Here is a 115,343-nt window from a genome sequence, read left to right as displayed (position 1 = left end):
CTGTTTATAGTTCGGCTCGTTGCGGAGGGGTGGCCGAGTGGCTGAAGGCAACGGTCTTGAAAACCGTCGACGGGAAACCGTTCGAGAGTTCGAATCTCTCCTCCTCCGCCATCTTCTCATATAGTATTTCCTATTTTTTAGCGCATAACCTCATATCATTCGTTTTATCCGTGATGTCAACTATCTCTAGCAGAGCTAACTGGATTGTCTCATTAGATTGCCGCTTCTTCGAATAACAACATCGGCACTAATAGCAGCTTCCGAGGGGGCGATATGATGACCCGATTCGGAAGCCGCATCATAAAATTGCCAGTGATACACCAAACGTTTATTTCATTATAAAATCATACTGAATATTCACTTTGCTATCGTAGTAATCCAAGCGATCACCCAATACGCTGCCATTACGATGTTCCCGAGCACGGTTAAGTGCGACAAATACTTTTAGCCCCTGTAATTTCCCTTGAGCAGCTTGCCAGCCAAAAAGCAGGTTCGTGCCAGCACCACGTATCTGTACATCATGTTGATAGGTCTCATAGCCATTGGTTAAGGTTTCGGCAATACCAATAAAAGAATTGCCGGGTAGATTAAGTGTTGCTCCTAATTGATAAGACCACATATCGCTATGATTACGGTCGATACTGAGATCAAAAGGGTATCCCAGATCAGTATCAATCCCCGCAAGCCGGTTTAATTTACCTCCTGTTTTTCCTATCCCCAAAAATAATGAGCCAGCAGGGTGGATATAGCTAAGTTGCCCACTGAGTAATGAGGTGTCCTTCGGCCCATCTAACGCAGCAGTTATCCCATCCAGATTGGCATAAAAAGCGGTAAATTCAGCTTTAAACTTATCTTTTCGCCCCGAATCAAGTGGCAAGCATGTTGCGGTTTTAGCCATTAACTGCATGGCGACATCTTCCTGCCATGAGCCACTGGTGGCGTAATAATGACATGAATCATGAAATACCAGTGACGTTATATATTGTGGACGAAAAAGATTGTGCTGATAATTGGTTGGATCTATTGGGCCGGTTCGGTGAACACCTTCCGCGACATCGGAATAATAATATACACCATAGCGGTACATCGCATAAATATCGTAATTCTTATCGATACTGTATTTCATTAATACAGCATCGGACAATGTTGGAACGGTGCGTTGAGATGATGCATTAATAATCGGTAGATCTTCCTGACCACTATAAAGCGAGTCGGTGACCATTCTACCTGCTTTAATTGATAGTTTTTCTGAAAACTTTAATTTCAACGCCGCAGTATAACGGCCAAAACTATCATGCCCGTCGAGATACCAACGGGTACTCCAATTATCGCGAGCACCTAATTTATAAACGTAAAAACCACCAATATCCACACCAATAAGATCTTGATAATAACGGCTGTTATATTCTAGTGCTGCACCTTGCACCCAAGCATAAATATCTTTTTCACTACCTGCGCTGGCTCTTTCTGCGCGACGGAAATCATTCCTTAACCGCAATCTTAATGCATCTTCTTCATCATAAAAAGAAGCTGCTACCACTTGATAAGATAATAAGAAAACGACCCCAGACAATATAATATTTATCGGAATTTTTTTCATTGGTATTTATTATCCAAAATAGAGTGTTATTCGGTTTTTTTACGGTAGATATTTATCTCATGTAAGGAATCCAGGAATTCTTCGCTATTAGCTTTGCGTTTATTTATTTCACTGACAATTTCTTGATAACGTCTTTCTGTGAGTGGATATAAACACATTCCTAAAAAGGCCAGAAACATACATAACGCAGGAACTATGGCTACCGCCAGTTTTATTCCAGTAATCGTTTCAGGTGTTTGTACTTGATTTGAAACGTAACCGGAGGCAACCAGAATAAATGCCGGTAGTGAACCACCCAGCGCCTGACCGCATTTGCGGGTGAATGAAAATAGTGAATAAGTTAACCCTTCTATTCGGATGCCGGTTTTATATTCGCCATATTCTACGGTATCTGCTTCGAGCGCCCACATGACAGTCATGCATAGGCTGGCCCCGAATGATGCACAGGCAAACAGAGCGAATGCGGTATAGACAGATTTGTCGAGGAAAAAGAACAAAATAAGATAACTGACGGAAGCTATAATAGTACCAATAATAAAAGTCGTTTTCTTGCCGTAGCTTTTCACCATTTTGGGAACCAGCGGGGCTGCTAAAATAGCACCGAGGAAGGTTTGAATAAAAATCAGTGTACTGAAATAGCTCATGTCATTGAGGATATAACGCACATAATACAGGCCAGCAGCGCTTAATGAGAATGTACCTGTCAGGGTGAAAATAGCCACGATACAAAGGATTAATAGTGGTTTGTTGCTTTTCACCGTCTTCATACTGAGTTTCATTGAGGGCTGCTTGACTACCCGAGTAATGTTTTCCTGGGTGGAAGCAAAACAGATCCAATATAACGCTACGCCAACGATGGCCAAACCAATAGTATAAGTTGTGTAAGTTGCCTGATGATGGCCACTGGTATCATTAATTGCCGGAGCAATGACAAATGCCAGTAGCGTATAGGTTAATGAGGCCATGATAGTACGGGCGGCACCTAATTTCGCACGTTCCTCAGGGTGTTGCGTCATGGCTGTTGATAATGAACCGTAGGGAATATTCACCAAGGAATAAGCGACACCCAACCCCATATAAGTTAAATAAATATAGAATATTTTATAGCTATCATTAAGGAATGATGGAACTGAGAAAACCAAAACGCTGAATGTCATCAGTGGGACTGCACCAAATAAAATGAAGGGGCGGAATTTACCCCAACGAGTTTGGGTACTGTCGACAACACGGCCAACAATCACATCAGCAACAGCATCAAACACCCTGACAAGTAATAACATAGTTCCCGCTACTGCGGCATTAATTCCCGCAGTATCGGTATAGTAATTTAATAAAAACATAGCGCCCATAGCAAAGGCGAAGTTGTTAGCAACATCGCCTAAACCATAGCCCACAATGTTTTTCCATGTGAGGCTATTCTTCATTTTATATTACTCCGTGATACGCGGCTTTTTAAAGGGTTGTTCCGAAGTCCAGCGTTCACGTAATACGAATGCTGAAGATTTAGGTTTTCTATCGCGGGTAAAGATGCCTTTTTTATTGCCACCTACTCGAATAATATTTTGCGAGGTGGCAAAGTCGGCAAAGTTCCATACATGTTCACCCACCACGGCACTGACGCGGTCGAATACCCGGTGATACATTTCAAGGAATTGATTCTGGAATTCTTCACTCCACATTTCGTGATATATCGAGTGCAGACCGGCAAGTGTATCCGCACCATATTCCGTAATAATAATTGGACGATGCAGTTTTTCTTGCCAGGCGCGTAATTCTTTTTCCAGCGCGCGTTCGGCTTTTGCTAAATTTCCAGATTGCATATACCAACCGAAATAGCGGTTCAAACAAACAACATCAAACAGGTCAGTAATAGTGTCAGTTTCTGGCGTACAGAACATCACGTTAACACAGGTAATAGGGCGGGTAGGGTCCAGTTTTCGTGTTGCTTCTGCCAGTGGGGCAAAATAATCACGTGCCCCTTGTGGGTTAGCATCTGGCTCGTTGGCAATACTCCACATCACCACTGAAGGGTGATTTTTATCTCTGGCAATCAGTTCCTTAATGGACTGCAAATGTGCTTGTTGGGTTTGCCCATTAATGGCTTCTTCGGAGAATAAATTTGCTGGTTTCTGGGTCACATCAAAATTAAAGCCTAGCGCCAAGTTCAAACCGACCGCAGGTGTTTCATTAATGATGACGATTCCGTTCTCATCTGCCCATTCCAACATCTCTTCGGCATAAGGATAGTGCGACGTACGGTAAGAGTTAGCGCCAATCCATTTCATGAGAGCATGGTCGTGGACCATCAACGCATTATCAAAACCTTTGCCGCGGATATCGGCATCTTCATGACGGCCAAAACCAGTGAAATAGAAAGGTTCGTCATTGATAAGGAACTGTTCACCTACTACTTTTACCGTGCGGATACCCACGCGAAGAGGGTATTCATCTGCCTGCCCAGTACTAGCATTGGTCACTGTGAGGGTATAAAGATAGCCTACACCTGGTTGCCATAAAGTCGGATTTTCTACTGACAAATTACCTTGTGCACCGTTACTTTGTGCGACAATTTCACCATTGTGATCTTTCAGGGTGACGCTGACGCTGTCTGGTGCAGTGACCTGATATAACACATTGGCCTGATGGTGATCGGCTGAAAGCTCAGTTACCACATGAATATCACTGATGAAATTCTGCGGTGTGGTATACAGCATTACACTGCGGTGGATGCCAGCGTAGTTGAAAAAGTCATGGAAATAGAGTTGCTCACGTTTTCCTTGATCATCTTCAACAATCATGCCCGGCGGAATGGTTTGCCAGTTCAGTTCATTATTGACACAGACAGTAATTCGAATGGTTTCGCCGGGTTTAATCAGGGAACTGATATCTTGTTCAAACGGGGTATACCCGCCCTGATGCTCCATCACTTCATGGTCGTTAACCCAAACTTTGCCGTAATGTGTCACGGCATCAAAACGTAACACGACTCTACGTTTGTCCCAGCCATTCGGAATGGTAACTGTCCGTTGATACCAGACATTTCCCACATGCTGGCGAATATCCGCATCGGCAAATTGCTCGTTAAAACTACCGGGCACGGCAATTGAGCGGCTATCAGCCAAGGGTTCACGCCACCACTGTTCAGATAACCCTTTATTTTGGGTATCAACGACAAAGGACCATAAACCATCCAGCGTTTTGATCTCTCTAGCTCGGTTTTCTACAGGACGTAACATCAGTTATTTACTCCGTTCCGTTGATGAAATGACAAACTGGTTAACCAATTTGTCATCAGGTAAACCAAATTGGTCTAATTGGTTTAACAAATATCATGCAGCGGGTAGGAGCGATAACGGGTCAGTCTCAGAGTGCTGTGTGGATCATAAAAGTTAATTCTCAATCACCGGAAAGACGCGACAGGTCACGACCGTGAAATACGTAGGTTGACATTGAATGCAAAATACCCAATCGAACGTTCGTTCTAGTTGTGTTCGTAAAAAAAAGATACTGAAATTAGCACCTAACAAATTGAATTATTTGATATTCAGCAGACCATTCATCATTGCTGTGAGCGTTGTTCTCAGTTGCTCTGGTGTGGTATTTGTACTCAGATTGGTATCTGCGAGTATGCCGTAAGTCAGTGATAACAGTAATCCGGAGGCCGCGTTCAAATCGACATCTGGGCCGATAATGCTTTGTTGCTGGCTGATTTTCAGATGGGATATTATCAACTCGATAATGGCGTCGTATTTGCGATGTAACATAGCGGCGACCACGGGGTTGCGCATTCCTTCAGCCATAATTTCCAACACCAATGAACGTTGGGTACGATCCTCTTCTAACACTGCAATCATATTGTCGATAGTTTTCTGGACAATATTATCGCCTAATGTCTCCTCTGCGAAGCGCGCAAAGGCTCGGCTCTGATCTTCCAGGATGATTTCTTGAATTAAGGCTTCTTTACTGGGGAAATGGTGATAAAGGGTGCCGGGACTCATATCGCAGGCTTTACAGATACTTTTCATTGATGCGCCGTGGAAACCATCTTTAGCAAAACAGGTTCTTGCGGCAGCTAAAACACGGCTTTTGGTGAGCGATTGTGGCTTGATATCTGCAGTGGTCACGATTCCTTATTCCTTTTTAGGCCGATAATATGAATTCTGCTCAGTTAATGGAGCATTTTGACATATTAGTTGGGTTAGATAATAACCCTATTTTAGATAAGTACTTTTACCTCACCTCACCGCGAGTGGAGCAGCAGTTATCCTGGAAAACCAGGGCCAGGCCCACATATCAGGCAAAAAAAACCCTTACCAATCTCATTTGGTAAGGGATGCCAATTCGGCCAACACCAGGGAAACATTATAACCGTTTATTTATCATACGATTAATTTAGGTTACTGACATGACTTAAGTCAAGTTTATCAAAATTACATTAATATGTTTAATGTTTATATGTCTTTAAAGAATATTTTTTATGCTTTTATTGAAATTCATGTTCTTTATAAGTGGTGAAGTGGGGTAATTGGCATTAGAGCAGCAAGGCCAGAATCAAGTTGTGTTCATATCGTTAGAGTTGCCTAAGTTGTCCAACAAGGTGACTTGCAAGCCATAAGAATCAGATAGGGTAATACGAAGGTGATGGAACTATGCACGGGATTGATAGCCATCTGAATGTAAAGCCATCCAGATGGCAGGGTGGAATTGTTCTTGATGAACGGTGAGAAGTGCCCTGGTGTTGGCGAAAATATATTCTTTGTAGACTAACTTTCTTGACGCTACTGCGCTAAGATACTAGCTCTTGTATATTTAAAACGAATTCTATAAAGCAAAAACAGTTTAATTAACATAGGGGTATAATAATAGCTAGCCTTAGGTCTAGTTATCTAAACTATACTTTGGTCTAGGTTTTCTGTTATCGGGCATCAATTTTATATAAGAAATGTTTGTGAGGGTATGTTATACCGCATTTTCTATTGAAAACAATGCGATAAAATTGTATTGTTATATTATACATAGAGTAGAATTGGCCTATTATGATAATTGACTATTTTGATAACGAAAGTATTAATGAAGACATAAAGAACTATATTCAACGCAGAATAAAGGCCTATGGTGATCTTCGTTATTCTTATTTAGTCATGAATAAGAAAACCCCTCTGCATCCCACAATCATTTCTAATTACCCATTAGAGTGGGTAAAAAAATATAAAAAGAACAGTTATCATCTTATTGATCCTGTTATTTTGACGGCGAAAGACAAAGTTGCCCCCTTTTCCTGGGACGATAACTCTGTCATCAATAAAAAATCAACGGACTCTGCAGTATTTAAGTTGGCCAGAGAATATAATATTGTTAATGGTTACACTTTTGTGCTCCATGATAATAGTAATAATATGGCAACGTTAAATATTTCCAATGTAAGCGACGACAGCATCTCTTTTGATGAACGCATTGAAATAAATAAAGAAAAAATTCAAATGTTACTTATCTTCACACATGAAAAGATGTTAGGTCTTTACCAGAGTAACAATGATAAGAATGATAATCGGAACATACAGATAGAACAACGATACATATTCTCGCCAAGGGAAAATGAAATTCTATACTGGGCCAGTGTCGGTAAAACCTATGCCGAAATTTCAATTATATTGGGAATAAAAAGAAGTACAGTTAAATTCCATATTGGCAATGTTGTTAGAAAGTTGGGCGTTTTAAATGCCAAGCATGCAATAAGGCTTGGCATAGAATTGAAATTAATTAAACCTGTTTAATAATACCAGGGACAATCATTGGCCAGGTTTCGAGAGTAGTTGGTTCAACCTGATGTATTTTTAATATTATATTTATCAGTTGTTGTTGACTATTATTATCAATACCCAGGTGTAAAAGATAAATAACTTCATTTTTCTCTGACTCACCTTGGTTCAATACCGTAATATTCCAACCCGAGCGTTTCAGTAGTATAAACATTCCTCGGCTGACTACCGTGAGTATCCCTTTATGCCCACGATCTCTGGCGTAATTCACCATAGCAAGAAACAGTATTGTACTGAGGGAGCTGTTATTGCCTACCAGATCTCTTGCTAATGTTTTTTCAACAAAGAATCGGCTGGATTCAATAAAACCATCAATAGGTAAGTTCACATCAGAAAAGTAAGGTGCGAATGGTCCTGTAATCATGGTTGGATATTTCATATCAATAAATCGAACACTGCAAACAATAGTATCGTCTATTGTTCCTAATATATAATTAGTGTTCTCATCATCATATTGGTCGCTTTCTTTGCCATCAATGCAGGTTACTTTCCAGTCCAGTCGATCTTTAAATGTTATTTTTCTAAGTGAGAAGATCTCATCTAACTTCCTTTCAGGCATATTATTAAAATTTACGTTAAAGAGTTTTAACATAATAAAAACCAAAGTTATTTAATTAAAACAACATCGTACACGATCTCTATCTATGAGTGCAAACATTGAACGAGACTTAGTGAGTGGAGTAATAACATACCCACTCTCCCTGTATTGTACGTTTATTATACAAACAGAGGGTCGTGTTTAAAGATTTTTGGATCACGATAAGCTATAGGTGCGAGGCAATAGAATTGTCGGGATCTTTTTAGGAGAAAAGTGACATTAAACAGGATTTTTATACAATAAATGGTTATAACGAAACAATGTTTCATTTCTTCTCTAAAAAGGATGTTGACGTGGACCGGAGTCCTCCGCTGTTTACTAATAAAAAATTTGTTTTCCTCGTCGCAACGTTTTGTTGCCTGCTCTGGGGCAGTGCCTATCCCGCCATAAAAAATGGCTATGCACTGTTCCATATTGCAGCTGATGATATTCCGAGCAAAATGGTGTTTGCCGGGTATCGTTTTTTATTGGCAGGTTTGGTATTACTACTTTTTGCTGTAGCCAGCGGTAAGGCTATTGGTCGCCTTAAGAAGGGCCAATATAAGCAAATTGCTATTTTAGGACTTACACAGACAACATTGCAGTACGTCTTTTTCTATATTGGCCTGGCATACACCACTGGTGTTAAAGGCTCCATCATGAATGCGACCGGTACATTTTTCAGTGTCCTGTTGGCGCATTATATTTATAAAAATGACCGACTGACTTTCAATAAAATCATTGGATGTGCTTTGGGGTTTGCCGGTGTCATGGTGGTCAATTTTGGCTCAGACTTGATGGACTTCAATTTTTCCCTGATGGGAGAGGGCTGTGTTGTGTTGGCCGCTTTCATCCTATCTGCCGCCAGTATTTATGGTAAACGTATTTCGCAAACCATGGATACCACTGTAATGACCGGCTATCAGTTAGCCATTGGTGGTCTGGTTTTAACGCTGGGCGGTTATCTGTTTGGCGGACATTTGAGTGATTTTGGTTGGCAGGCTTTATTACTACTGGCCTATCTGGTGCTGTTATCGTCGGCAGCTTTTGCACTTTGGAGTTTACTGCTTAAATATAATCGGGTCGGCATGGTGGCCCCATTCAATTTCCTTATCCCGGTTTCTGGCGCGGTGTTATCGGCTATTTTCCTGAATGAAAGTATTTTGGAATGGAAAAATGCTATTGCACTGGTGTTGGTATGTGTGGGTATTGTGTTAGTTAACAGAATTAAGCAGGGCAGAAGTTAGATATTGTGGTTGTACCAGATATCTGGGTGGTAATAGTGGTGTGCTAATCGGGTAAATAAATATTGGTTAGCACACCCATCTGGTAATAATGAATACTGTAATTATCAGGCCTTATCGGTCACTATTTTAACCCCGACCCGGCTCACGCGGTCAGATTCCATTTCGGCAATGGTCCACGTCAGTCCATCCCACTCTATCTGGTCACCAATAACCGGTTCACCACCGAAGAGATAGAGCACGAACTGACCGAGAGTTTGCTGCTTATCGATTCCCTGTTCCAGATTAAGGCCATAAATCTGGGAGATATCGTCAAGTTTTGCATCTGCATCGAGAATAAAGTCACCAAAGAAGCGCTCATCCAACTGGATACTGGGTGACTGACTAAATAGTTTTCCTAATGTGGGCAGGTGGTGTTCCTGACCTATAACGCACAAAATGTCGCCTTCTTTCAGGCGGGTATTACCGTTGGGATGTAATAAGTCTTTACCTCGAAACAGTGCCGCAATACGGGTTTCCTGCGGCATTTTTAAATCACGCAACGCTGCGCCGATACACCATTTATCGGAGCTGAGTTGGTAAATAAACTGTTCCCACTGGTTATTCTTATCAATGTCTAAACCAATACGCGCCACTGGAGCGAGAGCAGGTGGCACTACCAATTTTGTTTTGCGCGCAGCAAATGACAAACTGGTGCCTTGTAATAGCAGTGAGACCAGCACAACAAAAAAAGCGACATTGAAGAATAAATTCGCATGGGGAATACCGGCCATCATGGGGAATACTGCCAGAATAACCGGAACAGCACCGCGTAAACCGACCCATGAAATAAAGATACGTTCGCGCAGATTAAAACTGGGGAAGGGAAGTAAGCCGATAAACACTGACAGTGGCCGGGCGAATAGAATCATCCACAAAGAGAGAATCAATGCCGGAATGGCAATCGGCAACAACTCGCTTGGATTGAGCAATAACCCCAACACCAGGAACATGCCAATTTGACTGAGCCACGCTAACCCATCGAAGGTCTGTAAAATACCCGCGCGGTTGCGGATGGGGCGGTTGCCAAGCATCAATCCACAGAGATAGACCGCCAAAATACCGCTGCCATTCATCGCGGTGGTGAGTGAAAACACCAAAATACCGCCACTGACTGCCAGTAATGGGTATAAACCGCTGGGTAATTCTATCCGGTTGATAAGCGACAACAGCAAACCACCTCCACCCAACCCGATGATAATCCCCAAACCAAATTGCTGAATTAGATGCACCAAAAACATCCAGCTCAGGCTGGATTCACCGGCGGAAATCATAGAAATCAAAGTAATGGTCAGAAATACGGCCATCGGGTCGTTACTGCCTGATTCTATCTCCAGAGTGGCACTGACCCGCTCGTTGAGGCCTTTGCCGCCTAACAGTGAGAAAACGGCTGCTGCATCGGTTGAACCTATGATTGCACCAATCAATAAGCCCTGAATAATATCTAAATCAAACAACCAGGCTGCTGCCAAACCGGTCAGGCCGGCAGTGATCAACACACCTATGGTTGCCAGCGACAGGGCAGGCCACAATGCGACGCGAAAGGAGGATGCTCGGGTACGCATACCGCCGTCTAACAGAATGACGGCCAATGCCAGGTTACTGACCAGATACGCGACAGGATAATTATCGAAGGCAATTCCACCGATGCCATCGGTGCCCGCCAACATGCCAATGGCCAAAAAGATGACCAAGATGGGTATGCCCAATCGTGAAGAGAGTGAGCTCAGTAAAATACTGGCTCCCACCAGCACTGCGCCAATCAAAAAAAGGCTGTTAATAGTGATGGCGTCCAATGTGGGAGATCTCCTGATGTGAAAAAGCGGATAGGCCGAAATATTATACACAGATTTAGAGGTGTCGATGGGAAGAGATGACCTAATTCAATGTGTTAAATAAAACTATCAGACTGCTGACAAACCCTAAGGACTCGATCTTGCAAGGTGAAAGTAGGTAGAAGAGTAAAGCGTCCGCGTCAGGGAAGGGTTTACGGCGTCTTTACGTTCACTATGACAGACACTTTGTCATTAACCTCAAAGCTATAGCTGTTGTATATAGGAGAGGATAGAGAGGTATGGCCAGTTCGCTCACCTTTCATTGCCCAGCGGGGAATCAAGGGTGAGCGTTGGATGAAAACTAGTCGCGTTTTAGTGTTGCCAATGCTCTTTTCAGGGCTTCAGCCGTCACTGATTTTTCTTGTTCAGGAAGACTATTGACAGAAAGTTGTGAAAGCTCATTGACTAATACACTGCGATCTTTGCCGGTGATCGCGCTATCCAGTGCACCGCTAAGGCGACTCACCAAAGCAAATAAGGTGCTGAACTCGGTGACTGGCGTAGTATCAGATGTGGGATTATTCTCAATAGATTCTTGCTTACTCATCACAATTCCTCTTTTTGTTGTCACTGCAAGTGAAACAAATCCTGATAAGGAATATACCCGTCATACTTCAAGCTGCATGTGTGTTGGCTGCCTTCGGTCACCCCAATCACTTACTTATGTAAGCTCCTGGGGATTTACTCAGTTGCCGCCTTCCTGCAACTCGAATTACTTAGGGTATAACAGGATAGTTGCTCTGAAAGTAGAGCGCACAGTGAGGCATTTGCCATCCCGCATCCACATGATGGCCTGACAGTGTAGCGGTTTTATGACCAAAACGGTATGCGGATGAATCAATCGATTAGCAATAACATTATTCATTTGGATAATACTTTGATTACGCCGTTTGCTGCTGCGGCTTGCCTGAAAATAAGAATTTTAGTAAAGGAATACGGCGATGTACCTCATACAACATAAACGAAACCAGGCAAACAAAGACCATTCCTAGTATGAAACCCAGTCCGTTATTGTCAATTTGTGGTGTCACGAAAGCACCATAAACTAACGTCAAAGGATGATGAACCAGATAGATGAAAAGAGAGGCATTGACCAGATAAGTCACCCGCGCAGAAGGGTAGTTGAGTAATCGATGCCCAAGAGAATAGACTACGTTGGTCATGGTCACACCGATTAATGCTTTGATGATGAGATCCAATTCAAAGGCAAAAAACTCAGCAGTATTAATATGTTGATTTAAATAGTAAGCGCCAAACAATAGCACTGAAGCCACTAATGCACCCGGTGAGAAAGTGAGGAATATCTGCTTGAGTGGTGGATAAATAAAGCTATAAGCCCCCAAAAGAAAGAAGGGCAGATAAAACAGTGTTTCCATAAAAAAGAAATTGAAGAGGCTATTAAAAAGTATTTCAGGGTTAAGAAGAAATATTACTCTCCGGATGAGCGAATAAACGAACACAAACACAAACAATGATAGTGAGATTTTTCCTATGTTATTCATTCCTTTTATCAGAGCAGGAATTGAATGCTGTTTATTCTTCATTTTCTGAAACAGATAAAAACAGATGGCAGTTAACAATGCGAGCGTTAACAAAAACCATAAATGAGAAACAACTTCCCAAATAGCAATATTTATTTTTTGATAAATTGTAAATGAATCCCAATCTTGTAATTTATTGGTGTAATTCTTAAGTAAGAAGAATTGGGGGATAGTAATGAGTGGAATAGCGGTAACGAGAGGAATAACCACGCGTTCCAGGCGCACCTGAAGCCAGCGCCGGCGCTCATAGCGCTGATACAACATGAACGAAAAATAGCCGGAAATAACAAAAAAAACCTGCATGCGAAAAGCATGGATAAAATCATTCAGTAGGGTAAATGCTAATGAAGGATGGCTGCTATTCACCGCCCAATGATTGTTGGAGTATATAAGAGAAAGATGAAAAGGAATGCCGAGTAACATCAAATAGGCGCGGATGGCGTCTAAAAAGTACTCCCGTTGGTTAGTGTTTTTTTTCATACATATTCGCTAGTTATTCTCGGAATTAGAATAATGTATCCGATTTTTCCCAGAATGTTTTATTATCGTAATTATTCATTGGTAACTATATACGTTATCAATGGATCAGTGTGACGAGAAACACTACTATAAGGGTTAATGATTTTCCATAGCCTATTTTAGGCTGGCTTGTGGCTTAGCCACTGGTTTAAACAATGAGCTCGCAGTGTCACTTCAGGTTAAACAATAATCTGGATTTATCTGCTTGACCTGCTGGATAAACCGTCAATAATTTGGCTGTTGCGATTTAGGGGGAGATGTGGGAGTTAATATTTTGTCGAACGTCAATAGAATGTCAAAAGGGTCACGCGCGATCAGCGTCAGATGGCTGGGGGTCACTCTCTTGCTGTCATTATTCACTTCTCAGGCCATGGCTTTCTCGTTAGATGATGTGGCTAAGCAGGCACAAGCCCTGGCGGGGAAAAGTTTCGAAGCGCCGAAAAGTAATCTTCCATCACAATTTCGTGAAATGAAATTTGCCGACTACCAGCAGATTCAGTTTAACCATGACAAATCGTATTGGAACAAACTGGATACGCCGTTCAAGTTAGAATTTTATCACCAAGGGATGTATTTCGACACACCGGTGCAAATCAATGAAGTTACGGCCACCAGTGTGAAACCTATCAATTATAGTCCAGACTATTTTAACTTTGGCTCGGTCAAGCATGATCCTGAGTCAGTGAAGAACTTGGGTTTTGCCGGTTTCAAAGTGCTATATCCCATTAACAAAGCGGATAAAAAAGACGAAATCGTCAGTATGTTGGGCGCCAGTTATTTTCGTGTGATTGGTAAGGGCCAGGTTTATGGTCTTTCTGCGCGCGGGCTGGCAATTGATACGGCATTGGCCTCCGGTGAGGAGTTCCCTCGTTTTCGCGAGTTCTGGATTGAACGACCAAAGCCTAATGATAAACATTTAGTTATCTATGCATTGCTGGATTCCCCGCGTGCAACTGGCGCTTATAAATTCATTATCTATCCGGGGCGTGACACCACTATTGATGTGCAGGCGAAAGTTTTTCTGCGCGATAAAGTTGAGAAACTTGGGATTGCACCATTAACCAGTATGTTCCTGTTTGGCCCAAGCCAGCCATCTGCGGTGCTGAACTATCGCCCAGCGTTGCATGATTCCAACGGCCTTTCTATTCATGCTGGTAATGGTGAATGGATTTGGCGACCACTGAACAATCCTAAACACTTGTCAGTCAGCACTTATACTATTGAAAATCCGAAAGGGTTTGGTTTGCTGCAACGTGGCCGTGAATTCGCTCAATATGAGGATTTGGACGACCGTTACGATTTACGGCCAAGTGCCTGGGTTGAACCACGTGGCGATTGGGGTAAAGGTAAAGTTGAGCTGGTGGAAATTCCGACGGCAGATGAAACCAACGATAACATCGTAGCGTTCTGGACTCCGGATGTCCTGCCGGATGCTAAAACTTCGCTTGATCTGAATTACCGTCTGCATTTCACTCGTGATGAAGAGAAATTACATTCACCAGATGTGGCTTATGTAAAACAAACTCTGCGTTCAACCGGTGATGTGAAACAGTCGAATCTGATTCGTGAGCCAGACGGTAGTGTCGCTTTCCTGGTTGATTTTGTTGGCCCGGTGTTGAAATCACTCGATGAAAATGCGCCACTGGCTTCGCAGGTCAGTATCGATGACAACGGTGAGTTGATCGAAAACAGTGTTCGTTACAACCCAGTGACCAAAGGCTGGCGTTTGACACTGCGGCTAAAAGTTAAGGATGCCAAGAAACCAATAGAAATGCGCGCTGCGCTGGTTAACGGCGATAAAACCCTGACTGAAACCTGGAGCTATCAGCTACCTGCCGATGAATAAGTCAAATCAATCTCCTGTACAGGATTATATTGCCAACTTGCCCCTGACTGCGCAGCAGCAAGGGGCGTTGCGCGATGCTTTACCCGAGGATCTGCTGCTGACCAGCACACCTGATGCGATCCCTCGGGTTCATCAACAATTGGCGGCTGGCACTGCTGACAGTGTAAAATTCAGTGAGCAAGACAGTGCATTGGCTTCGGTCAATGCCCGTTTGCAAGCTGCATGGCCTGATGCGTTGGATGATGGCAAGCTATTGGCGCAAGACGACGAAGGGCGCACAGTTATTCATGCCACGCCACCGATCAAACGCACCAGCATGGCACCGCAGGCCTGGCGTACCAATCCAGTTGGGCGTTTTTGGGATTCATTACTGGGCCGCAGCCCTGTTTCACGTGCACAAACACATGAACAGGCTCTTGCCGAGAAAAAATGGCGTAGCGTCGGTTCTCTGCGCCGCTATATCTTGCTGATATTGATTGTGTTGCAAACCGCCATTGCGACCAGCTATATGAAGACCATTCTGCCTTATCAGGGCTGGGCATTAATCGATCCGTTCGAAATTTGGAAACAAAACTGGCAGGTTTCGGTCATGCAGTTGCTGCCTTACTTACTGCAAACCGGCATTCTCATTTTGTTCGCTGTGCTGTTTTGTTGGGTCTCCGCTGGCTTCTGGACCGCGCTGATGGGGTTCCTGCAATTACTGATTGGTAAAGATAAATACAGCATTTCTTCCACTATCAAAGGGGATGAAGCGTTAAATCCGGCACATCGGACGGCGCTGATTATGCCTATTTGTAATGAGGACGTGGAGCGAGTATTTGCGGGTTTGCGCGCGACTTATGAGTCGGTAGCGGCCACGGGGCAGCTTGAGCACTTTGATATTTATGTGCTAAGCGACAGTTATGACCCTGATATCTGTGTGGCGGAGCAAAAAGCCTGGCTGGAATTGTGTCGTGATGTTGATGGGCATGGCCGTATTTTCTATCGCCGCCGCCGCCGCCGGGTAAAACGCAAAAGTGGTAATATTGATGACTTTTGCCGCCGTTGGGGCAGCCAGTATAGCTATATGGTGATTCTGGATGCCGACAGCGTGATGAGTGGTGGGTGTTTGACCGGGCTGGTGCGGCTGATGGAAGCCAATCCGAATGCCGGGATCATTCAGTCTGCACCGAAAGCATCCGGTATGGATACGCTGTATGCCCGAATCCAGCAATTTGCGACCCGTGTTTATGGTCCACTGTTCACTGCCGGTTTGCATTATTGGCAGTTGGGCGAGTCCCATTATTGGGGCCATAACGCCATCATCAGGGTGAAGCCGTTTATCGAGCACTGTGCACTGGCACCATTGCCAGGTGAAGGCTCATTCGCCGGTGCCATTCTCTCTCATGACTTTGTCGAAGCGGCATTAATGCGCCGTGCCGGATGGGGTGTGTGGATTGCCTATGATCTGCCGGGCAGCTATGAAGAATTGCCGCCTAACTTACTTGATGAGTTAAAACGTGACCGCCGCTGGTGTCACGGCAACCTGATGAATTTTAGGTTGTTCCTGGTTAAGGGGATGCATCCGGTACATCGGGCGGTGTTCCTTACTGGCGTTATGTCCTACTTATCAGCACCGTTGTGGTTTATGTTCCTGGTGTTATGTACCGCGCTGCAAGCGGTGCATACTCTGATGGAGCCGCAGTACTTCCTGCAACCGCGCCAGCTGTTCCCGGTATGGCCTCAGTGGCGGCCGGAATTGGCGATTGGTCTGTTCTCCACCACTTTAGTGCTGCTGTTTTTGCCTAAGTTACTCAGTATCATTCTTATCTGGGCCAAAGGGTCGAAAGAGTACGGTGGGCCGATTCGTTTGTTGCTGTCAATGCTGGCGGAAATGCTGTTCTCCGTATTACTGGCACCGGTTCGAATGCTTTTCCACACGGTTTTTGTGGTGAGTGCCTTCCTCGGCTGGTCAGTGCAGTGGAATTCACCGCAACGCGATGATGATGCTACGCCGTGGAGTGAAGCTATGGTGCGCCACGGGCCACAGTTGATGCTAGGTGTGGTTTGGGCCAGTGGTGTGGCCTGGCTGGATTTGCGTTTCTTGTGGTGGTTATCGCCCATCGTTTTCTCGCTGATCTTATCTCCGGTGGTTTCGGTTCTGTCCAGCCGCCGTACCTTGGGATTGGCTAGCAAACGGGCGAAATTATTCCTGATCCCTGAGGAATATAATCCGCCAAGGGAATTGGTCGCGACAGAAGAGTATCTGAAACTTAACCATCAGCGAGCGCTCAGCGACGGTTTCTTCCATGCGGTGATGAACCCATCCTATAACGCGTTAGTCAGCGCGATGGCAACGGCTCGTCATCACACGCGTGCGATTATTGAACAATATCGTGCCGAGCGGGTGGCACAAGCGCTTCAGTTAGGGCCGGAGAAATTGGCCAAATTGCAGCGCTTAGAATTGCTGAGCGACCCGGTCATGATTTCACGCTTGCACCAGCAAGTTTGGCAGCAGCCGGAACAGTACCCAATTTGGAACGGCCATTATCGCCAACTGGCGCATAATCTGAAGGCCCTCCCCGCCGCGAAATAGCGGGTAGGTCAAAATAGAAAAATGGGCTGAGGGATGGCCCATTTTTTCTGTGAATATGAAATTTTCTGTGAATATGAAGAGCCGATTGAATCCATGTCTACCTTGATCCACCGCTGGCATTCCTTGATGCGCATTATCATCCTCGGGGCCGGGATTATGTTGTTATCCGGCTGCGGCAGTATTATCAGTCGCATCGTGCCGGGACAGGGGCATGGACACCAATATTACCCCGGTGTGCAATGGGATATGCGCGCCGGGCCATGGAAATATGTCACGGTTATTGATGTCCCATTATCAATGATTGTTGATACCTTTATGCTGCCGATTGACGCTCATCACGGCCCCTATGAATAACAGCAGGTGACCTCTGATGCCATCTCAACCCGCCAAATCGCTCGACTCATCTGTTTTGCCAGCAACCTCAGTGATGCGCGTCGCCAGGCCTACTGATAACCTTAAATTAATCAGTGAGATGTATTGCCGAGGTCTGGGTTTTTCTGAACTAGGCAGTTTTGCCGATCATCAGGGATTTGACGGTGTCATTTTGGGACACCCACATCACGTGTACCATCTGGAGTTCACTCATCATCGTGGTGTTCAGGTAGGGCGGGCGCCGACGTCGGATAACCTATTAGTATTTTATCTGCCAGACGAGAAGCAATGGCACAGTCAGTGTCAGCAAATGTGTGCTGCGGGTTTTTGTCAGGTGGCGTCTTATAACCCGTATTGGGATGTGAGCGGCAAAACCTTTGAAGATATCGATGGTTATCGAGTGGTGCTACAGCAACGTGAGTGGGTTGTGTAAGGTTCAGGTGGTATCCTGAATGAAAATAACCGCTACAGGGGCGGGTTGAAGTTAATGAGAAAGTGCCCGTATCGGGGAAAACAGGCAGATCGTAAAGACGCCGTAAACCCATCCTTGGGGGCTCGAGCCGCGCCATCCCTGGCGCGGACGCTTTACTCCTCTGCCTGCCTTCACCTTGCAAGATCGAGTTATCGGGGTTTGTCCGAATTCTGAGCCCGCCACTGGGGCGGGTTGAGAAATGCGACAGATTAAGTCTTGGCTATCAGGCGGTTTGCTGGCCCTGAGTGTTGTTCATCAACCGGCGAATAGGCACGATAAGCAATATCAATACCGCGGCACAGATAACCAATGCAATGGAGCAACGGGCAAACAGGGTTGGCAGCATATCAAGTTGATCCGCTTTAACATGACCCCCAATCAAGCCCGCTGCCAGATTGCCCAGTGAACTGGCGCAGAACCACAGCCCCATCACTTGACCGCGCATTCTGTCTGGTGCCAGTAAGGTCATCGTCGCCAGCCCGATAGGGCTAAGGCACAATTCGCCTAATGTCAGCAGCAGAATACTCATCACCAACCACAATGGTGAAACACCCGCGCCACCGCTGCTGAGAACATGTTGTGCGGCGTACATCATCACGGCAAAACCTGCCGCAGCACATAAAATACCAATCACGAATTTAGTGATACTGCTGGGTTGAATCTTTTTCTTCGCCAGTGCTGGCCACGCCCAACTGAATACCGGTGCTAACAGAATGATAAACAGCGCATTAATTGACTGGAACCAGACTGTCGGGATTTCAAAACCCATCACCATACGGTCGGTATAGTCGTTGGCAAACAGGTTAAATGAGGTGGGTTTCTGTTCAAAGGCAGACCAAAAGAAGGCCGCAGAGACTAACAGGATGAAACACACCAATAAACGGGCGCGATCTTTACGGCTCATTTTGGCAAAAGCGAACAGATAGACAAAATAGAGTGTTACGGAGGCGGCAATAACATACACCAGCAAGCTGGCAATCATCACCGGATTAATGGGGATAACGCCCTGTGAAATAAGCGCAATAATCACTACCACCACCGCCATAATGGCGGTAACCCATTTGCCGACACCCTGACGCTGGTTGGTCGGTTTATTCCAGCTTGAATCCAGACCCACTTCTGCGTCATAGCGCTTCATGGCCGGTATGGCAAAACCACGGAAGATAAGTAATGCCACCAGCATCCCAATCCCGCCAATACCAAAGCCCCAATGCCAGCCGTGAGTACGCAGCAACCAGCCAGAGAGTAGCGGTGCGATAAACGACCCCATATTGATACCCATATAGAACAGTGAGAAACCACCGTCGCGACGGGCATCACCCGGCTTATAGAGGGTGCCGACCATAACCGAGATACAGGTTTTGAACAGGCCGGTACCCAGAACAATAAACACCAAACCGACAAAGAACAGGTCATTGCCGAAGAAGGCCGAGAGGGCAATGGACAGATGTCCCAATGCAATCAGAATCGAGCCGTACCAAACTGCGCGCTGTTGGCCCAACCAGTTATCCGCTAACCAACCGCCGGGCAATGCTGCCAGATACATACTCCCGGCAAAAATCCCGACGATAGCTGAAGCCTGTTCGCGGGGCAGACCCATACCACCATCAAAAACGGTGGCAGCCATAAAAAGAATTAAGAGAGGACGGATGCCGTAGAACGAGAAACGCTCCCACATCTCGGAAAGAAATAGTCCACTGAGCGGATAAGGGTGCCCAAAGAACGTACGACCGCCAGGGGTGTTAATAGAGGTTTGCATAAAGTCTTCCCATAGAATCGCCTTAAAATGAGCGAATAAACCCGTCATACTTCAAGTTGCATGTGCGTGGCCGCCTTCGCGCACCCCAGTCACTTACTGATGTAAGTCCCTGCAGGTTTACTCAATTGCCACCTTCCTGCAACTCGAATTATTTAGAGTGTAATTATCATCGAGTGCTATCTCATTGGCGCGTTGCCAGTGGTCTGAATTAACACGCGTTACAGTAGAATTTAACGCAATAATAACGTCATTTTTTAATTTCCACCGGGGGTTATATCGTATTTTTAGATGAAAAGTCGATACGCATTACAATTATCAATCAGTTTAAACTGAATCTGATGGTTCTTTTCGCTGTTATTATGTGTGTTTTTGGGGCTTTTATGCTGAAAAAACGCACAAGCATAGGCGCTTTTATTAAGAATAATGCGTGGTTTCTGTACGGTGGGGTTAACTATCTTGCCGCTGTTGGACTTCGCGCTGCTGAGCTTTTAATGGTTGGCGTTGTAGACACCAGTAAGAGTAAAGGGCGTTAAACAGCACGACCCCCGCCGTGACACAAAATACCGCGCGAAAACCATAGCTGGCAGATACCGCCGCACCGAGCAATGGGCCACTGACATTACCTACATCACGGAATGATTGGTTATAACTGAAAATTCGTCCCGCGACCTGATTGGTACAGTTATAAATTAGCAAGGTTTGCACTGCAGGCAACAATGCACCATCTGTTGCACCTAATAAAAAGCGCAAAATACCCAGTTGTAGCGGGGTTTGAACAAAGGCCATCGGGATAAGAATCAGCACAGATAATGCCAACATGGCGATCAAAATGCGCTCTGGCCCGATTTTATCTCCCAGCTTGCCTAATCGAGGTGCACTTATTAATGCAGCTACTCCGGGTACTGAGGCAATCATGCCACTGACAAAGGCCAGATTATGAATGTCTCCGGCCAGTTCACGTACATACAGTGTCAAGATGGGCGCAATCGAACCGGTCGCAATCTGAATGATCATGGTGGTGACAAACAGACTAAGGATTAACTTAGGGTTTTTCAGTGAGTTAAATACCTGCCGCCCATTGAGCATGTCTTTTTTCAACACCGGAGCAAACTGCTCTCTGACATAGAACCAGGTCATAACAAAGCAGGCGAATAACACCCCGGCGGTAATAAAGAATACCGGTCGCAATCCATAATTATCTGCCAGCAGCCCACCAATCAGTGGCCCGATTAATGCGCCACTGACTCCGCCGGTTGAGAGTGTACCTAGCGCCCAGCCACTTTTATTGCGCGGCACTTGGGTGGCAATCAGCGCGTTGGCATTAGGAATAAATCCGCCCAACAACCCCAACAGGGCGCGTAAGGCCAAAAACTGCCAAATATTCTGCGCCATCCCCATCAGCACCATCACAATCCCCATGCCGAGAGCCGATCGCAGTAGCATGATTTTCCGGCCTTTACGGTCGGCAAGGCTACCCCAGAAAGGTGCGGCAATGGCTGAAAACAGGAACGTAATACTGAACACCAGACCCGACCACATGTTCAATGACTGGTGGCCGCTCACCCCTAATTCCTCCACATACAGTGGCAAGAATGGCATGATCAAACTAAATGCTGCACCGGTTAAAAAGCAGCCTAACCAGGTGACAAACAGGTTTCTTTTCCAGTTAACAGGTAGTGGTGCCGGGGTCATAAATTACCGATTAAGCAAGGGATTGCTTCTCAAAAGCTGATCACTTTGCGTCTCTTTATTCGTCAATAGGGGCGTTTGAAGGGGCAACAAAGTACAAGAATAAAACAGTTAGCTTGATAAGTATGCGCTTATAGAGCATTCACATCAATGAGATGAATGTTAGTTTTTATTAAAATGGAAAGAGGGTTTGAAATGTGGAGATATACTTATTCCATTTGGTGATAATGGAATAAAAGGCCACTGCACCAGTGGCGCAGCAGCTTTTTTATCACATCAGCAGAGTGATGTTGGTTATCAGCGATAGGCTTCATTTTTGGTGACGGAATAACGACCACTACCCAGCAGCATAATAGCGACGCCGCCGAGGAAGTACATCGCTTCGTTTTCCAAACCCCATGCGCCCACTTGGGTCAGGGTGAAGAACTTACCAGTACCGACCATCAATACTGCCACCAGCAGGTTAACCGCATAAATAAATGCGGCTGGGCGGGTAAACAGACCAAGAATAATCAGAATCGGGGTCACAATCTCGCCAATGTAAACACCATAAGCGACAAACCCGGGAATGCCCTGTTCCTGTAAAGACGCGGCGATCCAACTGGTGCCGTGCTGAATTTTTGCCACACCATGAAATAACATTAAAACACCGAACGTAAGGCGTAATAACAGTTTGCCGCCGTTCGGGTGATCCGTAAGCCGTGTGAACCAGAGGTTGAGAGTTGCCAGCATATATAGATATATCCTTATCAAGAAACATATACCCGTCATACTTCAAGCTGCATGTGCGTTGGCTGCCTTCGCTCACCCCAGTCACTTACTTATGTAAGCTCCTGGGGATTTACTCAGTTGCCGCCTTCCTGCAACTTGAATTATTTAGGGTATATCCAGAAAATAACTCAGAGAAATTAACTCAGTATCGTCAGACTAGTACTATATTTCTATTGGATAATACTGACAGATTGTATCAAAAAAACTGATGTAAACTAATTCTCATTATCATTGGTTATATTATTTTGATCTAAGCTAATTACTCATATAGCGAAGGAGCGCCCTCTGGCCGGGTTTTAAAACGCCGGTGGAGCCACATGTATTGATCCGTCGCGCGTTCAATCTCTTTCTCGACCACTTTATTCATAAATGCTGCAGCTTCGACTTCATTATCCAGAGGGAAGTTATCCACCGCTGGCTGTAAAAGCAGCTGATAGCCTTTCCCATCCGGTAGTCGGCGCGGGGTGAAAGGAATAATGGCCGGTTTACCCATGCGCACCAGCAGATAAGTCCCGGTGGTGGTGGCGGCTTGATCAACGGCAAACAGCGGCACAAACACACTGCTGCGTGGGCCGTAATCATGGTCTGGTGCATACCAGATAATCTCACCCTGTTTAAGGCTGCGGATCATCCCTTTGAGATCTTTGCGATCCAGCATGGCTTTGTTGGAGCGCATCCGGCCCCAAGTCTGCATCCAATCCATCGCTTTATTATCATGTGGCCGATAGACACCAATCCCTGGATTGTAGATGCCAAAAATACGCGCCCCCAGCTCCAGCGTCAGGAAATGCAATCCTATTAACAAAACCCCTTTACCTTCATCGCGCGCTTTTTGGATATGTTCCAGCCCGCTAACACTGCACCAACGCTCAATACGCCAATTGGGCCAAAACCATGCCATACCGGTCTCAAATAGCCCCATGCCGACGGATTCAAAATTCTTCACCAGCAGTTCGTCTCGTTCACTTTTGGGCATATCCGGGAAACACAGCTCCAGATTGCGCTGCGTAATGCGCTTGCGTCGCTTAAGAAATCGCATGGAAAAGCGGCCAAGGGAGGTGCCCATAGCATAAATCACCGGGTAGGGGAGTAGCACCAGCAGGTAGAGAATACCGAGGCCGAGCCAGGTCAGCCAATAACGTGGATGTAGTAGTGAGCGATTAAAAGAGGGAACTTGCATATCTGTTTTCATCGTCCTTGTTATTCGTTCGGACAGCTATTGATGGTGCACTAGAGTTCATAAAAGAACCTCAATAGGCCCTGTACCAACCTGTTTATCTGTCGTTTTAAGGTAGACTATTGTGGCATTTTTAGCGGCTTACAGGAAAAAAGACCGCACCAAAAAGCCATTTTTATGCCCTTTTGTTGAAGTTTTCATCAGATTAATTACCTGTTTGATTGTTATATGACCAAGGTCAATTCGGCTATTTTATCGGATTTAATAGGCTGACTAATTCGGCCAGACTATTGACGGCCATTTTTTCCATCACTTTGGCGCGATGGACTTCGACGGTGCGAACGGAGACACAGGCTCTATCCGCGATATCGCGATTAATCAAACCTTGCATTACCCATTGGGCGATCATCTGCTCCCGTGGGGTCAGTGAGGCATAACGCAGTTGTACCTGTCGGCGGGTGACAAGTTGTTCCGATTGCACAAAACCCTGTTGTAACGCTGCGATTAACGGTGCCGTAGCGACCGGTTTTTGTAGGAAATCGACGGCTCCTAATTTCATTTGCTCGACCGCTTGTGGCACTTCACCGTGCGCGGTGAGAAATATCACCGCCAGAGTACTGTTTAACTGGCGCATCCGGGCATAAACCTCAGTGCCATCAAGCAATGGCATGCGAATATCCAGCAATACTACGCCGGGCTGATATAAATCGGCTTGTGCCAGAAAACGGTCGCCCTCATGCCACACTTTCACTTTGTAGCCGAGGCTTTCCAGTAAAAAACGGCAGGCATCAGTAACAGCAATATCGTCATCAACCAGGTGAATCAGTGACAAAACTAAACTCCTTGCTTGGGTTAAGTGGCAACGTCACGATGACATGCAACCCCATATAGCCATTGGTGGCAACCTGATTGCGTAATGTCAGATTTCCGCCCTGGCTGTTTATTAGCCGCTGGCAAATCACCAGACCCAGGCCGAGGCCTTCACTTTTGCTGGAGCGGAAAGGGGCAAAAGGTTGGCTGAGTTGCTCTGAGGTCAATCCTCCGGCATCATCTTGCAATGTCAGTGTCACCGCGTTAGCTTGCTGATGAGCACTAAACCATAACTGCCGCGCACCTGCTTGCAAACTATTGGTTATCAGGTTGCATAACACCTGATCCAGTAAGGTCGGCGGTAAATGTAGCGCGATCTGTGGGTCAATATCGGTATGTAGCTGGCAAGGCGGTTGATGTTGCTCTGCCCCTAATAATTGCCACAGATGCAACAGCAGTTCTGGCAGCGGCTGGCTGGTGGTCGCCCTGTCAGATGTGGGGGATTTCCCTGCCCACAAGCGCAAGTTAGCAATGGTATCGGCCCCGCGTTGAGCCTGCTGACTGATCTGCCCGAGAATGGGTAATAACGGATGATCCGCTTGCTCTCGTTGCAGGCGAATAGCGCAGCCGTCGGCATAATGTTGAATAGCAGAAAGCGGTTGGTTCAGTTCATGAGCAAAGCCCGATGCCATTTCGCCCAGAATACTCAGCCGTTGGGCTTGTTCCAATGCGCCCTCCTTGATTCTGAGTTGCTGGTGTAGTTGTTCAAGCTGGCGACTGCGGCGGCGCACCAGAAAGGCGACCCAAATATGATTAGCGCCGAGCAGCAGCAGAATCAGCGCAATGGCGGCAATCAACAGCCGGTGCTGCTGCGCCCAATCGAGAATTTGTTGCCAGAAATAGGGCTGTTGCGGGTGCTGATTGACCGAGCGCAACAGGGTTTCAACCTGGCTGGTAGAGGAGGGGGCGCCCCACTGTGGGGCCTTGCTGTCAGCGGGGTTGAGCAAAATTCGCGTCACATTATCGGCTAACTGATCTGGCACATGTGACAGCGCGGCAAATGACCAGTTTGGGTACAACTCGGTGCTGGTCAGGCAGGGGATAGTGGCTTGTTTTGCCAGTAATGGCCGAAAATCGCGGGCATGCACCAACCCTTCAGCTTGCATATCTTCCAGCAAGCAAGTGGGGACAATAGCTGCAGAAATGGCGCGATCACGCAGCAAATAAATTAGTGCATCTACCGGAAAGCCAGAAAAATGCAGCTTGAAATCCTGTTCAGGTTGTAACCCTGCGTCGCGTAATGCTTTGTATCCCAATAAGTAACCGCCAAAAGCCTCAGGTGACACCGCGCCGACACGTTTGCCTGTCAGCCCCAGTGGTGAGTGGATATCACTGTCAGCCCGCACCAAAATGACACTGCCAATCACATTGCGACTGGTGCCATCTGGCTCATGACTTGAGCGCAAAGACACTAACCAACGCAGCGGAAAGTGGCTATCAATCTGCACATATTGCGCCGGATTGGTGAGCAGAAAATCAATTCGATTCTGCGCCACGGCGTTTTTCATCGCATGTAAGTCCAGCGGCAATAACTGAAAATGCTGATCCGGCAGTTGTTGATTCAAATTATCGACCAACGGTTGCCAATGTGCTTGTGCCTGAGCATCGCCGCGCAGTGCCAGCACACCAATCGTCCAATCATGGGCGTGGGCGGCAGAAATACAGCCAAACAGCATTATCGCCAGCACTCTGAAATACATGCATGTTCCTTTTTTATGATCCCCGTCGCAGGGTGCAATTGTCCTGGATCAAGTCCCTAAAGGGAATGTGGAAAACCACAATAGGGCTTCTGCTCATCGATTTCTACACTCCCTGTATCAAGAAGAGGGTGAGAAAAAATGGATCAAGGGAAGAGAGCATTTCTACAGCGTCTGGGGGTGTTAACAGCCGGAACCGCACTGGTGCCATTAGCTGATGCGGGTTGGCAGATGGAGCCGGTGCGCAAACAAGGTGATATCAAACGGCGCTATGCCATGTTGATTGATTTACGCCGCTGCATTGGTTGCCAGGCATGCACCGTCAGTTGCGCCATTGAAAACCAACTGCCGCAAGGCCAGTTCCGCACCACTGTTAATCAGTATCAGATTGCGCTATCGGGGGCAGAAAGTGTCACTAACGTATTACTGCCTCGTTTATGTAATCACTGTGATAACCCGCCTTGTGTGCCGGTCTGCCCGGTACAAGCCACTTATCAGCGGCAAGACGGCATTGTGGTAATTGATAATACCCGCTGCGTAGGTTGCGCCTATTGTGTGCAGGCTTGCCCTTATGAAGCGCGATTTATCAATCACAGCACTCAAACGGCAGATAAATGTACTTTCTGTGTTCACCGCCTTGATGCCGGATTATTGCCAGCCTGCGTGGAGTCCTGTGTCGGTGGGGCGCGGATTATTGGTGACTTGCGTGATGGCAACAGCACATTGCGCAACATGCTATTGGAGCATGCCGCTGACATCAAAGTATTGAAGCCGGAGCAAGGTACCCATCCACAGGTGTTTTATCTCGGACTAAACGAGGTGTTTACTCAGCCATTACCAGGCCAACCAGCGCTCTGGCAGGAGGTTCATGCATGATCCAGGAAACGATGATCCGTGAAATTCTGGCTCGCCCGCAGGATATCGCCTGGCTACCTTGGGCCGTGCAATATTTCTTCTTTATTGGGCTGGCGTGCGGCGCGGTGCTGTTTGCGGGCGGGCAGCGCATCTGCGCCCGTCAAGGAAAGTTGTCCGCGCAGCAAAGTCAATGGGAGTTCGCCGCACTGATGCTGGCGGTGACCACCGTTATAGTTGCCCCTCTGGCGCTAAATGCGGATCTTCATCAACCGGCTCGTGTTTGGCATTTTTATGCGCATTTCACCCCATGGTCGTGGATGTCATGGGGTTCCATTTTTTTGCCGCTGTTTAGCCTGTTGGTTATGGGCTATTTTCTGGCGCTGATTTATAGCCGGTTAAAGGCCAAACCTTTGCCACGGCTGCTGGCCGGGTTGGCACTGCTTTGTGGGCTTTCCGCCATCAGCATTTTGCTTTACACCGGGCGAGAGGTATCGATATTACGCGCCCAACCGCTGTGGTTTAGCTGGTGGTTACCGCTGTTTATTTTCCTGACTGCCTGTCAAGCCATTCCCTCTTTGTTGGCGCTATGGCTATGGCGTGAACCGCAATATCAACGCCCGCTGGCGCGCTGGCAACTGATCAGTTTAGGGGCGCTGGCATTAGTTACGCTGCTATGGGCCAGCGGTAATAACCCTTCCGCCCAAGCTCTGCGCCATTGGGCTGTTCAGTCGCCATTCATCGCACTATTTCCGCTGGTGCTGTGGTTGCTGTTATTCGGGTTGGCTCTATTCAATGGCAGAAAAACATTATCCACTCCCGTGATAGCAACTCAGGCATTGATCGCACTGACATTGTGCTGGTCAGTGCGCTGGTTGCTACTGATGCAAACGCAAACCTTGCCTAAATACAATGTGTTAGCCAACCCTTACACCTTGCCGTTGGGCAGCGAAGGATTGCTGGCAATTATTGGCACTTTCGGATTATGGGTCGCAGCAATCATTGCTATCCGCGAAGGTGTCAAATGGCTTGAACAAAAAGTAACAGGTGCAAACCGAGTGGAAGGGGAAATACATCATGGCTAAGTCTACACGGCGTCAATGGTTAAAGGGCAGCTTAGCCTTGGGTGGCGTAATGGCGTTTGGTGCCAGCTACCATGCGGTCGCGCGCAAAACACTGGCTGGATTGGTGGACGGCAGTGCGGGCAAACTGACACTTGACCCCATCAGTGGTAATGCTTTGCCAACAGAAGGACGAGTCGGACCACAGTGGCAAGCCAATCCTCAGCAGGCTGTGTCCATGACACAATGTTTTGGCTGTTGGACGCTATGCGGCTTACGGGTGCGGGTCGATACCCAGCAGAACAAGATCCTGCGCATCGCTGGTAACCCTTACCACCCCTTATCTCATGACCACCACTTCCCCTATCAATTACCGGTAGGCGAAGCGCTGCAACGTCTTGGCGGTGAGCAGGGCATGACCGGGCGCTCAACCGCTTGTGCCCGCGGGGCAACCCTGTTGGAAGGTGTCGATAGTCCTTACCGCATCACGGAACCGATGAAGCGAGTGGGGCCGCGCGGTAGTGGTAAATGGCAGCGTATCAGTTTTGAACAATTAGTCGCCGAGGTGACCGAGGGCGGCGATTTATTTGGTGAGGGGCCGGTTGAGGGGCTGCGCGCTATCCGTGATCTGGCTACACCGATTGATGCTAAGCAGCCCTCTTTAGGCCCGAAAGCTAACCAATTGCTGGTAACCAATGCCGGTGATGATGGGCGAGATGCTTTTATTCAGCGCTTTGCTAATCAGGCATTTGGCACCAAAAACTTGGGTAGTCACGGTGCTTATTGTGGGCTGGCCTACCGTGCCGGTTCTGGTGCGTTGATGGGGGATTTGGACAAAAATGCCCATGTTAAGCCTGATTGGGATAACGTCCGTTTCGCCCTGTTTTTGGGAACTTCACCGGCGCAATCGGGTAACCCGTTTAAACGTCAGGGGCGACAGTTAGCCAATGCCCGCCAACGGGATGATTTCAATTATGTAGTGGTCGCTCCTGCTTTGCCGCTGACCACCACACTGGCCAATCAGCATAACCGCTGGGTTCCGGTGCTGCCGGGAACCGACGCCGCACTGGCGATGGGAATCATCCGCTGGATTATCGAACAGCATCGGTTTAACCACGCTTATCTTGCCATTCCTGGAGAAATGGCGATGCAAGCCGCCGGGGAGCGCAGTTGGACTAATGCCAGCCATTTGGTTATCACCACAGAAACCCATCCGCTGGCGGGGCAGTTTTTACGCGCCAATATGTTGAGTGGCGAACCCGTCGCTGAGGGAGAAGAAGGCCCGGTATTAGCGCAAGCCATCGATGGAGCGCTACAACCCGCCGCTCAGATGTTACAGGCCGAATTGTTCGTCACCCAAGACGTCACCTTGCATGATGGTCAAAAGGTACAAGTGCAATCGGGTATGACATGCCTGCAACAAGCCGCCGCGCGCTTTACGCTGGCCGAATACAGTCAGCAATGCGGCGTGCCGGAGGCAACAATTATTGGTTTAGCCCGCGAGTTCACTGCTTATCAGCGTCAGGCTGCGGTGATTTCACATGGCGGTATGATGGGGGGCAACGGGTTTTACACCACCTGGGCAGTCATGATGTTGAATGCCATGATTGGTAATCTCAACCTGAAAGGCGGCGTGTCGGTCGGCGGTGGTAAGTTTGATGGTTTTGCTGATGGGCCACGTTACCAGTTAGCCACCTTTGTCGGCATGGTTAAACCAAAGGGACTACCGCTATCGCGCAGTAAACAGCCTTATGAAAAGTCAGAAGAATATCAGCAGAAAATCCAACAAGGGCAATCAGGTTATCCGGCCCGTGGCCCGTGGTATCCGTTTGTTGGCGGGCAGTTAACCGAACAATTAGCCCCAGCGCTGGCGGGTTACCCCTATCCGCTGAAAGCCTGGATAAGCCATATGACCAACCCGCTGTATGGGGTGGCGGGTCTACGCAATCTCATTGAAGAGCGGTTGCAAGACCCCCGTCAGTTACCCTTATTCATCGCTATCGATGCTTTTATGAATGAAACCACCGCGTTGGCAGATTATATCGTGCCGGACACGCATAATTTTGAGAGTTGGGGGTTCAGTGCGCCGTGGGCTGGTGTGCTAGTGAAGGCCAGCACCGCTCGTTGGCCAGTGGTGGAACCACGCACCGCCCGCACCGCACAAGGTGAACCGGTGGCAATGGAGAGTTTCTTGATTGCTGTTGCCAAGGCGATGAAGCTACCAGGGTTTGGGGCCAATGCCATGCAGGACAGTGAGGGGAATAGTTTGTCGCTGGATCGCGCGGAAGATTATTACTTACGCGCGGCGGCCAATATTGCCTATGGTGGCGAAAAGCCGCTGCCAGCGGCTGCTGATGACGAATTGCGCCTAACGGGCGTCGATCGTCTATGGCCTGCACTTCAGCGTAGTTTGTACCAAGACGAGCAGCGGCGTGTGGCTTATTTGCTGGCGCGTGGTGGGCGGTTTGCGCCGTATGAGAAAAGCTGGAACGGTGACGCTACCGGGCCGCAATGGAAAAAACCACTACAAATCTGGAATGAAAATGTGGCGAAACATCACCATGCCATTACCGGCGAGCGCTACAGCGGCTGCCCGACCTGGTATCCGCCGCGCCTGGCGGACGGCTCAGATGTGTTCCAGCATTATCCGGCAGCCGACTGGCCATTACGCTTGATGTCATTTAAATCTCATCTGATGAGCAGCTCAACGGCGATGATTGAGCGTCTACGTGCGGTCAAATCCACCAATCTGGTGGCGATCAACCCGCAAGATGCGCAGCGCAATGGTATTCAACATGGTGATATTGTGCGGTTAATGACCCCAGGAGGGCAGATGGAGGTGCAAGTCAGTCTATTGGATGGCGTTATGCCTGGTGTTGTTGCCATTGAACATGGTTATGGTCATCGCGAAATGGGCGCCAGAACCCACACACTGGATGGCGTAGTGATGGCGTCAGACCCACGAATCGGCCAGGGAAGCAATTTGAATGATCTCGGTTTTACTGATCCCACCAGAGAAGTCCCCAACACCTGGCTCGATTGGGTGAGTGGTGCGGCAGTCAGGCAGGGGCTACCGGCTAAATTGCAACGAATAAGCTAATACACGACAATTTAAACCGAAGAATAAATAAATCCCTCTCACTTGCAGAGGGATTTTTTATTTCTGCGTTATGATAGTGCTGGTGTATTTATTGGTTAGTCACTTACGTGGTGTTATTCATTCTTATCGGAGAGCCGTCGATGACAGCTGCAAAACTCAGTGCGGGATTATTGGTCGTCGGGGGCATATTGGGTTATTTCGGTGCCGATTGGCAGAGCAAAACGTTACTGATTACCGCTGGAGTTACTTTACTTACCGGCATCGTTCTCTCCGCTTTTACCGATCGAAATTGCCGCTAAAGATGTGCCCTGTCGGTGTTTCAGGTATTATATGCGCCGCACGGGGTGACCGGTGCCAAAACATCAGTTCTATTGCGCGATGATTTACCCTGGTTAGCAGTCGAATGACTTACGTAACCCATTGAGCAGTAATTAAATATTTATCAGTAACCTCTCTGAAAGACAGGAAAGTACACCATGCCAGTGTTACATAACCGAATTTCTAATGAGGAACTTAAAGCGCGCATGTTGGCTGAAACCGAACCGCGCACCACAGTTTCTTTTTATAAATATTTCATATTGGAAGATGCCAAAGCCTTCCGCGATAACCTCTATAGCCAATTTATTAAGCTCGGCGTTTTCGGCCGGGTTTATGTGGCCAAAGAGGGCATCAACGCCCAAATTAGTGTGCCTGCCAACCGTTATGATGAATTTAAAGTGGCACTGTTTGCCGCACATCCTGCGCTGGACCAGGTGCGGCTGAATGTCGCGCATGAAGATGACGGCAAGTCATTTTGGGTGCTGCGTATGAAAGTCCGCGAGCGCATTGTGGCTGACGGCATCGATGATGACAGTTTCGATCCCAGTAACGTCGGGCACTATCTGAAGGCCGATCAGGTTAATCAGATGATTGATGACCCCGATACCTTGTTCGTCGATATGCGTAATCATTATGAATATGAAGTAGGCCATTTCGAAAATGCGATAGAAGTTCCTTCGGATACTTTCCGCGAACAATTGCCGATGGCAGTTGATATGCTACAACATGACAAAGAGAAGAATATTGTTATGTATTGCACTGGTGGGATTCGCTGTGAGAAAGCCAGTGCCTATATGTTGCATAATGGTTTTAAAAACGTCTATCACGTCGAAGGCGGGATTATCGAATATGCCCGCAAAGCCAAAGAACAAGGTTTGCCACTTAAATTTATAGGTAAAAACTTTGTTTTTGATGAGCGGATGGGTGAGCGGATCTCGGATGATGTTATCGCGCATTGCCATCAATGTGGCACACCGAGCGACACACATACTAACTGTAAGAATGATGGCTGCCACTTGCTATTTATTCAGTGCCCCGCTTGTGCTGCAAAATTTGAAGGTTGCTGTAGCCCGATTTGTCAGGAAGAACTGAAGCTACCTCAAGAAGAGCAACGTGCTCGCCGGGCAGGACGTGAAAACGGCATTAAGATATTTAATAAGTCTAAGGGGTTACTGCAAACAACGATGCATATTCCCATGCCGGAAAAGGGCATAGATAAGTAATATCTGGTGCTATTAAAATAAGGCGTTGTCGGTTATTTTATCCGGTAACGTCTTTTTTTTGCCATTTTGAGCCGTGGCGGTTCCAATACAAGGATTGATAATGACAAAACCTGTGGTAAGTGGCCAAGGGTTGCGCTTAGTTGCGATGCTGGCAATGTTGGTCGTGATTATGGCTGGGATCAAGGCGGCATCGCCTATTGTGGTTCCCTTTTTACTGGCAATATTTCTCGCCATTGTTTTAAACCCGTTGGTAAAATTACTCGAAAAAATAAAAATCCCCCGCACACTGGCTATCGTCTTACTGGTAACCATTATTGTTTTACTGATGGCATTACTGTTTAGCCGCTTAGGATCTTCATTAAATGAATTTGCCCGTTCATTACCGCAATATCGCGGAATGATGCTGGAAAAAATGCGCGATCTGCAAGAGTTTGCTATGCGCTTTAATATCGAGTTTTCAGTGGATGACATTATGAAACATGTCGATCCCAGCACGGCGATGAACTTTGTTACCCGCCTGCTTAGCCATCTCTCTGGAGCAATGGCCAGCACCTTCCTGCTATTAATGACAGTCGTATTTATGCTCTTCGAAGTTGAGCGCCTTCCTTATAAAATGCAGTTGATGTTTGATAATCCAGAACAAGGGAATGCGATTCTCAGACGTGCGCTGAATGGCGTGACGCATTATCTGGTGATTAAGACCATTATTAGTATCGCGACAGGGATTGTTATTTGGCTATTTTTGGCCGCAATGGGCGTCAGGTTTGCATTCCTGTGGGGATTATTAGCTTTTGTTCTCAATTATATTCCCAATATCGGGTCAGTATTAGCCGCCATTCCACCCATTATCCAGGCTCTGTTATTTAACGGTTTTGCCGACGCATTCGCCGTAACTGGTGGTTACATCCTTATCAACTTGATTGGCGGTAACATTATTGACCCGCGCATGATGGGGCGCGGCTTGGGGTTATCAACGTTGGTGGTATTCTTATCATTGATTTTCTGGGGTTGGCTATTGGGGCCGATAGGTATGTTGCTTTCAGTACCTTTAACCATTATTGCCAAGATCGCACTGGAATTAACGCCTGCTGGCTATAAGTTTGCGGTGTTACTGAGTGACGGTAAACCTGCCCAAACTGAGCCGGAAAAACCAATATCCTGACTTAAAAATCTGAGGCCAGCAGGTGAGTTCTATATCTGCTGGCCAACTCAACGTGAAAGGTATGGTACGGACAGTGAATTAATAGAAAAAGAAATAAATATCCAGAGCCAACAATGTGAGCCACAAACAGATATAGAGTATTAGGTGCTCTCTTACATTATTGATAACTATAGAAAGCAATTTATTTAACATGCTGACTGCCTGCGGCTAAAACAATCGCTCATTGTAGGTGTTTTAAATTAGATAAACAATAACTTAACCGTCAATTTAATATTTTTTGCTATGTAAAACATATAATTAATCTGTACGATTATCTTCTTTTTTAAAACCTTAAAGTAATATTTATACTAACGCTAAATTAAGCGTTAGTATAAATATTTAAATACGTTATAAATAAAACATAACTCCAACCGGTTTCTAACTTTTATTTTCTCAGTGATATGGCGTTTGTGTGAGTAGACAGTGCTATCACTGATGTTCAATTTTCTGGCTATGCGATAGTTCGGCATTTCTGTCATCCAATAGCACATGACTTTATGTTCTTGTGGGCTGAACAGAGATGAATGGCATGAATGATGTGAGTTACATGTATTACCACTATTACCACTATTACCACTATTATCATCTGAAGCTCTTGATAAACTTTTCAGCAGTTCGGGTAGATGCTTTTTAGCCAGAATTGAAACGGTTTCAGTTAACGGAATTGGCGTTTCGCTGAATGGATATGAGGCATCAAGATAAATATAAACTTTTGCCTGAGCGCAGCAACTGATAAATTGAGCTAATAATGGGCAATGACCCCCAAAGCGACAATATTGCGTCAGATTGACAATTATTATCTCAGGATTAAAATTGTGGATGGCGAATGTTGCCTGTTCAACCGTAGGAACATCCATTAAATTAAGAGATGCCGAATTGTTTAGATAAGTATTTACACCGGAACGGGTATAAAAACATTCGTCAATAATTAATATTTTCATGTGACATACATCCTTGTCTAATAGCAACCATACCTGACTGCATACAAGGATAAGGTAATCCTCTGACGACCAAGGCGTCAATTCGGGATTTGCGATGTTTACTGACGGGTTTTACGAGCTAACTTTCTACTAATTATTATACTTATAGTTTTTTATACTAAACATAAACCGTAAGCAATATAAATTAATTGCCAATGATTCGTTTGAAATATGAATAGTCATTGGCAAAAATGTCATGTGTCAATTGTAAGTTTGTTTACTCTAAGTGAGTAAACCGGGCCAGAGAGAATGCCGAGATATCAATAGGGGATGATTTATCTTGGGCAAAAAATGCCGCAATTTCACCCAGTGCAGGGGCAAATTTGAAGCCATGACCACTTAAACCCGTTACAACCATAATATTGGTGTTATCTGGCACAGTATCAATGATGAAATCTTCGTCAGGACTCATATCATAAGTGCATGCAGCACCATGCAGACATACACCGACACCGGGCAAGAAATGACGTAAAAAGGCAAATACTTCGGTACCATCTTCAGCATAAGCACCAAACGGCTTACGTTGTGCGGCTGATTCTATCGGTTGACCACCATCATGCTTACCCAGCTTAAGTTCATCATTTTGTGAGGGAAAACCGTAGTAATGAATGTTATCCGGAGTTTCTACTGTAAATGCCGGGAAATGATTCCCTTCACTGTAGCGACCATCGGCATGGTGCCAGGAGAAGACTTTGCGTATGGCTGTTATGGGTAATTGCGGTAGTAACTCTTTCACCCAGGTTCCGGCGGTGACCACCACTTTCCTGGCGCTGTAGGTACCATCAATGGTCACGACATCAACCCCATTATCCAAGGGTTCAATCGCGGTAACCGGGCAGTTAAATAAAATACCGCAACCAGCCTCAGTGACGGCTTTGATCAGTGTTTTTATCGCCAGTTCTGAGCGCAGATAACCCGATTGTGGTTCGAACACACCAATATAATTATCTGGCACAGTAAATACTGGCCATTTCTCACGAACCTGCGCTGCATTTAAAATGTCGACCGGTAAATTATATTGTTGCGCGCTGAGTTGTGTATTTTTCAGGAAAGTCGAATCATCAGGCCCCAAATTGAGTACACCACTGGCCTGAAACAATTTTTCACCGGTCTGAGTGGAGAGCTGATCCCACAGTGCTTGTGCGCGCAATACTAATGGCACATATTTTTCGCCTTCACCGTATGCATGGCGAATAATTCTGGTATCGCCGTGGTGACTACCTGCCTGGTGAGGGGGCATTGCGCTGTCAATCATCAGCACTTTTAAACCAGCTTGTGAGGCGTAGTAACCTGCGGCGGAACCGACGGAGCCACTACCAATGACAATCAAATCATAATCCATATTTTTCACCTTGGTGAATATCATCGCTAGCCTTATTTAACACTGTTTGATTTGTAACGCAGTCTTATCCTGATAATAAACAGAATGTTTTAAATGAAAGGCGGCAAGTTGCGATAAAAATTAAAACGATAGTAATAGCACGGGGTCAGGGAGAGCAAAAGGGATGTTAGCGATATTATGGTGGGAACGGTTAATAAAAAGGCATCAAGTGATATTCACTGATGCCTTTTTATGAGCTTTGAGAAATTAATTGTTGGTGATAATTAATGCTTACGGTGGTCCAAATCTTCGTATTCTGATGACTCAATTTTGGCAATGCCTGCTTCTAAGATATTTATTAATTGGCGTGCAACATCAGTCGTCAGCCAGAGCGTTCTATCAACCAGCGCATCTTCAGGCGGTTGATCCATGGAAGACAGGTAATGAAGACGTATCATCATCGCGTCATATGCATCTACAGTGCTGATATCCCAACCTACGAGCGGGTGAGTCTGGATAACTTCATCATTTCTGTCCATAAAGACCCCTTATATAGTAGTTACTAACTGGAGTGACTAACGAGGATCAATGCGACTCAATACTAAGTGAACTTTTTTAGTATACGCAAGCGCTGGTGAATGTGGAGATTATCAACAGATCTTTACAAATTATTTATTTTCTGATGATTAATTAAGCGAAGATTAAAATGAAAAAAGCCGAGGAGCGATTCCCCGGCAAAACAGCATTTATCTATACCCGTCATACTTCAAGCTGTATGTGCGTTGGCTACACTCAATAACCCGAATCACTTACGACACTGTAAGCTCATCGGGATTATGAGCCTCATCAGAGGCTCACCCTGCGGGCCAGCGCCAGCGCTGTTCAACATGGTTTGCAACCAATTTGTCTCTCACTTGCCGCCTTCCTGCAACTTGAATTATTTAGGGTATACAACATATTTTTATTGTAATTTATTCTGCATCGAACCAGTCGTCTGCGCTTTCCCATATTTCTTGTAATATTTCAGAGATGAGATCTTTATCGGTTTTGGCACCGCCTAAAACAGAAAGATTATTGGCCCCGGCATAACGCACTTGTACTGCGGTAGTGATATCCGGGAATTTAGTATTCAGTCGTTTACTCAATTCATTGGTGAGTGCTTCGATAGCACCTGCGGGTAACTGATTTTTTTTATCAATACTGACTTCAACACGCATATTTAGCCCTCCGAATATTCATACTGGTTATTTATACAGTATAAATATTCGGACTGCAACTGGCGGATAAAAAAATTTGAGGCAGTAGAGAAAAGCGCGCTCTACCGCCATAGCTATCAAACTTTAACTGACCAGTTGATGGTCTGGCCGGCAAGGAAAGGAATAATAGATTCGTTTCCGAGTGAGATTTCTTCTGGTTGTTGGAAAGGAACCCGAACCAATTCAACAAAATCTTCGTTAACGGGCAGACCATAGAAACGTGGGCCGTTCAAAGAGCAGAATGCTTCCAAATGTTGCAGTGCGTTCATCTCTTCAAACACCGAGGCATACGCTGGAAGTGCCGACGGGGCATTGAACACACCTGCACAGCCACATGATGACTCTTTACGATGTTTGGCATGTGGTGCTGAGTCAGTTCCGAGGAAGAAGCGCTCAGAGCCACTGGCAACCGCTTGACGTAGGGCCTCTTGATGAGTACTGCGTTTTAGGATCGGCAAACAGAACAGGTGAGGGCGAATTCCACCAACCAACATGTGATTACGATTGAACATCAAATGCTGAGGGGTGATGGTCGCACCAAGGAAACGATTGCCTTCCAGCACATAACAGGCTGCCTCTTTGGTGGTGATATGCTCAAAGACAATTTTCAGCTCCGGGAATTGACGGCGTATCGGTTCCAGGATTTGGTCAATAAAGCGCGCTTCACGATCAAAAATGTCCACAGCCGCGTCAGTGACTTCTCCGTGGATCAGTAACGGCATACCTATCTTCTGCATCTGTTCAAACAGCGGATAAATTGCTGGAATATCAGAAACACCATGGGTTGAGTTGGTGGTGGCATTGGCCGGATAGAGCTTGGCGGCGGTAAACACACCTTGTTCAAAACCGAGAGTCAGTTCATTGACGTCCAGAGTATTGGTCAGGTAGCACGTCATTAGCGGTGTGAATTTATGGTCTGAAGGAATTGACGCCAAAATACGTTCCCGATAGGCAATGGCACTGGCAACTGTGGTTATCGGGGGTGTCAGGTTTGGCATGACAATAGCCCGAGCAAACACCTCGGAAGTATAGGGCAGCACGGTACTGAGCATTTCGTCATCACGTAAATGAATATGCCAGTCATCGGGGCGGCGAATTTTCAGGGTTTGGGGTTGTGCAGTCATTCAACGGGCTCCGCAGTCATGATGAGATATCGGGGGTTTTGTGCTGTTTCCGGCGGGGTCTAAGGATAAGCGGAAAGTGCTCCGGATGCATCTGATTGTTACGGCTAAGTTGAAAACAATGCAAAAAGGGGCTTTTATAGAGAGGTTTCGAAAAAATTGCCCAAGTGGGTGAGCGATTGATTTATCGTCAAATACGCTAATTAAATGTACAGATGGGAGAATAACTATGGAAGTTCGTGTTATTGCCAGTTTAGTGGCGAAACCTGAGTTTATTGCTGAGGTTACCGCCGCAGTTCATCAGGTTATCGAACCGAGTCGTGAAGAGAAGGGGAATCTGCAATATGATCTCCATGCTGAAAGCGACCAAAAAGGCTCTTTTGTGTTTTTTGAGCGCTGGGCATCTGAAGATGCATTAGAAAAACATAATAAAACCGAGCACTTCAAAGCGTTTGTCAAAGCTATTGAAGGCAAGTTGGAAAGCCTTGAGATAAAGAAAGTGAAGCAAATCGCGTGATAATCTTTGCTCAATAAAAAACCCGCCAAATGGCGGGTTTTACACTATTAGGGCCGAACGATATTGCTACTATTCAACCGATTGTGGCTTTGTTGCTGGTGCTGTTGCTTTAGTTGCTGCCGCATGACCACCCGCAGAACCTTTACCTGCAAAATCAAAGGCTGGACGTTCCCAATGGCCTTGGCTTGGCGATGCTGGTTCGTAATCAGGTGCTGGTGCTTTGGTCATTGGCGCTGAAGCATAGTGCTTGAATAACACACCTTCAGGATGAGCAACAACTGGCTGCTGCGGTGCAACGGCAACAGGAGCTGTGTCGGTTGGTGATTCAGTTACCGTAGCTTCTTCTGCCACAGAATCTTCAACCACTGTTTCCGCCACGATTGGTGCTTCAACCACCGCTTCTTCAACTGTAACTTCTTCAACTGTAACTTCTTCAACTACAGCTTCTTCAGTGACTGTCGCGTCTTCAACTACAGCTGCTGTTTCTTCAACTACAGGCTCTTGGGTTACGGCTTCTTCCACGACAGCGACGGGTTCGATTGTCGCTTCAACCACAGTTTCTGTTGCCACAGCGTCTTCAATTACTGGCTCGACTGCTGTGATAGTTTCTGCTGCTGGTGCAATGTCAGTTACCTGAGTAGGTTCTTCAACAGCATGGGTTTCAACGATTGGCGCGACAGTTACCGTTTCTACAATTGCGGTTTCCACTATTGCTGTTTCCACAACAACCGGCGCACGGCCCGGTACAGCAGCTGCAGATGATGAAGAACCACCTGGTTTGTGTTGCGGGGCTGGAGTCGGCGCGACAGTTTCAGCGACGGCAGCAGCAACAGGTGCAGCAACGACAACAGGTGCAGCAACGACAACAGGTGCTGCAATAACAGCAACTTGTTCTACTACAGCAGTAACTTCCTGCACGTACTCAACGGGTTGTTGTTCTTCAACCGGATTTTCCACAAAGGCGGGTTCAAACGGTTGAGCTACTGGATAACGCACCCACACTTTACCTGATGCCATTTCTGGTGAGGCGAAAGCACCCGCCAGCGGCATAGCTGACTGGGTTGGGTAGCGCTCATCACGATAGCGGCGACGGCGTTGACCACTGACACGCAGGTGGCGAGGTGAGCGGCGAGAGCGACGTGGCATACCATTTTCATTGTTGCCATTACGATCGTTCGATGCTTCATCATCGGCCTGTGAGCTTGTTTGCGACAGCAATTTCACTTCTTCCTGCACTACTGGTGCAGCAATGTGGGAAACCGGCTCGCTAACAGGTGTTTCCAGAACATTTAGCTCATCATTCGCGGATTGAATACGGACTTTCTGATTCAATTGGCGACGTTGACGGCGCTGCATCACCTGTTGACGTTCTTCTTGCTCAGGTTGCGCTTCTTCGACTACAGCTGTGACGATATCCGCATCAACTTTAGCTTTAACGTCTTGTGATACCTGGCGTTTATCATCTTGTGGACGACGACGTTGGCGATCACCGCGACGGGCTGGCTGTTCTTCACGCTGTGCTTTATCCGCTTCAACAACTTCAGTCTGTGCCTGTGGTGCCGTTGCTTGTTGCGCCGGGCGTCTATTATTGCGGCGCTGATCGTCACGACCCTCGCGATTGCTATTATCGCGGTTAGCATTGTCACGGTTGCCGTTATCGCGAGCATTATTGTCGCGACTATTATTATCACGGCCTTCACGAGGTGTGCGATCACCACGGTCTTTGCGGCCATTATTCTGGCGGCGAGGATTACGGCGATCGTTACGACGGTTTTCGTTGGTTTCAGTTTTTTCAACTTCAACCGGTTTCACTTCGGTTTCTGTTGAACCACCGAAGAGACCTTTCAGCCCACTGAGCAGGCGGCTAAGGAAACCAGGTTGTTCTGCCACCACAGCTGTTGCGGCCTGTGGTGCGGCTGTTGGTTTAACATTTGCAGCAGGGGCAGTTTCTGGTGGTACTTCTGTTGGCAGAGAGAACGTCGCCAGCGCAGGTTGCTCTGGACGTTTGCGCTCGATAGTCGCTTCTTCTTGCGGTTGTGCCATTTCTGCTTCATGCAGTTGCGGCAGCAAATAGCTAAGGGAAGGGACTTCTTCGCCTTTGCGCACGCGCAGCACGGAATAATGCGGCGTTTGCATCTGATCGTTTGGCACGATCACTGCACGCACACCGCCCTGGCGTTTTTCGATGGCATTAACAGATTCACGCTTCTCGTTCAGCAGATACGATGCAATTTGTACCGGCACAATGGCGTGAACTTCATGGGTATTCTCTTTCAGCGCTTCTTCTTCAATCAAACGCAAAATAGAAAGTGACAGAGATTCGTTGTCACGAACAGTACCTGTACCGCTACAGCGTGGGCACACATGGTGGCTTGACTCACCCAGTGATGGGCTGAGGCGCTGGCGGGACATTTCCAGTAAACCGAAGCGAGAGATGCGGCCAATCTGGATGCGCGCACGGTCTTGACGAACGGCATCACGTAAGCGGTTTTCTACTTCACGTTGATGGCGTACCGGTGTCATATCGATAAAGTCGATGACAATCAAACCACCCAAGTCACGTAAGCGTAACTGACGAGCGATTTCATCGGCGGCTTCAAGGTTGGTATTGAATGCCGTTTCTTCGATATCACCACCGCGAGTTGCTCGGGCGGAGTTGATATCAATTGCTGTCAGGGCCTCAGTGGTATCGATAACGATAGAACCACCGGAAGGCAGACGTACTTCGCGTTGGAACGCAGATTCAATTTGTGACTCAATCTGGTAGTGACTGAATAATGGGATTTCGCCACTATACAATTTGATTTTGCTACTGAAATCCGGGCGGCCAAGTGCTGCGATATGCTCTTTAGCCAGTTCGAGAACTTTAGGATTATCGATCAGGATTTCGCCGATGTCCGGGCGCAGATAATCACGGAAAGCACGGACAATCACGTTACTTTCCTGATGGATCAGAAACGGTGCAGGGCGGCCTTCAGCGGCTTTTTTAATCGCATCCCAGTGTTTTAGACGGAATGATAAGTCCCATTGCAGCGCATCAGCAGATTTACCAACACCGGCGGTACGAACAATCAGACCCATGCCATCAGGCAATTGCAGGGAGGATAGGGCTTCTTTCAGTTCAGTGCGGTCATCACCTTCGATACGGCGAGAAATACCACCAGCACGTGGGTTATTAGGCATCAGAACTAAATAACTACCTGCCAGGCTGATGAAAGTCGTGAGTGCGGCACCTTTATTACCGCGTTCTTCTTTATCAACCTGAACAATAACTTCCTGGCCTTCGCGCAGCACATCTTTGATGTTTGGGCGGCCATGAGAGGAATAATTACTAGGGAAATATTCGCGAGAGATTTCTTTTAATGGGAGAAAACCATGTCGTTCAGCGCCGTAATCAACAAAAGCGGCTTCCAGACTGGGTTCGATTCGGGTGATTTTACCTTTGTAAATATTCGCTTTTTTCTGTTCATGACCTGGGCTTTCAATATCCAAATCATACAGCCGCTGTCCATCTACAAGGGCAACACGCAACTCTTCTTGCTGAGTTGCGTTAATCAACATTCTTTTCATCTTTAACTTACTCGTTTTTTTTACATTGGCGTTAGAACTGCGGGCAAAATAACCTCTATGGTCGGGTAAACCGATGACCCCGAGTCTTCTAGCAAAGCCGTCAACCTCACGGTTGTCGCCTGCATAGGGGCGCATTATTTCGGTAAGCCTGTGTTTCTTTCTGAAAAACAGCGCTTTTTATATAAAGGGTAGCTTCTGAATATAAGACAACAGAGCCTGACCCACTTGCCGACCAAGCTGCAACCCGCAGCCCGCTAATTGCTTGATTTCACATTACGTCTTACGCCATTGCTGCGTTTTTGTGTTATCAGGCAAAGTTTATTATTCCACAAGTCTCTTGGTCTAACGAGAATCAACGCAGAATTAATCACATTATTCCATTGCTGACACTGATATAGCAAGATGACTTTACCTGTCTACGTAAAGATTCTTTTACTGTATTCACAGTGTTGGCGGCTATCGTTGTCTTATTAAACAATAAATGCACGCAAACGTTATCTTTAAATAGCCAGAATGACAGTTAAGCACAGAAAAAGGGGTGGCGCTAATTCCTCGGTGTAATTAGAATCGCGCCCCATGAAAACGAATAATCCAGCAGTACAATTAATCACCATTTCTGCCGACGAAGCGGGTCAGCGGATCGATAACTTTTTGCTCACGAAATTGAAAGGTGTGCCAAAGAGTATGATCTATCGCATCGTCCGCAAAGGTGAGGTTCGTGTTAATAAAGGGCGCATTAAGCCAGAATATAAACTGGCTGACGGTGATGTGGTACGTGTACCACCGGTACGTGTTGCCGAGCGCGAAGAGATTCAGGTATCAGCTAAACTTGATAAAGTGGCTGCGCTGGCTGATTGCATTCTATTTGAAGACGATTATCTCTTAGTGTTAAACAAACCTTCTGGTACAGCTGTTCACGGCGGTAGCGGTTTAAGTTTCGGGGTGATTGAAGCATTACGCGCACTTCGCCCTGAAGCGCGTTTCCTGGAATTGGTTCACCGCCTTGACCGCGATACTTCCGGTGTTTTGTTGGTGGCCAAAAAACGTTCGGCTTTGCGCTCTTTACATGAGCAACTGCGCTTGAAAGGGATGCAAAAAGATTATTTGGCTTTGGTGCGCGGGCAATGGCAATCCCATTGCAAAGCGGTGCAAGCGCCGTTGCTGAAAAATATTATGCAAAGTGGCGAGCGTATGGTGAAAGTCAGTAGTGAGGGTAAACCATCTGAAACGCGCTTTAAAATAGAAGAGCGTTTTGAGCATGCAACTTTGGTGAAAGCCAGCCCGATAACGGGCCGTACACACCAGATTCGCGTGCACGCCCTACATGCCGGCCACCCGATCGCATTTGATGATCGCTATGGTGACCGAGAATTTGATAGCCAATTGCAGGGGACAGGGTTACATCGCTTATTCCTGCATGCCGCCGCTTTACGTTTTGAACATCCGAATACCGGTGAAACCATGCGCATTGAAGCCCCTTTGGATAATCAATTGCGCCATTGCCTGGCGGTATTACGTAAGAAAGCGGCGATTTAAAATGCGGCTAGCTGTTTTAAAACTATCCGTATTTTAAAGTTATCCGCATTTTAAAGTAAGGGATTGACCCCTTGCTCAATTAACATTTGAGTGAGGGCGATTAACGGCAGGCCGATGAGAGTATTCGGATCACGGCCCGATAACTTGTCAAATAAAGTGATGCCCAACCCTTCACTTTTAAAACTGCCTGCACAATTCCACGGTTGTTCTCGCACTAAATAACCCTCAATTTCTGCGCTATTTAATTTGCGGAAATAAACATCAAATGTTTCGCAGAGGCAATTATGGCTACCTGTTGCTGTATTGAGCAGTGCCAGCCCGGTATAAAAAGTGACACATTGCCCGCTGGCTTGTTCTAATTGCTTGACCGCATTGGCATGATTATGGGGTTTTCCGACGATGGCACCGTTGATAACGCACACTTGATCAGAGCCGATTATCAAGTGTTGTGGGTAATGAGCGGCCAGCGCCTGGGCCTTTGCTTGCGCTAACCGTTGCACCAACGCACCCGCGCTTTCGCCTTGCAATGGGCTTTCATCGGTTTGTGGTGCAGCAGTGATAAAAGGCAATTGCAGTTTTTCCAGCAATGCGCGGCGGTATGATGATGTTGAGGCCAGAACTAATTGCGGCATAATATTTTCCATAAACCGTGGCGTAATTTAATCAGGCATTTTAAACTGTCTGTCGCTTCGGAAGCGAATATTGGTGAAAGGTGCGGTAAAAAGGCCTTTTTCTTTGACTCTATGTCGTTACAAAGTTAATATGCGCGCCCTATGCAAAAGGTAAAATTACCCCTGACCATTGATGCGGTTCGTACCGCTCAGAAACGTTTAGATTACGCAGGTATCTATTCACCTGAGCAGGTTACACGAGTAGCCGACTCAGTGGTAAGTGTGGACAGCGATGTCGTGGCCTCATTATCGTTTAATATCGATAATCAGCGTCTGGCGGTTATTACAGGTCATGCGGACGTCGATGTAACGTTGATGTGTCAGCGCTGTGGTAACACGTTTGCACACCATGTTCATACAACGTATTGTTTTAGCCCGATCGTCAATGATGAGCAGGCTGAAGCATTACCGGAAGCGTACGAGCCGATCGAAGTCGATGAATTTGGCGAAGTTGATCTGCTGGCTATGATTGAAGACGAAATTATTCTTTCACTGCCTGTCGTTCCGGTACATGATTCTGAACACTGTGAAGTGTCCGAGGCGGACATGGTATTTGGCAAACTGCCTGAAGAGGCGGAGAAACCTAATCCATTTGCCGTATTAGCCAGTTTAAAGAAAGTAATTAAGGAGTAAGGTCAATGGCCGTACAACAGAACAAACCCACTCGTTCCAAACGTGGCATGCGCCGTTCACACGATGCGCTGACCACTGCCACTCTGTCTGTGGACAAAACTTCCGGTGAAACTCACCTGCGTCACCACATCACAGCCGACGGTTTCTACCGCGGCCGCAAGGTTATCGGCTGAGTAGTACTTGCTAATCTTCTTTAGCAAGGCGATACCTTGACTTGTCTAACCCTAGCGTTAGATGCAATGGGTGGGGATTTCGGTCCCCACGTCACAGTGCCTGCTTCATTGCAGGCACTGGCCTCTAATCCAAAACTAAAACTCCTGCTGGTCGGGAACCCCGACACCATCACTTCGTTACTTGTTAATGCCGATCCTTTGTTGCTGGAAAGGTTACAGGTAATCCCCGCTGAGCATGTTATTGCCGGCGATGCTAAACCCTCACAAGCGATCCGTGCCAGTCGTGGCACTTCAATGCGTATTGCATTGGAGCTTGTCAAAAACGGTGACGCAGCAGCCTGTGTGAGTGCAGGTAATACGGGGGCATTGATGGGGTTGGCGAAGATGATGATTAAGCCACTGGATGGAATAGAGCGCCCGGCATTGATGACGGTCATCCCAAATCAGCAGCGCAGTAAAACTGTGGTACTGGATTTAGGGGCTAATGTTGAATGTGACAGTACGATGCTGGTGCAATTTGCCGTCATGGGTTCGGTGATGGCAGAAGAAGTTGTCGGCATAACAAACCCGCGTGTTGCTTTGCTCAATATTGGCGAAGAAGAAACCAAGGGATTGGATAATATCCGCGAAGCCGCCGCCGTATTAAAAAATACACCGGCTATCAACTATATTGGTTATCTGGAAGGCAATGATTTGCTGACAGGCAAGACTGATGTGATGGTTTGTGACGGCTTCGTGGGTAACGTCACTCTAAAGACTATGGAAGGTGTGATAAGAATGTTCTTGTCACTGCTCAAATCATCGGGCGAAAGCAAAAAACAGTCATGGTGGCTTAAACTTATTGGCCGTTGGCTGCAAAAACGTGTGGCTAAGCGGTTCGGTCATTTGAACCCAGACCAGTATAATGGCGCATGTCTGTTAGGATTACGGGGTATCGTAATCAAGAGCCATGGCGCTGCGAATCAACGCGCATTCGCCGTTGCCATCGAACAGGCTGTGCAGGCGGTGCAGCGGCAAGTCCCACAACGGATTGCCGCGCGCCTTGAAGCGGTTTTACCCAAGAGTGACTGATCGTACATGTATACTAAGATTCTCGGTACGGGGAGTTATCTGCCCGAACAAGTGCGCACTAATGCTGATTTAGAAAAAACGGTGGATACGTCGGACGAGTGGATTGTCACCCGGACAGGTATTCGTGAACGGCGTATTGCTGCCCCTGATGAAACTGTTGCAACTATGGGTTTCAAGGCGGCTGAAAAAGCGCTGAAGATGGCCGGTATTGCAAAAGATGATGTCGGGCTGATTATCGTAGCGACCACCTCGTCAAGCCATGCTTTCCCAAGTTCGGCCTGCCAGGTGCAGCAAATGCTAGAGATCAAAGATGCTGCCTCTTTCGATCTGGCCGCAGCTTGTGCTGGTTTTACCTATGCACTTAGTGTTGCTGATCAGTACGTGAAAAGTGGTGCAGTCAAATATGCGCTGGTCATTGGTTCTGATGCACTTTCTCGTGCACTGGATCCAGAAGACCGCGGCACCATTATTCTGTTTGGCGATGGTGCCGGTGCCGTGGTGTTAGGTGCATCAGAGCAGCCGGGCATTCTCTCTACTCATTTGCACGCAGATGGCAGCTATGGTGAATTGCTCAAATTGCCATATCAGGATCGCCAACACCAAGAACAGCCAGCCTATGTCACTATGGCGGGCAATGAAGTGTTTAAAGTTGCGGTCACTGAGCTTGCCCACATTGTGGATGAGACATTGCAGGCCAATAATCTGGATCGCTCAGCGCTGGATTGGTTGGTGCCGCATCAGGCTAATCTGCGTATTATTAGCGCAACGGCTAAAAAATTAGGCATGGGGATGGATAAAGTGGTGATCACGCTCGATCGTCATGGCAACACCTCTGCGGCATCCGTACCTGCGGCACTTGACGAAGCAGTACGAGATGGGCGAATTCAACGTGGGCAGTTAGTGCTGCTGGAAGCGTTTGGCGGCGGCTTTACCTGGGGCTCAGCGCTGGTTCGCTTCTGATTTAACAGGACCTTTTTTGGTTTAACAGGAAAGCAAAATGTCGAAATTTGCAATGGTATTTCCAGGCCAGGGTTCTCAATCCCTTGGCATGCTGGCCGATTTGGCCGCACAATTTCCGATAGTTGAAGAGACTTTCAGTGAAGCCTCATCAGTACTGGGTTATGACCTGTGGCAGCTAGTACAACAAGGTCCGGCTGAAGAATTGAATAAAACATGGCAGACGCAACCGGCTCTATTGGCGGCATCTGTTGCTATCTGGCGTGTTTGGCAGCATCAAGGCGGTAAACTGCCTGCGATGATGGCGGGCCATAGCTTGGGTGAATACTCCGCTCTGGTATGCGCTGGTGTGCTCGATTTCACACAGGCGATTCGTCTGGTTGAATTACGCGGCAAATTGATGCAAGAAGCAGTACCTGAAGGTACTGGTGCCATGTACGCGATTATTGGTTTGGATAATGAATCCATCGCCAAAGCCTGTGAGGATTCAGCCCTTGGGCAGGTTGTCTCGCCAGTTAACTTTAATTCACCGGGTCAGGTGGTTATTGCTGGTAATAAAGAGGCGGTAGAACGCGCTGGCGCTGCTTGTAAAGCCGCTGGTGCAAAGCGTGCCTTGCCATTGCCTGTTAGTGTGCCATCTCATTGTGCGCTGATGAAACCTGCGGCAGATAAGCTGGCCATTGCTCTGGACGAAATTGAATTCCAGGCACCGTTATTCCCTGTCGTCAACAACGTAGATGTGAAAACTGAAGTATCACCAGAGGCGATTCGTAGCGCATTGGTGCGTCAGTTGTATAATCCGGTACGTTGGACTGAGAGTGTTGAATTTATGGCAGCAGAAGGTGTTGAGCTGCTGTTAGAAGTTGGGCCGGGTAAGGTCTTGACTGGTTTGACCAAGCGTATCGTGGATACTTTGGCCGCAGCACCGGTAAACGATGTCGCTACGCTGACCAGCGCGCTTGAAAACTAAGAAAGAGGGTAACATGAGCTTCGAAGGAAAAATTGCGCTGGTAACTGGCGCGAGTCGCGGTATTGGCCGTGCGGTTGCAGAATTATTGGCTGAGCGCGGTGCCCGTGTTATTGGTACGGCGACCAGTGAAAAGGGTGCTGAAGCCATCAGCGCCTATTTGGGTGACCAGGGTAAAGGTTTAATGCTGAATGTCGTGGACCCCGCGTCAATCGAGTCAGTTCTGGCAACGATTCGTGCGGAATTTGGAGAAGTCGACATTTTAGTGAATAATGCAGGGATTACGCGTGATAACCTGCTGATGCGTATGAAGGATGATGAGTGGCAAGATATTATTGACACCGATCTGACTTCTGTATTCCGTCTGTCAAAAGCGGTATTGCGAGCTATGATGAAAAAGCGGTTTGGGCGTATCATCACCATTGGTTCTGTAGTTGGGACAATGGGCAATGCAGGGCAGGTTAACTACGCGGCAGCTAAAGCGGGTCTGATCGGTTTTAGCAAGTCTTTGGCGCGTGAGGTTGCTTCACGTGGCATTACTGTCAACGTTGTCGCACCTGGCTTTATTGAGACAGACATGACTAAGGCGTTGACAGATGATCAACGCGCAGGCATTTTAGCCCAAGTACCAGCTAGCCGGCTTGGGGAAGCAAAAGAAATCGCCAGCGCTGTTGCATTTTTAGCCTCTGATGAGGCCGGCTACATCTCTGGTGAAACGTTACATGTCAATGGCGGCATGTATATGATTTAAAAATCACGAAAGTATTTGCGTTATTTGAGGTAAAAACCGCAAAATAGCGTAAAATCGTGGTTTGACCAGCCTAGATTTAGTTGCATCTTTTTCAACATTTTATACACTACGAAAACCATCGCGAAAGCGAGTTTTGATAGGAAATTTAAGAGTATGAGCACTATCGAAGAACGCGTTAAGAAAATCATCGTTGAACAACTGGGTGTTAAAGAAGACGAAGTGAAGAACAGTGCTTCTTTCGTTGAAGATCTTGGCGCGGATTCTCTGGACACCGTTGAGCTGGTAATGGCTCTGGAAGAAGAGTTTGATACTGAGATTCCAGACGAAGAAGCAGAAAAAATCACTACTGTTCAGGCAGCTATTGATTTTATCAACGCTAACCAGCAGTAAGCGTACATGCTTTAAGTTTTGATAGTTAGGCGGTCACTCGACCGCCTAAGTTTTTTTTGTCCTAAGTGTTATTTTCCCTCCTTGGAGGACAACCGTGTCTAAGCGTCGAGTTGTTGTGACTGGACTGGGCATGTTGTCTCCTGTCGGTAATACAGTCGAATCCACATGGAAAACTGTTCTTGCCGGGCAGAGTGGCATCAGCCTGATCGACCATTTTGATACTAGTGCCTATGCAACTCGATTTGCTGGCTTAGTGAAAGATTTTAATTGTGATGAGTTCATTCCGCGTAAAGATGCGCGCAAGATGGACGCATTCATACAGTACGGCATTGTTGCTGGTATGCAAGCTATGCAAGACTCCGGGCTTGCAGTCACTGAAGCCAATGCTACCCGTATCGGTGCCGCTATCGGTTCTGGTATTGGTGGGCTGGGTCTGATTGAAGAAAACCACACCGCACTGGTGAATGGTGGGCCACGTAAAATTAGCCCATTCTTCGTACCATCAACCATTGTTAATATGATTGCTGGCCACTTGACCATTATGTATGGGATGCGTGGGCCAAGCATTTCTATCGCCACGGCATGTACTTCTGGTGTGCATAACATTGGCCACGCAGCGCGTATCATTGCTTACAATGATGCTGATGTCATGCTGGCGGGTGGTGCGGAAAAAGCCAGTACACCATTGGGTGTCGGTGGTTTTGGTGCCGCTCGCGCATTATCGACTCGGAACGATAATCCAGAAGCGGCAAGCCGCCCATGGGATAAAGACCGTGATGGTTTCGTTCTGGGCGACGGCGCAGGCATGATGGTGCTGGAAGAGTATGAACACGCCAAAAAACGCGGCGCAAAAATCTATGCAGAAGTTGTTGGTTTTGGGATGAGCAGTGATGCTTACCACATGACCTCTCCACCGGAAAACGGCTCTGGAGCAGCTTTGGCAATGGTAAATGCATTACGTGATGCGGGTGTGAGCACGTCTCAAATCGGCTATATCAATGCCCACGGCACGTCAACTCCTGCTGGCGATAAAGCCGAAACGCAGGCAGTTAAGTCTGTATTTGGTGAAGATGCCTATAAAGTGATGGTCAGTTCCACCAAATCCATGACTGGGCACTTGCTAGGTGCAGCAGGTGCAGTTGAATCTATCTTTACTATCTTAGCTCTGCGTGATCAGGCCATTCCAGCAACCATCAACCTGGATAATCCAGATGAAGGTTGTGATTTGGATTTTGTTCCGCACGAAGCTCGCCAGGTAAAGGGTTTGGAGTACACCCTGTGTAACTCCTTCGGCTTTGGTGGCACTAACGGTTCTTTGGTTTTCCGCAAAGTATAACCTTGGCCGCTAAGTTCCAACTGCTCAAAAGGCCCGGTCTTCCGGGTCTTTACTCGTTTTCCCTGCATTAGTCTTCATATCCCTCCATAATAATTGTCTCAATAAGAGACAAATCTGAAAACAGCCACGGGTTTAAATCTGATACTGTCAGCAGGTACAATTTATATTTATGGGCAATCCTGCTTGCTCAACTGAATATAAAACCAATACTCCCATTTAAAGAGAATCTGAATGTTCTGGATTAATGGTGTTGAACAAAATTTGATTTCAGCTTCAGACCGCTCTGTGCAGTTTGGCGATGGCTGCTTTACTACCGCCAGGGTTTATCTCGGGCAAGTCGTGTGGCTGGATATGCATATCTCACGCTTGCGGCAGGCGACTGAACGACTCTTAATGCCCGCAGTAAACTGGAATGCATTGATCAAGGAAATGGTTGAGGCGGCAAACCATACTGAAGACGGGGTGTTGAAGGTTATTATCAGTCGGGGAAGCGGCGGACGAGGCTACAGTGGCACGGCATGTCAGCACCCGACACGGATTATTTCTCTCAGTGATTACCCAGTTCATTATGATAATTGGCGTGAGCGGGGGATTTCTTTGGCACTCAGCCCGATATCGCTAGCACGCAGCCCATTGCTGGCGGGTGTTAAACACTTGAACCGCCTTGAACAGGTGTTGATTCGCGCGCATCTTGACCAGACAGCCGCAGATGAGGCGCTGGTGCTTGACACTCAAGGTATGCTGGTGGAATGCTGTGCGGCTAATTTATTTTGGCGTAAGGGGGATAAAGTATTTACCCCAGATCTGCGCCAGTCTGGTGTAGATGGCATAATGCGCCAGCGAATTATTAACTGCCTGGCCACCCATGGTCAGCAGGTGGCAATTGTGTCACAGCCAGTGGACGTGTTGGCCGATGCAGATGAAGTTATCGTTTGTAACGCGCTGATGCCGCTACTCTCGGTGAATAGGATTGAGCCGGTAAATCGCGCCGAACCGTGGATTTACCATTCGCGCCAGTTATTTGATTTCTTAAATCTTCATTGCTGCGAAGTAAAGGCTGCATGAGGATTTTGATTTTTGTACCTATGACTACCTTTAATATGAAGATGGCTGCCCGATGAAAATAAAAAGCACCAAAGCATTAATCCTTTTTGTCGCTATCTGTTTGGGATTGCTGCTGTTGGGTTACCAGAGAGTACAACACTTTGCTGATAGGCCGTTGGCTATCCAGCAAGAGACCATCTTTAAACTTCCGGCGGGGACGGGGCGAGTGGCACTGGAGAATTTGCTGCAACGCGACGGCCTGATTAAAAATACTCGCTGGTTCCCCTGGCTGCTGCGCCTTGAACCCGAGTTAGCCAAATTTAAGGCGGGAACCTATCGCTTTACTCCCGGGATGACAGTGCGCGGCATGCTGGAGCTGCTCGCCAGCGGTAAAGAAGCCCAATTTACCGTGCGTTTCATTGAAGGCAAGCGGCTGCGTGATTGGATGGATGAATTACAACAATCAAAATATATAAAGCATGTATTGGATGGGAAGAGTGATGCCGAAATCGCGGTATTACTGGGATTAAAGGACAGCGAACATCCCGAAGGGTGGCTTTATCCAGATACCTATTCATATACTGCCGGAACCACTGACCTGGCATTACTCAAACGTGCCCATGTGAAGATGGAAAAAACTGTCGATGAAATTTGGCAGGGGCGTGATAAGTCGTTGCCTTACAAAACCCCAGGCGACCTGGTGACTATGGCGTCAATCATCGAAAAAGAAACGGCGGTCAATGAAGAGCGAACCAAAGTGGCGTCGGTGTTTATCAACCGTTTACGTATTGGTATGCGACTGCAAACGGACCCGACGGTTATTTACGGCATGGGGGATAGCTATAATGGCACCATTAGTCGTAAAGACTTAGATACGCCAACGCCTTATAATACCTATGTAATATCCGGTTTGCCGCCGACGCCGATTGCAATGCCGGGGCTGGCATCACTTACGGCTGCCGCTCATCCGGCTAAAACGCCTTACCTCTACTTTGTAGCAGACGGCAAAGGCGGGCATACTTTTACCACCAATTTAGCCAGTCATAACCAAGCGGTGCGGGTTTATCGCCAATCGCTAAAGGATAAAAATGAACAGTAAATTTATCGTTATTGAAGGGCTTGAAGGGGCAGGGAAAACTACCGCCAGAGACACCGTGGTTGCCACATTACGCGCCCAGGGGATTAACGATATTGTTTTCACTCGCGAGCCAGGGGGAACTCCGCTGGCAGAAAAGCTGCGTGATTTGATTAAGCAAGGTATTGATGGTGAAGTCCTGACGGACAAAGCCGAAGTGCTGATGTTGTATGCTGCCCGCGTGCAATTGGTTGAAAATGTCATTAAACCGGCCCTGGCGCGCGGTAGTTGGGTGGTAGGTGATCGCCATGATTTGTCATCGCAAGCCTATCAGGGCGGCGGACGCGGAATTGATATTAATCTGATGACATCATTGCGTGACACGGTATTGGGTGAGTTTCGCCCCGACCTGACACTGTATCTCGATTTGCCGCCAGTTATTGGGCTGGCTCGCGCCCGCGCCCGCGGTGAATTAGACCGGATTGAACAAGAGTCACTGGCCTTCTTTGAGCGCACCCGAGAGCGCTATCTCGAATTGGCTGCAACCGATTCGAGCATCAAAACTATTGATGCTTCACAACCGCTTGAGCAAGTCAGTGAATCTATTAGCCGGGTACTGAAGCAATGGCTGACCAGCCGAGAAACAGCGTAATGAAATGGTATCCGTGGCTTACTGCGCCTTACCGCCAGTGGGTTGGGCAGCAGGCTGCCGGGCGAGGCCATCATGCATTACTGCTGCACTCTTTGCCCGGAAATGGCGAAGAAGCACTGATTTACGGTATTAGCCGTTGGTTGATGTGCCAGCAACGACAAGGCGAGAAAAGCTGTGGTGAATGTCATAGTTGCCGCTTGATGTTGGCCGGCAATCATCCGGACTGGTATGTGCTGACACCGGAGAAAGGTAAAAGCAGTCTCGGTGTTGAGTTGGTGCGTCAACAGATTGAAAAACTCTATTCCCATGCTCAGCAAGGCGGGGCAAAAGTCGTGTGGCTTCCCCACGCGGAGTTGCTTACAGATGCCGCGGCGAATGCGTTGCTAAAAACGTTGGAAGAGCCACCAGAGAAAACCTATTTTCTACTCGATTGCCATCAACCTGCCAGTTTGCTTGCGACACTGCGCAGCCGCTGCTTTTACTGGCATCTGGCCTGCCCGGATACTGCGCTTAGCCTGCAATGGCTTCAGCGGCAGATCCCAGCAGAACCTGTCTCGATGCTGGCGGCACTTAAATTGAGTGAAGGTGCGCCGTTAGCGGCCGAGCGTTTACTGCAACCGGAACGCTGGGCCACCAGAACCACTTTGTGCCATGCATTGCATAGCGCACTGCACAGCTCGGATTTACTGTCGTTATTACCGCAAATTAACCATGATGATGCTCCAGAACGCTTGCAATGGATCTCTTCATTGGTGTTGGATGCGTTGAAATGGCAGCAAGGCGCGGGTCAATTTGCCGTCAACCAGGATCAATTGCCATTGGTGCAGCAATTGGCTGGCATGGCCGCAACACCAGTATTGCTCCATTCAGCCCAGGCGCTGGGCCATTGCCGTCATCAATTATTATCGGTGGTAGGTGTTAATCGTGAATTATTACTTACCGAGTTCCTGCTTAACTGGGAAACAGCGCTGACCACGGGCACTTATTCCACCTTATCTTCGTTGTAATTGGGTTTAAAATTATGTTGTTAGTAGATTCTCATTGTCATCTCGATAGCCTTGATTACCAGACGTTGCACTGCAATGTTGATGATGTATTAGCTAAAGCGAAGGCGCGTGATGTCGGGTTCGTGCTGGCGGTCGCCACTACATTACCGGGTTTTTCAGCCATGACCTCCCTTATCGGGGAGAGAGAAAATGTGGCGTTTTCATGTGGCGTTCATCCACTCAATCTTGAGGGTGGCTATGATTTTGAGCAGTTGGCAAAACTTGCGGCGGCAGCTAACGTGGTGGCGATGGGGGAAACCGGGCTGGATTATTTCTATCAGCAAGACAATATTCCACTGCAACAGGCCTCTTTCCGTGAGCATATCCGTATTGGCCGTCAATTAAATAAACCGGTGATTGTACATACTCGTGATGCCCGTGAAGACACGCTGGCAATCTTGCATGAAGAACAGGCACATGAGTGTGGTGGAGTTTTACATTGCTTTACAGAAGATAAAGCAACCGCCGCTACGCTGTTAGATCTCGGTTTCTACATCTCTTTCTCAGGCATTCTCACTTTCCGTAACGCAGAACAGCTCCGTGATGTAGCACGGTATGTGCCACTAGACAGGTTGCTGGTTGAAACCGATTCGCCTTACCTGGCACCGGTTCCGCATCGCGGAAAAGAGAACCAACCTGCCTATGTGCGTGATGTTGCTGAATATATGGCGGTGCTAAAGGGGGTTAGTCTTGAATCCTTAGCCCAAGCCACTACAGATAACTTCTGCCGGTTATTTCATCTGGACTCTGCACGGCTGACCAGTGGAACGTCCCAACTTCCTTAAGAATACTTTTTTTTAAGCTCGTAATTAATCGTCGAAACGAGTAATGTTCTCACCCGATTTAGTGGGTGAGGGCAGCTCTCATTGACGTTTTTTTACAAAAAATGCGCGATTTGAAGCAAATTAAGCGCTTTCTTGAAAGAAACGTGACTGCCATCAAACATTAAGCAGGCTATTTATTTTACTCTTCGTAAAAATTAAAGGGGTGCTTTAGACACCCTGATTCGCAAAGGCTTACTCCCCCCTTTGTAACGCCAATAAACGCGAGAAAAAGCAGTAAAAAGCACTATTACTCAGGAGCTCACTCAACTATGTTTAAGAACGCATTTGCAAACCTGCAAAAGGTCGGTAAATCGCTAATGCTACCGGTATCCGTATTACCCATCGCAGGTATTCTGCTGGGTGTCGGTTCCGCGAATTTTAGCTGGCTACCAACGGTAGTCTCTCACGTAATGGCAGAAGCGGGCGGTTCCGTTTTTGCTAATATGGCATTGATCTTTGCTATTGGCGTTGCACTTGGCTTTACCAACAACGACGGTGTATCCGCGTTGGCAGCCGTTGTTGCTTACGGCATCATGGTGAAAACCATGGCGGTGGTAGCACCACTGGTCTTGCATTTGCCAGCAGAAGAAATTGCTGCCAAGCATTTAGCTGACACCGGGGTGTTAGGCGGGATCATTGCAGGTGCGATAGCAGCCTACATGTTTAACCGCTTCTACCGTATTCAGTTACCTGAATATCTGGGCTTCTTCGCCGGTAAACGCTTTGTGCCGATTATCTCTGGTTTCACAGCGATCTTCGTTGGCGTGATTCTGTCCTTCGTGTGGCCGCCAGTGGGTACTGCTATCCAGACTTTCTCCCAGTGGGCAGCTTATCAAAACTCCGTAGTCGCCTTTGGTATCTACGGTGTGGTAGAACGTGCGTTGGTTCCATTCGGTCTGCACCATATCTGGAACGTACCATTCCAAATGCAAATTGGTGAATACACCAACGCAGCGGGTCAGGTATTCCACGGTGACATTCCACGTTATATGGCGGGTGACCCAACTGCGGGTAAACTGTCTGGTGGCTTCCTGTTTAAAATGTATGGTCTGCCAGCAGCCGCAATCGCTATTTGGCATTCTGCTAAACCGGAAAACCGGGCAAAAGTGGGCGGGATCATGATCTCCGCAGCACTGACCTCATTCCTGACTGGTATCACCGAGCCAATCGAATTCTCCTTCATGTTCGTGGCGCCAATCTTGTATGTTATTCATGCAATTCTGGCAGGCCTGGCCTTCCCAATCTGTATCCTGCTTGGGATGCGTGACGGGACTAGTTTCTCCCACGGTCTGATTGACTTCGTGGTATTGAGTGGTAACAGCAGCCGCATCTGGTTGTTCCCTCTGGTGGGTATCTGCTACGGTCTGGTGTACTACACCATCTTCCGTGTACTTATCGCTAAACTGGATCTGAAAACACCGGGTCGTGAAGAAACTTCTACTGAGCAAACTGTACAGGGTGGTACTGAAATGTCAGCAGCATTGGTAGCAGCATTTGGTGGTAAAGAAAACATCACTAATCTGGATGCATGTATCACCCGTCTGCGTGTCAGCGTGGCTGATGTGTCCAAGGTTGACCAGGCTGGTCTGAAGAAATTGGGTGCTGCGGGCGTTGTCGTCGCAGGCTCAGGTGTTCAGGCTATCTTCGGGACGAAATCAGATAACCTGAAAACAGATATGGACGAGTACATTCGTAACCATTAATTCAGGTGTGGGGAGTGCAAAGGGGAGGCGAAAGCCTCCCTTTTTTTGTCTCAAGAAAGGCTGCTTCTCATGGTTTCATCGCTATTCAGGCTCTAGCCAGGTGGTCTGGAAATCAAACCAACCTAAATTATTCAAGTGTGCCCCTTGGGCTTGTTCGGGGGCTTTTAGGCGCATCCAGTGATGGAATAACGGCTGTAACCAGCCATTGGCTATGATTTCTCGGATCAATTGCTCGCTACCCAGGGATTGGTTGCGCCAATCATGCAGATAGCTCTGTAAATCAGCATCATCACCACCAGTGATGGATTGACGCAGCAACTGGGAGCCCAATAGCCATGCGCCAACATTCCACTCTTCAGGAACGGCAAAGTTCACTGTGCCCAACCACAAATCGGCCTTAGCCTCGCCTTTGGCCCAAGAGGTGTAATCCAGCTCGATAATATCCAACTTAATGCCCTGAGCAGCGAGAATATGAGTCATTTCAGTCACCAACATCGGGTATTCAGGATGCTGGGCATGATAAGCCAGTGTTAATACCGGCATATCCTCTGATTCTGTCGCGATATCATTTGAAAAAGGAGCACAGTCTTCCCCAGCATCAATACCATGAAACCATGTGGGCAGAACACTGTTTGCGGGCACCCAGAAGGGGCGAATGGGTTCAATCAGACTCTGGATAAGATGATAAGGATTGAGCGTTTTCCGCAACCAACGGCGCTGTTTAATATCGTGCCAGTGCGGTGAGCGGCTATCGCATAGCAAAAAATACCCACCGCGTTCCAGAAACATCTCTTGTGTTGAGTCTGATGGCTTACCGGTCAGGCTGGCAGCTTTCCCAGAAACATAATCAATATCACTGATGCTGGAACTGAGCCAGGTGGCACTTTGTATATTCGCCATGCTCAACTGCTCTGATAGCACGGCGGGCGTGTCAGAGGGCGGGCGCGCTAAATCCGGGAAGATAAGCACCTCAACCTCATCCAGCAAGCCCCGAAAACCAAAATAATGGTCAAAGGATTTCATCTGCAAGTGCCAGTTATCATTTTCAGCCACTCGATAAGGCCCGGTTCCCACAGGGCGAGAGGCAAAATCTGGCTGCGTGGCATGATTTTCCGGCAGAATAAGTGCGCTGTGATGGGCGAGTAACAGGGGAAGGCGTGGGTCCGGTTGGCTAAGTTCAATAACCACACTGAGTGGCCCGCGCGCACTGATTTTTTGAATATGTGAAAACAGCGGCAAAGTTGCACTGCGGGTTAATGAACTGACGACATCGCGGCTGGACAATTCTCGACCATCATGAAATTGCACCGCCGGGCGTAAATAAAAGCGCCAATGCAATGGGTCGAGCATTCGCCATTTGTGAGCTAAATCGGTGGTGACTTCACCGTGCTCCTCATTTACTCGGGTCAGGCCATTAAAAATTTGCCGGACTAAGTGCAGCTCAGAGCGGCGTAGTGCTGTACCGGGGTAAAGATTTGTCATGGTGCGGTAGTAGGGGATGCGCAGAGCTTGATAGTCATCGCGTATCCGATACCCCAGTTTAGCCCGCAACAAGGGGGTAATGAGCTGTTTATCTTCGCCCAATAGGGCAATGGCTTCATTAAAACCACCGGAATCTAATAACTGTTCCGCTTTTTCAATTAAAAGCTGATGAGTGTTCCGCAATAGTTGTAAATATGACCGGCGGCCACGACCTGCCTCTGCTTGCCATTTCAACCAGCCAGCCTGTTGCATCTGAACCAGTAATGTCCGCATGTGGCGCTTGGTACAGCTGAGTTTATCCGCAAGCTCTTGCAGTGTAATCTCAACCGGCTGTACCCCAACCTGATTCAATAAGCGTAAGTATTGTTGTTCAAGGCGTCGGCTGACCATAAAAGAGGAACCTAATTGAGTCTAACTCAGCAGTTTTATATATCATCTTTTTAGCCGATAATTTTCACTACAGCAAGCGTTTGTGTCTCAGCACTTTTTATCGGAAAAGGCCGCAGACAGAACGCTATGATTATTTGAGGAAAGAAGATGACTCGTTACTTAAACAAAGATACCCAAGTGTGTATTTCTCTCGCCGCCAGACCCAGCAACTTTGGCACTCGTTTTCATAATTTTTTGTACGATGCTATGGATCTCGATTGCCTGTATAAAGCCTTTACCACCACAGATCTGGCTGCGGCAATTGGCGGTGTGCGGGCATTGGGGTTCCGAGGTTGTGCTATTTCAATGCCGTTTAAAGAGGCGGTTATCCCAATGGTAGATGAGTTGGATGCCTCTGCCGCAGCAATTAATTCGGTTAATACCTTAGTGAATACTCATGGTTATCTGAAAGCGTACAACACCGACTATATCGCCATCGCAAAATTGCTGGAACGTTATCAGGTGCCTACAGATAAAGTATTTGCATTGCGAGGCAGTGGTGGGATGGCGAAAGCCGTGGCTTTTGCACTAAAAAATGCCGGTTTTAAGCAGGGTTTTATTATTGCGACGAACGAAATAACCGGTAAAAAATTAGCTGAACAATCCGGTTATACTTATCAGCCTGATATGCAGGGCATTGAAGCCGATGTATTAATCAATGCCACCCCTGTGGGGATGTCGGGGGGGAAAGAGGCTGATAACATGGCGTTTACTGAGGCTGAGGTTGAACATGCCGGGGTGATTTTTGATGTGGTGGCACTGCCGGCGATGACCCCGTTGATAAACTACGCCAAAGCACAAGGAAAAACGGTTATTACTGGCGCTGAAGTCTTTGCTATTCAGGCGGTTGAGCAATTTGTGCTGTATACCGGTATTCGTCCAGAGCAGGCTTTGTTTGAAAAAGCAGCGGCTTATGCCCGCGCTCAATGATTGAGGTTGAAATCAATAGAAATTGTCGCTCATACTACGCATTCCTCATTTTTATCATGATCAAGGAAATGCGTAATGGCCGAAGAAACGATTTTCAGCAAAATTATCCGCCGTGAAATCCCTGCCGACGTGGTCTACCAGGATGAACTGGTGACCGCGTTTCGTGATATCGCCCCGCAAGCACCAACTCATATTTTAATCATTCCTAACATTCTTATTCCAACTGTGAATGATGTCACAGCAGAACATGAAGCAACATTGGGTCGAATGATCACTGTGGCTGCTAAACTTGCAGAGCAGGAAGGCATTGCTGAAGATGGCTATCGTCTGATCATCAACTGCAATCGTCATGCCGGGCAGGTGGTTTACCATATTCACATGCATCTGGTCGGTGGCCGTGAGTTGGGCTCGTTGCTGTCACATAAATAGCTTGAAGTATGACAGGACTATAACTGAGGTAAGCCTATGCGCCCTGTGAAGGCGTTTTTATTGCCGGTGATAACGTTTGCGGCTATCGCGACATTGCTGGGATGCAGCAGTCCGCAAGGGATTGCAGTAAATAAGCAGCAAACCGTGGTAATGGATTCGTCTGTATTAACGGCGGGTGTTTTGGCTTCTCAACCGACCGTTTCTGCATCCTCGGGTAATAATGTGGCGCGCTCGGTGATTACCAATAGCCAGAAAAAACCGATAAAAATAAACTACCGCTTTTATTGGTATGATGCGCAAGGTTTGGATGTGCCACCTCTGGAGGCACCGCGCGCTATTGTCATTGCACCAAATGATGATGTGGATATTCAATCAGTTAATAATAATTTTAATGCGCGCAGCGCGCGTCTTTATTTATTCTTATAACAGCTCGGTTCTTATCATCGCGCTATTGGAGTGGGACAATGAAAAGGTATTTATCTGTCGCTCTGGCGGCACTTGTGCTGACGGGGTGTATCACTCAGCCACCTGTTGAGCCAACCACACCACCCGTGACCATCGAACCTGTCACGCCACCGGTTCCTGAAACGCCACCACCGGTAGATAACGTACCGCCGCCGCCAAAGATGGAGCAATCTATTGATTGGGCCGCCAGTGTCGAGCCTTTGGTGGCACAAATGGTCAACAGCAACGATGTGGCAAACGGCAGTATATTGTTACTCGACAGCGTTAAAAATAATACTAATGGCAGGTTACCAACGGCGAAAGCCACCTCGGCACTGCACCAAGTGCTGTCATCAAACAAAAAGTTTGTGTTGATCTCGCCACAGCAATTGGCGGTTGCCAAGCAAACATTGGGGTTATCAGAAGAAGATAGCCTTGGCTCACGCAGTAAGGCCATTGGTCTGGCTCGCTATGTCAGCGCCCAATATGTGCTCTACAGTGATGTGAGTGGTGATGTGAAGTCACCCACTATTGAAATGCAGTTGATGCAAACACAAACCGGCGAAATTATCTGGTCAGGTAATGGCCCAGTTAAGCGCTGATCCTTCTCTGTATGCGCTTATTGAAAGGATAAAACCGTCGGTGGATATTACCCCTGACGGTTTTATTCATGCAGATTGGCATATTAGCCCGGTATCTGGCCTGACGGGTGAAAGTTGGCGTATTTCTTACCCATCAAACACGACTGCAAGTATTAACTGGCTGGCGCGTGAACAATCGGTTCAGAAAACTCAACTGGGAGTGGACCGGCGGCGGGAGCGCAAGTTGTTGCGACATGTGGCTGGCCATCATTTGGCACCCGCTATTATCGCCGCAGATCAACACTGGTTAGTGGTCAATTGGCTCGGAGGTGACGTTGTCACTAACGCGCAATTCATTGAATTATCGAATAATGGTCAACTGGCAGAACTATTGACCCGCTTGCATCATCTGCCCGCCAGCGGTTATCGTCTGGATTTACGCGCTCAACTTATCCGTTATGCCCGGCAGATTGATAGCAAACGCCTTTCACCACATTGGCTACGGTTGCATCAGCATTTTCTGCGTAGACCACTGCCGCAAACGCTGAAACTGGCACCCCTACATATGGATATTCACCCCGGCAATCTTTTGACGACCCCCTCCGGGCTGAAATTGATTGACTGGGAATATGCGGCTGATGGCGATGTTGCTCTTGATATTGCTGCGCTATTTCGTGGCAATAGTTGGTCAGCGCCGCAGCAACAGGCTTTTTTACAGCACTATTGTGCTAATGAGCAGGGTTATCATGATATTGAACGGTTATCCCGCCAGATACAACGCTGGGAGCCGTGGGTTGATTACCTGATGTTGATGTGGTTTGAGGTGCGCTGGCAGCAGACTGGAAACACTGAGTTTTTGCAATGGGTAGCCCCATTGCGTCGGCGTTTTAATTTATCATTTTGATTGTATTGAAAGAGAGGTTGTCGTGGGGCCAGTGATGTTAGACGTTGCCAGCTATGAGCTGGATGCAGAAGAACGTGAGATTTTAAAGCACCCGCTGGTGGGCGGCCTGATTTTATTCAGCCGTAATTTTCATGATGCCGAGCAATTACGTGAATTAGTCCGTCAGGTAAGGGCTGCGTCCCATGAACGTCTGGTGGTGGCGGTCGATCAGGAAGGAGGCCGGGTACAGCGTTTTCGTGATGGTTTTACCCGCTTACCTGCGGCTCAGTCGTTCGCGGCGATCAATGATGCAGCCACTGCGGCGCAGTTAGCACAAGATGCGGGCTGGCTGATGGCGGCCGAAATGATATCAATGGATATCGATATTAGTTTTGCGCCAGTACTGGATATTGGCCATGTTAGCGCGGCTATCGGTGAGCGTTCATTCCACAGTGACCCGCAACAAGCACTGAAAATGGCAGAGTGTTTTATTCGTGGGATGCACAGCGCGGGTATGAAAACCACCGGTAAGCACTTCCCCGGGCATGGGGCGGTAACGGCAGATTCGCATAAAGAGACGCCTCGGGATAATCGACCACTGGCAGAAATCCGCACACATGATATGGTTATATTTCGCGAACTGATTGCCCGGCGATTACTGGATGCCATTATGCCTGCTCATGTGATTTATACTGAAGCTGATGCGCGTCCAGCCAGTGGTTCGTCTTACTGGCTCCAAACCATATTGCGCCAAGAGTTAGGGTTCGATGGCATCATTTTCTCTGATGACTTGTCGATGGAAGGGGCGGCCATCATGGGGAGTTATGCCGAGCGAGGGCAAGCCTCTTTGGATGCGGGCTGCGATATGATTTTGGTGTGTAATAACCGTCAGGGCGCGGTAAGTGTGTTGGATAACCTGTCTCCAGTCAAAGCAGACCAACTGGCACGCCTGTATCATTCTGGGCAGTTTGATCGTCAGGCGTTGATGGCATCACCGCGTTGGCAACAGGCGAATAAGGCATTAACGGCACTCAGCGAACGTTGGGATGCACATAAATCGCGAGGATAAATATGATCGTCTACCTACATGGTTTTGATTCCAACAGCCCTGGCAATCACGAGAAAGTTCTGCAACTGCAATTCATTGATCCGGATGTGCGTTTTATCAGTTACAGCACGTTGCATCCTCGCCATGATATGCAGCATTTATTGAAAGAAGTGGATAAGGCTATTCAGCAGGGTGGTGATACCAAATCACTGATTTGCGGTGTAGGGTTAGGGGGCTTTTGGGCCGAACGGATTGGTTTCCTGTGCGGTATCCGTCAGGTTGCCTTCAACCCCAATCTTTATCCGCAAGACAATATGAGCGGTAAAATTGACCGGCCAGAAGAGTATGTTGATATTGCCAGTAAATGTATCAGTGATTTCCGCGAGAAAAACCGCGATCGCTGTTTAGTCGTATTGTCGCGCAATGATGAAATGCTCGATAGCAAGCGCACTGCTGGTGATTTGCATCCTTATTACGAAATTGTCTGGGATGAGAAGCAAGGTCACAAGTTTAAAGATCTTTCACCTCATCTGCAGCGGATCAAAGCATTTAAAATACTGGGATAAATAATCGAATTAACCGAATTTTTGTTAACGACTGGTTAATTGTGATGCCCGCTGTTCTGTGTAATTTGGCTTGAAAAAAGCACTTCGCCGGCTTTTTTCTGGCCATTTTCATGACAAAAAATGGCAAAACTGACCTTTATCTCCCACCCAATAAAAAAAATATAAACTGTGACTAAACGCTAACTATTTGAAACCTATTCTAGAAAAAATCCTCCTGCTGGTACTTTAATCAAAAAAAGTTGATATATATCAATTTTGGTATGACCAAATAACCCTGCATGATATTCTGACTCCAGTTTATTGAATTGGTATCTTCGAACCCTATGTTATCTAAGGATATTATTCATTTACCCTTAGCTAACAATTGGTTCACATTTAGGGGGTCATTTTGACAACGCCGAAGAAAAAAATCGTTATTATTGGTGGTGGTGCTGGCGGCCTTGAGCTGGCAACCAGTCTGGGTCATAAATTGGGGCGCAGCAAAAAAGCCGAAATTGTTTTGGTGGATCGTAACCACAGCCATCTGTGGAAACCTTTGCTCCATGAAGTGGCTACCGGCTCTCTGGATGATGGTGTTGATGCATTGAGCTACCTGGCTCATGCGCGCAACCATTATTTCAATTTCCAGTTGGGGTCGTTAACGGATATTAACCGTGAAACCAAAACGGTCTGCCTGGCTGAGATTTGCGATGAACACGGTGATGTGCTGGTAACAAAACGTGAATTATCCTATGACATATTAGTGGTCGCTCTGGGCAGTACGTCGAATGACTTCGGCACTCCGGGCGTGAAGGATCACTGCATCTTCCTCGATAACCCGCATCAGGCCCACCGCTTCCATAATGAAATGCTTAACCTGTTCCTGAAGTATTCAGCGCAACCGGGTGAGAAAGGCAAAGTTAATATCGCAATTGTTGGTGGTGGTGCCACCGGTGTGGAGCTGTCGGCTGAGCTGCATAACGCGGTAAAACAATTACATAGCTATGGTTTCGAAGGCCTGGATAACCAGGCACTGAATGTCACGCTGGTTGAAGCAGGTGAACGTATCCTGCCAGCATTGCCGCCACGCATCTCGGCGGCGGCACATCAGGAACTGATTAAACTGGGTGTGCGTGTATTGACCAAAACAATGGTTACCAGCGCTGATGAAAAGGGTCTGAATACCAAAGATGGCGAGTTTATTAATGCTGATCTGATGGTATGGGCGGCAGGTATTAAAGCGCCGGACTTTATGAAAGATATTGCCGGCCTGGAAACCAACCGTATTAACCAACTGGTGGTTGAGCCGACGCTGCAAACGACCCGTGATCCCAACATTTTTGCGATTGGTGACTGTGCTTCTTGTCCACAGCCAAGTGGTGGTTTTGTGCCGCCGCGCGCGCAATCTGCACATCAGATGGCCAGCCGCTGTTATAGCAATATTTTAGCATTGCTCAATGAGCAACCACTGAAGCCATACATTTATAAAGATCATGGTTCTCTGGTGTCGCTGTCGAAGTTTAGTACAGTCGGTAGCTTGATGGGTAACCTGATGCGCGGTTCTATGATGGTGGAAGGGCGTGTTGCCCGTGTTGTTTACATCTCGTTGTATCGTATGCATCAAGTAGCATTGCATGGCTATACTAAAACTGGCCTGATGATGCTGGTGGGCGGGATTAACCGGGTAATACGCCCGCGCCTTAAGTTGCACTAATTCTCCTATCTAAAAACCGCTGCCAGTTAATGATGGCGGCGGTTTTTTTACGCTAATGTAGCGCACGTTTTGCTAAAGCCATTCGCACGTAATGCCAAATTTTCAGCATAAAATTCTGCAGCAATAAATCACCGCAGTCAGATTCCTCCTAAACACATTCATTCACACCTATTATCTGGGTGTTTCGTCCATTTATCTTATTGCTAGGTTGAAGCACATTGTGCAGACTTCTTCGTAGAAACACACGGCGAGTCACGCACGCCGTATTTCGGACATCAACGGACTATCCGCGATACCGAAAGCTGTCGGATTTTCATTGGCGAATATGAAACTCTGGGGCAGAAGATGCGTGGTAACACTTTCAGGAGGATTTCCTGTGAACAAATCAATGTTAGCAGGTGTGGGTATCGGTATTGCGGCCGCTCTGGGAATTGCCGCTGTCGCGAGTATGAATGTATTCTCCGGCGCACCGCAATATGCACAAGTTCTTGCTGCGACACCTATAAAAGAGACGATTAAAACGCCTCGTAAGGAATGTCGTAATGTGACCGTAACTCACCGTAAACCGGTGCAGGATGAGAATCAAATTGCGGGTTCAGTATTGGGCGCTGTTGCTGGTGGGGTTCTGGGCCATCAGGTAGGCGGCGGCCGTGGTAAAGATATCGCGACTGTGGCTGGTGCACTGGCCGGTGGTTACGCAGGTAATCGTGTCCAAAGTAATATGCAGGATAACGATACCTATACGACCACCCAACAACGTTGCCAAACTGTTTACGATAAGTCACAGAAAATGTTGGGATATGACGTAACCTACAAAATTGGTGATCAGCAGGGGAAAATTCGCATGGATCGTGATCCAGGCACGCAGATTCCAATCGATAAAAATGGTCAACTGATACTGAACGACCGAGCATAATACAAAATTTGTTGTCCAAGACCTTGTATCAAGAACCCGCGGTTTAGTGTTAATTCTGATCGTTTAACGTGTTTTATAAGCGAGTGGCATTAACATTGGCGCGGGTTTCTCACATCTGAAACCCGCGTCATCAATGACTTAAGCTACACGATGCTGCGCAAATGCGGCCAGCAATTCACTGATAAACTTCAATCGCTGCGCACGGTCACTAAGATCCTGCATAAATTTCAGTTTGGTTGGCCCTTCCAGTCGGAATATCTGCGGTTGGCGTTGCAGCAAACCAATCAGATAAACCGGGTCGACTTTGTTCTTCTCACCAAATTCGATAAAGCCACCGCGTTCATTACCCTCAATACGTTTGATACCCAGTTTCTGAGCGTGTTGGCGCAACTCAGCGGTGTGGAGCAGATAACGGGCCGCATCCGGCAGTTTACCAAAGCGATCAATAAGTTCGACTTTCAATTCATCGAGTTCAGATTCATTGCGAGCACTGGCAATGCGCTTATAGAACGAAAGCCGGACATTCACATCTGGAATAAAGTCCTCTGGCAGCAATACCGGCATACGCATTTCAATTTCGGTCTGATTGCTGGTCAAGTCTTCCAGTGATGGCTCTCTACCTTCCTTCAGCGCATCAACCGCGCTTTCCAGTAGCTCCATATATAGCGAGAAACCGATGGTGGTCATCTGGCCACTTTGGTCCTCGCCTAATAGCTCACCGGCACCACGAATCTCAAGGTCATGCGTTGCCAGGGCAAAGCCCGCACCGAGATCTTCTAGCGACGCGATAGCTTCCAGGCGTTTTTTGGCATCGGTGGTCATTGCTTTCGGATTTGGCGTCAGTAAGTAAGCATAGGCTTGATGGTGGGAGCGCCCGACCCGACCGCGCAACTGGTGCAACTGTGCCAGACCAAAATGATCGGCGCGTTCGATGATAATGGTATTGGCGCTAGGAATATCAATCCCCGTTTCGATAATGGTGGTGCAAACCAATACGTTAAAACGCTGATGATGGAAATCATTCATCACTCGCTCCAGATCCCGCTCACGCATCTGCCCGTGACCAATGGCAATGCGCGCTTCTGGCACTAGCTCAGCAAGCCGCTGAGTGGCTTTCTCGATATTTTCCACATCGTTATAGAGATAATAAACCTGCCCACCACGCAGAATTTCGCGCAGAATCGCTTCTCGTACCACTAAGCTATCGTACTCACGCACGAAAGTTTTCACCGCCAGACGGCGTGCAGGTGGCGTCGCAATAATCGATAAATCGCGCATGCCGCTCATTGCCATATTCAGTGTGCGCGGGATAGGTGTGGCGGTAAGTGTCAGAATATCGACATCGGCGCGCATCGCTTTGATACGCTCTTTATGACGTACACCGAAGCGATGTTCCTCATCGACAATCAACAGGCCGAGGTCTTTCCAGCGCAGGTCACTTTGCAGCAATTTATGGGTGCCGATAATAATATCGACTTTGCCTTCAGCGGCTTGTTCCAAAATCACTTGTTGCTCTTTGGCACTGCGGAAGCGCGACATCATTTCAATTCGCACCGGCCAGGTGGCAAAGCGGTCGCGGAAGTTGTCGAAATGTTGTTGAGCGAGCAGGGTGGTCGGCACCAATACGGCAACTTGCTTATTATTAGCAACAGCCAGGAAGGCTGCCCGCATCGCCACTTCGGTTTTACCGAAACCAACATCACCACACACCAGTCGGTCCATGGCCAGCGGTCGGCACATATCGCTGAGTACTGCATTAATGGCCTGTTCCTGATCCGGAGTGGTTTCGAACGGGAAACTTTGGCAGAACAGCTGATATTGTTCGCGGTCGAACTTGAATTTAAAGCCAGATTTGGCAGCACGCTGTGCGTAGATATCCAGCAGTTCAGCCGCCACATCACGCACTTTCTCGGCGGCTTTCTGCCGCGCGCGGCTCCAGGCATCGCCTCCTAGCTTATGCAGCGGTGCATTTTCGTCAGCACCGCCGGAATAGCGACTGATAAGATGCAGTGATGAAACGGGCACATACAGCTTATCTTCACCGGCATAGGTCAATATCAGGTATTCAGCTTTAATGCCGCCAGCTTCTAATGTGGTGAGACCAAGATAGCGGCCCACACCGTGCTCCAGATGAACCACGGGTTGACCGGGGCGCAATTCCGCCAGATTGCGGATCAACGTATCGGTATTAATGGTGCGGCGATTATCCTGGCGACGGCGGTTCACGCGCTCGCCTAGTAAGTCACTTTCGCAAATCAGCGCTAATTGCTTATCGGTATCGAGGAAGCCTCGCTCTGAAGCACCAATCATCAAATAGTGACCAGGTGCGCGGGCCTGAGATAGCTCAGTTATCAGGGTTGGGCTGATTTTTATCCGTGCCAGCAGATCTTGCAGAGTTTCGCGTCGTCCTTCACTTTCCACCGAAAACACAACGCTACCGTTGAATGATTCAATAAAGCGTCGCAGATTATCTAATGGCGCTTTTTGCTGTGCCTGTACGGTTAAATCGGGCAGCGGCTGATAGTGTAAGTTGGTATTGGCGGTTTTAGTCGGTAATTCTTCGGTCTTGAACTGAACCCGCGGCCACTCTTTTAACTCACTGAAAAGTGAATCAACCCGTAGCCATAATGTTTCCGGGGCCAACAATGGGCGCATTGGATCAATACGACGGCTTTCATAACGTTGGTTAACATCTTGCCAGAAGCGCTCCGCTGAGCTTTCCAGCGAGCCGGTGTTAATCAATAAGGTATTCTCAGGCAAATAGCTAAACAGTGTCGGCAGTGGCTGGCTGAAGAATAGCGGTTGCCAGTATTCAATTCCGGCAGGCCAGATGCCTTTGCTCACTTGCTGGTAAATATGTTCTGCATCGCGGCGCACTTCGAATTGTTCACGCCATTGGCTGCGGAATAATTCAATGGCGTTTTTATCTATCGGGAATTCATGGGCGGGCAGTAAGTTTATTTGCTCAACTTCGGACAGGGTGCGCTGCGTATCCACATCAAATACGCGCAAGCTATCAATATCATCATCAAAGAAGTCAATACGATAAGGCTCTTCACTGCCCATTGGATACAGATCAAGCAAGGCTCCACGGGTGGCAAACTCACCGTGCTCCATGACCTGATCAACACTGCGATATCCAGCTTGCTCAAGCTGAGCACGTAATTTATCTCGTGACAGGTGCTGGCCTTTTTTCATCACCAGCGCATGACCATGCAGGAATTCGTGCGGGCAAACTCGTTGCATCAGAGTATTAATCGGGAGAATAATAACGCCGCGTTCCATTGTCGGAAGGTGGTACAGACAAGAAAGGCGAGCCGAAATAATATCCTGATGGGGTGAGAAACTGTCGTAAGGCAGTGTTTCCCAGTCGGACAGAGTATTCACCGGACGGGGGGAAAATTGCTGAATCTCATCACGCAGTCGCAGCGCCGTTTGCATATCCGGGGTAATTAGCATTACCGGGCCATCATGGCGCTCAATGATTTCTGCACACTCGACGGCGCAAGCGGAACCAGTCAACTGGCCTAACTGGCGGGTGTCGCCACGGCGCGTCGGCAATGAATAACGATGTTGTTGGGACATAAGCAGTTAAACAGTCTCTTTATCAGGACGAAATTATCTCGGCGGATATCCTAGCACGCGAACAGGTATATACCCGTCATACTTCAAGCTGCATGTGCGTTGGCTGCGCTCATCACCCGAATCACTTACTTATGTAAGCTCATCGGGACTCTCTCGCTTGCCGCCTTCCTGCAACTCGAATTATTTAGGGTATAGCCACAGATTAGCGCTTTGATTTGGAATAAAAGCCGAAGATATATATTCAAATGGTTCCATAAAGCGGTAGTACCCTTTATTATCCTCGATCACTTTGCTTTAGCAACAGGATCTAAACAGATTTCATGTATCAACCTGTCGCATTATTTATTGGCCTGCGTTATATGCGCGGGCGTGCATCTGACCGTTTTGGTCGGTTTGTGTCATGGCTTTCAACCATTGGTATCACACTCGGCGTGATGGCATTGATCACAGTGCTATCCGTGATGAATGGTTTCGAGCGCGATTTGCAGAATAATATTTTGGGAATGATGCCGCAGGCGCTGATTACCACGCCACAAGGCTCCCTTGACCCGAATAAAATTCCTGCATCATCGCTGCAATCACTGACGGGCGTTACTGATATTGTGCCGTTAACCACCGCTGATGTGGTGCTGCAAAGCGCGCGCAATCTCTCCGCCGGAGTGATGTTGGGGGTTGACCCCAATCAGCATGAACCTCTGGCCGATTACTTGGTGAATGTGCACCTGAAAGATTTACAGCCGGGTAGCTACAATATGATCCTCGGTGAAAAACTGGCCGGTCAATTGGGGGTTAAGCGCGGTGAGACACTGCGTCTGATGGTGCCAAGCGCCAGCCAATTCACCCCGATGGGGCGCATCCCTAGCCAACGCCTGTTTAATGTTATTGGCACATTTGCCGCCGACAGCGAAGTCGATGGCTACCAAATGCTGGTTAATCAGCAGGATGCATCACGTCTGATGCGCTATCCGGCAGGTAATATTACCGGTTGGCGTCTATTCCTTTCGCAACCGCTGTCCGTTGATAGTTTGAGTCAACAGGCCTTGCCAGAAGGCACGGTATGGAAAGATTGGCGTGAGCGTAAAGGCGAGCTTTTCCAGGCAGTACGGATGGAAAAGAACATGATGGGGTTGCTGCTTAGCCTGATTATCGCTGTTGCTGCCTTTAATATCATTACCTCTCTGGGCCTGTTAGTGATGGAAAAACAGGGCGAAGTGGCTATTTTGCAAACCCAGGGGCTAAGTCGTCGTCAAATTATGTTGGTGTTTATGGTACAGGGTGCCAGCGCAGGGGTTATTGGCGCGTTGCTCGGTGCCGGTTTGGGTATTTTGCTGGCCAGCCAATTGAACACCATTATCCCGGTTCTCGGATTATTGATTGATGGCGCGACCTTACCGGTGGAGATTAATCCGGTTCAGGTGACCGTGATTGCCCTGTTGGCAATGGCGATTGCTTTGCTTTCTACGCTTTATCCTTCCTGGCGCGCTGCCGCCGCACAACCTGCCGAGGCCTTACGCTATGAGTAATCATCCTTTATTACAGTGTTTAAACCTGTGCAAACGCTATCAGGAAGGTCAACTCCATACCGACGTCTTGCGTAATGTGTCGTTCACTATCGAAGCCGGTGAACTGATGGCGATTGTCGGCAGTTCCGGTTCAGGTAAAAGTACTCTATTGCACTTGTTGGGCGGGCTGGATTCACCGACTTCCGGTGAAGTGATTTATCAGGGGCGCTCGCTGAATCAAATGTCTTCCACGGCAAAAGCTGAGTTACGTAATCGTGAGTTAGGTTTTATCTATCAATTTCACCACTTACTGCCAGATTTTACTGCATTAGAAAATGTTGCTATGCCATTACTCATCGGCGGAGCCAAACCGAGTGAAGCGCAGGATAAAGCCCGCGAAATGTTGGTGGCTGTGGGGTTGGAGAAACGCAGCAAACATCGCCCGTCCGAACTATCAGGTGGTGAGCGTCAGCGGGTGGCGATTGCGCGCTCACTGGTGAATAACCCGTCGCTGGTGTTGGCTGATGAACCGACCGGTAACCTCGATCAACGGAATGCCGATAGTATCTTTAATTTGTTAGGTGAATTGAATGTTCGTCAAGGGACAGCCTTCTTAGTGGTCACCCACGATTTGCAATTGGCCAAGCGCATGAGTCGTCAGTTGGAAATGCGTGACGGCCAGCTACAGCAGCACTTGACGTTGGTGGGGGCGCAATAGTGGCCATTGGGATGGGCGTTTCGCCACTTTCACTGTTAATCGGTTTACGTTTTAGCCGTGGCCGTCGTCGCGGCGGGATGGTATCACTCATTTCGGTGATCTCCACCTTGGGCATTGCCTTGGGTGTGGCAGTATTGATCGTCGGCTTAAGTGCCATGAACGGCTTCGAACGTGAGCTGAAAAATCGTATTTTGGCGGTGGTGCCACACGGTGAAATTGCGGCGGTCAATCAGCCATTTAGCGGTTGGCCGCAAACCTTACAACGGGTTGAAAAAGTCCCCGGTATTGTGGCTGCAGCACCTTATATCAATTTCACCGGGTTGATTGAAAACGGCACACAGCTGCGCGCCGTGCAGGTCAAAGGTGTTGATCCCGAGGCTGAACAGCGACTTAGTGCCTTACCGAGCTTCGTCCTTGACCACGCCTGGGACAATTTCAAAGCCGGTCAGCAGCAGATTATTTTAGGTAAAGGCCTGGCCGATGCTCTGGGTGTGAAGCAGGGGTCATGGCTGACGGTGATGATCCCCAATAACGACCCTGAGATGAAATTGCTGCAACCCAAACGTATTCGTTTGCAAGTGGCGGGTGTTTTTCAATTGAGTGGGCAACTGGATCACAGCCTGGCATTAGTACCTTTAGTCGATGCGCAGCAGTATCTGGACATGGGTGACAGTGTCACTGGTATAGCCATAAAGGTCGATGATGTCTATAACGCCAACAAACTGGTACGCAGTGCCGGTGAGGTCACGAATGCCTATGTGTATATCAGCAGTTGGATTGGCACCTATGGCTATATGTATCGTGACATCCAAATGATTCGCACCATCATGTACTTAGCGATGATACTGGTTATCGGGGTTGCCAGCTTTAACATTGTTTCCACACTGGTAATGGCGGTTAAAGATAAAAGCAGCGATATCGCGGTGTTGCGTACATTAGGCGCTAAAGATGGCCTGATACGCGCCATCTTTATCTGGTATGGCTTGATGGCAGGGTTTATCGGCAGCGTTAGCGGGGCGGTCGCGGGAGTAATTATCTCTTTGCAATTAACCAATATTATCCGCGGGTTGGAAAAGATGATCGGGCATCAATTTTTATCGGGTGATATTTATTTCATCGACTTTTTGCCGTCAGAACTGCACTGGTTTGATGTGGCTTGTGTGCTGGCGACCGCATTGGTGTTGAGTTTAATTGCCAGTTGGTATCCGGCTCGTCGTGCCAGTCGTATTGATCCGGCGCGGGTGCTGAGCGGGCAATAATTATCCCCGTCATACTTCAAGCCGCATGTGCGTTGGCGGCCTTTGCGTACCCCAGTCACTTACTCATGTAAGCTCTTGGGGGTTGACTCAGTTGCCGCCTTCCTGCAACTCGATTTATTTAGGGTCTATAAGGATAACTTTATGTATTACGGTTTTGATATGGGCGGCACCAAAATTGAGTTAGGCGTTTTTGATGCTAACCTGCAACGAATCTGGCATAAGCGTGTCCCTACTCCGCGTGAAGACTACTCACAATTACTGCAAACATTACATGACCTGACACGGGAAGCCGATGAGTTTTGTGGTATTAAAGGCAGTGTGGGTATCGGCATTCCCGGCTTACCCAACGCCGATGATGGTACGGTATTCACGGCGAATGTGCCCGCGGCAATGGGGCAATCCTTGCAAGGTGACCTTTCCGGGTTAATCGGGCGCGAAGTTCGAATCGATAATGATGCTAACTGCTTTGCATTGTCGGAAGCCTGGGATCCTGAGTTTCGTCGCTATCCAACAGTATTAGGGTTGATTCTTGGTACTGGCGTCGGTGGCGGACTGATTGTGAACGGCAATATTGTCAGTGGGCGAAACCATATCACCGGCGAATTTGGTCATTTTCGTTTGCCAGTAGATGCACTGGATATTCTGGGTGCAGACATTCCACGAGTACCATGTGGTTGTGGGCATAATGGTTGTATTGAGAATTATATTTCAGGACGTGGTTTTGAGTGGATGTACAAACATTTCAACCAACAATCTTTGCCAGCGACTGAAATTATTGCAAACTATAACATCGGTGAATCCATGGCTATAGCTCATGTTGAGCGTTTTATGGATGTACTGGCTGTTTGCTTAGGTAATTTATTGACTATGCTGGACCCCCATCTCGTCGTCATCGGTGGTGGATTATCTAATTTCGAGCATATTTATCAAGAACTGCCAAAACGGCTGCCGCAACATTTGCTGCGAGTAGCCCGATTGCCGCGCATTGAAAAAGCGCGTTATGGTGATGCTGGTGGGGTTCGTGGAGCGGCGTTCCTGCATTTGTCTGAGCGTTAGTAAATCAATAGCAAATAACAATACCTAAAATAGAGGCAAAAGGTTATGCGCATTCGCCATCGGTTGTGTCGGTTTCGCAAGAATAAGCACTTGCGACATCAACGTTTTCGCTCCCGTATTTTTCATCGAGACAGTGCCGCAACATCCGAAATGAAAAAGCCGTTTGTGGTGGTTCTGACGGGGGCTGGTATCTCGGCCGAATCTGGTATTCGTACTTTCCGTGCGGCAGATGGTTTGTGGGAAGAGCATCAAGTGGAAGATGTCGCTACCCCTGAAGGGTATCGCCGTGACCCTGAACTGGTTCAGGCTTTTTATAATGCACGTCGCCGCCAGTTACAGCAGTCTGATATTGCACCAAATGCAGCCCATTTTGCATTAGCTGATTTGGAAGCCGTGCTGGGTGATAATTTCGTCCTGGTAACTCAGAATATAGATAATTTGCATGAGAGAGCGGGTAGTAAACGCGTTATTCATATGCATGGCGAGTTATTGAAAGTGCGCTGCACCCAGTCAGGCCAGGTACTGGATTGGCCGGGTGATCTCAGTGCGGATGAGCGCTGCCATTGTTGCCAATTCCCATCGCCACTGCGCCCACATATTGTGTGGTTTGGTGAGATGCCAATGGGCATGGATGAGATCTATCAGGCGCTGGCTAAGGCTGATTTCTTTATTTCAATTGGCACCTCCGGTCATGTCTATCCTGCTGCCGGGTTTGTCCATGAGTCGAGCTTGCATGGCGCTCATACTGTCGAGCTGAATCTTGAACCTAGCCAGGTCGAGAGTCAGTTTGATGAAAAACACTATGGTTTAGCCAGTAAAGTGGTTCCAGAATATGTGCGTGAATTCTTAACCACGCGCGGTGAAAACCGGCAAGGCGACTAATTACCCTACTTAATTGGTGCCGCAGCGTTGTTAGCGGCACTCACTCACCCGAATCACTAACTTGAGTCAGCTCAGCGGGATTTGTTCGTTGGCTGCCTGGCTGCAACTCCAATTACTTGGTTAATCTCTTGCTTAATTGGTGCCGCCGCGTGGTTAGCGGCTCTCGCTCAACTGACACCATTCCGATATTGTCTTTTTTATTCTGGCTTAAGTTTGTCTAAAACTGACCTGACGCAATATTTGATGGTGATCACTTCCCCATAATGATATTCACTATTATGAGGGTGGGCCCATGGACAAATTACTCGACCGCTTTTTCAACTATGTTTCTTTTGATACACAAGCAAAAGCCAATGTAAAATCCGTGCCGAGCACTGAAGGGCAGCGCAAGCTGGCTCTGGCGTTACAACATGAGTTGCAGACATTGGGATTTTCTCACGTGAGTTTGAGTGAGCACGGCTGTGTAATGGCAACTTTGCCTGCAAATGTTTCCTGGCCGGTTCCTACCATTGGTTTTATTGCCCATCTTGATACTTCACCTGATTTCTCGGGTAAAAATGTTAATCCACAGATTGTAGAAAATTACCGTGGTGGTGATATTGCTTTGGGGATGGGCGATGAGGTTTTATCGCCGGTCATGTTCCCCATATTGCATCAACTGCTAGGGCATACCCTGATTACCACTGATGGTAAAACCTTATTGGGCGCGGATGATAAAGCGGGTATCGCGGAAATCATCACCGCAATGGTGCGTTTAAAGCGCAGCAATGTGCCTCATGGTGATATTCGTATTGCTTTCACCCCGGATGAAGAAGTGGGAAAAGGTGCGCGTTTCTTTAATGTGGACGAATTTAATGCACAGTGGGCTTATACCGTGGATGGCGGCGGTGTGGGGGAGTTGGAGTTTGAGAACTTCAATGCTGCATCGGTGACAATAAAGATTGTCGGTAATAATGTGCATCCCGGGAGTGCTAAAGGGGTAATGGTCAATGCGCTATCACTGGCAACCCGCTTCCATCAGGAATTACCCGTTGATGAAACCCCTGAAAACACTGAAGGATATGAAGGTTTCTATCATCTACAAAGCATTAAAGGCACGGTCGAACGGGCAGAAATGCACTATATCGTGCGAGATTTTAATCGCGATGGTTTTGAAGCGCGCAAGAAAAACATGGTGGATATTGCTAAACGGGTAGGAAAAGGGTTACACCGTGATTGCTATATTGAAATCATTATAGATGATAGTTATTACAATATGCGTGAGCATATTATTAAACATCCACATATCATCGAAATAGCTCAACAGGCGATGCAGGATTGTGATATTACCCCCATCATGAAGCCGATACGTGGCGGTACTGACGGTGCGCAGTTATCCTTCCTCGGTTTACCTTGTCCAAATATCTTCACAGGTGGCTATAATTATCATGGTAAACATGAGTTTATAACGCTGGAAGGGATGGAAAAAGCGGTAGCGGTTATTATGCGAATTGCTGAGTTGACCGCTAAACGAGCTAAAGAGTTATCAGTCTGACCGACTGATAAAAATGCCCCGTCTAGCGGGGCATTTTGGCGGAATAAGCTAGAAATATCAGTCGTTAAAATACCAATAGCCGTTGTTTACCAACGCAGTGAGCATTGCCAGGAAAGACGGGTCTTCCAGTGCATCACCCAACTTCTGCGCATCTACGCTAAAGTGTTGGCATAAGGCATCGGCGGCTTGCCTGTGTGGTGTATTAATCAACTCACCATTAGCAAAGCATTGATCACCAATACGTAGAACACGTAATCCGGTAAGGCGTTGTAATTCGTCACCTTGTTGCAATAGCTCATAGACATCACCCGCCTGATAAGGCGGCTCTGGTGGCGCGATATCCAATTCATGGCGCGATTGAGAAATAAATTCGCCAAACCAGCTTTGGAAATCTTCTGGTTGCTGGACTAAATCGAGCATCATCGCACGAAGTTTATCGACTTCTTGTGGCAACACTTCCGCCGGATGTTCGCGTAATTGCAAATCTGGATCACTGTAACGGTAACTGCCCAGCTCGCGTGAAAGCACATAGTCAGCAAAGCCACTCACCAGCTCCCGGCCATTAGGCGCGCGAAAACCAACTGAATAATTCAATGCATTTTCAAGCGCATAGCCTTCATGCGGGAAACCTGGCGGGATATAGAGAATATCGCCGGGTTCCATTTCTTCATCAATAATGGCGTCAAACGGCCCAACTTGCAGCAAATCAGGATGGGGACAATGTTGCTTCATTTCCGTTTTCTCACCGACCCGCCAGCGGCGACGCCCTGTGCCCTGAATGATAAAGACATCATACTGGTCAAAATGCGGGCCGACGCCACCACCCGGAACGGAGAAAGAGATCATTAAATCGTCCATACGCCAGTCTGAAAGCGGGCGGAATGGGCGCATTAACGCGGCTGCGGGTTCATGCCAATGATCAACCGCTTGTACCAGTAATGACCAATTAGTTTCACCTAAGTGATCAAAGCTCTCAAATGGGCCATGGCTCACTTCCCAGCGGCCATCTTCATGACTCACCAGACGACTGTCGACTTCATTCTCCATTGCTAAGCCAGCAAGTTCATCTGGTGAGAGTGGATCAATAAAGTTTTTAAAGCCACGTTTGAGGATGACGGGGCGCTTCTGCCAATAGCGTTGCAGGAAATCAGGCCAATCGAGACTGAGTTGGTAATCCATGTTTATTCCAGGAGAGGGGTGAACTTGCGGATGATTATAACGGATGCCTGTCATCAGTATCAGGTATTAGCAGGCAAATTTTATTAATCGGCATGATAATCATTTTGCTGGCCAAAGGTTACCATCATCCTCGCCCCGCCGAGAGGACTTTCAGTAATAGTTATTTTACCTTGATATTGTTCAATAATTTCGGCCGCAACGGATAATCCAAGCCCTTGACCAGGTCGTAACGTATCCACTCGCTGGCCGCGCTGGAAAATCAATTGCCGTTTACTTTCTGGGATGCCAGGGCCATCATCGTCAACGACAATAGTGAGTTGTTTTTCTGAGTGCAGGGCGGTTATTTCGACGAATTCCAGGCAATACTTGCAGGCATTTTCCAGAACATTACCCATCACTTCCATAAAGTCATTTTGTTCCCCAAGGAAAGTTACCTCTGGTGAAATGTCCAACGTCAAGACCACCCCTTTGCGCTGATAAACTTTATTCAGTGCGCTGCACAGGCTATCGAGTAGGGCGGGAACCGAATGAATCTCGCGAATCAACACGTTATGTTCGGAGCGCATACTGGCCCGATGCAGATAATAGCCAATTTGCTGAGAGATACGGCTTATCTGCTCAAGCATAATAGGCTCGACCTCCTCAATGGTTGTTTGCTTACCAGTGCGTAAAGAACGTAGCGTTGTTTGTAATACCGCTAGTGGGGTTTTGAGACTATGAGTGAGGTCGGATAGCGTCGTGCGGTATTTGGTATAACGCTGGCGTTCATTAGTAAGCAAAATATTGAGATTTCTAACCAAACTCTGCAATTCCTGAGGTGGATTTTCATCCAACTGATCGCGTTCACCTTTCTCTAGCTGGCTTATCTGACTGACCAGCGCTTTAATGGGCCTTAGACTCCAATAGGCTGCAAGCCAAAGCAAGGGAACAACTAGCAGTAAATTTGCCAATAAGACATAACTAAACCAGTTCCAAACTAAATCTGAGCGCTGCAACTCCTGTGGGATAGTATCTACAACCACAATCGTGAGCTGTGGCAAATGGGACGTCGCGGGATAAGTATTAACGGATACAGAGTGGGTCAGAGCGCTGTTATCCGTTTCGTCATATTTTTTTAGTTGGTCTTGTGCTTTCGGGTTATCACCCAACATCATGCTACTGATTTGTGTTCCTGTGTCCAGCTCGTAAAATCCCGGTTTTTGTAACCAGCTTTTCTCTATACGGGATTCAAGCTCAGGTACATGCCGCTGACGCCAGAGAATATTGCCATCTTTATCGTAAATCAGAACCAGAGTGGGGATATTTAACTCAAGTTCAGGTGGAACAGAGATGCTCAGCTTATTATCATGCCACTGGGCCAGACTGAAAAATAAATTACTTTCCCCTCGGTGGGCGCTAAAGGTATTTTTATCAAAACTGACGATATAGCCGACGACGGCGACCATTCCATAAGACAACGACAGCGCTAAGATGACACCTGCTGTTGCCATAAGAAAACGAGCACGAAGGGAGAATGGTTTGTTATTTTTTCGGAACATGATGTCTAGTTGGCGTCAAAACGGTATCCCTGACCACGGATGGTCGTAATCACTTCGCTTTCATGTTCTGCCTGCAGTTTTTTACGCAAACGACCCATTAATACATCAATAGTATGGCTCTCACGTAGTTCTGCATCAGGATAGAGTTGCAGCATGAGTGTATCTTTGCTGACCACTTTCCCTGCATTACGAATAAGAGTTTCAATGATAGTGTACTCGAAAGCAGTCAGTTTAATCTGCTGCTGATTGACACACAGCTCTCGACGTGAAAGATCAATTTGAAACGGAGGAAACTCAATAACTTGGGATGCTAAGCCGATATTGCGTCGCATCAAAGCCTGAATTCGCGCAATAACTTCTTCAAGATGAAAAGGCTTGGTGACATAATCATCTGCACCAGCTTCAAGTACCGCAACTTTATCTTGCCAACTTTCCCGCGCAGTTAGCACCAGAATTGGCAGGTTTGTCTGATGACTACGCCAACGACGGATAAGGCTCAAACCATCTTCACCCGGTAAGCCAAGGTCAATGATGGCGATATCTGGAGCATGTTCCTGCAAGAAATAGTCTGCCTCTTTGGCATCTTCAGCTGCATCAACCTGATGGCCCATTTCGCGCATTTGCACCGTAAGGTGGTGACGCAGCAATGCATTATCTTCGACAACTAAAACCCGCATACCACATTCCTCGATGAGACGTTGATCGGGTACGTTAATATTACCCGATCAGTTAAACATTAAAACAGTGACTTAGAAAGTGTAACGCAAACCTGCCTGCATTGCCTGATCACTGACTTTCCAGTTATGGTAGGTATAACCTACTTCAGCTGCGAGGTTTTGCGTTAGGGCGTAGTCTGTTACTATCCGCGCTTCATGGAATGCTCGTCCATCATAGTTTGCTAAGCGGTAGGCAACATCCAGACCGAAGTTCTGTGATAACTTGCTTTTGACACCGATTTCGCCGGTGGCGCTATTGTAGGTATTGGTTTTTTTGCCATCTTTGCTGGCATCAAATGTTATTGCATGGCGACTGCCACCCACTAAAGTATAAAAATCAATATTGGGGGAGAACGCAAAATGATAGCCCAGTCCAAGAACCGCTTCAGCAAGGCTACGGTCATCATTACCGATACCGCTTAGGCGGCCATCAAGGAACAGGTCGTTCTCAAAACCGTACCCACCATTAAGATAGATCCCAGCCATGTCTCGATTACCTATATGGCTGGAATTACTTTGATTAAATTGCTTATCAAAACGTGCATTACTATTGATAGCACCATATTGCAACCCGCCAGATACATAAGTGTAATCAGCAGCCATAGTGCTAGTGCAGATGCCCATAAGGGTCAGGGAAAGTAGTGTTTTCTTCAACATATGATAATAACTCCTGTAATTGTAACGTCCTTTTGACATCGCGAATATTATCAATGACTACGACTAAACCGGGACTAAACAGGGGAGTATGCAGGAGAATAAGAAAGAATAGGGGTAATACAGATGGCTGTTGGACTGCCATCTGTATTTGAGATTAATGCATTACTTCAACTCATCGACCATTGTTGTGGCACGACCAATGTAATTGGCCGGCGTCATGGCTTTCAAGCGGGTTTTTTCTGCTTCCGGCAGCGCAAGGCTGTCGATAAAGGCTTGCATGCCCGCCGCATCAACACGTTTCCCTCGGGTCAATTCTTTCAATTTTTCGTATGGTTTTTCAATGCCATAGCGGCGCATAACTGTTTGAATCGGCTCGGCCAAAACTTCCCAGTTGTGATCCAGTTCTTCCAATAGGTGCGCTTCGTTGACTTCCAGTTTGCTAATGCCTTTCATGGTCGCTTGATAGGCAATCAACGCATAACCCAAGCCTACACCCAAGTTACGCAACACGGTGGAATCCGTCAGGTCGCGCTGCCAGCGCGAAACAGGGAGTTTGCTGGCTAAATGGCCCAGCACTGCGTTGGACAGGCCCAGATTACCCTCTGAGTTTTCAAAATCAATTGGGTTCACTTTATGTGGCATGGTGCTTGAGCCAATTTCGCCAGCAATGGTTTTTTGCTTGAAATGATTCAATGCAATGTAACCCCAGATATCGCGGTCAAAATCGATCAAGATAGTATTGAAACGAGCCACGCAGTCAAATAGTTCGGCAATATAGTCATGCGGTTCAATTTGCGTAGTGTATGGGTTCCAGTTGATGCCCAGTGACGTGACAAAACTTTCGCTAAATTGATGCCAATCTACTTCAGGATAAGCAATGATGTGAGCATTATAGTTACCTACTGCGCCATTGATTTTGCCTAAAATCTCAACTTGTGACAGTTGACGGAATTGACGTTCCATCCGGTATGCGACGTTCGCCAGCTCTTTACCAATCGTGGACGGTGTTGCTGGTTGCCCATGGGTACGGGACAACAGTGGCAAGTCACGATACTGGTGAGCCAGGGCTTTAATGGAGTCAATAATTTTGCGCCATTCAGGCAAAATCACATCCTGGCGTGCCGTTTGCAGCATTAAAGCGTGTGACAAGTTATTGATATCTTCTGAAGTGCAGGCGAAGTGGATAAATTCTGATACGGCTTGCAATGCCGGAACACTTGCTACTTTCTCTTTCAAAAAGTATTCAACCGCTTTTACATCATGATTCGTGGTGCGTTCAATGGTTTTGATGCGTTGTGCATCTTGTTCATTGAATTTATCCACAATCTCATCAAGGTAAGCGTTTGCGTTGGCATCAAAAGCCGGAACTTCTTTGATTTCTGCACAGGCGGCCAGTTTTTGCAGCCAACGTACTTCGACCTGCACGCGAAATTTCAGCAAACCAAATTCACTAAAGATTGGGCGCAGTGCGCTGACTTTGTCGCCGTAGCGTCCATCAATTGGGGAAACGGCGGTCAGTGAGGATAATTCCATCGGTGGCAACTCCTGAGAAAGGATTTCAAATATGAGCAAGAATACTCTGCGCCTGCTTAAACAGGCGATTTCGCGAGAACATTAACTGCAAGCGGCTTCCGCCGACTTGTTGCCAAAGCACGGCTGAGCGGATACCCGCTAGCAGGGTGGCACGAATTTTTGCTTGCACCAGTGTGCTTTGTAAAATAGCGGGTGAGCCAATAACCTGAATACGCGGGCCGAGTGGACTGATAACATCCGTATAAATGGCAGCCAGCGAACTCATCATTGTTTCCGATTCAAGATCGAAATGCGCCAATTGGCGATCAAGCTGGCTAATGCGATCACCCAAGGTGTTCATGGCCGACTTGTTGGCATTGAGTTTTCGCTCCAACACCATCAGGCTCAGGGTATAGCGAGTCAGTTCCGCTGCTGGCCCCTGACGGTTGGCATTTAACACACTTTGCAGTGTTTCTAATCCCATTTTCAAGGATTGTTCATTGCCGCCATAGACGGCCAAAGTGGAAGGTGGGTTGGTTTGTAGCAACCCACTGAGCACCGTATTCAATGCATCATTATCGCATTGGCCTTCATGCGCCAGTTGCTGAACCAAGCGAGCTGACTGGCAGATTCCGGCCAATGCCAACGTAATATCATAATAATTTTTCGCCACGGTTACTCCTGTAAACGTTCTGGTTCATGTTCATTGCTGGGTTGGGTTAGTTTGCGGCTGAACCTGGCAGTGGATAACGCTCTTCTATAATACCGCCACCGAGACAGACTTCAGCTTGATAGAAGACCGCCGACTGACCTGGTGTGACTGCCGCTACGGGTTCATCAAACCGAACCTCAACACGTTCGTCATCCAATGGTGTCACGGTGCAGGGAATGTCCTGCTGGCGATAACGAGTTTTCACCACACAACGGAAAGCAGCAGTGACAGGCTCTCTATCAACCCAATGTAACTGTTGTGCAATCAGGCCAACAGACATTAAACGCGGGTGTTCATGTCCCTGAGCTACCAGCAAGATGTTATTGGCAACATCTTTATCCACCACATACCACGGATCATCCCCACCCTCTTTGGTGCCGCCAATCCCTAAACCTTTACGCTGTCCCAAGGTGTGATACATCAAACCCTGATGTTCGCCCACATGCTGGCCATCTACGGTCATGATTGGGCCGGGTTGCGCGGGCAGATAGCGGCCCAGGAAATCACGGAATTTGCGCTCGCCGATAAAGCAGATACCGGTTGAGTCTTTTTTCTTGGCGGTGACCAGGTCAAGTTGCTCAGCAATGCGGCGAACTTCAGGCTTTTCTAGTTCACCAACAGGAAACAGGCTTTGAGCGAGCTGTTCGTGGCTTAATGTGTAGAGGAAATAACTTTGGTCTTTATTGCCATCAAGGCCGCGTAACAAGCGACTTTTACCGTTAACATCCTGACGACGCACATAATGGCCGGTAGCAATATAGTCCGCACCCAAATCTTCTGCGGCGAACTCGAGGAACGCTTTAAATTTGATTTCTTTATTACACAGAATATCGGGGTTAGGGGTGCGCCCGGCTTTGTATTCTTCCAGGAACAATTCGAACACGTTATCCCAGTATTCTGCGGCAAAATTGACGGTGTGTAACTCCATGCCCAGTTTGTCGCATACCGCTTGAGCATCGGCCAAATCGGTCGCTGCTGAGCAATACTCTTCGCCATCATCCTCTTCCCAGTTTTTCATGAACAAACCAGCGACTTGGTAACCTTGTTGCTGGAGCAGGTAGGCGGAAACGGAAGAATCGACACCGCCGGACATACCGACGATTACTTTTTTCTGGCTGTTATCTGACATGGGAGTCTCACTTACGTAAATACCTAAAGCCCCAATGAAGGCTGTGACGGATAATATTCTCCGACTCACTTTTCAGCGCGGCAGGGCATTATAAAAACAAGCGCCGGATTTTATCACGTTGACTGCGATGCTGCATGGTAGATTCGCACTCTTAATGAAATTACCTGAGTGAATCAAATCTGACGGTTATAAGGGCCAGTTGAATGAACCAACGACATCAAGTGAATAACGCTCAGGTTGCAGATAACAACGGATACTTTCCGCCACTAAAGGTGAGCGTAAATTATCTGATTGCAGGATTTCATCGGCGGTGAGCCACAGGCAGCGGTCGATATCATCGTCATGTGGGTGAGTGGGCAATGGGGCCAGTAGCTCAATAACAAAAGCGAAACGCAGGAAGGGGGTTTTATCCGGCGCTATCCACTGGTGCATACGCAGAAAATATTGCGGGGTGGCTCGAATACCGGTTTCCTCCCACAACTCTCTTTCCGCCGCTTGCAGTAGAGTTTCATCGGCTTCCAAATGACCTGCGGGCTGATTCCATAATTTTTTGCCATTGATGGTCTCTTCGACAATCAAAAATTTCCCCTGAGCATGCACGACACAAGCCACGGTAACATGGGGCTTAAACATGGTTTATCTCCTTCCATTCGCCGGGCTGTAGATCGCCAAGGCTTAAATTACCCATACTAAAACGTATCAGACGAAGGGTAGGGAAGCCAATATGGGCGGTCATTCTGCGAACCTGCCGATTGCGGCCTTCGAAAAGTGTTATTTTTAACCAACTTGTTGGGATGGCTTTGCGCTCTCGAATAGGTGGATGTCGTGGCCATAACCACTCAGGTTCGCTAACCAGCTCAGCACCAGCGGGCAAAGTAGGGCCATCTTTTAAGGTTACCCCAACTCTTAATTGACTGAGTGCATCTTCGTCAGGCACTCCTTCAACTTGCACAAAATAAACTTTACCGGTTTTCTGGGCCGGTTGCGTCAGCCTGGCTTGCAGTTTGCCATCATTAGTCAATACCAGTAAACCTTCGCTATCCCGATCGAGTCGCCCAGCCGCATAAACATCGTTAAAAGGGATAAATTCCTTCAAAGTTGAGCGTCCAGACTCATCGGTAAACTGGGGTAACACATCAAAAGGCTTGTTGAATAACAGTACACGTCGAGGGGCGATGGGCTTCACCTGTTTCGCCAGTGTCTTGGTGCTGAATCGGTTAACTTTGTGATTTTTAACAGAGAATTTATTCATGATTATTGCGATTTCGGATGATTAGCGCATTATACCTCAATCTGTTTCGGATTGGCGCGGAACGAATATTCAAGTAGTATTGACACGAATCTTACAAGGCATTAACAAAATTGCGCTGAAGGAGAGGTTGATGGAAAGCAAAGTAGTTGTTCCGGCAGAAGGTAAGAAAATTACTGTCGATGCTCAGGGTAAACTGGTTGTTCCGCATAATCCGATCATTCCATTTATTGAAGGTGACGGCATTGGCGTTGATGTGACCCCGGCCATGATCAATGTGGTAGATGCTGCGGTTAAGAAAGCCTATAAAGGTGAGCGTAAAATTTCCTGGATGGAAATTTACACCGGTGAGAAATCAACGCATGTTTATGGCAAAGATGTTTGGCTGCCAGAAGAAACATTGGACTTGATTCGTGAGTACCGCGTTGCAATTAAAGGCCCCTTGACCACGCCAGTGGGTGGCGGTATTCGTTCTCTGAACGTGGCTTTGCGCCAACAACTCGACTTGTATGTGTGCCTGCGCCCAGTGCGTTATTACGAAGGTACTCCAAGCCCGGTAAAACACCCTGAATTGACCAATATGGTGATCTTCCGCGAAAACGCAGAAGATATCTATGCGGGTATCGAATGGAAAGCCGGTTCACCAGAAGCTGAAAAAGTGATTAAGTTCCTGCGTGAAGAGATGGGCGTGAAGAAAATCCGTTTCCCTGAACAATGCGGTATCGGTGTAAAACCCTGTTCAGAAGAAGGGACTAAGCGTTTGGTACGTGCTGCAATTGAGTATGCAATTACCAACGATCGTGAATCAGTCACCCTGGTTCATAAAGGCAACATTATGAAATTCACCGAAGGCGCATTTAAAGACTGGGGTTACCAGTTAGCGCGTGAGGAATTTGGTGGTGAGCTGATCGATGGCGGCCCTTGGGTTAAAATCAAGAATCCAAACAACGGTAAGGACATCATTGTTAAAGATGTTATTGCCGATGCTTTCCTGCAACAGATCCTGCTGCGTCCGGCTGAATATGATGTTATCGCGTGTATGAACCTGAATGGTGATTATATTTCTGATGCATTGGCTGCACAAGTTGGCGGTATCGGTATTGCCCCAGGTGCTAATATTGGTGATGAGTGCGCATTGTTTGAAGCGACTCATGGTACAGCACCGAAATATGCGGGTCAGGATAAAGTGAACCCAGGTTCTATTATTCTGTCCGCAGAAATGATGCTGCGTCACATGGGTTGGTTCGAAGCCGCAGACCTGATTATTAAAGGAACCGAAGGCGCTATCCAGGCCAAGACGGTCACTTATGATTTTGAACGTCTGATGGAAGGTGCTAAGTTACTGAAATGTAGTGAATTTGGCGACGCCATTATTCAACACATGTAATAACGCTTCGAGTGCAATATCTCACGGAGGCTTCGGCTTCCGTGAGTTTTTAAAGCTCCACTAAATGTTCCTGCAAAACTCCTGCAAACCCCCCCCCTGCAAAACTGTCTAGAAAGTAACCTGATTTAAACAGCTAAAACAGTCCATTCTTTACCTCGATCGTCATTGTATTTATCTGTCATTGCCTGATTTTTATGTCCGAGTAATGTCTTGGTATCTACCTATCTGGCAGATCTACTCAAAGATTTTGACGGTGATGTGAATAAGCCGGTAGCGTCCTACAATTGGGGACAGAATAACGTCCATAAACATGGATTAGGAAAAGCCCCCACCGAGACGCGTAACTATCTCCAGAAGATTATGCCGGACTTACCTGCCGTTGATCCTCAGTAAGGCGAGTTAACTAGCGGCCCCTCGGATATTAACGTATTACCTCCAACATCTATAAACGCTCCACAACAAAACTCTGTCGGTGGTGCTGATCAGATTGCTAGCGCTATCGCCCAGGCTATAGAGATAACAAACCAGAAGTAGAATTGACGATTATTGATAGTCGAACGGGTGAGCTCCAGGTTATTGCCGGGAATCAAAGTGGAAAGGTAACAACTTCCATTAACTATCCATAACCTGATAGTATATGAAAAATACAATTTTAGGGGATAGAAATGAGTGCTTGGCAAACTTTGTTATTTTTCTTCTTTGTTTTTCTGGTAGCTTTATTTTATTCATTCAAAAAAGAACCATCCAGAAAGCGGACTGTAATGAGGTTTATTGCTATAGGGATTGCGGTCTGTGGCGGGATAATATTCTTTATACTTTATAATAAAATGCAAGAGTTAAAAGTTTGCCCCAGTGATGTAGATAATTTTTATGCGAAGAATGGAACACTATGTTTTAATTATCAAAATATATCAAAAATGATTAATGAGCAAAAGCAGATGGAAATTGCCAGCTTCAGGATTGTTAATCCTAATTTAGTCGTTATAGAAACCCCTAATAATGGCCGGTTCAAAATAACAAAGGAATCCGGTGAGGATGGGTTTTATATTAACCCACTGGAATGAAAAATTATCAATCAATAATTACTGAAGATATTGACCCGCCATGTGCGGGTTTTTCATTTCTGGATAAGATAAAATGTCACTGCATCAGCAATGCACTTTCTGATTTATTAGATACAGCATCGTTAGGTATTTATTTTGCGGGGTATGATTTCTAATGAAATTATATGTGCAATTTTCTGATGAAACAGAAATAAAAGTTATCTCTTGGTTTTCATCGCCGCAACCTCCCGAACTTGATTTCCCGTTTACGGTAAAGATCAGCATCGGATAGATTATTTTTAATCCTTATCTGAGTTTGTTCGGAAATTCCTTCCTCCCCCGGTTTATCCATGATTTATGCAGAACATATACATAAGTGATACCCAAACTGGTTACTTTAACTCCAAATGGGGTATTAATAGTAGTAAATTTAGTATCTATTATATCTTCAATTTAATGTCATTCTTTATTGACGGGTTTATATTATATAGCCAGTTACATCCCTCTTGTACCAGTGTGACTCTAAGCGTGTAATTGCCATTCTTGGGGGGAGGGTTAACTATAAAGCTAACAGTGTCGCTATCTCCATATTTTAAAGTATGTGATATCGGCACTCTATTACCATCATAGAGAAGTGTTGCTCCGTCAGGAGAGAACCACTGATAACCTACATTTATTGTTCCCTTACCTTTGAATGGTGATAGAGAGTCTTCTGATTTATTTGTTATTTTAACTGAAGCTATATATCGTTTTGGCATAATTAAATTATTTAGGATTGTATCTTGGAACGCTCTATCAATAGAGATTAGATATATCAATATATTTGCTGAGGTTAGACATTCAGGTTGCTCTGTGACCCACAGTATTTTTCTATCATCTGCCCTCATAGGATTAACGGATATTCTTTCATAAATCACTACGTATGAATATATGGCTAGCAATGCCGATGTAATAGTTACTATTAAGTATTTATTTCTATTATTTACTGCTGTGTATATTATAAATAATCCTATGAGCAAAGATGATGCTTTAACGAACCCGACGGGTTCCCATAACTGAATTGCACTTAAACAAGTATATGCGGCTGATAACGCAATAATAGCAGATGATACATTAAGTAATTGTAAGTTTGATAGCGTCTCTTTAATTGAATATATTGTATTGTATACAGGTATCAAGAGTGTTGATATATTTAAAACTAGAAACAGAATCAAGCCGATTAAAAGTTTGTACGTTGGTGTATAAGGTGTTAAATTTATGGAAGCTATAAAAGATTTTCTATGTAACCCAGAGTGAATATAATTAAAAATACTCTGAAATGGAACGCTCATCATTTCAGCACCAACCTTACTAAAAAAAGAATCAGTATTTAGATGTATGTGCAAGTATAATAACCATGACAACCCGATAATAATGGGGATTAAATTATATGATATTACTTTAATTGTATCTAATAGATTAAAAATGTTCTCATGTTTTACATATGAATATAAGTAATATATCAAGTGAGAAATTGTAATGGCTATGGGTATTATGATATAAGATTCCTTTGAAAGTACCGCTAGTGACATTAATATTAAGTATCCTTTTATTTTTTTATTTGATAATAAAATTAATGATATCAACAATAAAGCATCGGCACTTCCGTCTATTAGTCCGAAAGCAGCAGTATATAATGCAGCCCCACTAGTTGCCCATAACATCGTCATCCAAGGAGATAATCCTTTAGAATAAAGGAATGATGCAATAATAAATGTTGCAATCAGTTGTAGCCCTACATTAACAGAAAAAAATATTGTTGGAGATGTCCAACTCTGGCCAAGCGCCCTTGAAACCAAGTATGCAATAGCTGGGATTCCTACACGTTGTGCTCTATATGCAGGCATATCAATATGAGATGAAGTATCACGTAGTAATAGTGGATCGTCAGAATGATAATAGTAAAATTGCCCATCCCATCCAGAAGAATCTTTGGGAAATACTTTATTCTCGAATCCGTGAGCTGTTATGTTTTGAGGTGCTGCATATTTTCCAGGAACGAGGTATTGGTCAAAGTTTCCATTAAAACATCCACGTAGTCCGCTTACTACGATAGATGTATAAATTATGGCTGTTACCAATACGACATAATAAACCTGCTTACGAGTTTTCCTGACTAATTCCATGTCATTTATTCCATTATTGATGGGCACTCATGCTGATAATGAAAAGTTTAGCAGTTTATTTGACGCCAGCCACTTTGAGGGGCTATTTCTCGCAATGAGTGTTTGGCTGGTAAGAGCGACAACTCATGCATATATAAGAGGCACGGATGCGTTCTATTAATGGGGCAGAATAGGACAAGAAATTTTCATATATTTGTTTGCGCAGAGTGGTATTTTTCAAGACAGTGTTAAATGGCTGATATTTCTCGGTAGCACAGGTAGATGTCGAGTAACGATACATAGACTCAACACTGAATAGATGTGTTGAGTCTTTCCCATCAAACCATCCCAAAAACTCTTCTGCAAAACTATTTTTAATCTTATTATTTTCAGCAGGTCAGGATAGGGCAATATAGCCATCTCTACAGGGAAATAACTGATATTCATAGTCAATTTTCATGTGGTTAATTGGCAATATAACTCCTGCTGCTGCGTCACATGGGCTGGTTCGAAGCCGTAGACCTGATTATCAAAGGCACCGAAGGCGCAATTAAGGCCACCACCTCCCTCAATGACATGTTTATCGACTGACAAGTCAGATCCAGCGGAATAGCCAGGCGTGAACCTGTTTTCTCCTGGGTAATGTGCAGCATGTCATCCCAAATATCTGAAAATTTCATATTGGAAATGTCCCCGAGCCTTTGACCCGTGACCAAGGCGAGCAGCATTGTACATTGGAGGTAGGGGGGATGTTGCTCGGCTGCAAGATAAATGGCTTTCCATTCGTCGAGAGACAGCCGCAGGCGCGTCACTCTGTTTCGGGGTTGTTTGGTCGCCAGTGCCGGGTTGTAACCTGGTGGTACTTGACCCGCGTGTTGTGCCTCTTTGAAAACGTCAATGATGCCCATCCTGACGACCTGAGCCATACGGGTGTGGCCTTGTGCTCAGGTTGTGACGGTAATAAACTCTCTTGAATCCCGCAAACGGGCAATTTTCTGGTTAACACTGAGGATCTGATGTGTGCGCTGTTTGGCAATGATGTCGTTTGCTTAGCAGGTGACTTGTTTTGCTTCCTCTTCGCTAGTGCCTAAGCTGTGAAATTTTCCGCTGATAGGGTGTTTATATTGCCAATACACACGGCCTGTGCGCTATCTTCGGGGCAGCTATTTAAGCACTTATATTGCCAATGTAATAGTGCAATCGCCGGATATTAACTGACTGGTAACATCAGAATAACCAATGCCGGGCGTCATTGCCCAGCTAATGATATATTCACTTTGTATCTGAAAAGTATTTTTTATAGATACCACTTTCAATAAATCGTTTAGCAGCCATCAATGAACTGTCGATAGAAATATGTGCGCCGTCAAGAGTGTAAGGGATATCTATGCCGTTATAATTGTATGAGTCACTTTCATCAAATATCTCATCTTTTTTGATGAATTTTATATATCCTTCTTTTTCGAGTTGGGAGAAGATAACATTCATTTTTTTGGTGTCATCATCTTTTTTATTGGTATTACCTTTTAATTTAAAGGGTAAATCATTGATACCCGCGGCGATAAAGTTAGCAAAGACATTAATGTCGTATTGTGTGGGGGATGCCATTACATACACTTTCACCCCTTTAGATTTGGCATATTTGATCACATCAACAATTTCATTTTGGTATCCCTTACGATACAAATCAAACCATATAGCAGAAAATATAACAAAATCATATTTTGAAATATTTTCTTTTAGATACTCTCTATTCAATAAACACTGTTTATATACTGCTCGTGTTTTAGTGCCATTAGTTGAGTCAGTTAAGCTGGGATAACACCAGTTGGTGGTAACAGAATCTATCGAGATACCGAGTTTCTTCGCGACTTCATCGACGAATGGTTCATAATGCCCGGCAAAAGAATCCCCAAAAAGCAGACCTTGTGGCGGCAATGACTTAACCCCCAGCTTGCACACTGATTTTTCCATTGAGATGATGGGGTCGGTTTCACCATCGACATTGTAAAAACAATAGCCATTATCTCGGTTTGGCATCACATGAAATGATTGTATTTCTGTATAAAGCTCAACGGTTTCTTTATCTGCAATAATGTCGCGATCGAGCGTACTGTGTCTAACTGTCAGTGCCAGCACACCAACGACCAGTGTACACAGCGATATATAGACCAGGTTAGAGGTGGTGGATAATTTTGCGAAAACTTTCCGTGATGGATTTTCCACCAACTTAAGGGATAATTCACCTAATATCACGGTAGCAATTAAAGCCAGTAGCACCCATTTATAGTTACTGAGTAAACTTAAATAAGTTAATGCGACGACAATAGGCCAATGCCATAAATAGATAGAATAGGAACTGGCTCCCAACTTTTGAGCGATAACGTTAGCGGTGAAAATTGATTTTTGCCGTGCAGAAATCAGGACCAACACCGCACCAGTTACCGGTAATAGCGCATTTGCACCGGGCCAAACAATTGATGAGTTAAATAGCACGATTGACGCAGAGATAAATACTATACCGATAACTTCTGTATATCTTGCCAGAGTCTCCGGCATGGCTTTTCTACGCGTTACCCACCAGGCCATCCCTCCAGCCAGCATTTCCCACATTCGGGTTGGCAGAAGGTAAAACGCCGCTGACGGCCAGCGCTGTGAAGCATAGATAGCAAGGCATAGTGATAGAAGCCCTAGGGTTAATAGGGCGAATTTTACCGCCTTGTAACTGATAAATCTCCACAGTACAAAAATGATAATGGGTAGAATGATATAAAACTGCCACTCTACAGAAAGTGACCAGGTATGTAGCAACCATTTTTCATGTGAGGACGCGTCGAAATAACCCGACTCACGCCAAAATTTAATATTCGATATAAAAAAGAGTGTATTTACCACATGGGTTGCTAATAATTTATAATTCTGTTCAGGCAGCCAGAACCAACCAAAAACTAATAGCGCAAAACAGAGTACCAAAAGCATGGGAATAATTCTTCGCGCTCTGGCCAGATAAAACTGTAAGAATGAAAAATTGCCAGACTCCATGCCAGAAACGATGATCCGTGTCATTAAAAAGCCGGAGATGACAAAGAAAACATCAACACCGACAAACCCTCCCGAGAATCCTGGCACACCAAAATGATACAGAACAACGGCAATGACCGCCCATGCTCTAAGCCCATTGATATCATTACGAAATTTATTTGATGTTATTTTTTGCGTTGGAATTGTTGCTAACATTAAGATGACTGCCTGCGATTGAATTGTTTCAAAAACATCCATGTTTGAATAACGCTATTCTAACAGTTGTATCGATTGATCAATAGACTGTCTTGTTTATGTAATCTTTTGGTAAGGGAGGTGTAAGTTAGCAAGTTGCCTTGCTTACGGTAGGAACTAGCAAGAAAACCGGGCTTAATGGCCCGGCCTATTGACTGAGCTGAAGCTAAATAACGTTCAGTTGTACGGAGCAACCAGGCACAGGCGATTGCCAATGCAGAGTCTGCGCTCATCATCGCGCGACTGAGTGGGTCAGACAGGCCATCGAAAGAGGACAGGTATTCACTCCGTATGAATGAAAAAACTTGATGGCCACAGCGAGAATTTTTGCACGATTTTGAATCGCGTCAGCTCGGGGGCCCGGGTATTGGATGGTGGTCTGGTCACGAGGTAGTTCTTCAATATTCGTGCGACCGCTGACCAGGCAGTAAGTGGCGTAGACGTCGTCATTATTTCTGTCCCATTTCCACGTATCCTTGAACTGAAGCCCGTATTAGCTCACCTCCCAGCGACTACCACCATCGCCGACACCTCCAATTACTTTCCACATCTGTCGCTTGGTGGATGACACTGGATTCGATCCATTTCGAGCTGGGAGTTTAGATGAATCCTGGCGCCAACAGCCAGGAACGCCGGCCTACAGCACTGATCTGACTGCTGCCGAACTGGGCGATGCCTTGGAAAAAGCAGACAAGTTTAAATCGCCGTCACGACGAGACGAAGTGATCAAAAGACGGATTAAACATCTGGATGGAAAAGACTTCGATCAGATGACAGTAAGCAATAATGCCTATTTGCTTAAGCTCAATCGAGAAGTTGTAAAGGGGCAGTAAGAGGTTCAATGGCGTTCACCACTCCAATGAACGCCTTTATGCAAGCGTTGAGAAGGGGACTGAGTAGTAACTCATGGCGGTTTCGGCTTCCATGAGTTTTAGCCGTTCCCCTGAAACCCTCCGACAAAACTCATCGGTCGTATGTTTAGTCAGTTCTGTCACTTTGAAGATCAATCAATGCGTTGTGATCGCCATAATAATGTGAAGAAAATATTTGACTGATTAGGTTAACTCTTTATCCTTTACGGCAATGTTATTCGGCATGTGTTTGTCATTTAATAGTTAGAACTCAATAAATTATAAATTTTATTATTTTCTCTCTTAAAACAGAGGTTTATATTGTGACTAAGGATGTAGAGATTGTTAAGGCGCGGCATCCGTTAGATAAGCAGCACATCAAACTGACTTATGTAACTCATTTTTACTGTAATCAGGGAAATATGGATTCCGTTGATTCATTGTTGAAGGAATATGAATCTTACCCTGATGATATTAAGGATGCGGTAGAATTTGTCATCGTAGATGACTGCTCACCTTTAGAGTATGAAGTAAAAGATTATGATTTGAATTTCACGTGGTTAAGAATAACCACGGATATTCAGTGGAACCAGGCTGGATCCCGTAATCTTGGTGTAACTTACGCCAAATCTGACAAGATCATCATTACCGATTTAGATTGTCTGTTGCCTGAAGATACCATGCGTTATCTGGTTAATGCGCGTAACCCTGGGCGCTCACTCTATCGTATCTATCGTACCGATGAGAAAACGGGCAAGGCCTATCGTGGCCACCCGAATTTATTCTTCATGTCCAGAGCCCGATTCTTCCGACTGTATGGCTATGACGAAGAGTTCGCTGGTCATTACGGTTCGGAAGATTACCGTTTTGTGAAATTCCATAAAGACCATGGTTCTACACCACGTTATCTACCTAAGCAATACCGCTGTATTGAACGTAATGTTGATAGGAAGAAAAGTTACCATTCACTGGATCGTGATTTAACGCATAACGCGCCTATTGATGATCGCAAGAAAAATGAAATTGCCCTATTTGGTGCAGAATATGGCCATAGTCGCATATTCCTTAACTTTAATTGGGAAATCAAAAAAGTACATTCACGTCCGCCGACAGTGCCTGAACGTAAGGTATGGTGGCGGCCATTATGGTGGTTCCGTTACCTGTTCCGCTCACTCGCGGCATAATTACATTTATCTATAATATTTTTCATAGCCAACCATTGGACACAGGTTGGCTATGTCATAGATGAGGGCTAGCAATACTGGGACAATGCGTGCCATGTAGCCTCTCTTGGTTATTACTTTGAAGTGAGTGACTTATGAATTCTCCCGCTACTTTGCCCGGTTCACCAGCTGCACATCGCTATGTTGGCATGTTGTCTTGTGCGACTGCATTCCTGTTAGGTATAGGTCTCCCCACTTCAAATTTTATAATGAATTTGTCGATGGTATTAGCTGTCATCTGTTTACTGCTAAGCCGCGATACTCGCTATGTGAAAGTCTTAGCCAAAAACCCGTTGATTTGGTTGCCTGCGCTCATGTTTTTGCTGTTGGCTGTCTCTTTGCTTTGGCATCACAATCTGTATGGTAAAGTAATGGTAGGTAAGTATTCAAAACTGCTATATATCTTGCCATTAGCAATGTTTTTTGTTCTTTCGCGATCACTTGCCCGCTATTTTGCCAAAGGTTTTTTACTGGCAAACGCCGTTATTCTAGCCGCGAGTTTGTGGGTCGGTGTGCTACACATGCCGTTAGGACATATTGACCCATTAAATCCGTTTGTCTTCAAATTACAAATCACGCACAACTTCTTTATGGCTCTGGCAGCGGTGATATGGCTCTCTTTAGCATTCCGCAGCCAGGGGTTGAAACGCTGGGGTTATGCTCTGCTGGTGTGCCTGGCTGTCTATAACATTGTATTTATGGTGCAGGGCAGAACCGGCTATGTTGCTTTGGCAGCGGCTTTTGGGGTGTGGGGGTTATTGTCGTTATCAAACCGTCAGCGCTTGGGAATGGTAGTTGGTGCTCTTATCGTTGCAGTAATAGTGGCTATAGTACCGAATCGCGCTGTTGAACGGCTACAACAAGGAGTGACGGAGATTCAAAGCTGCCTGGCAGTCACTCATAAAGCCGATAAGGAGTCTTGTGATAGCTCAATGGGTGCGCGTACCGCATTTATGCTGGGGTCAGTGAAGCTAATCGAGCAGGCACCTGTTTTGGGCCATGGTGCGGGGGGATTCTGGCTGAATTATTCAGAAAGTGATTACAGCATAAATCCACATAATGAGTATCTGATGCAAACTGTGCAATCTGGGATAGTTGGGTTAGCTTTATTCCTGGGGTGGATGTGGTGCTATTTCCGTTCAGCCTGGCGTTTACCCGCACACCTTAGAAATGTACTCGTGTCTTTACTTTGTGCTTATTTGGCTTGTCACTTGTTTAACTCCTTCTTACTGGACTCCTCGGAAGGGCACCTGTTTATCATTCTAACGGCAATTGTTGCCAGTTATTCAGTGCTGTCGCTGAAAGAACAGTTGGAAATGGAACAAACAGAATAAGGCCATTCGCGGAGAGCATATTTTTAACTTTGGAAAACAGGTGCTCAAAATAGCACCTGTTTTTTTATCTATTTAATCAGATAATTCGGCTGGAGAATCAAAACCTAAATTGTTATATCCCTCTTGAAAACCAAATAATTCAAGGAACTCATAAGCCGTTGAATACATATGATACGGTGAGAAAAACATCCAGGCAAAAAGTGACAATAAAATCAGAATGACAACCAGCAGGATTTTATCGAGTAGCACTTCTCCTCCTTATAATATTTGGGTCAATAGGCACACCAGATTGACCCATTATGCCAACTCTATACTGTTGCGTAACAATAACGTAAAACCCCAAAAAACACAGAGGTGAGCCAGGGAATATCATGTGATTTCTATCACATAAATCATCTGTTAACGTTAACATTAGTGATTAACATCACGAAACAAGCGAAGCGGATCTTTTCAAAATAAAAAGTTAACGTTAACAATGGGTGCAAATCTCTAACCGGATATCGCCATGAAACACTCTGTCCGCAGCCAATATCTGATTTTAAGTGGCTTACTGTTTACGTTTTTCTTTACCTGGTCATCAGCATTCTCATTATTCTCGATTTGGCTTAATCAATATGTAGGGTTAAAAGGAGCAGAAACCGGCGCAACATTTTCTGCCATCGCTATAACGGCGTTATGTGCCCAACCGTTATACGGGGTGATACAAGACAAACTAGGGCTTAAAAAACATCTTTTATGGGCTATTGGTATTTTGCTGCTGATCAGTGGCCCTTTTTTTATTTATGTTTATGCCCCTTTATTACTCATCAATATGCTCGCCGGCGCGGTAGTGGGCGGTTTATATATGGGGATGACATTCTTTGCTGGTATTGGCGCTCTTGAATCTTATACCGAACGAGTGAGTCGAATTAGTGGGTTTGAATTTGGTAAAGCCAGGATGTGGGGATCTCTGGGCTGGGCGGGAGCGACCTTCTTTGCTGGCATGTTGTTCAATATTAATCCCAACATTAATTTCTGGATGGCTTCCGCATCGGCCGCGTTATTTTTACTGTTGTTGTGGCGTCTGCATGAAGTAAAAGTAGATGCCATGGGGCAATTGGAATATGGCAAGAGTAGCGCCCTGACACTTCAGGATACGTTGTCATTATTGCGTCTTTCGCGTTTTTGGGCGCTGGTGGTGTTTGTTACGGGTGTCAGTGTTTATAACGTATATGACCAGCAATTTCCGGTGTATTTCTCTTCTTTATTTGCTGATTCTCGTCGTGGCAATGAAATGTACGGTTTTCTTAATTCATTGCAGGTATTCCTGGAAGCGGGTGGCATGTTCCTCGCACCTTTTTTGGTTAACCGTATTGGTGCGAAGAAAGGTTTATTGCTGAGTGGGTTGATCATGGCGATGCGGATATTTGGTTCAGGGCTGGCCCAGGATGCCGCCACTATTTCACTGATGAAACTCTTACATGCGGTCGAATTACCCATACTTCTAATAGCAATGTTTAAGTATATCGCTGCCAATTTCGATCCACGTCTATCAGCGACGTTGTATTTGGTGGGCTTCCAGTTTGTCACCCAAGTCTGTGCCAGCATATTTTCACCCCTGGCCGGTATTAGCTACGACCACATCGGGTTTGCTGATACTTATATGATTATGGGGGCCATTGTCCTCGGATTAACCGTTATTTCCTGTTTTATGCTGCGTGATGAGTCGTATACCGATGACCCTTCTTTGCAATTAACTATTAAGTGAGCACTATGAATTCTTTAATTGGGCGAGCAAATGATGCACTGCAAACTTTAGCTTCTCAAGTGGGCCACAATTTCTATCCACATTATCATTTGGCGCCGCCAGCAGGGTGGATGAATGATCCCAACGGGCTGATCTTTTTTAACGGACAATATCACGCGTTTTATCAGCATCATCCTTATGATGAAAATTGGGGGCCGATGCATTGGGGCCATGCGACCAGCCTCGATATGTTGAGTTGGCAACATCAACCCATTGCATTAGCGCCGGGTGATTCCTGGGATAAAGACGGCTGTTTTTCTGGTTGTGCGGTAGACGATAATGGCGTGTTAAGCCTGATTTATACCGGACATGTTTGGCTTAAAGCTGAGGGTGATGACAGCGCTATTCGCGAGGTGCAGTGTTTGGCAACCAGTCAGGATGGCATACATTTTGACAAACAAGGTGTGGTACTGAATCCACCCGAGGGAATCATGCATTTTCGCGATCCGAAAGTGTGGTTTGAAGATGACTGTTGGTGGATGGTGGTCGGTGCTCGAGATGAGCGAGATCACGGGCAAGTCTTGTTATATCGCGGCAGTTCATTGCAGCAATGGCAATTTATGCAAGTTTTAGCGCGCGCAGACGACAGCATGGGATATATGTGGGAATGTCCGGATTTCTTCTCTTTGGGGAATGAACGCATCCTAATGTTTTCGCCGCAGGGATTGGCAGCAAAAGGCTACCACAATCGTAATTTGTTCCAAAGTGGAGTCTTACGCGGTAAATGGCAGCCAGGAGGCGATTTTAAATTATCTCAGCCTTTTACTGAGCTGGATCTGGGTCATGATTTTTATGCACCTCAATCCCTGGTTACTGCTGATGGGCGGAGAGTCATTATTGGTTGGATGGATATGTGGCAATCGCCTATGCCGACCAAAGCCGATAATTGGAGTGGCTGCCTGACCTTGCCACGAGAATTAAGCATTGATTCTAAAGGGGATTTATTAATACAACCAGTGCGGGAAATTGCAGCATTACGGCAAACTGGTCTGACAATTTCACCCATCAAGCTGGTGCAAGAGCAACAGATATTAGCTGAAAACTGCCGCAGCATAGAATTGCAACTGACATGGAATACCACGGCCAGTGATGCAGAAACATATGGTGTGCAGTTGGGGGATAGCCAAGGCATGGGCGGCAGAGTTTCTGTTTATGTCGATAATCAGGCCAATCGACTGATTCTGGATAGATATTACCCACAATATGGGCTAACGGGGTATCGCAGTGTGGCATTACCAGAACAGGGGTTATTATCATTGCGCATCTTTATCGATAGCTCATCATTGGAGGTATTTATTAATGACGGGCAGGCCTGCATGAGTAGTCGTATCTATCCAGCGGAACATCAGCGCTGCTTATCGTTGTTTGCACAAAATGGTCAGGCAGAGCTTCTGCGCGGTGAATACTGGCCACTAGTGGCTCGTTAACCGGCAATCACAGTATTGAAACTAGATGGATGCCCGCTCTAGCAGTGGGCACGGCAAACGGTGTGTTGATCGTGATTCTCGCCTTTCAATCAAATGAAGGGCCGCTTCTCGACCAATATCATAATGAGGTAGTTGCACCGTAGTCAGCGGTGGTAAAAATAGTTCTCCGATACCGACCATATTGTCATAACCCACCACCGCAACTTGTTGTGGGATGGTAATACCTTTGGCTAACAGCACTTGGTAGGCCAGAAAAGCAATGCGATCATTACCGCAAATAAGTACATCAAAATCAGGTTTGCCTTCAGGACAGTAGCGGTCTAACAGTGGGATCACATCCTGATAATGCTCATCCCCCCAGGCTAAATGGTACTGTCGTAACTGCCCTACAGGCAAGGTAGACTCTTGCCACGCTTTTTCTGCGCCCGCTCGCCGAGCTTTGCCTGCCAAAGTACATTCGGGAAGATAAATACACAATGGCCGCTGGTATCCTCGGCGCAAGAGTACTTTCATTGCCTGATACTGGCCATCAACGTCATCAGGGATGTAGCTGGGGATTGAATGGCTTTCGCTAACACAATTGGCCAGTACAATATTTTTATCCCGCAGGCGTTCAGGGATAGTGACTTGTCGCAGCCCCATGGTGGTAAAAATAATACCATCAGGACGCTGGGCTAACAGTTGATTGACTGCCCGCTCGCTGTCTTCCTGCGAGGTCAGATTGACCAGAAAACTATTCCAGCCAAACTCGCGAGCTGTTAGCTCAATTGACAGTAATATCTCGACGGAAAAAGGGGTGGTGGCGGTATCCCATGCAAGCACTGCGAGAGTAGAGGTTTTGGTGGTATTGCCCCGCATTTTTCGGGCGGAAAAATCGGGTACATAATTGAGTGCTTCAATGGCTTGCATGACTCGCTGATAAGTCTCAGGGCGCAGCTGTTCTGGGTTATTGATGGCTCGGGAAACTGTCATTAATGAAACTGACGCCAGATTTGCCACTTCTTTCAGCGAAGCCATTACTTTCCTCAATGAGTTATGTTGCCGCTTTCATCAGTTAATTATCGTCATCTTGCCATTACTGATCAACCGTGTGGCGGTGTTGGCTTTCACAACTAATAAAAAGCCCTCATGAATGAGGGCTGGAGACTAACGGTTGGCTTTATCATCAGCCTCATCAATCAAGCCATTGGCTATTTTGCTCGCATCAAGATAACGGGAAGTACTTAAGATCCCATTCAGCGTTTCTCGAACGCTGAACAGAAATTGATCATTATCTGACTCGTTAGCACATTCAACCATTAATGCAACAAGCAAAGCTTCATGGGCGATCAAACGATCTTCACCAGGTAAGTTTGCATCAGTTTCACCTTGTTGGGCGTGAACAGATGTTTGATTAAGTGATGACATAAAACTCCTTATTTAATAATTGAATAACCACTTCCCACTATAGCGGGGTTTCTGTTTATTGCTATGACAGATGGGAAGTCTGCCATAGCACCCATAACAGATAATACTGTGATTATGCTAACAGCATAATTTTATTCAAATTATTTTAATAAGATGCTATTTATGGATGTCCTAATTGGCTGGTCGATAAATTCGGACAGCAGCGGTTAAGCGCAAGGTACGATGGGCCAGCTCTTCTGCTGCTCCAGCATACTGTTCTACCATCGCCGCATTTTGGTGCGTCATTTGATCCAACTGACCAATTGATTGACTAATCTGGCCAAGAGCTTGCGTCTGTTCATGAGTTGATGTACTGATTTCACTGATTAAAGTAGAAACCTGCCCGGCCTGTTTGACGATATTGTCCATGGTAGCGCCGGCATTTTGGACTAATGCGCTACCATCACGAACGCGCTCCACACTGGTTTCAATTAAGTGTTTAATTTCTTTTGCCGCAGTGGAAGAACGTTGTGCCAGATGACGAACTTCACTGGCAACCACCGCGAAGCCACGGCCTTGTTCTCCCGCTCTGGCTGCTTCAACTGCTGCATTGAGCGCTAATATATTGGTTTGGAAAGCAATACCTTCAATAACACTGATAATATCGACAATTCGATGGCTGGAATCATTAATCGTGCCCATGGTTTTTATGACTTCATGCATTAACTCACTGCCTTGTTCTGCCGCATGACTGCTCATGGCGGCCAGTGATGTCGTCTCATTGGCACTATTAGCACTGTTTTGTACTGTTGCCACCAATTGCTCCGTCGCACTGACGATATGCTGTAAATTAGCAGTGGCTTGTTCTGTCCGTACTTTTAGTTCGCGATTCCCTGCGGCAATTTCACTGCTGGCGGTGTTAATCCCATCAACCTGACCACTGACGTCGTCAGTCAGCGAACGAAGATTCAAGCCCAACTGATTGACGCTGCGCATTAGATAGCCAATTTCATCAACACGGTTCAATTGCACATAGTCACCGGCTTGCCCGGAAGAGACATCCTGCGCTTGCTGTAAAATTGCCGCGATCGGGCGTGAGACCTGGCGTTCAAGCCAAAGTGAGGTGATCAGGCTACTGAAAAGGGTGGTCGCTCCCAAACCGAGTAAAGGTAAACCGGAAATACCCATCCCTTTGGCTGCCACCGTTGGCAGCAGTGCTGCCATCAGTAATGCGCCACGCAAACGCCAGCGTAGCGGCAGCGTTTGAAATAATGAAAGGAAAGAGAGCCAGCCGGTGCGGACAATCAACCCTCGATGCAGCGCAATGCGGCGTTGTTTGGCTTTGCCAGAGTTGAAATCGCCATATAGCGCCTCCGCTTGCTTAACTTCTTCGCGGGTGGGCGCAATTCGCACTGAAATATAACCGGTCAAACGCCCATCATGGCGCAATGGGGTGGCATTAGCGCGCACCCAATAATAGTCGCCATTTTGGCGGCGATTTTTGACCAATGATGACCAGGATAACCCCGCATTCAACGTCTGCCACATATCAGCAAAGGCTGCGGGGGGCATGTCGGGGTGCCGCACCACATTGTGAGGTTGACCCAGCAAGTTCTGATATTCAAAACCACTGGCACGAACAAAGGCAGCATTGGCGTAGGTGATATTACCTTTAATATCAGTTGTTGATTGCAAGGTGGTATCGCGACCAATGGGATACTCCTGTCGGCTGACAGGTTTGTTCACTCGCATAATAACCTCAGTAAATGGGGGATTTCATTTATCACAGTGGAATACAATAATTACTGAGAGTCATCGGCAGTCATAGATAAAACTTTATGCTTTTATTAATTAAATTATTCATTCCCCATAAAGGTGCTATTAATTACTCTGATTGCACTTATTTAGAGCATTTTTATATTTATAAAAAATATTAGCCAGGCTAATTGTATTATTTATCTTTAACTTTAAATTTTTTGATTACAATGCGGATTTGGTTTTATTTGTTATAAAACAACTAGTTAATTATTTTTATTTTGATTGATCTATCATTTGAATGGTGAGGGTTTTAAATGAATGTTCATATACTTGTCTATTTCTCTTTAATTGAGGTTAAATATGTATGTTTTTTACTTAAAGGTTACGTGATGTAAGGTTTATTGGGTTTTTAGTTTGCGATATTTGTTAATTATGAATGTCACAATAATTATTTGTTACAGTTCTCGCATATATCAATCTGAGCAATATTCATTAGGAGTAATCAATAAGGTCTATGTTGGTCTTTATTGATATAACGACACATTGGCGCATACGTGAAGTCGCGTCATCCGATGGTTGCTGTTGGGCAATCCTTAATGCGGGTGGTATATGCCGGTGATAACATTTCACGTTTCATCTGCCATTCTTGATTAATCCCTTGCCCAACAAAGGCGATTTTACTTTTACCAGACTGATTAATTTTGTCGATAACCGCCATTAACTGCTCACTGTTGATGCGCGGTTTGCTTTCATCAAACAGCCCCAATTGCGCGATCCCTTGACTTGAAAACTCCCCTAATACAATCCCTGCTTTCAGATAACGGTGACCGGGCCGCCAAATAACTGCGAGGCATTTAAGGGCAGCGGCAATAATATCCCGCGAGTCTAGTGTCGGGAAGGTGAGATGAGTGCTGGCGTTATTACTGTAATATCTCTCGTTTGGTGCGAAGGGACTGGTTTTGATAAATGTCGAGACATGGCGGCAATATTGATGTTCTTTTCGCAGTTTTTCTGCGGCTTTCTCGGCATAACTGCACACAGCTTCATGCATGTTTTGATATTCGGTAATTCGTTCACTAAATGATCGTGAGCAGATTATTTGTTGTTTTGTGGGGGCAAATTCAGCAATGGTCAAACATGCTTCCCCACGCAACTCTCTGACTGTTCGCTCCAAAACGACGCCGAAATTTTTACGGATAAAAGGGGGGCTGGCTTCTGATAATTGCAGGGCGGTAGTTATCCCCATCATTTCAAGTTTTTCCGCGGTACGACGCCCCACACCCCAAACTTCAGCGACAGGCATCAGTGCTAATAATTTGCGCTGGCGCACAGGGTGAGATAAATCAACCACTCCCCCGGTTTTATGCCATAACTTGGCCGCATGGTTTGCCAGTTTAGCTAAGGTTTTGCTGGGAGCAATACCTACGCCAACCTGCAAACCGGTCAATTTCCGTATCTGATCACGGACATATTGACCAAATTCTTCCAGCGCAATTGAATGTTGGATACCTTTAAGATTGAGAAATGCTTCATCAATTGAGTAAATCTCAATTCCTGGGGCCAGTTGTTCGAGGATAGTCATCACACGTGCGGACATGTCACTGTAGAGCGCATAGTTACTGCTGAATGCAGTCACACCATGTTGTCGCATAAGTTGTTGAATTTTATAATATGGTGCACCCATTGGGACACCTACTGTTTTCGCCTCCCGGCTACGGGCAATGACACATCCATCATTATTAGAGAGCACCACGACTGGGCGGCCATATAAATCTGGACGAAACACAGTTTCACAACTGGCATAGAAAGAATTCACATCAACTAAGGCAAACATTATCTTAACTTATTGATACAAAATGTGATAACGCCGAAAATGACTAATTCCTCATCCCCCTCGCACAGTATTAACGGTGGAGTGCTGGCATTAAGCGCTTCAAGACGGGGAGTGGGCTGTAAGTAGAGGCGTTTAATACTGAATTCCCCGCCAATGGTGACGACCACAATATCCTCGTGCTTTACTTGTAAACTGCGATCTATCACTAATAGTGCGCCATGACGGATGCCCGCTTCGATCAAAGAATCACCTTCGGCAGTCATAAAAAAAGTGGCGGCAGGATGCACAATACAGTGTTCATTAATATCAATTCTCTTTTCAATATAGTCTTGTGCAGCATTGCCAAATGCACTCATAAATCCTCCGAAACGCATGAACAAGAGGCAAAGATAACTTGCCGCTAAATACTGTTTATTTGTACAGTATATGGCAAGGGTAGTGTGCAGCAAAGCCCTGAACTGTCATTTTTATTCAGTATGTTGATTTGTAAGAAGAGAAAGTTAATGACGAGAAGAACGTGAGGAAATAGTTGTCGAGCAATCAGGTAGTTAATGGGGTGATGTTGATAACCTTTAATTATATTTAATAGCCAAATAATTGCTTATGTATATATGTATCGTTCACTAATTCCTCTATTGTGAACCTCTCAGTACCGTCTATTACAAAACACTCTCTGTCTAATTAGGGGCTGCATCACTGCGCACCAGTCCGTCGCTATCGACATTGCTATCTATATCTAGGATTAAAAATGAAATTAGAAACATTATCTATTCATGCTGGCTATTCACCCGATCCAACCACCAAGGCCGTAGCTGTCCCTATTTATCAGACGTCTTCTTTTGCCTTTGATGATACTCAGCATGGCGCTGATTTATTTGATTTAAAAGTCGCGGGCAATATTTATTCACGGATCATGAACCCTACTAATGATGTATTAGAACAACGGGTTGCAGCGCTGGAAGGGGGAGTTGCCGCACTGGCGGTGGCATCGGGCATGGCGGCTATTACCTATGCTATCCAGACCATTGCCGAAACTGGGGATAATATTGTGTCAGTGGCGAAGTTGTACGGCGGAACCTACAACCTGCTGGCCCATACTTTGCCACGTTATGGCATAGAAACCCGCTTTGCCGATCATGATGACATTAACGCTTTAGAAGCATTGATTGATGACCGAACCAAAGCGGTTTTCTGTGAATCGATAGGTAACCCGGCAGGCAATATTGTTGATTTGAAAAAATTGGCAGATGCTGCCCATCGGCATGGTGTGCCGCTGATTGTTGATAATACAGTCGCAACACCTATTCTTTGTCGGCCATTTGAGCATGGTGCCGATATCGTGGTTCACTCATTGACTAAATACATTGGCGGCCATGGTTCCAGTATTGGTGGGATCGTGGTGGATTCCGGTAAGTTCCCTTGGGCGCAATATCCGGAACGTTTTGCTCAATTGAATACCCCTGATCCGTCATATCACGGCGTGACGTATACCGAACAATTCGGTGCAGCAGCTTATATTGGTCGTTGCCGGGTCGTACCATTGAGAAACACGGGGGCGGCACTGTCGCCATTCAATGCATTCCTCATTTTACAGGGGCTGGAAACCCTGGCTTTACGCATGGAACGGCATACCGAAAATGCGCTGAAAGTTGCCCATTATCTGAAAAATCACCCACAAGTCAGTTGGGTTAAATATGCTGGCTTACCCGACCATCCTGAGCATGAATTAGCCCAGCGTTATTTTGGTGGTAAGCCCGCCGCGATATTATCATTCGGTATCCATGGTGGTCAGGCTGCGGGAGGGCGATTTATTGATGCGCTGAATTTGATCGTGCGGCTAGTGAATATTGGTGATGCTAAGTCATTGGCGTGCCATCCGGCCTCAACAACCCACCGCCAGCTCAATGATGAGGAACTTATCAAAGCGGGTGTGCCGCGGGACATGGTGAGATTGTCGATTGGTATTGAACACATTGACGATATTCTCAATGATTTGACTCAGGCATTGGACGCTGCCAAATCATAAGACACATAATGGTATCGTTGGATGAAACCGGTAACCCAACGGTTACCGGTTAAAATGCTGGCGACAAGATTTAGCTTGCAGCCAGTGTTGCAGCAATCACTTTGGCATAAGGCGTGGTTGGGCGACCAATAAGTTTGCTCAATGTATGGCTATCATCAAATAGCCCGCCTTTAGCGGCACCCGCATCAGAATCAGCTAACAAACTCGCAAAAACCTCCGGTAAACCCGCACTAAGCAGGGCTTGTTTAAAGTCGGCTTCAGACAAGTTTTTGTATACCACGGGTTTACCCGACTGACGGGCAATCTCTGCTGAGAATTCAGCCAGGGAGTAGCTGTCATCACCGGCTAATTCATACACTTTACCGGCTTGATTTTCTTGAGTTAACACTTCGGCAGCGGCTTGTGCATAATCTTCACGAGTGGCTGAGGCGATACGCCCGTCACCAACCGCCCCGATAAATGCGCCGTGAGCCAGGGCTGGGGCAATACTTGCGGCATAGTTTTCGGTGTACCAGCCGTTTCGCAATAACACCACAGGCAGACCTGATTCACGCAACAGTGCTTCTGTAGCGCGGTGTTCTTCCCCTAATCCCAAAGGGCTTTTATCAGCATGCAGCAAACTGGTATAAGCCAATAATTTGACGCCCGCATGTTTGGCGGCATTAATGACGGCTGTATGTTGGGCAATACGTTGTCCTACTTCACTTGATGAGATTAACAGCAGTTTATCAACGCCTTGGAATGCGGCCTGCAGTGTAGTGGGTTGGCTATAATCTGCTTTACGTACCTGAACTCCTAATGCGGCCAAGTCACTGGCTTTTTCAGGGCTGCGGACTGCGGCAATAATTTCACTGGCAGGGACTTTTTTAAGTAATGCATTGATAACAAGGCGGCCTAGTTGGCCTGTAGCACCGGTTACTGCGATCATTATGACGCTCCAAATAGTGTTGGAAGGTGGCGAGCTATTTTTTAGGAAACAATTTTCGCTAAAAACTCGCCCTTAAGATCATCATATGCAATATACTAACTTTAAGTAAGTACGCACAAAAAGGTTAGTATGAAAATAGTAGAGTCGCAAAATTTAACAGGCACTATTTCATTTCCAGAGCAAGTCCGGCGGGGTGAGTTACTCAATGTAAATTGCCCATCAAGGGAAGTGCTCAAGCGCGTCACCAGTCGTTGGGGGGTGTTGGTACTCATTGCTTTGAGTAATGAAACTTTGCGTTTTAGTGCCTTGAGAAGAAAGATTGGTGGTGTCAGTGAAAAAATGCTGGCGCAAACTCTACAGAACCTCGAAGAAGATGGGTTTGTTGACCGTATTGCCTATCCGGTCGTGCCGCCGCATGTGGAATACAAATTGACCCCATTGGGAAAAGAAGTTCAGGAGCAAGTCGAAGGGTTGGCGGTCTGGCTTGAGGAAAATTTGCACCGGATTATGGAGAAACGACAACAGCGGGCTGCTTCATAACCTGTCGATACGCCAAAGCAGCCATGTATGACCATGGCTGCTTTACTTTTTACATCAAACTATTACAGCGTTTTTAATGCTTCAACTGACTCAATAGTCATGGAAGGAACAAACTCAGTCACACTATAATCAGCCACTGCATTAAACGGATCTTCTGCCAATATTTTATCTAACTCTTCACGATCGATACTTTTTGCCAAAATAATGCCACCGGTGCGCGGTACTTTACGACCTGAGGCGATAAACACGCCTTGTGCATAATACTTTTTCAGCCAGTCTTTATGGCTTTCTGTCAGTGCTTCTACGACATCGATAGGTTGATGGTAAGTCAGGTTGACAATAAACATACGGAGCTCCTTCAGGGCGTTATCTATTGAAGATAAATGTCTATTCAATATAACGTCCTGGCGCAGGAGTGGCATCCCCAAAATGATAATGTCTTGAAGTGAGTTCTTTAATAGCTAAATTTTGCATATTGAAAGCAATAATGCTTATTTCATTTATCGTTTGGTTCAGCGTTTACTCTTAAATCAGGCGTTCTACTAGGTTTACTCAATAACGTGGAGGCAATAATGGCTAAGATCACTGCATGGTTTACCGGACTTTCCTGGTGGCAACCAGCCTCTGTATCCGAGGGCGATGCCAGTTTATCTCAAGCTGATGGCGCACATTTACTGGAAACAATAAATGCCATTGGCGGGCTATATGGGATTGAATTTAGATTGTAGCCGGAGAGTAGGTGAACTGTGGGCTGCGCTTTGGTGTGGTCAAAGTTAGCATGGAGAATAGGCGAGCGATGTATCCCATTGTGAGTATCTACTGAGTGTTCAATATTCAAACTCGGGCAGGGGAAACCTGCCCGTGCATTTCTCGTTACAAGGTGACGCCACTTTTGAAAATGGCGAGCTCGCGAAAATCATTCACTTCATTGCGCGCCGGTTGACCATTAGCAATGGCGACAATCAAGTCGATAAACGTTGAAAGTAATTCCTCCATATTGACTCCGTGAATCAATTTGCCTGCATCGAAATCAATCCAATGGGGTTTCTGAGCGGCCAGTTCACTATTAGTCGCCAGTTTTACGGTAGGGACGAAACCGCCATAAGGTGTGCCTCGGCCGGTACTGAATAACACCATATGACAGCCTGCACCAGCCAATGCGCTGGTAGCCACCGCATCATTACCGGGAGCGCTCAGTAAATTTAAGCCGGGTGTTTTCAGTCTCTCGGCATATTTCAGCACATCAACCACCTGACTTTGACCCGCTTTTTGGGTACATCCCAGTGATTTTTCTTCCAGTGTTGTGATACCGCCAGCTTTGTTCCCCGGCGAGGGGTTTTCATAAATCGGCTGGTGGTGGTCAATGAAGTATTGCTTGAAATCATTGACCATACTTACCGTCTTATCAAAGGTGGTGATATCGCGACAGCGGCTCATCAAAATGCGTTCTGCACCAAACATTTCCGGGACTTCAGTTAGCACTGATGTCCCGCCATGGGCGATAACATAGTCAGAGAAACGACCCAATAATGGGTTGGCCGTGATTCCGGATAATCCATCAGAACCGCCGCATTCCAGTCCAAATTTTAGTTCACTGATTTTCCCCTCGACGCGTTTATCATGGCGCATAACCTCATACAACATTTGAAGTTGTTCCAGGCCTGCCGCGACTTCGTCTCCCTGCTGTTGGCAAATCATAAATCTCACCCGCTGCTCATCAACCGGGCCAAGGGTTTCGCGAAAAGTATCAACCTGATTGTTTTCACACCCCAAACCAATGACCAGTACTGCGCCAGCGTTAGGATGTCGCACCATATTTTGCAGCATGGTGCGTGTGTTTTGGTGATCATCGCCCAGCTGTGAGCAGCCAAACGGATGACTAAAAAGATAAACGCCATCAATGTCGGGAGCATCATGAGTTGCCCGCAAGAAACGTTGCTGGATCTGGCGAGCAATACCATTGACGCAACCCACCGTTGGGATAATCCATAATTCATTACGGATCCCGACATCTCCTGTGGGGCGTCGGTAAATCTGTACTTCACGTTCAGTCATTTGCGGCGGCAATATGCCTGGTTCTGGCTGATAACGGTAGTGATCTAAATCGTTAAGATTGGTTTTAGTATTTTGCGAGTGTATATGTTCACCTACTGCAATATCACTAAGTGCATGGCCAATAGGTAGACCATACTTGATGATATTTTGCCCGCGCCGCAGAGGCTGTATGGCAAATTTATGCCCGCGACTCACGGCTTGTGGCAAGCAGATGAAATCCCCAAGGATATCAAGTTGCTCACCCGCTTCCAGCGAACTCAGCGCGACAGCGACATTATCCAGTGGATGTATTTTTATGGTTTTTTGCATATGTATTAGCTTCTGTATGACAAGCCTCAGCTGTATGCGGTTAAAGCTGCCCGCATCCCCACACGATCAATAATCTGTAATTGTTCGGTAATCTGGTCTGTCAAATCGGGGATTTGATTAAGCTCTTGCCCCCAATGGGTACTATCAGCTAACACCAATTGCACCATATCCCGCATTGGCAATATCCCCGCCTCGACATCCTGCCAAAGTGCTGAAAAGCAAGTTAACCAGTGATCATCGTCTTGTAAGGGATAGCTGATGCCATCGCGCTTACCGCGATAAAACATCAGCAATGCAGCAAAAGCGAAAGTTAGCCGTGGCGGTAAAGCGCCATTTTTACGTTGGCTGGTGAGCAATTGTGGCAAAATTCGTGTGCGAAATTTGGTCATGCCATTAAGAGCAATCGACAATAACTGGTGTTGAATGAAAGGGTTGCGGAAGCGACTTAGTACAGCTTGTGCAAAGGTCTGTAGCTCATCAGACGGCAAATCTAATACCGGAATGATTTCTTGATTGATGAGTTGTGCGACAAATTCACTGATTTGTGGGTCCGCCATGGCTTCGCCGACGGTATTTAATCCGGCAAGGTAGGCGACGGGGACTAAAGCCGTATGAGCACCATTCAAAATAGCCACTTTGCGCTCTTTGTAAGGCTTAATATCATCAACGATGCGAATATTCAGCGGATACTTATCCAGGCATAATTCCTGAGCTAATGATTGAGGCCCTTGAATAACAAACAGATAAAAGTGTTCTGCAGTATCGAGGAAAGCATCGTGATAGCCCAGTTCGGACTCCAGCAGCGGTGCTTCGTCACGGGGGTAACCTGTTACGATACGATCGACCAACGTGGAACAAAAAGTATTATGTTGTATCAGCCATTGGCTGAAAGCATCACCTAATTGCCATTGTTGTGCATAGCGTAGAACCAGCTCTTGTAATGCCTCGCCGTTATAGTCAATCAGCTCGCAAGGCAGAAGTACCCAACCTTTATCCGCTGCACCAGAAAAATGTTGAAAACGCTCATACATCAGGCGAGTTAATTTCGCCGGATAGCTGGTAGGGGGAGCGTCGCTAAACTTATCTTCTGCCAAATAACTGATACCCGCCTCAGTGGTGTTAGAGAAAACCCAGCGAATGTTTTCATCACGAGCGAGAGCCAGATAGCTCTCGAAATCTTGATAAATATTGATTTCACGATTAACGGTGCGAATGATTCGTGCGTTACTGACTTTTTCACCTTGCCTATTCAGACCGCGAATAATGGTGGTGTATAAACCATCCTGGGTGTTAAGTGATGGCGGGAAATCGCTGTTAATCGGGCGAACGATGACGACTCCAGCATCAAGGCTGGTATGTTCATTGAGCAAGTCCAATTGCCAATCAACAAAAGCACGCAGAAAATTACCTTCACCAAATTGAATGACCTTATCAGGGTGATGACGGCCAGGAAAATCACGACGATTTAACGTTAACATAGAGCTATATCCTTACAATGTGTGATATCAGAACCGAATAACGCCTTTGATAAGATCTTTATTCTTCACAACCTGCTGTTCATAAACATCTGCTAATGTATTGAATTCAAAACTATGAGTGAGGATCATATCCGCTGATAACTTTCCTGCGGCCATCAATTTCCCCACTTTGGCAAAGTCCTCAAAAGTGGCATTTCGGCTGCCCATCATGGTGGTTTCTTTTTTATGGAAGTCAGGATCAGGGAAACTAAGGTCGCCCTTGAACAGGCCGACAAATACGATGCTGCCGCCATGGCGGATAAAGTTGACCGTGTTATTCATAGCTCGTTGATTGCCGGTGGCATCAATCACTTTCAATGGCAACATACCGGAGAATTGCTGGCGCAACTGTGATTCAAACTCCGTATCACTTGGGTCTAATGCGCGGATATCCAACAGATTTTCCACATGATTACGGCGCTGCATACTGGTATCAGCCATCACTACATGAGCACCATCGGCTTGTGCAATAGCGGCAACACCCAGCCCAATTGGGCCAGCACCAACCACCAGGACATGTTCACCGGAATGGATATCAGCGCGACGTACTGCATGGGCGCTGATCGCAAAAGGTTCAATCAGTGCCGCGGAAACGGGCTCCACATCGTCAACCAGTAGTAAATTGCTGGCTGGAACCGATAAATACTCACTAAATCCACCATCCTGATGGACGCCAATAACTGAAATATTTTCACAGCAATTTGTTTTGCCACTCAAGCAAGAGTTACAGTGATGGCAAGCAACATAAGGAATAACAGCAACACGCTGCCCGGCATGCATATTATGAACGTTATCTCCTAACTCTATTATTTCCCCACAAATTTCATGACCTAATACCCGCGGATAACTAAAGAAAGGTTGTTGACCTGCCCATGCGTGTATATCTGTACCGCAAATACCTACATTTAAAACTTTTATTAAAACTTCATCGGCTTTAGGTATTGGCAATGCACGTTGTTGATAAACCAACTTGGTTGGTTCTTCACAAAGTAATATTTTCATCGTATTTATATTTTTCATAACGGAGCCTCTTGATAGGTGGACTCTTTTATTAAATAAAAAAACACGCCGCGGATGATTCAATGCTGTTATTTGTGAACTAGTGCTGAATATTCAGCTTTAAATTAGTTTTAAATGAATAAAAAACCATAGGAGTCGTAATGAGTAGAACCCAAAACCTCCGCCATAATGTGATTAATCAGGTGATCGATGGGATAAGTAAGGGGCATATTTTGTCGCCATTACCTTCCCAGGCAGCACTGGCAGAAATGTATAACATCAGCCGTACGACCGTGCATCACACATTGAATTATTTGCATGAATGTGGCGTGTTGGAAAAAGTGAATGGAAATTATCTGATTGTACGTGAACCTAATGAAATGGATGGCTTTGATAGTGTCAGTCAGCCTATCGAAGAACAAACCAGGATTTTCGAACGTGCATTCTTCCATATGATTAATCAGCGGAAATTACGCGCAGGTGATAATTTTTCAGAGTTACAACTGGCGCGAGAAGCTATGGTCAGCCCAATTGTTGTGCGCGAGTTTTTACTGCGTTTTTGCCGTTACAATCTGATTGAGAGCGTTCGTCGAGGGCAGTGGCGAATGAAAAAGTTCGATAAAAACTACGCTGAGAAATTATTTGAATTGAGAGAAATGCTTGAAACTCATGCGCTTAATCGTTTTATGAATCTTCCTGCCGATGATGAGCGCTGGTTAAAAGCCAAAGAATTACTGGGGCGTCATCGACAACTACGTGAAACCATAGGTGATAACTACCGAACCTTTTCACAGCTTGACCAGGACTTTCATACGCTCATTTTGTCTGCGGCTGAAAACCCTTTTTTCAATCAATCTTTGGAGATTATATCAGTCATATTTCATTTTCATTATCAATGGGATGAGGCGGATTTAAAGCAGAGAAATATTATTGCGACCGAAGAACATATGGCTATATTAAGTGCCTTGATTTGCCGAAATGACCTCAATGCAATGCGTGAATTACGCCAACATTTGGATACGGCAAAGCAGTCAATGATGCATTCGATTAGCCAGTATACAGATTGAATGTGCTTTCAAAACCCGCAGCACAGTAAGTACCAATAGACAGATATAAAATGATAATTAACTGATATTAATG

General features: G+C 46.5%; 101 protein-coding genes, 1 tRNA gene and 2 pseudogenes. 57 read left to right on the top strand and 47 right to left on the bottom strand.

The window, feature by feature from the left end; genetic code table 11:
* The first annotated feature begins 23 nt into the window (after positions 1 to 23).
* Positions 24 to 111: transfer RNA gene (locus FTB31_RS02585), tRNA-Ser, on the top strand.
* Between the two features lie 217 nt (positions 112 to 328).
* Here the strand turns inward: FTB31_RS02585 and FTB31_RS02580 are convergent.
* The 4 genes from FTB31_RS02580 to FTB31_RS02565 form a co-directional block, all read right to left on the bottom strand.
* Positions 329 to 1,600, bottom strand: a complete 1,272-nt coding sequence (locus tag FTB31_RS02580) for an OprD family outer membrane porin (protein WP_227720156.1) — start codon at positions 1,598 to 1,600, stop codon at positions 329 to 331.
* A 26-nt stretch (positions 1,601 to 1,626) separates the two neighbouring features.
* Entirely contained in the window at positions 1,627 to 3,024 is a 1,398-nt protein-coding gene (gene uidB, locus FTB31_RS02575) for a glucuronide transporter (RefSeq protein WP_050078112.1), read from the bottom strand.
* Positions 3,025 to 3,030: 6 nt separating this feature from the next.
* On the bottom strand, positions 3,031 to 4,836 hold the full coding sequence (gene uidA / locus FTB31_RS02570) for a beta-glucuronidase (RefSeq protein WP_050078110.1): 1,806 nt from the start codon (positions 4,834 to 4,836) through the stop codon (positions 3,031 to 3,033).
* Between the two features lie 297 nt (positions 4,837 to 5,133).
* A complete protein-coding gene (locus FTB31_RS02565; protein WP_050078109.1) occupies positions 5,134 to 5,724 on the bottom strand; it encodes a TetR/AcrR family transcriptional regulator in 591 nt (196 codons plus the stop codon).
* Positions 5,725 to 6,636: 912 nt separating this feature from the next.
* Here FTB31_RS02565 and yenR point away from each other — a divergent pair.
* Entirely contained in the window at positions 6,637 to 7,374 is a 738-nt protein-coding gene (yenR, locus tag FTB31_RS02560; protein WP_050078107.1) for a LuxR family transcriptional regulator YenR, read from the top strand.
* Here yenR and FTB31_RS02555 read toward each other — a convergent pair.
* Complete coding sequence (locus tag FTB31_RS02555) at positions 7,361 to 8,011, bottom strand: acyl-homoserine-lactone synthase (RefSeq protein ID WP_227731077.1); 651 nt, start codon at positions 8,009 to 8,011, stop codon at positions 7,361 to 7,363. The two genes, yenR and FTB31_RS02555, sit on opposite strands and share 14 nt — an antisense overlap.
* Positions 8,012 to 8,310: 299 nt before the next feature.
* Between FTB31_RS02555 and FTB31_RS02550 the strand changes: the two genes are divergently transcribed.
* Positions 8,311 to 9,243: a DMT family transporter gene (locus tag FTB31_RS02550; protein WP_050078105.1), complete on the top strand. Its 933-nt coding sequence runs from the start codon at positions 8,311 to 8,313 to the stop codon at positions 9,241 to 9,243.
* A 104-nt stretch (positions 9,244 to 9,347) separates the two neighbouring features.
* On the opposite strand, the gene FTB31_RS02545 is transcribed toward FTB31_RS02550, so the two are convergent.
* The 3 genes from FTB31_RS02545 to mdoC all read right to left on the bottom strand — a co-directional run bounded on the left by FTB31_RS02545 (position 9,348) and on the right by mdoC (position 13,135).
* On the bottom strand, positions 9,348 to 11,075 hold the full coding sequence (locus FTB31_RS02545; protein WP_077173914.1) for a potassium/proton antiporter: 1,728 nt from the start codon (positions 11,073 to 11,075) through the stop codon (positions 9,348 to 9,350).
* 340 nt (positions 11,076 to 11,415) lie between these two features.
* Positions 11,416 to 11,661: a hypothetical protein gene (locus FTB31_RS02540; RefSeq protein WP_077294842.1), complete on the bottom strand. Its 246-nt coding sequence runs from the start codon at positions 11,659 to 11,661 to the stop codon at positions 11,416 to 11,418.
* A gap of 334 nt (positions 11,662 to 11,995) precedes the next feature.
* The gene (mdoC, locus tag FTB31_RS02535; protein ID WP_077173915.1) at positions 11,996 to 13,135 is read right to left on the bottom strand and encodes a glucans biosynthesis protein MdoC; all 1,140 of its coding nucleotides are present in this window, start codon (positions 13,133 to 13,135) and stop codon (positions 11,996 to 11,998) included.
* 331 nt (positions 13,136 to 13,466) lie between these two features.
* Between mdoC and FTB31_RS02530 the strand changes: the two genes are divergently transcribed.
* The 4 genes from FTB31_RS02530 (at position 13,467) to FTB31_RS02515 (ending at position 18,400) form a co-directional block, all read left to right on the top strand.
* Entirely contained in the window at positions 13,467 to 15,020 is a 1,554-nt protein-coding gene (locus tag FTB31_RS02530; protein ID WP_050078770.1) for a glucan biosynthesis protein G, read from the top strand.
* Entirely contained in the window at positions 15,013 to 17,595 is a 2,583-nt protein-coding gene (mdoH, locus tag FTB31_RS02525; protein ID WP_227731076.1) for a glucans biosynthesis glucosyltransferase MdoH, read from the top strand. The genes FTB31_RS02530 and mdoH overlap by 8 nt, the downstream gene beginning before the upstream one ends.
* Before the next feature lie 93 nt (positions 17,596 to 17,688).
* Complete coding sequence (locus tag FTB31_RS02520; RefSeq protein ID WP_032901839.1) at positions 17,689 to 17,949, top strand: YceK/YidQ family lipoprotein; 261 nt, start codon at positions 17,689 to 17,691, stop codon at positions 17,947 to 17,949.
* A 16-nt stretch (positions 17,950 to 17,965) separates the two neighbouring features.
* Positions 17,966 to 18,400, top strand: coding sequence for a VOC family protein (locus FTB31_RS02515; protein ID WP_227731075.1), 435 nt, complete (start codon positions 17,966 to 17,968; stop codon positions 18,398 to 18,400).
* Positions 18,401 to 18,662: 262 nt separating this feature from the next.
* On the opposite strand, the gene FTB31_RS02510 is transcribed toward FTB31_RS02515, so the two are convergent.
* The 6 genes from FTB31_RS02510 to ttrS form a co-directional block, all read right to left on the bottom strand.
* Positions 18,663 to 20,198, bottom strand: a complete 1,536-nt coding sequence (locus FTB31_RS02510) for a peptide MFS transporter (protein ID WP_227731074.1) — start codon at positions 20,196 to 20,198, stop codon at positions 18,663 to 18,665.
* 447 nt (positions 20,199 to 20,645) lie between these two features.
* Positions 20,646 to 21,890: a multidrug efflux MFS transporter MdtG gene (gene mdtG, locus FTB31_RS02505; RefSeq protein ID WP_050078774.1), complete on the bottom strand. Its 1,245-nt coding sequence runs from the start codon at positions 21,888 to 21,890 to the stop codon at positions 20,646 to 20,648.
* 294 nt (positions 21,891 to 22,184) lie between these two features.
* Complete coding sequence (locus FTB31_RS02500) at positions 22,185 to 22,619, bottom strand: DoxX family protein (RefSeq protein WP_050078775.1); 435 nt, start codon at positions 22,617 to 22,619, stop codon at positions 22,185 to 22,187.
* Positions 22,620 to 22,917: 298 nt separating this feature from the next.
* Complete coding sequence (locus FTB31_RS02495) at positions 22,918 to 23,838, bottom strand: Kdo(2)-lipid IV(A) acyltransferase (RefSeq protein WP_265102029.1); 921 nt, start codon at positions 23,836 to 23,838, stop codon at positions 22,918 to 22,920.
* A gap of 244 nt (positions 23,839 to 24,082) precedes the next feature.
* Positions 24,083 to 24,667: a tetrathionate respiration response regulator TtrR gene (gene ttrR / locus FTB31_RS02490; RefSeq protein ID WP_019083413.1), complete on the bottom strand. Its 585-nt coding sequence runs from the start codon at positions 24,665 to 24,667 to the stop codon at positions 24,083 to 24,085.
* Entirely contained in the window at positions 24,645 to 26,405 is a 1,761-nt protein-coding gene (gene ttrS / locus FTB31_RS02485) for a tetrathionate respiration histidine kinase TtrS (RefSeq protein ID WP_227731073.1), read from the bottom strand. The genes ttrR and ttrS overlap by 23 nt, the downstream gene beginning before the upstream one ends.
* 138 nt (positions 26,406 to 26,543) lie before the next feature.
* Between ttrS and ttrB the strand changes: the two genes are divergently transcribed.
* The 6 genes from ttrB to FTB31_RS02455 all read left to right on the top strand — a co-directional run bounded on the left by ttrB (position 26,544) and on the right by FTB31_RS02455 (position 34,118).
* Positions 26,544 to 27,278 (top strand): tetrathionate reductase subunit TtrB, encoded by a 735-nt coding sequence (gene ttrB, locus FTB31_RS02480; RefSeq protein WP_227719696.1) that lies wholly within the window; start codon positions 26,544 to 26,546, stop codon positions 27,276 to 27,278.
* Complete coding sequence (gene ttrC, locus FTB31_RS02475) at positions 27,275 to 28,339, top strand: tetrathionate reductase subunit TtrC (RefSeq protein WP_227719694.1); 1,065 nt, start codon at positions 27,275 to 27,277, stop codon at positions 28,337 to 28,339. Before ttrB ends, ttrC begins: the two co-directional genes overlap by 4 nt.
* On the top strand, positions 28,332 to 31,415 hold the full coding sequence (gene ttrA / locus FTB31_RS02470; protein WP_227731072.1) for a tetrathionate reductase subunit TtrA: 3,084 nt from the start codon (positions 28,332 to 28,334) through the stop codon (positions 31,413 to 31,415). Before ttrC ends, ttrA begins: the two co-directional genes overlap by 8 nt.
* A gap of 140 nt (positions 31,416 to 31,555) precedes the next feature.
* Positions 31,556 to 31,714 (top strand): hypothetical protein, encoded by a 159-nt coding sequence (locus tag FTB31_RS02465; protein ID WP_227731071.1) that lies wholly within the window; start codon positions 31,556 to 31,558, stop codon positions 31,712 to 31,714.
* 177 nt (positions 31,715 to 31,891) lie between these two features.
* Positions 31,892 to 32,956, top strand: a complete 1,065-nt coding sequence (gene trhO / locus FTB31_RS02460) for an oxygen-dependent tRNA uridine(34) hydroxylase TrhO (RefSeq protein WP_227731070.1) — start codon at positions 31,892 to 31,894, stop codon at positions 32,954 to 32,956.
* A 100-nt stretch (positions 32,957 to 33,056) separates the two neighbouring features.
* Complete coding sequence (locus tag FTB31_RS02455; protein WP_050078781.1) at positions 33,057 to 34,118, top strand: AI-2E family transporter; 1,062 nt, start codon at positions 33,057 to 33,059, stop codon at positions 34,116 to 34,118.
* A gap of 78 nt (positions 34,119 to 34,196) precedes the next feature.
* Here the strand turns inward: FTB31_RS02455 and FTB31_RS02450 are convergent, their stop codons facing one another.
* The 6 genes from FTB31_RS02450 to pyrC form a co-directional block, all read right to left on the bottom strand.
* Positions 34,197 to 34,310, bottom strand: a complete 114-nt coding sequence (locus FTB31_RS02450) for a DUF2770 family protein (protein WP_005179400.1) — start codon at positions 34,308 to 34,310, stop codon at positions 34,197 to 34,199.
* 173 nt (positions 34,311 to 34,483) lie between these two features.
* A complete protein-coding gene (locus tag FTB31_RS02445; RefSeq protein ID WP_227731069.1) occupies positions 34,484 to 35,098 on the bottom strand; it encodes a LuxR C-terminal-related transcriptional regulator in 615 nt (204 codons plus the stop codon).
* A gap of 256 nt (positions 35,099 to 35,354) precedes the next feature.
* Positions 35,355 to 36,479 (bottom strand): N-methyl-L-tryptophan oxidase, encoded by a 1,125-nt coding sequence (gene solA, locus FTB31_RS02440; protein WP_227731068.1) that lies wholly within the window; start codon positions 36,477 to 36,479, stop codon positions 35,355 to 35,357.
* A gap of 263 nt (positions 36,480 to 36,742) precedes the next feature.
* On the bottom strand, positions 36,743 to 36,997 hold the full coding sequence (bssS, locus tag FTB31_RS02435; protein WP_050078784.1) for a biofilm formation regulator BssS: 255 nt from the start codon (positions 36,995 to 36,997) through the stop codon (positions 36,743 to 36,745).
* A gap of 432 nt (positions 36,998 to 37,429) precedes the next feature.
* Positions 37,430 to 37,675 carry a DNA damage-inducible protein I gene (dinI, locus tag FTB31_RS02430; protein WP_227731067.1) on the bottom strand — a complete coding sequence of 82 codons (246 nt, stop codon included), beginning with the start codon at positions 37,673 to 37,675 and terminating at the stop codon, positions 37,430 to 37,432.
* A gap of 116 nt (positions 37,676 to 37,791) precedes the next feature.
* Positions 37,792 to 38,838 (bottom strand): dihydroorotase, encoded by a 1,047-nt coding sequence (gene pyrC / locus FTB31_RS02425; RefSeq protein ID WP_227731066.1) that lies wholly within the window; start codon positions 38,836 to 38,838, stop codon positions 37,792 to 37,794.
* 226 nt (positions 38,839 to 39,064) lie between these two features.
* Between pyrC and FTB31_RS02420 the strand changes: the two genes are divergently transcribed.
* Positions 39,065 to 39,352, top strand: coding sequence for a putative quinol monooxygenase (locus tag FTB31_RS02420; protein ID WP_019079805.1), 288 nt, complete (start codon positions 39,065 to 39,067; stop codon positions 39,350 to 39,352).
* Between the two features lie 69 nt (positions 39,353 to 39,421).
* On the opposite strand, the gene rne is transcribed toward FTB31_RS02420, so the two are convergent.
* Positions 39,422 to 42,922: a ribonuclease E gene (rne, locus tag FTB31_RS02415; protein ID WP_227731228.1), complete on the bottom strand. Its 3,501-nt coding sequence runs from the start codon at positions 42,920 to 42,922 to the stop codon at positions 39,422 to 39,424.
* Between the two features lie 576 nt (positions 42,923 to 43,498).
* On the opposite strand from rne, the gene rluC reads away from it, so the two are divergent.
* Entirely contained in the window at positions 43,499 to 44,458 is a 960-nt protein-coding gene (gene rluC, locus FTB31_RS02410; RefSeq protein ID WP_005157930.1) for a 23S rRNA pseudouridine(955/2504/2580) synthase RluC, read from the top strand.
* Between the two features lie 50 nt (positions 44,459 to 44,508).
* On the opposite strand, the gene FTB31_RS02405 is transcribed toward rluC, so the two are convergent.
* Positions 44,509 to 45,090, bottom strand: coding sequence for a Maf family protein (locus FTB31_RS02405; RefSeq protein WP_050078788.1), 582 nt, complete (start codon positions 45,088 to 45,090; stop codon positions 44,509 to 44,511).
* Positions 45,091 to 45,231: 141 nt separating this feature from the next.
* Between FTB31_RS02405 and yceD the strand changes: the two genes are divergently transcribed.
* The 14 genes from yceD to ptsG all read left to right on the top strand — a co-directional run bounded on the left by yceD (position 45,232) and on the right by ptsG (position 57,751).
* Positions 45,232 to 45,762 (top strand): 23S rRNA accumulation protein YceD, encoded by a 531-nt coding sequence (gene yceD / locus FTB31_RS02400; RefSeq protein WP_004709643.1) that lies wholly within the window; start codon positions 45,232 to 45,234, stop codon positions 45,760 to 45,762.
* A gap of 5 nt (positions 45,763 to 45,767) precedes the next feature.
* Positions 45,768 to 45,935: a 50S ribosomal protein L32 gene (rpmF, locus tag FTB31_RS02395; RefSeq protein WP_002210931.1), complete on the top strand. Its 168-nt coding sequence runs from the start codon at positions 45,768 to 45,770 to the stop codon at positions 45,933 to 45,935.
* 36 nt (positions 45,936 to 45,971) lie between these two features.
* A complete protein-coding gene (gene plsX, locus FTB31_RS02390; protein ID WP_077173922.1) occupies positions 45,972 to 47,006 on the top strand; it encodes a phosphate acyltransferase PlsX in 1,035 nt (344 codons plus the stop codon).
* A 6-nt stretch (positions 47,007 to 47,012) separates the two neighbouring features.
* Positions 47,013 to 47,966: a beta-ketoacyl-ACP synthase III gene (locus FTB31_RS02385; protein WP_077173923.1), complete on the top strand. Its 954-nt coding sequence runs from the start codon at positions 47,013 to 47,015 to the stop codon at positions 47,964 to 47,966.
* A gap of 37 nt (positions 47,967 to 48,003) precedes the next feature.
* The gene (fabD, locus tag FTB31_RS02380; RefSeq protein ID WP_050078791.1) at positions 48,004 to 48,933 is read left to right on the top strand and encodes an ACP S-malonyltransferase; all 930 of its coding nucleotides are present in this window, start codon (positions 48,004 to 48,006) and stop codon (positions 48,931 to 48,933) included.
* Positions 48,934 to 48,946: 13 nt separating this feature from the next.
* Positions 48,947 to 49,681: a 3-oxoacyl-ACP reductase FabG gene (gene fabG, locus FTB31_RS02375; protein WP_077294818.1), complete on the top strand. Its 735-nt coding sequence runs from the start codon at positions 48,947 to 48,949 to the stop codon at positions 49,679 to 49,681.
* A 153-nt stretch (positions 49,682 to 49,834) separates the two neighbouring features.
* A complete protein-coding gene (gene acpP, locus FTB31_RS02370) occupies positions 49,835 to 50,071 on the top strand; it encodes an acyl carrier protein (protein WP_002220787.1) in 237 nt (78 codons plus the stop codon).
* A gap of 94 nt (positions 50,072 to 50,165) precedes the next feature.
* On the top strand, positions 50,166 to 51,407 hold the full coding sequence (fabF, locus tag FTB31_RS02365) for a beta-ketoacyl-ACP synthase II (RefSeq protein WP_077173926.1): 1,242 nt from the start codon (positions 50,166 to 50,168) through the stop codon (positions 51,405 to 51,407).
* Between the two features lie 231 nt (positions 51,408 to 51,638).
* Complete coding sequence (gene pabC, locus FTB31_RS02360; RefSeq protein ID WP_227731065.1) at positions 51,639 to 52,472, top strand: aminodeoxychorismate lyase; 834 nt, start codon at positions 51,639 to 51,641, stop codon at positions 52,470 to 52,472.
* A gap of 52 nt (positions 52,473 to 52,524) precedes the next feature.
* The gene (gene mltG, locus FTB31_RS02355; protein WP_005170713.1) at positions 52,525 to 53,550 is read left to right on the top strand and encodes an endolytic transglycosylase MltG; all 1,026 of its coding nucleotides are present in this window, start codon (positions 52,525 to 52,527) and stop codon (positions 53,548 to 53,550) included.
* On the top strand, positions 53,540 to 54,178 hold the full coding sequence (gene tmk, locus FTB31_RS02350; protein ID WP_050078795.1) for a dTMP kinase: 639 nt from the start codon (positions 53,540 to 53,542) through the stop codon (positions 54,176 to 54,178). The genes mltG and tmk overlap by 11 nt, the downstream gene beginning before the upstream one ends.
* Positions 54,178 to 55,185 (top strand): DNA polymerase III subunit delta', encoded by a 1,008-nt coding sequence (holB, locus tag FTB31_RS02345; protein WP_050078796.1) that lies wholly within the window; start codon positions 54,178 to 54,180, stop codon positions 55,183 to 55,185. The genes tmk and holB overlap by 1 nt, the downstream gene beginning before the upstream one ends.
* Before the next feature lie 14 nt (positions 55,186 to 55,199).
* The gene (locus tag FTB31_RS02340; protein WP_227731064.1) at positions 55,200 to 56,009 is read left to right on the top strand and encodes a metal-dependent hydrolase; all 810 of its coding nucleotides are present in this window, start codon (positions 55,200 to 55,202) and stop codon (positions 56,007 to 56,009) included.
* A gap of 308 nt (positions 56,010 to 56,317) precedes the next feature.
* Positions 56,318 to 57,751 carry a PTS glucose transporter subunit IIBC gene (gene ptsG, locus FTB31_RS02335; RefSeq protein WP_050078798.1) on the top strand — a complete coding sequence of 478 codons (1,434 nt, stop codon included), beginning with the start codon at positions 56,318 to 56,320 and terminating at the stop codon, positions 57,749 to 57,751.
* An 81-nt stretch (positions 57,752 to 57,832) separates the two neighbouring features.
* Here ptsG and FTB31_RS02330 read toward each other — a convergent pair whose 3' ends face one another.
* On the bottom strand, positions 57,833 to 59,623 hold the full coding sequence (locus FTB31_RS02330; RefSeq protein WP_227731063.1) for an SgrR family transcriptional regulator: 1,791 nt from the start codon (positions 59,621 to 59,623) through the stop codon (positions 57,833 to 57,835).
* Between the two features lie 147 nt (positions 59,624 to 59,770).
* Here FTB31_RS02330 and FTB31_RS02325 point away from each other — a divergent pair, with 147 nt between their 5' ends.
* The 9 genes from FTB31_RS02325 (at position 59,771) to FTB31_RS02285 (ending at position 67,152) form a co-directional block, all read left to right on the top strand.
* Entirely contained in the window at positions 59,771 to 60,592 is an 822-nt protein-coding gene (locus FTB31_RS02325) for a shikimate 5-dehydrogenase (RefSeq protein ID WP_227731062.1), read from the top strand.
* A 75-nt stretch (positions 60,593 to 60,667) separates the two neighbouring features.
* Positions 60,668 to 61,021 carry a purine nucleoside phosphoramidase gene (gene hinT / locus FTB31_RS02320; protein ID WP_004873877.1) on the top strand — a complete coding sequence of 118 codons (354 nt, stop codon included), beginning with the start codon at positions 60,668 to 60,670 and terminating at the stop codon, positions 61,019 to 61,021.
* Positions 61,022 to 61,057: 36 nt separating this feature from the next.
* Positions 61,058 to 61,447 (top strand): YcfL family protein, encoded by a 390-nt coding sequence (locus tag FTB31_RS02315; protein ID WP_077294809.1) that lies wholly within the window; start codon positions 61,058 to 61,060, stop codon positions 61,445 to 61,447.
* A 38-nt stretch (positions 61,448 to 61,485) separates the two neighbouring features.
* Complete coding sequence (lpoB, locus tag FTB31_RS02310; RefSeq protein WP_019079789.1) at positions 61,486 to 62,067, top strand: penicillin-binding protein activator LpoB; 582 nt, start codon at positions 61,486 to 61,488, stop codon at positions 62,065 to 62,067.
* Positions 62,048 to 62,950, top strand: a complete 903-nt coding sequence (gene thiK / locus FTB31_RS02305; protein ID WP_227731061.1) for a thiamine kinase — start codon at positions 62,048 to 62,050, stop codon at positions 62,948 to 62,950. The genes lpoB and thiK overlap by 20 nt, the downstream gene beginning before the upstream one ends.
* A gap of 22 nt (positions 62,951 to 62,972) precedes the next feature.
* Entirely contained in the window at positions 62,973 to 63,998 is a 1,026-nt protein-coding gene (nagZ, locus tag FTB31_RS02300) for a beta-N-acetylhexosaminidase (RefSeq protein ID WP_077294803.1), read from the top strand.
* Positions 63,999 to 64,000: 2 nt separating this feature from the next.
* The gene (gene ycfP, locus FTB31_RS02295) at positions 64,001 to 64,543 is read left to right on the top strand and encodes an alpha/beta hydrolase YcfP (protein ID WP_050078804.1); all 543 of its coding nucleotides are present in this window, start codon (positions 64,001 to 64,003) and stop codon (positions 64,541 to 64,543) included.
* Positions 64,544 to 64,931: 388 nt separating this feature from the next.
* Positions 64,932 to 66,236, top strand: a complete 1,305-nt coding sequence (locus FTB31_RS02290; RefSeq protein WP_005170669.1) for an NAD(P)/FAD-dependent oxidoreductase — start codon at positions 64,932 to 64,934, stop codon at positions 66,234 to 66,236.
* Between the two features lie 376 nt (positions 66,237 to 66,612).
* Positions 66,613 to 67,152: a glycine zipper 2TM domain-containing protein gene (locus FTB31_RS02285; RefSeq protein ID WP_050078806.1), complete on the top strand. Its 540-nt coding sequence runs from the start codon at positions 66,613 to 66,615 to the stop codon at positions 67,150 to 67,152.
* Positions 67,153 to 67,290: 138 nt separating this feature from the next.
* On the opposite strand, the gene mfd is transcribed toward FTB31_RS02285, so the two are convergent.
* Complete coding sequence (mfd, locus tag FTB31_RS02280) at positions 67,291 to 70,737, bottom strand: transcription-repair coupling factor (RefSeq protein ID WP_227719682.1); 3,447 nt, start codon at positions 70,735 to 70,737, stop codon at positions 67,291 to 67,293.
* 320 nt (positions 70,738 to 71,057) lie between these two features.
* Here mfd and lolC point away from each other — a divergent pair, with 320 nt between their 5' ends.
* The 6 genes from lolC (at position 71,058) to pepT (ending at position 77,688) form a co-directional block, all read left to right on the top strand.
* Entirely contained in the window at positions 71,058 to 72,260 is a 1,203-nt protein-coding gene (gene lolC, locus FTB31_RS02275) for a lipoprotein-releasing ABC transporter permease subunit LolC (RefSeq protein WP_050078808.1), read from the top strand.
* Positions 72,253 to 72,957: a lipoprotein-releasing ABC transporter ATP-binding protein LolD gene (gene lolD / locus FTB31_RS02270; protein WP_050078809.1), complete on the top strand. Its 705-nt coding sequence runs from the start codon at positions 72,253 to 72,255 to the stop codon at positions 72,955 to 72,957. Before lolC ends, lolD begins: the two co-directional genes overlap by 8 nt.
* 11 nt (positions 72,958 to 72,968) lie before the next feature.
* The gene (gene lolE, locus FTB31_RS02265) at positions 72,969 to 74,216 is read left to right on the top strand and encodes a lipoprotein-releasing ABC transporter permease subunit LolE (protein WP_227722069.1); all 1,248 of its coding nucleotides are present in this window, start codon (positions 72,969 to 72,971) and stop codon (positions 74,214 to 74,216) included.
* Between the two features lie 141 nt (positions 74,217 to 74,357).
* Positions 74,358 to 75,272, top strand: coding sequence for an N-acetylglucosamine kinase (gene nagK / locus FTB31_RS02260; RefSeq protein ID WP_050078810.1), 915 nt, complete (start codon positions 74,358 to 74,360; stop codon positions 75,270 to 75,272).
* A gap of 45 nt (positions 75,273 to 75,317) precedes the next feature.
* Positions 75,318 to 76,154, top strand: coding sequence for a Sir2 family NAD+-dependent deacetylase (gene cobB / locus FTB31_RS02255; protein WP_050078811.1), 837 nt, complete (start codon positions 75,318 to 75,320; stop codon positions 76,152 to 76,154).
* Between the two features lie 292 nt (positions 76,155 to 76,446).
* Entirely contained in the window at positions 76,447 to 77,688 is a 1,242-nt protein-coding gene (gene pepT / locus FTB31_RS02250) for a peptidase T (protein ID WP_050078812.1), read from the top strand.
* A 57-nt stretch (positions 77,689 to 77,745) separates the two neighbouring features.
* On the opposite strand, the gene FTB31_RS02245 is transcribed toward pepT, so the two are convergent.
* The 9 genes from FTB31_RS02245 to rluE form a co-directional block, all read right to left on the bottom strand.
* On the bottom strand, positions 77,746 to 78,867 hold the full coding sequence (locus tag FTB31_RS02245) for a ribosomal protein uL16 3-hydroxylase (protein WP_050078813.1): 1,122 nt from the start codon (positions 78,865 to 78,867) through the stop codon (positions 77,746 to 77,748).
* Positions 78,868 to 78,950: 83 nt separating this feature from the next.
* Positions 78,951 to 80,405, bottom strand: a complete 1,455-nt coding sequence (gene phoQ / locus FTB31_RS02240; protein ID WP_077173970.1) for a two-component system sensor histidine kinase PhoQ — start codon at positions 80,403 to 80,405, stop codon at positions 78,951 to 78,953.
* A 5-nt stretch (positions 80,406 to 80,410) separates the two neighbouring features.
* Positions 80,411 to 81,082, bottom strand: coding sequence for a two-component system response regulator PhoP (gene phoP, locus FTB31_RS02235; RefSeq protein ID WP_050078815.1), 672 nt, complete (start codon positions 81,080 to 81,082; stop codon positions 80,411 to 80,413).
* Positions 81,083 to 81,154: 72 nt separating this feature from the next.
* Positions 81,155 to 81,778, bottom strand: coding sequence for a YPO1635 family putative outer membrane beta-barrel protein (locus tag FTB31_RS02230; RefSeq protein WP_050078816.1), 624 nt, complete (start codon positions 81,776 to 81,778; stop codon positions 81,155 to 81,157).
* 162 nt (positions 81,779 to 81,940) lie between these two features.
* A complete protein-coding gene (purB, locus tag FTB31_RS02225; protein WP_077173971.1) occupies positions 81,941 to 83,311 on the bottom strand; it encodes an adenylosuccinate lyase in 1,371 nt (456 codons plus the stop codon).
* Positions 83,312 to 83,336: 25 nt separating this feature from the next.
* On the bottom strand, positions 83,337 to 83,963 hold the full coding sequence (hflD, locus tag FTB31_RS02220) for a high frequency lysogenization protein HflD (protein WP_005170635.1): 627 nt from the start codon (positions 83,961 to 83,963) through the stop codon (positions 83,337 to 83,339).
* A 46-nt stretch (positions 83,964 to 84,009) separates the two neighbouring features.
* Positions 84,010 to 85,131, bottom strand: a complete 1,122-nt coding sequence (mnmA, locus tag FTB31_RS02215) for a tRNA 2-thiouridine(34) synthase MnmA (RefSeq protein WP_077173972.1) — start codon at positions 85,129 to 85,131, stop codon at positions 84,010 to 84,012.
* 186 nt (positions 85,132 to 85,317) lie between these two features.
* Positions 85,318 to 85,764, bottom strand: a complete 447-nt coding sequence (locus tag FTB31_RS02210) for an NUDIX hydrolase (protein WP_077294794.1) — start codon at positions 85,762 to 85,764, stop codon at positions 85,318 to 85,320.
* The gene (gene rluE, locus FTB31_RS02205) at positions 85,757 to 86,383 is read right to left on the bottom strand and encodes a 23S rRNA pseudouridine(2457) synthase RluE (protein WP_077294791.1); all 627 of its coding nucleotides are present in this window, start codon (positions 86,381 to 86,383) and stop codon (positions 85,757 to 85,759) included. Before rluE ends, FTB31_RS02210 begins: the two co-directional genes overlap by 8 nt.
* Positions 86,384 to 86,513: 130 nt before the next feature.
* Between rluE and icd the strand changes: the two genes are divergently transcribed.
* From icd to FTB31_RS02190, 3 genes are all read left to right on the top strand, one after another.
* Positions 86,514 to 87,767, top strand: a complete 1,254-nt coding sequence (gene icd / locus FTB31_RS02200) for an NADP-dependent isocitrate dehydrogenase (RefSeq protein ID WP_077294788.1) — start codon at positions 86,514 to 86,516, stop codon at positions 87,765 to 87,767.
* A 258-nt stretch (positions 87,768 to 88,025) separates the two neighbouring features.
* A complete protein-coding gene (locus FTB31_RS02195; RefSeq protein WP_407083946.1) occupies positions 88,026 to 88,160 on the top strand; it encodes a lysozyme family protein in 135 nt (44 codons plus the stop codon).
* A 272-nt stretch (positions 88,161 to 88,432) separates the two neighbouring features.
* Positions 88,433 to 88,831, top strand: coding sequence for a hypothetical protein (locus FTB31_RS02190; RefSeq protein ID WP_050078823.1), 399 nt, complete (start codon positions 88,433 to 88,435; stop codon positions 88,829 to 88,831).
* A gap of 419 nt (positions 88,832 to 89,250) precedes the next feature.
* Here the strand turns inward: FTB31_RS02190 and FTB31_RS02185 are convergent, their stop codons facing one another.
* Positions 89,251 to 90,975, bottom strand: coding sequence for a hypothetical protein (locus FTB31_RS02185; protein WP_227731060.1), 1,725 nt, complete (start codon positions 90,973 to 90,975; stop codon positions 89,251 to 89,253).
* A gap of 462 nt (positions 90,976 to 91,437) precedes the next feature.
* Here FTB31_RS02185 and FTB31_RS21550 point away from each other — a divergent pair.
* A pseudogene (locus FTB31_RS21550) lies at positions 91,438 to 91,530 on the top strand (hypothetical protein); the annotation flags it as partial.
* On the opposite strand, the pseudogene FTB31_RS02180 reads toward FTB31_RS21550, so the two are convergent.
* Together FTB31_RS02180 and FTB31_RS02175 are read right to left on the bottom strand one after the other, a co-directional pair.
* Positions 91,509 to 92,102 (bottom strand): annotated as a pseudogene (locus FTB31_RS02180) (phage integrase Arm DNA-binding domain-containing protein); the annotation flags it as partial. The pseudogenes FTB31_RS21550 and FTB31_RS02180 sit on opposite strands and share 22 nt — an antisense overlap.
* A gap of 124 nt (positions 92,103 to 92,226) precedes the next feature.
* Positions 92,227 to 94,233 (bottom strand): acyltransferase family protein, encoded by a 2,007-nt coding sequence (locus FTB31_RS02175; RefSeq protein ID WP_227731059.1) that lies wholly within the window; start codon positions 94,231 to 94,233, stop codon positions 92,227 to 92,229.
* Positions 94,234 to 94,790: 557 nt separating this feature from the next.
* Here FTB31_RS02175 and FTB31_RS02170 point away from each other — a divergent pair.
* The 3 genes from FTB31_RS02170 to FTB31_RS02160 all read left to right on the top strand — a co-directional run bounded on the left by FTB31_RS02170 (position 94,791) and on the right by FTB31_RS02160 (position 97,638).
* Entirely contained in the window at positions 94,791 to 95,063 is a 273-nt protein-coding gene (locus FTB31_RS02170; RefSeq protein ID WP_227731058.1) for a hypothetical protein, read from the top strand.
* A gap of 341 nt (positions 95,064 to 95,404) precedes the next feature.
* On the top strand, positions 95,405 to 96,265 hold the full coding sequence (locus FTB31_RS02165) for a glycosyltransferase family A protein (protein WP_077173977.1): 861 nt from the start codon (positions 95,405 to 95,407) through the stop codon (positions 96,263 to 96,265).
* Positions 96,266 to 96,417: 152 nt separating this feature from the next.
* Complete coding sequence (locus FTB31_RS02160; protein ID WP_077294919.1) at positions 96,418 to 97,638, top strand: O-antigen ligase family protein; 1,221 nt, start codon at positions 96,418 to 96,420, stop codon at positions 97,636 to 97,638.
* A gap of 72 nt (positions 97,639 to 97,710) precedes the next feature.
* On the opposite strand, the gene FTB31_RS02155 is transcribed toward FTB31_RS02160, so the two are convergent.
* Positions 97,711 to 97,887, bottom strand: a complete 177-nt coding sequence (locus tag FTB31_RS02155) for a hypothetical protein (RefSeq protein WP_175627985.1) — start codon at positions 97,885 to 97,887, stop codon at positions 97,711 to 97,713.
* 256 nt (positions 97,888 to 98,143) lie between these two features.
* Here FTB31_RS02155 and FTB31_RS02150 point away from each other — a divergent pair, with 256 nt between their 5' ends.
* Together FTB31_RS02150 and FTB31_RS02145 are read left to right on the top strand one after the other, a co-directional pair.
* The gene (locus FTB31_RS02150) at positions 98,144 to 99,385 is read left to right on the top strand and encodes an MFS transporter (RefSeq protein WP_227731057.1); all 1,242 of its coding nucleotides are present in this window, start codon (positions 98,144 to 98,146) and stop codon (positions 99,383 to 99,385) included.
* Between the two features lie 5 nt (positions 99,386 to 99,390).
* Positions 99,391 to 100,851 carry a glycoside hydrolase family 32 protein gene (locus FTB31_RS02145; RefSeq protein ID WP_227719981.1) on the top strand — a complete coding sequence of 487 codons (1,461 nt, stop codon included), beginning with the start codon at positions 99,391 to 99,393 and terminating at the stop codon, positions 100,849 to 100,851.
* Between the two features lie 21 nt (positions 100,852 to 100,872).
* Here the strand turns inward: FTB31_RS02145 and FTB31_RS02140 are convergent, their stop codons facing one another.
* The 5 genes from FTB31_RS02140 to umuD form a co-directional block, all read right to left on the bottom strand.
* Complete coding sequence (locus tag FTB31_RS02140) at positions 100,873 to 101,868, bottom strand: LacI family DNA-binding transcriptional regulator (protein ID WP_050077422.1); 996 nt, start codon at positions 101,866 to 101,868, stop codon at positions 100,873 to 100,875.
* Positions 101,869 to 101,997: 129 nt separating this feature from the next.
* Positions 101,998 to 102,258: a hypothetical protein gene (locus FTB31_RS02135; protein ID WP_050077423.1), complete on the bottom strand. Its 261-nt coding sequence runs from the start codon at positions 102,256 to 102,258 to the stop codon at positions 101,998 to 102,000.
* Positions 102,259 to 102,429: 171 nt separating this feature from the next.
* Positions 102,430 to 103,989: a methyl-accepting chemotaxis protein gene (locus tag FTB31_RS02130; protein ID WP_050077424.1), complete on the bottom strand. Its 1,560-nt coding sequence runs from the start codon at positions 103,987 to 103,989 to the stop codon at positions 102,430 to 102,432.
* Positions 103,990 to 104,560: 571 nt separating this feature from the next.
* Positions 104,561 to 105,829 (bottom strand): translesion error-prone DNA polymerase V subunit UmuC, encoded by a 1,269-nt coding sequence (umuC, locus tag FTB31_RS02125; protein ID WP_077173980.1) that lies wholly within the window; start codon positions 105,827 to 105,829, stop codon positions 104,561 to 104,563.
* Positions 105,829 to 106,185: a translesion error-prone DNA polymerase V autoproteolytic subunit gene (umuD, locus tag FTB31_RS02120; protein WP_077173981.1), complete on the bottom strand. Its 357-nt coding sequence runs from the start codon at positions 106,183 to 106,185 to the stop codon at positions 105,829 to 105,831. Before umuD ends, umuC begins: the two co-directional genes overlap by 1 nt.
* 392 nt (positions 106,186 to 106,577) lie before the next feature.
* Between umuD and FTB31_RS02115 the strand changes: the two genes are divergently transcribed.
* Entirely contained in the window at positions 106,578 to 107,855 is a 1,278-nt protein-coding gene (locus FTB31_RS02115) for a bifunctional O-acetylhomoserine aminocarboxypropyltransferase/cysteine synthase (protein ID WP_077173982.1), read from the top strand.
* 70 nt (positions 107,856 to 107,925) lie between these two features.
* Here the strand turns inward: FTB31_RS02115 and FTB31_RS02110 are convergent, their stop codons facing one another.
* Complete coding sequence (locus FTB31_RS02110; RefSeq protein ID WP_050077435.1) at positions 107,926 to 108,783, bottom strand: SDR family oxidoreductase; 858 nt, start codon at positions 108,781 to 108,783, stop codon at positions 107,926 to 107,928.
* 129 nt (positions 108,784 to 108,912) lie between these two features.
* Here FTB31_RS02110 and FTB31_RS02105 point away from each other — a divergent pair, with 129 nt between their 5' ends.
* Positions 108,913 to 109,323 carry a winged helix-turn-helix transcriptional regulator gene (locus FTB31_RS02105; protein ID WP_139343698.1) on the top strand — a complete coding sequence of 137 codons (411 nt, stop codon included), beginning with the start codon at positions 108,913 to 108,915 and terminating at the stop codon, positions 109,321 to 109,323.
* Between the two features lie 62 nt (positions 109,324 to 109,385).
* On the opposite strand, the gene FTB31_RS02100 is transcribed toward FTB31_RS02105, so the two are convergent.
* Positions 109,386 to 109,670 (bottom strand): YciI family protein, encoded by a 285-nt coding sequence (locus tag FTB31_RS02100; RefSeq protein ID WP_050077437.1) that lies wholly within the window; start codon positions 109,668 to 109,670, stop codon positions 109,386 to 109,388.
* 225 nt (positions 109,671 to 109,895) lie between these two features.
* Here FTB31_RS02100 and FTB31_RS02095 point away from each other — a divergent pair, with 225 nt between their 5' ends.
* Positions 109,896 to 110,051, top strand: coding sequence for a hypothetical protein (locus FTB31_RS02095; protein WP_227726279.1), 156 nt, complete (start codon positions 109,896 to 109,898; stop codon positions 110,049 to 110,051).
* Between the two features lie 145 nt (positions 110,052 to 110,196).
* Here the strand turns inward: FTB31_RS02095 and FTB31_RS02090 are convergent, their stop codons facing one another.
* Genes FTB31_RS02090 through FTB31_RS02080 form a run of 3 tightly spaced genes read right to left on the bottom strand, consistent with a single transcriptional unit; the run spans position 110,197 to position 114,215 of the window.
* Entirely contained in the window at positions 110,197 to 111,687 is a 1,491-nt protein-coding gene (locus tag FTB31_RS02090) for a UxaA family hydrolase (protein ID WP_227731056.1), read from the bottom strand.
* A 26-nt stretch (positions 111,688 to 111,713) separates the two neighbouring features.
* Entirely contained in the window at positions 111,714 to 113,165 is a 1,452-nt protein-coding gene (locus FTB31_RS02085) for a tagaturonate reductase (RefSeq protein WP_077173985.1), read from the bottom strand.
* 27 nt (positions 113,166 to 113,192) lie between these two features.
* Positions 113,193 to 114,215: a zinc-binding alcohol dehydrogenase family protein gene (locus tag FTB31_RS02080; protein ID WP_077174149.1), complete on the bottom strand. Its 1,023-nt coding sequence runs from the start codon at positions 114,213 to 114,215 to the stop codon at positions 113,193 to 113,195.
* A gap of 149 nt (positions 114,216 to 114,364) precedes the next feature.
* On the opposite strand from FTB31_RS02080, the gene FTB31_RS02075 reads away from it, so the two are divergent.
* Positions 114,365 to 115,270 carry a GntR family transcriptional regulator gene (locus FTB31_RS02075; RefSeq protein ID WP_077173986.1) on the top strand — a complete coding sequence of 302 codons (906 nt, stop codon included), beginning with the start codon at positions 114,365 to 114,367 and terminating at the stop codon, positions 115,268 to 115,270.
* The last annotated feature ends 73 nt before the right edge of the window (positions 115,271 to 115,343 follow it).

Source organism: Yersinia proxima (genome assembly GCF_902170785.1).
Taxonomy (GTDB): Bacteria; Pseudomonadota; Gammaproteobacteria; order Enterobacterales; family Enterobacteriaceae; genus Yersinia; species Yersinia proxima.
This window is presented reverse-complemented; position numbering and strand designations above follow the sequence as displayed.

Coding starts and splice junctions, on each gene's coding strand:
- yceD (WP_004709643.1), top strand. CDS start 45,232: ATGCAAAAGGTAAAATTACCCCTGACCATTGATGCGGTTCGTACCGCT.
- mfd (WP_227719682.1), bottom strand. CDS start 70,737: ATGTCCCAACAACATCGTTATTCATTGCCGACGCGCCGTGGCGACACC.
- ptsG (WP_050078798.1), top strand. CDS start 56,318: ATGTTTAAGAACGCATTTGCAAACCTGCAAAAGGTCGGTAAATCGCTA.
- solA (WP_227731068.1), bottom strand. CDS start 36,479: ATGGATTATGATTTGATTGTCATTGGTAGTGGCTCCGTCGGTTCCGCC.
- pepT (WP_050078812.1), top strand. CDS start 76,447: ATGGACAAATTACTCGACCGCTTTTTCAACTATGTTTCTTTTGATACA.
- icd (WP_077294788.1), top strand. CDS start 86,514: ATGGAAAGCAAAGTAGTTGTTCCGGCAGAAGGTAAGAAAATTACTGTC.
- ttrA (WP_227731072.1), top strand. CDS start 28,332: ATGGCTAAGTCTACACGGCGTCAATGGTTAAAGGGCAGCTTAGCCTTG.
- lolD (WP_050078809.1), top strand. CDS start 72,253: ATGAGTAATCATCCTTTATTACAGTGTTTAAACCTGTGCAAACGCTAT.
- bssS (WP_050078784.1), bottom strand. CDS start 36,997: ATGGACAGAAATGATGAAGTTATCCAGACTCACCCGCTCGTAGGTTGG.
- FTB31_RS02540 (WP_077294842.1), bottom strand. CDS start 11,661: ATGAGTAAGCAAGAATCTATTGAGAATAATCCCACATCTGATACTACG.
- cobB (WP_050078811.1), top strand. CDS start 75,318: ATGCGCATTCGCCATCGGTTGTGTCGGTTTCGCAAGAATAAGCACTTG.
- mnmA (WP_077173972.1), bottom strand. CDS start 85,131: ATGTCAGATAACAGCCAGAAAAAAGTAATCGTCGGTATGTCCGGCGGT.
- FTB31_RS02385 (WP_077173923.1), top strand. CDS start 47,013: ATGTATACTAAGATTCTCGGTACGGGGAGTTATCTGCCCGAACAAGTG.
- ttrC (WP_227719694.1), top strand. CDS start 27,275: ATGATCCAGGAAACGATGATCCGTGAAATTCTGGCTCGCCCGCAGGAT.
- FTB31_RS02150 (WP_227731057.1), top strand. CDS start 98,144: ATGAAACACTCTGTCCGCAGCCAATATCTGATTTTAAGTGGCTTACTG.
- FTB31_RS02140 (WP_050077422.1), bottom strand. CDS start 101,868: ATGGCTTCGCTGAAAGAAGTGGCAAATCTGGCGTCAGTTTCATTAATG.
- FTB31_RS02085 (WP_077173985.1), bottom strand. CDS start 113,165: ATGTTAACGTTAAATCGTCGTGATTTTCCTGGCCGTCATCACCCTGAT.
- umuD (WP_077173981.1), bottom strand. CDS start 106,185: ATGAGTGCATTTGGCAATGCTGCACAAGACTATATTGAAAAGAGAATT.
- FTB31_RS02465 (WP_227731071.1), top strand. CDS start 31,556: ATGACAGCTGCAAAACTCAGTGCGGGATTATTGGTCGTCGGGGGCATA.
- phoP (WP_050078815.1), bottom strand. CDS start 81,082: ATGCGGGTTTTAGTTGTCGAAGATAATGCATTGCTGCGTCACCACCTT.
- lolC (WP_050078808.1), top strand. CDS start 71,058: ATGTATCAACCTGTCGCATTATTTATTGGCCTGCGTTATATGCGCGGG.
- nagK (WP_050078810.1), top strand. CDS start 74,358: ATGTATTACGGTTTTGATATGGGCGGCACCAAAATTGAGTTAGGCGTT.
- FTB31_RS02515 (WP_227731075.1), top strand. CDS start 17,966: ATGCCATCTCAACCCGCCAAATCGCTCGACTCATCTGTTTTGCCAGCA.
- pabC (WP_227731065.1), top strand. CDS start 51,639: ATGTTCTGGATTAATGGTGTTGAACAAAATTTGATTTCAGCTTCAGAC.
- holB (WP_050078796.1), top strand. CDS start 54,178: ATGAAATGGTATCCGTGGCTTACTGCGCCTTACCGCCAGTGGGTTGGG.
- FTB31_RS02230 (WP_050078816.1), bottom strand. CDS start 81,778: ATGTTGAAGAAAACACTACTTTCCCTGACCCTTATGGGCATCTGCACT.
- FTB31_RS02325 (WP_227731062.1), top strand. CDS start 59,771: ATGACTCGTTACTTAAACAAAGATACCCAAGTGTGTATTTCTCTCGCC.
- rluC (WP_005157930.1), top strand. CDS start 43,499: ATGAAAACGAATAATCCAGCAGTACAATTAATCACCATTTCTGCCGAC.
- FTB31_RS02135 (WP_050077423.1), bottom strand. CDS start 102,258: ATGTCATCACTTAATCAAACATCTGTTCACGCCCAACAAGGTGAAACT.
- mdoH (WP_227731076.1), top strand. CDS start 15,013: ATGAATAAGTCAAATCAATCTCCTGTACAGGATTATATTGCCAACTTG.
- FTB31_RS02450 (WP_005179400.1), bottom strand. CDS start 34,310: ATGTTAAATAAATTGCTTTCTATAGTTATCAATAATGTAAGAGAGCAC.
- FTB31_RS02115 (WP_077173982.1), top strand. CDS start 106,578: ATGAAATTAGAAACATTATCTATTCATGCTGGCTATTCACCCGATCCA.
- FTB31_RS02105 (WP_139343698.1), top strand. CDS start 108,913: ATGAAAATAGTAGAGTCGCAAAATTTAACAGGCACTATTTCATTTCCA.
- rpmF (WP_002210931.1), top strand. CDS start 45,768: ATGGCCGTACAACAGAACAAACCCACTCGTTCCAAACGTGGCATGCGC.
- acpP (WP_002220787.1), top strand. CDS start 49,835: ATGAGCACTATCGAAGAACGCGTTAAGAAAATCATCGTTGAACAACTG.
- hinT (WP_004873877.1), top strand. CDS start 60,668: ATGGCCGAAGAAACGATTTTCAGCAAAATTATCCGCCGTGAAATCCCT.
- rluE (WP_077294791.1), bottom strand. CDS start 86,383: ATGAATAAATTCTCTGTTAAAAATCACAAAGTTAACCGATTCAGCACC.
- FTB31_RS02175 (WP_227731059.1), bottom strand. CDS start 94,233: ATGGATGTTTTTGAAACAATTCAATCGCAGGCAGTCATCTTAATGTTA.
- ttrB (WP_227719696.1), top strand. CDS start 26,544: ATGGATCAAGGGAAGAGAGCATTTCTACAGCGTCTGGGGGTGTTAACA.
- FTB31_RS02520 (WP_032901839.1), top strand. CDS start 17,689: ATGTCTACCTTGATCCACCGCTGGCATTCCTTGATGCGCATTATCATC.
- mdtG (WP_050078774.1), bottom strand. CDS start 21,890: ATGACCCCGGCACCACTACCTGTTAACTGGAAAAGAAACCTGTTTGTC.
- lolE (WP_227722069.1), top strand. CDS start 72,969: ATGGGCGTTTCGCCACTTTCACTGTTAATCGGTTTACGTTTTAGCCGT.
- phoQ (WP_077173970.1), bottom strand. CDS start 80,405: ATGTTCCGAAAAAATAACAAACCATTCTCCCTTCGTGCTCGTTTTCTT.
- uidB (WP_050078112.1), bottom strand. CDS start 3,024: ATGAAGAATAGCCTCACATGGAAAAACATTGTGGGCTATGGTTTAGGC.
- trhO (WP_227731070.1), top strand. CDS start 31,892: ATGCCAGTGTTACATAACCGAATTTCTAATGAGGAACTTAAAGCGCGC.
- yenR (WP_050078107.1), top strand. CDS start 6,637: ATGATAATTGACTATTTTGATAACGAAAGTATTAATGAAGACATAAAG.
- mdoC (WP_077173915.1), bottom strand. CDS start 13,135: ATGAAAAAAAACACTAACCAACGGGAGTACTTTTTAGACGCCATCCGC.
- mltG (WP_005170713.1), top strand. CDS start 52,525: ATGAAAATAAAAAGCACCAAAGCATTAATCCTTTTTGTCGCTATCTGT.
- FTB31_RS02340 (WP_227731064.1), top strand. CDS start 55,200: ATGTTGTTAGTAGATTCTCATTGTCATCTCGATAGCCTTGATTACCAG.
- FTB31_RS02510 (WP_227731074.1), bottom strand. CDS start 20,198: ATGCAAACCTCTATTAACACCCCTGGCGGTCGTACGTTCTTTGGGCAC.
- thiK (WP_227731061.1), top strand. CDS start 62,048: ATGGCCCAGTTAAGCGCTGATCCTTCTCTGTATGCGCTTATTGAAAGG.
- rne (WP_227731228.1), bottom strand. CDS start 42,922: ATGAAAAGAATGTTGATTAACGCAACTCAGCAAGAAGAGTTGCGTGTT.
- FTB31_RS02405 (WP_050078788.1), bottom strand. CDS start 45,090: ATGCCGCAATTAGTTCTGGCCTCAACATCATCATACCGCCGCGCATTG.
- ycfP (WP_050078804.1), top strand. CDS start 64,001: ATGATCGTCTACCTACATGGTTTTGATTCCAACAGCCCTGGCAATCAC.
- FTB31_RS02500 (WP_050078775.1), bottom strand. CDS start 22,619: ATGCTGGCAACTCTCAACCTCTGGTTCACACGGCTTACGGATCACCCG.
- purB (WP_077173971.1), bottom strand. CDS start 83,311: ATGGAATTATCCTCACTGACCGCCGTTTCCCCAATTGATGGACGCTAC.
- FTB31_RS02100 (WP_050077437.1), bottom strand. CDS start 109,670: ATGTTTATTGTCAACCTGACTTACCATCAACCTATCGATGTCGTAGAA.
- FTB31_RS02330 (WP_227731063.1), bottom strand. CDS start 59,623: ATGGTCAGCCGACGCCTTGAACAACAATACTTACGCTTATTGAATCAG.
- umuC (WP_077173980.1), bottom strand. CDS start 105,829: ATGTTTGCCTTAGTTGATGTGAATTCTTTCTATGCCAGTTGTGAAACT.
- FTB31_RS02095 (WP_227726279.1), top strand. CDS start 109,896: ATGGCTAAGATCACTGCATGGTTTACCGGACTTTCCTGGTGGCAACCA.
- FTB31_RS02145 (WP_227719981.1), top strand. CDS start 99,391: ATGAATTCTTTAATTGGGCGAGCAAATGATGCACTGCAAACTTTAGCT.
- fabD (WP_050078791.1), top strand. CDS start 48,004: ATGTCGAAATTTGCAATGGTATTTCCAGGCCAGGGTTCTCAATCCCTT.
- FTB31_RS02185 (WP_227731060.1), bottom strand. CDS start 90,975: ATGGAATTAGTCAGGAAAACTCGTAAGCAGGTTTATTATGTCGTATTG.
- ttrS (WP_227731073.1), bottom strand. CDS start 26,405: ATGTATTTCAGAGTGCTGGCGATAATGCTGTTTGGCTGTATTTCTGCC.
- FTB31_RS02130 (WP_050077424.1), bottom strand. CDS start 103,989: ATGCGAGTGAACAAACCTGTCAGCCGACAGGAGTATCCCATTGGTCGC.
- FTB31_RS02090 (WP_227731056.1), bottom strand. CDS start 111,687: ATGCAAAAAACCATAAAAATACATCCACTGGATAATGTCGCTGTCGCG.
- FTB31_RS02530 (WP_050078770.1), top strand. CDS start 13,467: ATGTCAAAAGGGTCACGCGCGATCAGCGTCAGATGGCTGGGGGTCACT.
- FTB31_RS02555 (WP_227731077.1), bottom strand. CDS start 8,011: ATGTTAAAACTCTTTAACGTAAATTTTAATAATATGCCTGAAAGGAAG.
- dinI (WP_227731067.1), bottom strand. CDS start 37,675: ATGCGTGTTGAAGTCAGTATTGATAAAAAAAATCAGTTACCCGCAGGT.
- lpoB (WP_019079789.1), top strand. CDS start 61,486: ATGAAAAGGTATTTATCTGTCGCTCTGGCGGCACTTGTGCTGACGGGG.
- tmk (WP_050078795.1), top strand. CDS start 53,540: ATGAACAGTAAATTTATCGTTATTGAAGGGCTTGAAGGGGCAGGGAAA.
- FTB31_RS02245 (WP_050078813.1), bottom strand. CDS start 78,867: ATGGATTACCAACTCAGTCTCGATTGGCCTGATTTCCTGCAACGCTAT.
- FTB31_RS02190 (WP_050078823.1), top strand. CDS start 88,433: ATGAGTGCTTGGCAAACTTTGTTATTTTTCTTCTTTGTTTTTCTGGTA.
- FTB31_RS02420 (WP_019079805.1), top strand. CDS start 39,065: ATGGAAGTTCGTGTTATTGCCAGTTTAGTGGCGAAACCTGAGTTTATT.
- FTB31_RS02445 (WP_227731069.1), bottom strand. CDS start 35,098: ATGAAAATATTAATTATTGACGAATGTTTTTATACCCGTTCCGGTGTA.
- fabG (WP_077294818.1), top strand. CDS start 48,947: ATGAGCTTCGAAGGAAAAATTGCGCTGGTAACTGGCGCGAGTCGCGGT.
- FTB31_RS02075 (WP_077173986.1), top strand. CDS start 114,365: ATGAGTAGAACCCAAAACCTCCGCCATAATGTGATTAATCAGGTGATC.
- FTB31_RS02210 (WP_077294794.1), bottom strand. CDS start 85,764: ATGTTTAAGCCCCATGTTACCGTGGCTTGTGTCGTGCATGCTCAGGGG.
- uidA (WP_050078110.1), bottom strand. CDS start 4,836: ATGTTACGTCCTGTAGAAAACCGAGCTAGAGAGATCAAAACGCTGGAT.
- FTB31_RS02455 (WP_050078781.1), top strand. CDS start 33,057: ATGACAAAACCTGTGGTAAGTGGCCAAGGGTTGCGCTTAGTTGCGATG.
- pyrC (WP_227731066.1), bottom strand. CDS start 38,838: ATGACTGCACAACCCCAAACCCTGAAAATTCGCCGCCCCGATGACTGG.
- FTB31_RS02580 (WP_227720156.1), bottom strand. CDS start 1,600: ATGAAAAAAATTCCGATAAATATTATATTGTCTGGGGTCGTTTTCTTA.
- FTB31_RS02495 (WP_265102029.1), bottom strand. CDS start 23,838: ATGCAAGTTCCCTCTTTTAATCGCTCACTACTACATCCACGTTATTGG.
- FTB31_RS02110 (WP_050077435.1), bottom strand. CDS start 108,783: ATGATCGCAGTAACCGGTGCTACAGGCCAACTAGGCCGCCTTGTTATC.
- FTB31_RS02315 (WP_077294809.1), top strand. CDS start 61,058: ATGCGCCCTGTGAAGGCGTTTTTATTGCCGGTGATAACGTTTGCGGCT.